107 protein-coding genes and 1 tRNA gene (1 of these 108 cut by a window edge) are annotated in these 111936 nt (G+C 65.2%); 61 read left to right on the top strand and 47 right to left on the bottom strand.

Going from position 1 to position 111936, the window contains the following annotated elements:
- Nucleotides 1–226: the 3' portion of a DUF1489 domain-containing protein gene (locus FJV43_RS01350; RefSeq protein ID WP_239624059.1), read on the top strand. The gene continues 215 nt to the left of window position 1, outside the view; only the last 226 of its 441 coding nucleotides appear in the window; its start codon lies off the left edge, out of view; its stop codon occupies nucleotides 224–226.
- Here the strand turns inward: FJV43_RS01350 and panC are convergent.
- Nucleotides 223–1074 carry a pantoate--beta-alanine ligase gene (panC, locus tag FJV43_RS01345; protein ID WP_239624057.1) on the bottom strand — a complete coding sequence of 284 codons (852 nt, stop codon included), beginning with the start codon at nucleotides 1072–1074 and terminating at the stop codon, nucleotides 223–225. The genes FJV43_RS01350 and panC overlap by 4 nt on opposite strands.
- A gap of 284 nt (nucleotides 1075–1358) precedes the next feature.
- Between panC and FJV43_RS01340 the strand changes: the two genes are divergently transcribed.
- The 4 genes from FJV43_RS01340 (at nucleotide 1359) to FJV43_RS01325 (ending at nucleotide 5171) form a co-directional block, all read left to right on the top strand.
- Nucleotides 1359–2282 (top strand): division plane positioning ATPase MipZ, encoded by a 924-nt coding sequence (locus FJV43_RS01340; protein WP_239624056.1) that lies wholly within the window; start codon nucleotides 1359–1361, stop codon nucleotides 2280–2282.
- 345 nt (nucleotides 2283–2627) lie between these two features.
- A complete protein-coding gene (locus tag FJV43_RS01335; RefSeq protein ID WP_131867935.1) occupies nucleotides 2628–3488 on the top strand; it encodes an alpha/beta fold hydrolase in 861 nt (286 codons plus the stop codon).
- Nucleotides 3489–3622: 134 nt separating this feature from the next.
- On the top strand, nucleotides 3623–4372 hold the full coding sequence (locus FJV43_RS01330; RefSeq protein ID WP_239624054.1) for a VWA domain-containing protein: 750 nt from the start codon (nucleotides 3623–3625) through the stop codon (nucleotides 4370–4372).
- Nucleotides 4373–4445: 73 nt separating this feature from the next.
- Nucleotides 4446–5171, top strand: coding sequence for a DnaJ domain-containing protein (locus FJV43_RS01325; protein WP_239629804.1), 726 nt, complete (start codon nucleotides 4446–4448; stop codon nucleotides 5169–5171).
- 240 nt (nucleotides 5172–5411) lie between these two features.
- On the opposite strand, the gene FJV43_RS01320 is transcribed toward FJV43_RS01325, so the two are convergent.
- Nucleotides 5412–7259, bottom strand: coding sequence for a serine hydrolase (locus FJV43_RS01320; protein WP_239624052.1), 1848 nt, complete (start codon nucleotides 7257–7259; stop codon nucleotides 5412–5414).
- A 386-nt stretch (nucleotides 7260–7645) separates the two neighbouring features.
- On the opposite strand from FJV43_RS01320, the gene FJV43_RS01315 reads away from it, so the two are divergent.
- Complete coding sequence (locus FJV43_RS01315; RefSeq protein ID WP_011087913.1) at nucleotides 7646–7984, top strand: phasin family protein; 339 nt, start codon at nucleotides 7646–7648, stop codon at nucleotides 7982–7984.
- A 613-nt stretch (nucleotides 7985–8597) separates the two neighbouring features.
- On the opposite strand, the gene FJV43_RS01310 is transcribed toward FJV43_RS01315, so the two are convergent.
- On the bottom strand, nucleotides 8598–8681 hold the full coding sequence (locus FJV43_RS01310; protein ID WP_239629803.1) for a pilus assembly protein TadG-related protein: 84 nt from the start codon (nucleotides 8679–8681) through the stop codon (nucleotides 8598–8600).
- 590 nt (nucleotides 8682–9271) lie between these two features.
- On the opposite strand from FJV43_RS01310, the gene clpS reads away from it, so the two are divergent.
- Together clpS and clpA are read left to right on the top strand one after the other, a co-directional pair.
- Nucleotides 9272–9604 (top strand): ATP-dependent Clp protease adapter ClpS, encoded by a 333-nt coding sequence (gene clpS, locus FJV43_RS01305; RefSeq protein WP_024341051.1) that lies wholly within the window; start codon nucleotides 9272–9274, stop codon nucleotides 9602–9604.
- A 290-nt stretch (nucleotides 9605–9894) separates the two neighbouring features.
- On the top strand, nucleotides 9895–12303 hold the full coding sequence (gene clpA / locus FJV43_RS01300; protein ID WP_239624050.1) for an ATP-dependent Clp protease ATP-binding subunit ClpA: 2409 nt from the start codon (nucleotides 9895–9897) through the stop codon (nucleotides 12301–12303).
- Between the two features lie 68 nt (nucleotides 12304–12371).
- On the opposite strand, the gene FJV43_RS01295 is transcribed toward clpA, so the two are convergent.
- The 5 genes from FJV43_RS01295 to FJV43_RS01275 form a co-directional block, all read right to left on the bottom strand.
- A complete protein-coding gene (locus FJV43_RS01295; RefSeq protein WP_239624049.1) occupies nucleotides 12372–12824 on the bottom strand; it encodes a translation initiation factor 2 in 453 nt (150 codons plus the stop codon).
- A gap of 126 nt (nucleotides 12825–12950) precedes the next feature.
- Nucleotides 12951–14372: an MFS transporter gene (locus FJV43_RS01290; protein WP_239624047.1), complete on the bottom strand. Its 1422-nt coding sequence runs from the start codon at nucleotides 14370–14372 to the stop codon at nucleotides 12951–12953.
- Between the two features lie 84 nt (nucleotides 14373–14456).
- Nucleotides 14457–14801: a c-type cytochrome gene (locus FJV43_RS01285; protein WP_239624046.1), complete on the bottom strand. Its 345-nt coding sequence runs from the start codon at nucleotides 14799–14801 to the stop codon at nucleotides 14457–14459.
- A 115-nt stretch (nucleotides 14802–14916) separates the two neighbouring features.
- Nucleotides 14917–15942, bottom strand: coding sequence for an aldo/keto reductase (locus tag FJV43_RS01280; protein WP_239624044.1), 1026 nt, complete (start codon nucleotides 15940–15942; stop codon nucleotides 14917–14919).
- A gap of 297 nt (nucleotides 15943–16239) precedes the next feature.
- Complete coding sequence (locus FJV43_RS01275) at nucleotides 16240–17196, bottom strand: helix-turn-helix domain-containing protein (protein WP_239624043.1); 957 nt, start codon at nucleotides 17194–17196, stop codon at nucleotides 16240–16242.
- A 190-nt stretch (nucleotides 17197–17386) separates the two neighbouring features.
- Between FJV43_RS01275 and FJV43_RS01270 the strand changes: the two genes are divergently transcribed.
- Entirely contained in the window at nucleotides 17387–18403 is a 1017-nt protein-coding gene (locus FJV43_RS01270) for a carbon-nitrogen hydrolase family protein (protein ID WP_239624041.1), read from the top strand.
- 27 nt (nucleotides 18404–18430) lie between these two features.
- Here FJV43_RS01270 and FJV43_RS01265 read toward each other — a convergent pair whose 3' ends face one another.
- A complete protein-coding gene (locus tag FJV43_RS01265) occupies nucleotides 18431–19069 on the bottom strand; it encodes an HAD family hydrolase (protein WP_239624040.1) in 639 nt (212 codons plus the stop codon).
- Between the two features lie 88 nt (nucleotides 19070–19157).
- Here FJV43_RS01265 and FJV43_RS01260 point away from each other — a divergent pair, with 88 nt between their 5' ends.
- The 4 genes from FJV43_RS01260 to tsaA all read left to right on the top strand — a co-directional run bounded on the left by FJV43_RS01260 (nucleotide 19158) and on the right by tsaA (nucleotide 21980).
- On the top strand, nucleotides 19158–20111 hold the full coding sequence (locus tag FJV43_RS01260; protein ID WP_239624038.1) for a transglycosylase SLT domain-containing protein: 954 nt from the start codon (nucleotides 19158–19160) through the stop codon (nucleotides 20109–20111).
- A 259-nt stretch (nucleotides 20112–20370) separates the two neighbouring features.
- Nucleotides 20371–21111, top strand: a complete 741-nt coding sequence (locus FJV43_RS01255; protein WP_194393508.1) for an AzlC family ABC transporter permease — start codon at nucleotides 20371–20373, stop codon at nucleotides 21109–21111.
- Nucleotides 21108–21458: an AzlD domain-containing protein gene (locus FJV43_RS01250; protein ID WP_061877280.1), complete on the top strand. Its 351-nt coding sequence runs from the start codon at nucleotides 21108–21110 to the stop codon at nucleotides 21456–21458. The genes FJV43_RS01255 and FJV43_RS01250 overlap by 4 nt, the downstream gene beginning before the upstream one ends.
- A gap of 30 nt (nucleotides 21459–21488) precedes the next feature.
- Complete coding sequence (gene tsaA / locus FJV43_RS01245) at nucleotides 21489–21980, top strand: tRNA (N6-threonylcarbamoyladenosine(37)-N6)-methyltransferase TrmO (protein ID WP_239624037.1); 492 nt, start codon at nucleotides 21489–21491, stop codon at nucleotides 21978–21980.
- Nucleotides 21981–22044: 64 nt separating this feature from the next.
- Here the strand turns inward: tsaA and FJV43_RS01240 are convergent, their stop codons facing one another.
- From FJV43_RS01240 to FJV43_RS01225, 4 genes are all read right to left on the bottom strand, one after another.
- A complete protein-coding gene (locus tag FJV43_RS01240) occupies nucleotides 22045–22473 on the bottom strand; it encodes an HIT family protein (protein ID WP_239624035.1) in 429 nt (142 codons plus the stop codon).
- A gap of 60 nt (nucleotides 22474–22533) precedes the next feature.
- Nucleotides 22534–23790, bottom strand: coding sequence for a GNAT family N-acetyltransferase (locus FJV43_RS01235; protein WP_239624033.1), 1257 nt, complete (start codon nucleotides 23788–23790; stop codon nucleotides 22534–22536).
- A 123-nt stretch (nucleotides 23791–23913) separates the two neighbouring features.
- Complete coding sequence (locus FJV43_RS01230; protein ID WP_239624031.1) at nucleotides 23914–24660, bottom strand: glycerophosphodiester phosphodiesterase; 747 nt, start codon at nucleotides 24658–24660, stop codon at nucleotides 23914–23916.
- Nucleotides 24661–24665: 5 nt separating this feature from the next.
- Nucleotides 24666–25133, bottom strand: a complete 468-nt coding sequence (locus tag FJV43_RS01225) for a RidA family protein (protein ID WP_061021329.1) — start codon at nucleotides 25131–25133, stop codon at nucleotides 24666–24668.
- 222 nt (nucleotides 25134–25355) lie between these two features.
- Between FJV43_RS01225 and FJV43_RS01220 the strand changes: the two genes are divergently transcribed.
- Nucleotides 25356–26201, top strand: a complete 846-nt coding sequence (locus tag FJV43_RS01220; protein WP_239624029.1) for a cell envelope integrity EipB family protein — start codon at nucleotides 25356–25358, stop codon at nucleotides 26199–26201.
- Between the two features lie 76 nt (nucleotides 26202–26277).
- Nucleotides 26278–26679 (top strand): RidA family protein, encoded by a 402-nt coding sequence (locus tag FJV43_RS01215; protein WP_239624027.1) that lies wholly within the window; start codon nucleotides 26278–26280, stop codon nucleotides 26677–26679.
- A gap of 7 nt (nucleotides 26680–26686) precedes the next feature.
- Here the strand turns inward: FJV43_RS01215 and FJV43_RS01210 are convergent, their stop codons facing one another.
- Entirely contained in the window at nucleotides 26687–27091 is a 405-nt protein-coding gene (locus FJV43_RS01210) for an ACT domain-containing protein (protein WP_239624026.1), read from the bottom strand.
- A 100-nt stretch (nucleotides 27092–27191) separates the two neighbouring features.
- On the opposite strand from FJV43_RS01210, the gene FJV43_RS01205 reads away from it, so the two are divergent.
- Entirely contained in the window at nucleotides 27192–27668 is a 477-nt protein-coding gene (locus FJV43_RS01205) for a DUF4269 domain-containing protein (RefSeq protein ID WP_239624024.1), read from the top strand.
- 24 nt (nucleotides 27669–27692) lie between these two features.
- Here the strand turns inward: FJV43_RS01205 and FJV43_RS01200 are convergent, their stop codons facing one another.
- Both FJV43_RS01200 and FJV43_RS01195 read right to left on the bottom strand, forming a co-directional pair.
- On the bottom strand, nucleotides 27693–28982 hold the full coding sequence (locus FJV43_RS01200) for a DNA polymerase IV (protein ID WP_239624022.1): 1290 nt from the start codon (nucleotides 28980–28982) through the stop codon (nucleotides 27693–27695).
- Nucleotides 28979–29290: a DUF3572 domain-containing protein gene (locus tag FJV43_RS01195; RefSeq protein WP_061877289.1), complete on the bottom strand. Its 312-nt coding sequence runs from the start codon at nucleotides 29288–29290 to the stop codon at nucleotides 28979–28981. Before FJV43_RS01195 ends, FJV43_RS01200 begins: the two co-directional genes overlap by 4 nt.
- Before the next feature lie 238 nt (nucleotides 29291–29528).
- On the opposite strand from FJV43_RS01195, the gene FJV43_RS01190 reads away from it, so the two are divergent.
- Entirely contained in the window at nucleotides 29529–29894 is a 366-nt protein-coding gene (locus FJV43_RS01190) for a response regulator (RefSeq protein WP_028177873.1), read from the top strand.
- A gap of 14 nt (nucleotides 29895–29908) precedes the next feature.
- Nucleotides 29909–31282 (top strand): PleD family two-component system response regulator, encoded by a 1374-nt coding sequence (locus FJV43_RS01185; protein WP_131867980.1) that lies wholly within the window; start codon nucleotides 29909–29911, stop codon nucleotides 31280–31282.
- A 297-nt stretch (nucleotides 31283–31579) separates the two neighbouring features.
- Here the strand turns inward: FJV43_RS01185 and FJV43_RS01180 are convergent, their stop codons facing one another.
- Nucleotides 31580–32188, bottom strand: a complete 609-nt coding sequence (locus tag FJV43_RS01180) for a TetR/AcrR family transcriptional regulator (RefSeq protein WP_345946136.1) — start codon at nucleotides 32186–32188, stop codon at nucleotides 31580–31582.
- 129 nt (nucleotides 32189–32317) lie between these two features.
- Here FJV43_RS01180 and FJV43_RS01175 point away from each other — a divergent pair, with 129 nt between their 5' ends.
- A complete protein-coding gene (locus FJV43_RS01175; RefSeq protein WP_239624018.1) occupies nucleotides 32318–33556 on the top strand; it encodes an MFS transporter in 1239 nt (412 codons plus the stop codon).
- A 1258-nt stretch (nucleotides 33557–34814) separates the two neighbouring features.
- Here the strand turns inward: FJV43_RS01175 and rpmG are convergent.
- The 6 genes from rpmG to topA form a co-directional block, all read right to left on the bottom strand.
- Nucleotides 34815–34982: a 50S ribosomal protein L33 gene (gene rpmG, locus FJV43_RS01170; protein WP_007603295.1), complete on the bottom strand. Its 168-nt coding sequence runs from the start codon at nucleotides 34980–34982 to the stop codon at nucleotides 34815–34817.
- Nucleotides 34983–35189: 207 nt separating this feature from the next.
- Complete coding sequence (locus tag FJV43_RS01165; protein ID WP_239624016.1) at nucleotides 35190–36515, bottom strand: LLM class flavin-dependent oxidoreductase; 1326 nt, start codon at nucleotides 36513–36515, stop codon at nucleotides 35190–35192.
- Nucleotides 36516–36856: 341 nt separating this feature from the next.
- Complete coding sequence (locus FJV43_RS01160) at nucleotides 36857–37609, bottom strand: NUDIX hydrolase (RefSeq protein WP_239624015.1); 753 nt, start codon at nucleotides 37607–37609, stop codon at nucleotides 36857–36859.
- 31 nt (nucleotides 37610–37640) lie between these two features.
- Nucleotides 37641–38081: a DUF983 domain-containing protein gene (locus tag FJV43_RS01155; protein WP_239624013.1), complete on the bottom strand. Its 441-nt coding sequence runs from the start codon at nucleotides 38079–38081 to the stop codon at nucleotides 37641–37643.
- On the bottom strand, nucleotides 38075–40411 hold the full coding sequence (gene rnr, locus FJV43_RS01150) for a ribonuclease R (RefSeq protein WP_239624011.1): 2337 nt from the start codon (nucleotides 40409–40411) through the stop codon (nucleotides 38075–38077). The genes FJV43_RS01155 and rnr overlap by 7 nt, the downstream gene beginning before the upstream one ends.
- Nucleotides 40412–40418: 7 nt before the next feature.
- Nucleotides 40419–43214, bottom strand: a complete 2796-nt coding sequence (gene topA / locus FJV43_RS01145; RefSeq protein WP_239624009.1) for a type I DNA topoisomerase — start codon at nucleotides 43212–43214, stop codon at nucleotides 40419–40421.
- Between the two features lie 227 nt (nucleotides 43215–43441).
- On the opposite strand from topA, the gene FJV43_RS01140 reads away from it, so the two are divergent.
- Nucleotides 43442–43681: a hypothetical protein gene (locus FJV43_RS01140; RefSeq protein WP_239624007.1), complete on the top strand. Its 240-nt coding sequence runs from the start codon at nucleotides 43442–43444 to the stop codon at nucleotides 43679–43681.
- Between the two features lie 211 nt (nucleotides 43682–43892).
- Here the strand turns inward: FJV43_RS01140 and FJV43_RS01135 are convergent, their stop codons facing one another.
- On the bottom strand, nucleotides 43893–44357 hold the full coding sequence (locus tag FJV43_RS01135; protein WP_239624005.1) for a helix-turn-helix domain-containing protein: 465 nt from the start codon (nucleotides 44355–44357) through the stop codon (nucleotides 43893–43895).
- A gap of 122 nt (nucleotides 44358–44479) precedes the next feature.
- On the opposite strand from FJV43_RS01135, the gene FJV43_RS01130 reads away from it, so the two are divergent.
- Both FJV43_RS01130 and FJV43_RS01125 read left to right on the top strand, forming a co-directional pair.
- Nucleotides 44480–45253 carry an SDR family oxidoreductase gene (locus tag FJV43_RS01130; protein WP_239624003.1) on the top strand — a complete coding sequence of 258 codons (774 nt, stop codon included), beginning with the start codon at nucleotides 44480–44482 and terminating at the stop codon, nucleotides 45251–45253.
- Nucleotides 45254–45430: 177 nt separating this feature from the next.
- Complete coding sequence (locus FJV43_RS01125; RefSeq protein WP_239624001.1) at nucleotides 45431–45598, top strand: hypothetical protein; 168 nt, start codon at nucleotides 45431–45433, stop codon at nucleotides 45596–45598.
- Nucleotides 45599–45674: 76 nt separating this feature from the next.
- Here the strand turns inward: FJV43_RS01125 and FJV43_RS01120 are convergent, their stop codons facing one another.
- Nucleotides 45675–46283, bottom strand: coding sequence for an FMN-dependent NADH-azoreductase (locus FJV43_RS01120; RefSeq protein ID WP_239623999.1), 609 nt, complete (start codon nucleotides 46281–46283; stop codon nucleotides 45675–45677).
- 83 nt (nucleotides 46284–46366) lie between these two features.
- Here FJV43_RS01120 and FJV43_RS01115 point away from each other — a divergent pair, with 83 nt between their 5' ends.
- Nucleotides 46367–46813, top strand: coding sequence for a helix-turn-helix domain-containing protein (locus FJV43_RS01115; protein WP_239623995.1), 447 nt, complete (start codon nucleotides 46367–46369; stop codon nucleotides 46811–46813).
- Here the strand turns inward: FJV43_RS01115 and dprA are convergent.
- Nucleotides 46810–47952, bottom strand: coding sequence for a DNA-processing protein DprA (dprA, locus tag FJV43_RS01110; protein ID WP_239623994.1), 1143 nt, complete (start codon nucleotides 47950–47952; stop codon nucleotides 46810–46812). The two genes, FJV43_RS01115 and dprA, sit on opposite strands and share 4 nt — an antisense overlap.
- A 91-nt stretch (nucleotides 47953–48043) precedes the next feature.
- Here dprA and FJV43_RS01105 point away from each other — a divergent pair, with 91 nt between their 5' ends.
- The 3 genes from FJV43_RS01105 (at nucleotide 48044) to FJV43_RS01095 (ending at nucleotide 50858) form a co-directional block, all read left to right on the top strand.
- On the top strand, nucleotides 48044–49285 hold the full coding sequence (locus FJV43_RS01105) for an amidase (protein ID WP_239623992.1): 1242 nt from the start codon (nucleotides 48044–48046) through the stop codon (nucleotides 49283–49285).
- A gap of 69 nt (nucleotides 49286–49354) precedes the next feature.
- Nucleotides 49355–50212: an AraC family transcriptional regulator gene (locus FJV43_RS01100; protein ID WP_239623990.1), complete on the top strand. Its 858-nt coding sequence runs from the start codon at nucleotides 49355–49357 to the stop codon at nucleotides 50210–50212.
- Nucleotides 50213–50255: 43 nt separating this feature from the next.
- Nucleotides 50256–50858 carry a cupin domain-containing protein gene (locus tag FJV43_RS01095; protein ID WP_239623988.1) on the top strand — a complete coding sequence of 201 codons (603 nt, stop codon included), beginning with the start codon at nucleotides 50256–50258 and terminating at the stop codon, nucleotides 50856–50858.
- A gap of 7 nt (nucleotides 50859–50865) precedes the next feature.
- On the opposite strand, the gene FJV43_RS01090 is transcribed toward FJV43_RS01095, so the two are convergent.
- The 4 genes from FJV43_RS01090 to FJV43_RS01075 all read right to left on the bottom strand — a co-directional run bounded on the left by FJV43_RS01090 (nucleotide 50866) and on the right by FJV43_RS01075 (nucleotide 55167).
- The gene (locus tag FJV43_RS01090; RefSeq protein ID WP_239623986.1) at nucleotides 50866–52056 is read right to left on the bottom strand and encodes a patatin-like phospholipase family protein; all 1191 of its coding nucleotides are present in this window, start codon (nucleotides 52054–52056) and stop codon (nucleotides 50866–50868) included.
- A gap of 212 nt (nucleotides 52057–52268) precedes the next feature.
- A complete protein-coding gene (plsY, locus tag FJV43_RS01085; protein ID WP_239623984.1) occupies nucleotides 52269–52865 on the bottom strand; it encodes a glycerol-3-phosphate 1-O-acyltransferase PlsY in 597 nt (198 codons plus the stop codon).
- A gap of 47 nt (nucleotides 52866–52912) precedes the next feature.
- Complete coding sequence (locus FJV43_RS01080) at nucleotides 52913–54214, bottom strand: dihydroorotase (RefSeq protein WP_239629802.1); 1302 nt, start codon at nucleotides 54212–54214, stop codon at nucleotides 52913–52915.
- 5 nt (nucleotides 54215–54219) lie between these two features.
- Nucleotides 54220–55167 carry an aspartate carbamoyltransferase catalytic subunit gene (locus tag FJV43_RS01075; protein WP_239623982.1) on the bottom strand — a complete coding sequence of 316 codons (948 nt, stop codon included), beginning with the start codon at nucleotides 55165–55167 and terminating at the stop codon, nucleotides 54220–54222.
- Nucleotides 55168–55396: 229 nt separating this feature from the next.
- Between FJV43_RS01075 and FJV43_RS01070 the strand changes: the two genes are divergently transcribed.
- The 3 genes from FJV43_RS01070 (at nucleotide 55397) to FJV43_RS01060 (ending at nucleotide 58695) form a co-directional block, all read left to right on the top strand.
- Complete coding sequence (locus tag FJV43_RS01070; protein WP_239623980.1) at nucleotides 55397–56122, top strand: M15 family metallopeptidase; 726 nt, start codon at nucleotides 55397–55399, stop codon at nucleotides 56120–56122.
- An 18-nt stretch (nucleotides 56123–56140) separates the two neighbouring features.
- The gene (locus FJV43_RS01065) at nucleotides 56141–57784 is read left to right on the top strand and encodes an isovaleryl-CoA dehydrogenase (RefSeq protein WP_239623979.1); all 1644 of its coding nucleotides are present in this window, start codon (nucleotides 56141–56143) and stop codon (nucleotides 57782–57784) included.
- A gap of 146 nt (nucleotides 57785–57930) precedes the next feature.
- A complete protein-coding gene (locus FJV43_RS01060; protein WP_239623977.1) occupies nucleotides 57931–58695 on the top strand; it encodes a type II CAAX endopeptidase family protein in 765 nt (254 codons plus the stop codon).
- 123 nt (nucleotides 58696–58818) lie between these two features.
- Here the strand turns inward: FJV43_RS01060 and FJV43_RS01055 are convergent, their stop codons facing one another.
- Both FJV43_RS01055 and ruvX read right to left on the bottom strand, forming a co-directional pair.
- Nucleotides 58819–59742: an AEC family transporter gene (locus tag FJV43_RS01055; RefSeq protein ID WP_239623975.1), complete on the bottom strand. Its 924-nt coding sequence runs from the start codon at nucleotides 59740–59742 to the stop codon at nucleotides 58819–58821.
- Between the two features lie 3 nt (nucleotides 59743–59745).
- Entirely contained in the window at nucleotides 59746–60237 is a 492-nt protein-coding gene (gene ruvX / locus FJV43_RS01050; RefSeq protein ID WP_239623973.1) for a Holliday junction resolvase RuvX, read from the bottom strand.
- A 45-nt stretch (nucleotides 60238–60282) separates the two neighbouring features.
- Here ruvX and FJV43_RS01045 point away from each other — a divergent pair, with 45 nt between their 5' ends.
- Both FJV43_RS01045 and FJV43_RS01040 read left to right on the top strand, forming a co-directional pair.
- Nucleotides 60283–60510, top strand: a complete 228-nt coding sequence (locus FJV43_RS01045; protein WP_239623971.1) for a hypothetical protein — start codon at nucleotides 60283–60285, stop codon at nucleotides 60508–60510.
- A gap of 271 nt (nucleotides 60511–60781) precedes the next feature.
- Nucleotides 60782–63028, top strand: a complete 2247-nt coding sequence (locus FJV43_RS01040; protein ID WP_239623969.1) for a DNA/RNA non-specific endonuclease — start codon at nucleotides 60782–60784, stop codon at nucleotides 63026–63028.
- 107 nt (nucleotides 63029–63135) lie between these two features.
- On the opposite strand, the gene FJV43_RS01035 is transcribed toward FJV43_RS01040, so the two are convergent.
- The gene (locus tag FJV43_RS01035; protein WP_239623968.1) at nucleotides 63136–64071 is read right to left on the bottom strand and encodes a cyclase family protein; all 936 of its coding nucleotides are present in this window, start codon (nucleotides 64069–64071) and stop codon (nucleotides 63136–63138) included.
- A gap of 186 nt (nucleotides 64072–64257) precedes the next feature.
- The gene (locus FJV43_RS01030) at nucleotides 64258–65148 is read right to left on the bottom strand and encodes a LysR family transcriptional regulator (protein ID WP_239623966.1); all 891 of its coding nucleotides are present in this window, start codon (nucleotides 65146–65148) and stop codon (nucleotides 64258–64260) included.
- A gap of 99 nt (nucleotides 65149–65247) precedes the next feature.
- Between FJV43_RS01030 and FJV43_RS01025 the strand changes: the two genes are divergently transcribed.
- The 8 genes from FJV43_RS01025 (at nucleotide 65248) to FJV43_RS00990 (ending at nucleotide 73206) form a co-directional block, all read left to right on the top strand.
- Nucleotides 65248–66291: a nitronate monooxygenase gene (locus FJV43_RS01025; RefSeq protein ID WP_239623965.1), complete on the top strand. Its 1044-nt coding sequence runs from the start codon at nucleotides 65248–65250 to the stop codon at nucleotides 66289–66291.
- 104 nt (nucleotides 66292–66395) lie between these two features.
- Nucleotides 66396–67472, top strand: coding sequence for a nitronate monooxygenase family protein (locus tag FJV43_RS01020; RefSeq protein ID WP_239623963.1), 1077 nt, complete (start codon nucleotides 66396–66398; stop codon nucleotides 67470–67472).
- Between the two features lie 139 nt (nucleotides 67473–67611).
- A complete protein-coding gene (gatC, locus tag FJV43_RS01015) occupies nucleotides 67612–67899 on the top strand; it encodes an Asp-tRNA(Asn)/Glu-tRNA(Gln) amidotransferase subunit GatC (RefSeq protein ID WP_008548395.1) in 288 nt (95 codons plus the stop codon).
- 78 nt (nucleotides 67900–67977) lie between these two features.
- Nucleotides 67978–68190, top strand: a complete 213-nt coding sequence (locus FJV43_RS01010) for a hypothetical protein (RefSeq protein WP_239623962.1) — start codon at nucleotides 67978–67980, stop codon at nucleotides 68188–68190.
- The gene (gatA, locus tag FJV43_RS01005; RefSeq protein ID WP_239623960.1) at nucleotides 68187–69662 is read left to right on the top strand and encodes an Asp-tRNA(Asn)/Glu-tRNA(Gln) amidotransferase subunit GatA; all 1476 of its coding nucleotides are present in this window, start codon (nucleotides 68187–68189) and stop codon (nucleotides 69660–69662) included. Before FJV43_RS01010 ends, gatA begins: the two co-directional genes overlap by 4 nt.
- Nucleotides 69653–69955 (top strand): hypothetical protein, encoded by a 303-nt coding sequence (locus tag FJV43_RS01000; RefSeq protein ID WP_239623959.1) that lies wholly within the window; start codon nucleotides 69653–69655, stop codon nucleotides 69953–69955. The genes gatA and FJV43_RS01000 overlap by 10 nt, the downstream gene beginning before the upstream one ends.
- On the top strand, nucleotides 69952–71430 hold the full coding sequence (gene gatB, locus FJV43_RS00995) for an Asp-tRNA(Asn)/Glu-tRNA(Gln) amidotransferase subunit GatB (RefSeq protein WP_239623957.1): 1479 nt from the start codon (nucleotides 69952–69954) through the stop codon (nucleotides 71428–71430). The genes FJV43_RS01000 and gatB overlap by 4 nt, the downstream gene beginning before the upstream one ends.
- Nucleotides 71431–72939: 1509 nt before the next feature.
- Nucleotides 72940–73206, top strand: a complete 267-nt coding sequence (locus FJV43_RS00990; RefSeq protein WP_061877321.1) for a hypothetical protein — start codon at nucleotides 72940–72942, stop codon at nucleotides 73204–73206.
- A gap of 422 nt (nucleotides 73207–73628) precedes the next feature.
- On the opposite strand, the gene FJV43_RS00985 is transcribed toward FJV43_RS00990, so the two are convergent.
- A tRNA-Ser gene (locus FJV43_RS00985) sits at nucleotides 73629–73721 on the bottom strand.
- A gap of 831 nt (nucleotides 73722–74552) precedes the next feature.
- Between FJV43_RS00985 and FJV43_RS00980 the strand changes: the two genes are divergently transcribed.
- Nucleotides 74553–76091 (top strand): porin, encoded by a 1539-nt coding sequence (locus tag FJV43_RS00980; protein ID WP_239623955.1) that lies wholly within the window; start codon nucleotides 74553–74555, stop codon nucleotides 76089–76091.
- 456 nt (nucleotides 76092–76547) lie between these two features.
- On the opposite strand, the gene FJV43_RS00975 is transcribed toward FJV43_RS00980, so the two are convergent.
- Nucleotides 76548–78980: a lytic transglycosylase domain-containing protein gene (locus tag FJV43_RS00975; RefSeq protein ID WP_239629801.1), complete on the bottom strand. Its 2433-nt coding sequence runs from the start codon at nucleotides 78978–78980 to the stop codon at nucleotides 76548–76550.
- 280 nt (nucleotides 78981–79260) lie between these two features.
- Here FJV43_RS00975 and dapA point away from each other — a divergent pair, with 280 nt between their 5' ends.
- The 4 genes from dapA to FJV43_RS00955 are packed head-to-tail and all read left to right on the top strand — an operon-like array spanning nucleotide 79261 to nucleotide 81739.
- Nucleotides 79261–80151, top strand: a complete 891-nt coding sequence (gene dapA / locus FJV43_RS00970; RefSeq protein WP_239623954.1) for a 4-hydroxy-tetrahydrodipicolinate synthase — start codon at nucleotides 79261–79263, stop codon at nucleotides 80149–80151.
- 54 nt (nucleotides 80152–80205) lie between these two features.
- Nucleotides 80206–80619, top strand: a complete 414-nt coding sequence (mscL, locus tag FJV43_RS00965; RefSeq protein WP_239629800.1) for a large conductance mechanosensitive channel protein MscL — start codon at nucleotides 80206–80208, stop codon at nucleotides 80617–80619.
- A gap of 60 nt (nucleotides 80620–80679) precedes the next feature.
- Complete coding sequence (smpB, locus tag FJV43_RS00960) at nucleotides 80680–81153, top strand: SsrA-binding protein SmpB (RefSeq protein WP_024341117.1); 474 nt, start codon at nucleotides 80680–80682, stop codon at nucleotides 81151–81153.
- A 4-nt stretch (nucleotides 81154–81157) separates the two neighbouring features.
- Nucleotides 81158–81739: a peroxiredoxin gene (locus tag FJV43_RS00955; protein WP_239623952.1), complete on the top strand. Its 582-nt coding sequence runs from the start codon at nucleotides 81158–81160 to the stop codon at nucleotides 81737–81739.
- 255 nt (nucleotides 81740–81994) lie between these two features.
- Here the strand turns inward: FJV43_RS00955 and FJV43_RS00950 are convergent, their stop codons facing one another.
- A complete protein-coding gene (locus tag FJV43_RS00950; RefSeq protein ID WP_239623950.1) occupies nucleotides 81995–82669 on the bottom strand; it encodes a uracil-DNA glycosylase in 675 nt (224 codons plus the stop codon).
- Nucleotides 82650–83294: an NYN domain-containing protein gene (locus FJV43_RS00945; RefSeq protein WP_239623949.1), complete on the bottom strand. Its 645-nt coding sequence runs from the start codon at nucleotides 83292–83294 to the stop codon at nucleotides 82650–82652. The genes FJV43_RS00950 and FJV43_RS00945 overlap by 20 nt, the downstream gene beginning before the upstream one ends.
- Before the next feature lie 327 nt (nucleotides 83295–83621).
- Between FJV43_RS00945 and rpoZ the strand changes: the two genes are divergently transcribed.
- The 13 genes from rpoZ to FJV43_RS00880 all read left to right on the top strand — a co-directional run bounded on the left by rpoZ (nucleotide 83622) and on the right by FJV43_RS00880 (nucleotide 97845).
- The gene (gene rpoZ, locus FJV43_RS00940) at nucleotides 83622–84014 is read left to right on the top strand and encodes a DNA-directed RNA polymerase subunit omega (RefSeq protein ID WP_007603391.1); all 393 of its coding nucleotides are present in this window, start codon (nucleotides 83622–83624) and stop codon (nucleotides 84012–84014) included.
- A 205-nt stretch (nucleotides 84015–84219) separates the two neighbouring features.
- Entirely contained in the window at nucleotides 84220–86502 is a 2283-nt protein-coding gene (locus tag FJV43_RS00935) for a bifunctional (p)ppGpp synthetase/guanosine-3',5'-bis(diphosphate) 3'-pyrophosphohydrolase (RefSeq protein ID WP_239623947.1), read from the top strand.
- Between the two features lie 45 nt (nucleotides 86503–86547).
- Complete coding sequence (locus FJV43_RS00930) at nucleotides 86548–87300, top strand: pyridoxine 5'-phosphate synthase (protein WP_239623946.1); 753 nt, start codon at nucleotides 86548–86550, stop codon at nucleotides 87298–87300.
- Nucleotides 87297–87716: a holo-ACP synthase gene (acpS, locus tag FJV43_RS00925; RefSeq protein WP_131868067.1), complete on the top strand. Its 420-nt coding sequence runs from the start codon at nucleotides 87297–87299 to the stop codon at nucleotides 87714–87716. The genes FJV43_RS00930 and acpS overlap by 4 nt, the downstream gene beginning before the upstream one ends.
- Before the next feature lie 249 nt (nucleotides 87717–87965).
- Nucleotides 87966–88730 carry a signal peptidase I gene (lepB, locus tag FJV43_RS00920; RefSeq protein ID WP_028179695.1) on the top strand — a complete coding sequence of 255 codons (765 nt, stop codon included), beginning with the start codon at nucleotides 87966–87968 and terminating at the stop codon, nucleotides 88728–88730.
- Nucleotides 88727–89563 (top strand): ribonuclease III, encoded by an 837-nt coding sequence (gene rnc, locus FJV43_RS00915; RefSeq protein WP_239623944.1) that lies wholly within the window; start codon nucleotides 88727–88729, stop codon nucleotides 89561–89563. The genes lepB and rnc overlap by 4 nt, the downstream gene beginning before the upstream one ends.
- Nucleotides 89553–90479: a GTPase Era gene (gene era / locus FJV43_RS00910; protein WP_239623942.1), complete on the top strand. Its 927-nt coding sequence runs from the start codon at nucleotides 89553–89555 to the stop codon at nucleotides 90477–90479. The genes rnc and era overlap by 11 nt, the downstream gene beginning before the upstream one ends.
- Before the next feature lie 21 nt (nucleotides 90480–90500).
- Entirely contained in the window at nucleotides 90501–90881 is a 381-nt protein-coding gene (locus FJV43_RS00905; RefSeq protein WP_239623941.1) for a hypothetical protein, read from the top strand.
- Nucleotides 90882–91032: 151 nt separating this feature from the next.
- Nucleotides 91033–91785: a DNA repair protein RecO gene (gene recO / locus FJV43_RS00900; RefSeq protein ID WP_239623939.1), complete on the top strand. Its 753-nt coding sequence runs from the start codon at nucleotides 91033–91035 to the stop codon at nucleotides 91783–91785.
- 99 nt (nucleotides 91786–91884) lie between these two features.
- Complete coding sequence (locus tag FJV43_RS00895) at nucleotides 91885–92172, top strand: hypothetical protein (protein ID WP_239623938.1); 288 nt, start codon at nucleotides 91885–91887, stop codon at nucleotides 92170–92172.
- A 61-nt stretch (nucleotides 92173–92233) separates the two neighbouring features.
- On the top strand, nucleotides 92234–94492 hold the full coding sequence (gene parC / locus FJV43_RS00890) for a DNA topoisomerase IV subunit A (protein ID WP_239623936.1): 2259 nt from the start codon (nucleotides 92234–92236) through the stop codon (nucleotides 94490–94492).
- Between the two features lie 253 nt (nucleotides 94493–94745).
- The gene (locus FJV43_RS00885; protein ID WP_239623934.1) at nucleotides 94746–96296 is read left to right on the top strand and encodes an ABC transporter substrate-binding protein; all 1551 of its coding nucleotides are present in this window, start codon (nucleotides 94746–94748) and stop codon (nucleotides 96294–96296) included.
- A gap of 4 nt (nucleotides 96297–96300) precedes the next feature.
- Nucleotides 96301–97845, top strand: a complete 1545-nt coding sequence (locus FJV43_RS00880; RefSeq protein WP_239623933.1) for a GMC family oxidoreductase N-terminal domain-containing protein — start codon at nucleotides 96301–96303, stop codon at nucleotides 97843–97845.
- Nucleotides 97846–98849: 1004 nt separating this feature from the next.
- On the opposite strand, the gene FJV43_RS00875 is transcribed toward FJV43_RS00880, so the two are convergent.
- On the bottom strand, nucleotides 98850–99605 hold the full coding sequence (locus FJV43_RS00875) for an SDR family oxidoreductase (protein WP_239623931.1): 756 nt from the start codon (nucleotides 99603–99605) through the stop codon (nucleotides 98850–98852).
- 214 nt (nucleotides 99606–99819) lie between these two features.
- Here FJV43_RS00875 and FJV43_RS00870 point away from each other — a divergent pair, with 214 nt between their 5' ends.
- Nucleotides 99820–100713, top strand: a complete 894-nt coding sequence (locus tag FJV43_RS00870) for an AraC family transcriptional regulator (protein ID WP_239623929.1) — start codon at nucleotides 99820–99822, stop codon at nucleotides 100711–100713.
- A gap of 66 nt (nucleotides 100714–100779) precedes the next feature.
- On the opposite strand, the gene chrA is transcribed toward FJV43_RS00870, so the two are convergent.
- The gene (gene chrA, locus FJV43_RS00865) at nucleotides 100780–102165 is read right to left on the bottom strand and encodes a chromate efflux transporter (protein WP_239623927.1); all 1386 of its coding nucleotides are present in this window, start codon (nucleotides 102163–102165) and stop codon (nucleotides 100780–100782) included.
- The gene (locus FJV43_RS00860; RefSeq protein ID WP_239623926.1) at nucleotides 102166–102984 is read right to left on the bottom strand and encodes a chromate resistance protein ChrB domain-containing protein; all 819 of its coding nucleotides are present in this window, start codon (nucleotides 102982–102984) and stop codon (nucleotides 102166–102168) included. It lies immediately after the preceding gene.
- A 195-nt stretch (nucleotides 102985–103179) separates the two neighbouring features.
- On the opposite strand from FJV43_RS00860, the gene dmeF reads away from it, so the two are divergent.
- Complete coding sequence (gene dmeF / locus FJV43_RS00855; RefSeq protein WP_239623925.1) at nucleotides 103180–104139, top strand: CDF family Co(II)/Ni(II) efflux transporter DmeF; 960 nt, start codon at nucleotides 103180–103182, stop codon at nucleotides 104137–104139.
- 58 nt (nucleotides 104140–104197) lie between these two features.
- On the opposite strand, the gene FJV43_RS00850 is transcribed toward dmeF, so the two are convergent.
- Together FJV43_RS00850 and FJV43_RS00845 are read right to left on the bottom strand one after the other, a co-directional pair.
- Entirely contained in the window at nucleotides 104198–104389 is a 192-nt protein-coding gene (locus FJV43_RS00850; protein ID WP_239623924.1) for a hypothetical protein, read from the bottom strand.
- Nucleotides 104390–104420: 31 nt separating this feature from the next.
- Nucleotides 104421–105578 (bottom strand): MFS transporter, encoded by a 1158-nt coding sequence (locus FJV43_RS00845; RefSeq protein ID WP_239623923.1) that lies wholly within the window; start codon nucleotides 105576–105578, stop codon nucleotides 104421–104423.
- Nucleotides 105579–105749: 171 nt separating this feature from the next.
- Between FJV43_RS00845 and FJV43_RS00840 the strand changes: the two genes are divergently transcribed.
- Complete coding sequence (locus FJV43_RS00840) at nucleotides 105750–107009, top strand: adenylate/guanylate cyclase domain-containing protein (RefSeq protein ID WP_239623922.1); 1260 nt, start codon at nucleotides 105750–105752, stop codon at nucleotides 107007–107009.
- A gap of 112 nt (nucleotides 107010–107121) precedes the next feature.
- On the opposite strand, the gene FJV43_RS00835 is transcribed toward FJV43_RS00840, so the two are convergent.
- Nucleotides 107122–108366, bottom strand: a complete 1245-nt coding sequence (locus tag FJV43_RS00835) for an MFS transporter (protein WP_239623921.1) — start codon at nucleotides 108364–108366, stop codon at nucleotides 107122–107124.
- Between the two features lie 169 nt (nucleotides 108367–108535).
- On the opposite strand from FJV43_RS00835, the gene FJV43_RS00830 reads away from it, so the two are divergent.
- A complete protein-coding gene (locus FJV43_RS00830) occupies nucleotides 108536–109888 on the top strand; it encodes an Nramp family divalent metal transporter (protein WP_239623920.1) in 1353 nt (450 codons plus the stop codon).
- Between the two features lie 6 nt (nucleotides 109889–109894).
- On the opposite strand, the gene FJV43_RS00825 is transcribed toward FJV43_RS00830, so the two are convergent.
- From FJV43_RS00825 to FJV43_RS00815, 3 genes are all read right to left on the bottom strand, one after another.
- Nucleotides 109895–110242 carry a hypothetical protein gene (locus FJV43_RS00825; RefSeq protein WP_239623919.1) on the bottom strand — a complete coding sequence of 116 codons (348 nt, stop codon included), beginning with the start codon at nucleotides 110240–110242 and terminating at the stop codon, nucleotides 109895–109897.
- A gap of 64 nt (nucleotides 110243–110306) precedes the next feature.
- Nucleotides 110307–111083 carry an arginyltransferase gene (locus tag FJV43_RS00820; RefSeq protein ID WP_239623918.1) on the bottom strand — a complete coding sequence of 259 codons (777 nt, stop codon included), beginning with the start codon at nucleotides 111081–111083 and terminating at the stop codon, nucleotides 110307–110309.
- Nucleotides 111084–111202: 119 nt separating this feature from the next.
- Nucleotides 111203–111745: an RDD family protein gene (locus FJV43_RS00815; protein WP_028179044.1), complete on the bottom strand. Its 543-nt coding sequence runs from the start codon at nucleotides 111743–111745 to the stop codon at nucleotides 111203–111205.
- Nucleotides 111746–111936: the final 191 nt, after the last annotated feature.

Below are 111936 nucleotides of genomic sequence, written 5' to 3'. Positions count from 1 at the left end.
CATCGGCATCGAGCCGTTCCGCGACAAGGACGGCATCGGGCGCTGCCGGATCGTGATGCAGCCGAAGGTGATCTCGGTCTCGCCGCGGCCGATGCGCCCGTTCCAGGGCTGGCGCTATCTCACCGACGATTCCGTTCCGGCCGATCTCGGCAAGTCCGCAGCCGGCTCGATCGCGGCGATGCCGGAGCCGATGCGGCGCGAGCTGCGTGATCTCGGGCTGCTCTAAACCGCGATATTGTCGATCAGCCGGGTGGTGCCGAGCTTGGCTGCGACCAGGATCCGCAGGGGGCCGTCCTTGCGCGAGGTGACCGGCGCCAGCGTCTCGGCGTGGCGGACCTCGTAATAGTCGAGCACCAGGCCGGCGGCCTTGATCATTTCGGCGCCGCCCGCCATCGCTGGCGCGATCGAATCGCCGGCCCGGATGCGCCCGGCGCTCTCCTTCATGGCGCGGTAGAGGACGGTGGCGGTCTGCCGCTCCTCGGGCGAGAGGTAGACGTTGCGCGAGGACATCGCGAGCCCGTCGCGCTCGCGCACGGTGCGGGAGCCGAGGACCTTGACGCCGAGGTCGAGGTCGCGCGCCATCTGCGTCACCACCCGCAGCTGCTGAAAATCCTTTTCGCCGAAGATCGCAAAGTCCGGCCGGCACTGCGTGAACAGCTTGCCGACGACGGTTGCGACGCCGCCGAAGAAGTGCGGGCGGAAGCGGTCCTCGAGGCCGGCGAGCGCCGGTCCTTCCGGCACGATGCGGGTGGCAAAGCCCTCCGGATACATGGCCTCGACGCCCGGGTGCCAGACGATATCGACGTCCTCGGCCGCGAGCTTGGCGATGTCAGCCTTCCAGGTGCGCGGATAGGCGCCAAAATCCTCCGTCGGGGCGAACTGAGTCGGGTTGACGAAGATCGACACCACGACGCGGCTGGCGCGCCGCTTGGCGAGGCGTACCAGGGACACATGCCCGTCATGGAGGGCCCCCATGGTCGGGACCAGCGCGATCGTGGCTTTTCGCTTGCGGAGATTGTCGACGGCGCGTCGCAGGGCGGGGACCGTGCGGGCGATCAATGGGCTTGCTGACATCAGGACTCGACGGATTGTGAAACGGCGCGGGTGCGGGCGTCGTGCCCGACCGGCTAACCTTAACAAGCGGCGATCGTGGACGCCATGCATCCGGATGCGGCACAGCATCCCGCGCAAGGTGGCGCAGGACATCGCGACATTGCAGACCGGATCAACAGACGAAAGACGGCGCCGCGATTCACGATGAAGCAGGCGCGCTGCGATTTGCATGATCTGTCACGCATTTCACTTGACCGCAGACGCGGTCAACTCGAAGATATTCGCGAGCGGCGTTGAGGATCATCATGCTTGTGCAGGCTAGCCAAGGCCGATCGGGCTCGGCGCATGTGGTCGTGCTCGGCAACGAGAAGGGCGGCTCCGGCAAATCGACCACCGCCTTGCACATCGCCGTTGCGCTCCTCAAGGCTGGCCAGCGCGTCGCCACGATCGATCTCGACTGCCGCCAGCAGAGCTTCACCCGCTACATCGACAATCGCGCCGCCTGGGCCCGCCGCACCAAGCTCGATCTCGAACTGCCGCTGCATCGGTGCATCAAGCTCGGCGAGACCATGCAGATCGCTGAAAACGAGCATTCCGAGTTCCAGCAGTTCATGGAAGCGGTCTCGGTGGTCGAGAGCAGCTTCGACTTCATCGTCATCGATACGCCCGGCACCGACAGCTATCTCATGCGGCTCGCCCATTCGATGGCCGACACCCTGGTGACGCCGCTCAACGACAGCTTCCTGGATTTCGACGTGCTCGGTACCGTCGATCCCGCCAACTACGCGGTGACGGGTGAGAGCCACTATGCCGAGATGGTGCGAGACGTCAGGCGCAAGCGCCGCCAGCTCGACGGCGCAACCACCGACTGGATCGTCGTGCGCAACCGCCTGTCGATGCTCGGCTCCCGCAACAAGCAGCTCGTCGCCGAGGGCCTGAAGGATTTGTCGCTGCGGCTCGGCTTCCGTTACGTCGACGGCTTCGCCGAACGCGTCGTCTACCGCGAATTCTTTCCGCGTGGTCTGACCGCCCTCGACGAGATCGACGAGGCCACGCTCGGCATGCGGCCCAATCTCGGCCATCTTACCGCGCGGGAGGAGGTGACGAGCCTGCTCCGCCAGCTCAAACTGCCGCTCGACGAGCGCGGTCGGCGCCGCGCGGCCAACCGGGCCGAGTGGTTCAACCAGGTCGACAAGCCGCTCGAGGTCCACGACATCCTGGGCGTCTGAGGCGACGGCGGTAAGGTGCTACTCTCCATCGATACAAGCAGCCGGTTCCTCCGGGAACCGTAGCTGCGCTCGACGCGTTTTCACTCCGTGTTGACCGCGAAATGAGCCCAATCAGGGCCGGTTGCACCGGATGGTGAGCTGCACCTGACGTAGTGGTATGAGAATGGGGTGCACAGAAAACGAGTGCGTCGCACAATGGAAGGGCTGCGATTTCACATTATTTAGCCTTCCTGTCACGCTGCTGTGACATATATTAGGGAATAGGCGACAAGGGGCCAAAGAGCTCCGGAAGAACACGATTTTCAACAGGGATTCAGGCCGCTAAGCCTGAGGCTGAGGACGAAAATGAAGCGTGGAATTGCCGTTCTGGTTTCGGTCAGTGCCCTCTGCGGCATCGCCTATTTCACGGCGAGCAAGTGGGCCATCAAGCACGAGACCATCACCTTCTACGACGCCTCGCGCGACAATCGTCCGGTGCCCGTCTACGTCGCGGTGCGCCGCGACAAGGAAATGCAGGCCAACGCCGGCATGATCACGCTGCCGGTCGCCGTTATCAATCACGGCAACACCGTCAAGAACACCGAGTACGGCTTCCTCGCCAACATCTTCGCTGCGCGCGGCTACATGGTCTTGAGCCCGCAGCATGACCTGCCGACCGATCCTCCGATGGTGACCAAGCCCGGCGAGCTCTATGTCGGCCGCCTGCCGCAGATCCTGCGCGGCGTCGCCAACATTCATCTCGCCATGCACGAGATGAAGAAGGTTCAGCCCAATGCCGACTACGACAAGGTGACGATGGTCGGCCACTCCATGGGCGGCGACATCACGATGTACTTCGCCAAGCAGTATCCGGATGAGGTCAAGAAGGTTGTCACCCTCGACAATCTGCGCGTGCCCTTCGTCACCGCCGGCAAGTTCAAGATCCTGTCGTTCCGCTCCCAGGATCCGCAATTCAAGACCGATGCAGGCGTGCTTCCGACCGACGAGGAGTGCGAGAAGGCGGGCATCCAGGTCGTGAAGACCGAATTCCAGCATAACGACATGCGCGACACCGGTCCGGATGTGGCGAAGAACTCGATCCAGAGCATGCTCGACAAGTTCCTGAGCACGACCGACAGCCAAGTGGCGCCGGTCGACACGCAATCGTCCCCGCCCAAGATCCTTGAGCCTGGTCCGGTCGCTCTGATGGCACCGGCCAAAGGTTGACCTATAAGAGCTGACGTCACCGCTCGACTGCATCGATCGTCAAAGCCTCCGCCGGCCTTCCCGCGGAGGCTTTGCACATTGACCGGACCGCATGCGCTGACCACATTAGTCGCTGACGCAAGGTGCAAGCAGCGATGTCGGGCGAACCCATCAAACCGCGCGGTCGCGATGCCGTCTCGGCGCAAGCAGACGGCGCACTGCCGCAAGCGGCGACCTCAGCCTCGGAAGACATCGCCGCCTTCGTCGCCAAGGCGCGGGCACTTTCGCCGCATTCACCGGGCGCGAAGGGGCGGCTGATCTTCGCGCTGGATGCAACGATGAGCCGGCAGCCGACCTGGGACCTGGCCTGCGCGCTCCAGGCCGACATGTTTCGCGAGACCGCAGCGCTCGGCAGTCTTGACATCCGGCTGGTCTACTATCGCGGCTTCAACGAGTGCCGTGCCACGGGCTGGATCTCCGACAGCGCCAAGCTGGCGGCGCTGATGAGCAAGATCGATTGCCGCGGCGGCGATACCCAGATCGGCAAGGTGCTGAGCGAGGCCCGGCGCGAAGCGGTGGCGTCCGGCGTGCGGGCCGTGGTCTTCGTCGGTGATGCCATGGAGGAAAAGGTCGACGAGCTCTACGCCAAGGCCGGTGAGCTCGGCATGCTCAAGGTGCCCGTGTTCGTGTTTCAGGAAGGCCGTGACGCCGTCGCCGAGCAGGCCTTCCGCCAGATCGCGCGCCTGACCGGTGGCGCCTGGTGCCGGTTCGATCCCGGCGCGGCGGCGCAGCTGCGCGAGCTGTTGCGGGCAGCTGCGGCCTATGCAGCCGGAGGACGCGAAGCGTTGCTGAAACTGGCGAAGACAGCGAGCGGCGCGGCGATTCTGATCGGCCAGATGAAGTAGCGATCGGGCTGGCGTGGCTCGCGGCGGCGGTGGATGCGATGCATTTTGCCGCGAGGGCGACTATATTCCGGTCATGACCCTGATTGCCGGCGCTGTCGCCGTTATCACGCTTTATCTGCTGCTTCAGATGTTCCGCGCGGCCAATCCGGCGGTGCTGGCGCGAACCATCAAGTTTGGGGGCGGCGTGCTGGCGCTGGCGGTCGCGGCCTTCACGGGTTTGCGGGGCGAGCTGGCGGTTGCGATCCCGCTCGGAATCTTCGGCGCGGGGCTGCTCGGCTGGACGCCACTGGCGAATGCCGGCTTCGGCAATATCGGCGGGCTGTTCGGTGGCGGTGCGGCGCCGGCGCAAGGGCAGGTTTCGCGCGTGCGCTCGCAATTCCTCGACATGCGGCTCGACCACGATTCCGGCCAGCTTACAGGCCAGATCGTCGCCGGACCTCACGCCGGGCGCAATCTCGGCGACTTCGATCTTGCCGGCCTGCTGGCGATGGTCCCGACGTTCGACGCCGAGAGCGTGGCCTTACTTGAAAGCTATCTGGACCGCCGGTTTCCCGCTTGGCGTCAGAACGCGCAGGGCGATGCGGCAGGGCGGCAGCGCCGCACGGCGGCGAGCGGCAAAATGACGGCGGAGGAAGCCTATCAGATCCTTGGCTTGCAGCCGGGAGCGGGGCGCGACGACATCAGCCGGGCCCACAAAGCCCTGATGAAGAAACTCCATCCCGACCAGGGGGGCTCGACGTATCTCGCTGCCCGGGTAAACGAGGCCAAGGATACTCTGCTTCGCACGCATAACGGCTAACTCCGGCACTACGCTACAAACGCCCGTACCGCGTGAGCTCCGTTCGCTCCGTCTGCCGTCGCCCCGATGCCCGCCATTGTCGGCGTGGTCGATCCCTTGAGTAAAGTTTTAACCGTAAATCCTTGACGAGAGGTTGTCGTCGAGCGGCCTTGTCAGGAATAGCCTCGGCATCACCGTACCCCTAAAACGAAAATGCCCGCGCAAGGGCGCGGGCATTTGGCTCGGAATGGAGAAGGGAGATCAGTTGCGCACGGTGATGCAGGAGATCTCGGCGCGCTTCAACGTGCGGCAGACGGCTTCGGCCTGGTCGCGCTCGAGCCCGGCGAAGCGGGCGCGGTAGAGCTTGCGATTGTCCTTGGCGACAACCGGCTCGGTGAACGGATCGGCCTTGCTGAGCAGGCCGCGGGCGGAGCTGCGGGCAGCGTCGATGCGCTGCTGGGCTTCGTTCTCGCTCTCGAGCGCGCCGACCTGGACGATCCAGCCGCTGTGAGCGACGGCCGGCCTGGTGGTGGCGCTCATCTGGATCGGCTGCGGCGCCGGGTCGGCGGACGCGAGCTTCGGACCGGCGGGGGCGGGCGCAGCGGCGGTTGCCGCCGGCAGCACCCCGAGGATGCCGTTGCCAGTACCGAAGCCCGCCGGCTGCCGCGGCAGTTCGGTGCGGGCAATCTCGGCCTTCGGTGCTTCCGGCTGGCTGACCGCCTCGGGCTTGTTGATGAGATCCGCCCGGGCGACGACGGCGCCGGAGGTTTCCGCGACGTCGGAACGGGGCGGGATGGTGCTGGTGACCGGCGGGGCGACCTGGGTCGGGGCGGCGGAGGCGACCTTCACGGCGCCGGCCTTGACCTGAACCGTCTTGACCCGAACCGGCTTCATCGGCTCGGACGAGCCGGGGATGATGGAGAGCGGCTGGCTTGAAATCACGCCATTGGTGAGCGGCGCAGGCTCGACCTTGGATTCAGTCGGCCGAACTTCAGGCTTGCTGGCTTCGGATCTGGCGTGAGCGGGCGGCATCGCGGCGGCCGCAGCGGCCAGCGTCGACAGCCGCGAGGCGAGACGCGACGGGGCGGCTTCAGGAGCAGGGCCGGTGGCCTGAACCTGCGGTGCGGAGCGTGCCGGAGCATCCGAGGCATCGGCGACGTCGGTATTGGCTTCGGCGCCGTTGCGCTCCGTGACCGCGGCGACCGTGTGGACAGTCGCGCCCTTGTCGAGATTCTCCGCGAGCAGGCTGCGCATGATGGCGTCGCGCGAGCCGCCGCTGCGGCCGCCCAGCACCACGCCGATCAGGTGGCGGTTGCCGCGGCGGATCGAGGTGACGAGGTTGAAGCCGGAGGCGCGAGTGTAACCGGTCTTGATGCCGTCCACGCCCTCGACGCTGCCGAGCAGGTGGTTGTGGTTGCGGATCGACTGTCCCCGCCAATTGAAGGTCGAGGTCGCGAAATAGCGATAGTAGCGCGGGAAACGCTCCTGGATGGCGCGACCGAGCGTCGCCTGGTCGCGCGCGGTGGTGACCTGCTCGTCGTTGGGAAGGCCATTGGCGTTGCGGTAGACCGTCCTGGACATGCCGAGCGAACGCGCCTTGCGCGTCATCATCTGGGCGAAGTCGTCCTCGTCGCCGGCGATCGCTTCCGCGATCACTACGGCAGCGTCGTTGGCCGAGCGGGTGACGAGGCCCTTGATCGCGTCCTCGACGCGAATGGTCTGGCCGGCACGCAGGTTCAGCTTGGTCGGATCCTGATTGGCGGCGTGCTGGGACACCGGCATCTCGGTGTCGAGCTTCATCTTGCCGGACTCGAGGCGCTCGAACAGCAGATAGAGCGTCATGATCTTGGTCAGCGACGCCGGATGGCGGATCCCGTCAGGGCTTGTTGCCTGGAGCACCGCGCCGGAATTGCCGTCGACGATGATGGACGCGAATTTCGAGCTCGAGCTCTCGGACACATCACGCTGGACGCGGTGATGCACATGGTGGCGGCGATGGCGACGCGCCTCCGCTGCATCGGTGGTGAAGATGACCGCGATGGTGACCGTAAGCAGCCCCAAAACGCCAACCCGCGCCAAGCGCGAGGAAGACAAGTTGTTACGAAGCATGGAACCCCGTCCCCGTTTCTGACTTGATCACCGGCCCGTGGGGCGAAATTGTGCCCAATGGTCCCGGGATCATTACCTGCTCAGGTTGTCCCTCCGCTGGTGTTCGCCGCGGGGGACGTTGGACCCGAGCCGCTGTTCTGGCTAAGGTGATGTTCTCAAACGGCTTTGGCCGCCTGCGGAAGTGAACACGTCCAGGGAATCAGGGTAGGGGGCCGCGGTTTCCAAAAGCTTAAGGAACCCTTGCGGGAAACCCCGGGAATTTCCGCGATTTGCGTCGAATTTTGTGCGACGCACAAGATTCTTGACATTTTTGTGCGTTGCACTATTTTTGGGCGAAGTCAGGGAGCCGGGGCTTCCCGACGCGAGCCAGGGAAAAGGATTCCGACATGTTCAAGGTTGAAGACTTTCAGAGCTACGGGAAAGAGCAGTTCGAGCAGTGCGTTGCTTCCGCGACCTCGGTGCAGCACGGCCTCCAGGCGATCGCCAGCGCTTATGGCGACTACACGAAGAAGTCGTTCGAAGACACCAAGTCCTTCGTCGAGAAGCTGTCCGGTGTGAAGTCGCTGGACAAGGCGATGGAAGCGCAGACCGATTTTGCCCGTTCTGCCTACGAGACCTTCGTTGCGGAATCGCAGAAGATCGCCGGCCTCTACAGCGACCTCGCCAAGCAGGCGTTCAAGCCGGTCGAGACCATCGTGTCGAAGTTCACCCCGGCCGCGAACTGACCCGCTCAACACGGTCCTGGAATCAAGAGCCCGGCCAGATTTGGCCGGGCTTTTCGTTTGTGTGGGCTTTTCGTTTGCGGGTGCGGACTTGAATTGAATCACTTCGCGACGCGCAGCTTGGAAATCTGCGTCAAGGTGTTCTTGAACGCGTCCGATGTCCGAGAGGCGTCCTGACCATTTGGAAGTTCCCACTGGTCGCGCAATCTGCAGCGCTTGAGATCTTGCGTCCGCATTGTTGATGTTGACTTGGATCGTGAAGATCGTGACCGATCCGGCCACGACCGAGTTGAAGGCGCTGGATTTGTCGTTCGCGGGAATAGGGGCGCGGCCTCCCATCCGATTCAATTGATCGAGGCACTGACATTGGTGGTGCCGACGTTGGCGTCCTTCGAGAACGGGATGATCGAAGTGCAAACCTCGCCCGACTGCCTGTGATAGTTGGGCAAGGTGCCCATCATGTCCTTTGGCCGCGGCTTGCATGCCCGTCATTTTGCCGGTCTGAACCATCGATCCTGTTATCCAGAAACATCGCCACCCGCCTGCGGGTATTTCCCCATGCCGCAGTAGAACTCGGGATGTGTGGATGTCCGCCGTCGACATCGTGCCGGCGCGATCAGTGTAGCGGCCCAGTAAACGCCGCCGAATCGAGCGCGACCTGCAGCGAGGTACGTGCTTGCACTGCGCGGCTATACTCCACCGCGGCACCGATGAAAGCCAGCACAGGCACCACGATGGCGGCCTTGCTCGGCCGCTGCAAAGCGGGCGAGCTGTCGACCAGGGCGCCTGAGGAGGGCAGGCGAGACTTGGCGGTCCACGAAATCCGTATTCTGCCCGATTTCGCGGCACGCCATTGAACGACAGGTGGTTTGGACCGTAGAAGCCCGGAGCCATCCGCGAAAAACCGTCGCAGGCGGGTTAACTGCCGGGTTCCTGGTCAACATGTTCTAAACATGCCGGGCGGAAATTTTTGTCAAATCGGCCCGGATTGATTAACCTGACGAGGATCGCCCGGACCGGGAATCGGGACTGCCACGGCCGCATCGGCCCGATCTCCGCATGCTTGCGGCCAGCCGTGGGCAGGCCCATATTGCTGGCGAACGGTCCGGCTCGAGCCGGATGTGTCGGGAGCGGCGATCCAACAAGGCGGCGCGCCTGCGCTAGGCTCCGAAGGGCGGAGTCGCGCGGTGACCGCCATGCGCTTCCGTGGGGAATTTGAACGCCTGTGCCATGCCGCAATTGACTTCCAGTATCGACCTGTCCGCGCCAGCCGCCGCCGACGCTCCTCGCATGAGCAATGACGAGAACCGTTCGGGCAACCCCTCGGGTCCGAACACTTCGGTCATCACCAAGGTCAAGCCCAAGACCAAGCGGCCGAACCTTTATCGCGTGCTGATCCTGAACGACGACTACACGCCGATGGAGTTCGTCGTCCACGTGCTGGAGAAGTTCTTCAACAAGGACGTCGAAGCGGCGACCAAGATCATGCTGCACGTCCATCATCACGGCATCGGCGAGTGCGGCGTGTTCACCTATGAGATCGCCGAGACCAAGGTGACGCAGGTGATGGACTTTGCCCGCAAGCACCAGCATCCGCTGCAATGCGTGATGGAAAAGAAGTAAGACGCCTTGCGGCGCGTTTGAAGCCGGCCCTTGTGCAAGTCGCGGCGTGATTGTTGCAGTCACGGCTGCGCGCGAATCCCGTTGCCGGCCGGCAAAACTACGGAATTCCGCGCCGGCGCCGATCCCGCCCAAATCGGAACGGGTTTTGCATTGAAATTACCGCAGGTGTGTCGCCGCCGAGTCGCGGAACCGGTCTTTCGCCGCGGTCTTGTATAACTATATGTGACAAAGGTTGTTGTTGCCTGACCGGGCGAGGACGATCATGATGGTGGGGGCCATAGAGGACGCGAATGCCGACTTTTTCCCAAAGCCTTGAACAATCCCTGCATCGTGCGCTGGCGATCGCAAACGAGCGTCATCACCAATACGCGACGCTCGAGCATCTTTTGCTCTCACTGATCGACGACTCCGATGCAGCCGCGGTCATGCGCGCCTGTAGCGTCGATCTCGACAAGCTCCGCACGAGCCTCGTCAACTACCTTGAGACCGAATTCGAGAACCTGGTGACGGATGGCGCCGACGACGCCAAGCCGACCGCCGGTTTCCAGCGCGTGATCCAGCGCGCGGTGATCCACGTTCAATCCTCCGGTCGCGAAGAGGTGACCGGCGCCAACGTGCTGATCGCGATCTTTGCCGAGCGCGAGAGTCATGCCGCGTATTTCCTGCAGGAGCAGGACATGACGCGCTATGACGCGGTCAACTACATCAGCCACGGCATTGCCAAGCGGCCGGGCGTATCCGAGGCGCGCCCCGTGCGCGGCGTCGACGAGGAGACCGAGACCAAGGGCAATGAGGACGCCAAGAAGAAGGGCGAGGCGCTCGAGACCTATTGCGTCAACCTCAACAAGAAGGCGCGGGACGGCAAGATCGATCCGGTGATCGGACGCAATTCCGAGATCAATCGCGCGATCCAGGTGCTGTGCCGCCGGCAGAAGAACAACCCGCTGTTCGTGGGCGAAGCCGGCGTCGGCAAGACCGCGATTGCGGAGGGCCTTGCCAAGCGCATCGTCGACAGCGAGGTGCCGGAGGTGTTGGCGGCCGCGACCGTGTTCTCGCTGGACATGGGCACGCTGCTTGCCGGCACGCGCTATCGCGGCGACTTCGAGGAGCGCCTCAAGCAGGTGCTGAAGGAGCTCGAGGCGCATCCCAACGCCATCCTGTTCATCGACGAGATCCACACCGTCATCGGTGCGGGCGCCACGTCGGGCGGGGCGATGGATGCTTCGAACCTGCTCAAGCCGGCGCTGGCGTCGGGCACCATCCGCTGCATGGGCTCGACCACCTACAAGGAATATCGCCAGCACTTCGAGAAGGACCGCGCGCTGGTGCGGCGCTTCCAGAAGATCGACATCAACGAGCCGACCGTCGAGGACGCGATCGCGATCCTCAAGGGACTCAAGCCGTATTTCGAGGACTACCACCGGCTGAAGTACACCAACGAGGCGATCGAGGCCGCCGTTCAGCTCTCCTCGCGCTACATCCACGACCGCAAGCTGCCGGACAAGGCGATCGACGTGATCGACGAGTCGGGTGCGGCGCAGATGCTGGTCGCCGAGAACAAGCGCAAGAAGACCATCGGCATCAAGGAGATCGAGACCACGATCGCCTCGATGGCGCGGATCCCGCCCAAGAGCGTGTCGAAGGACGATGCCGAGGTGCTCAAGCATCTCGAGCAGACCTTGAAGCGGACCGTGTTCGGTCAGGACAAGGCGATCGAGTCGCTCGCGGCTTCGATCAAGCTGGCGCGTGCCGGCTTGCGCGAGCCGGAGAAGCCGATCGGCTGCTACCTGTTCTCGGGTCCGACCGGCGTCGGCAAGACCGAAGTCGCCAAGCAGCTCGCGGCGAGCCTCGGCGTCGAGCTGCTGCGCTTCGACATGTCCGAATACATGGAGCGGCACACCGTGTCGCGCCTGATCGGCGCGCCTCCCGGCTATGTCGGCTTCGACCAGGGCGGCCTCTTGACCGACGGCGTTGACCAGCATCCGCATTGCGTGGTGCTGCTCGACGAGATCGAGAAGGCGCATCCCGATCTGTACAACGTGCTGCTCCAGATCATGGACCACGGCCGGCTCACCGATCACAATGGCAAGCAGGTCAACTTCCGCAACGTGATCCTGATCATGACCACGAACGCGGGTGCGTCCGATCTCGCCAAGCAGGCGTTCGGCTTCACGCGCTCGAAGCGGGAAGGGGACGACCACGAGGCGATCAACCGGCAGTTCGCGCCGGAATTCCGCAACCGTCTCGATGCCATCGTCTCGTTCGGCCATCTCAGTGTCGAGGTGATCGGCACCGTGGTCGAGAAGTTCGTGCTTCAGCTCGAAGCGCAGCTCGGCGACCGCGACGTTACCATCGAACTGTCCGAGCCGGCCAAGGCTTGGCTGGTCCAGCACGGCTACGACGAGCAGATGGGCGCGCGCCCGATGGCCCGCGTGATCCAGGAGCACATCAAGAAGCCGCTAGCCGACGAGGTGCTGTTCGGCAAGCTGAAGGGAGGCGGTCACGTCCGCGTCGTCCTGGTGAAGGACGAGGCCGACGAGACTAAAGACAAGATCGGCTTCGAGTTCGTCGAAGGCCCGGTCACGCCGAAGCAGGAGAAGCTCCCGGGTGCTCGCAAGCGCCCGCCGGGCAAGTCCAAACCGGGCGGTCCCGGCGGCTCGAAGGGGCCGACCTCCAAGGGCCCGCTGGTCAAGGCTTGATCTGCACGCGATGAAATCGAAAAGGCCGGCTGCAAAGCCGGCCTTTTTGCTTCAGGTTGCGGGCGGCCCTACGTTCCGGCCTCTCGGGCCGCCGCCGGCCGTGGCTTTTTCGGAACGGTCGGCCGCGCACGGGTAGGCACCGACGGCTGCATCGTCACGATGACCGGGTTCGGCTTGTGATCGGTCGCAGCGCCGGTCGCGGCATCGACACCCATGCCGATGAGGCCGCCGGCCAGGAGATTGCCGGCGAAACCGGCGGCGCCGGTGCCTGATACTTCCTTTGTGAGCTGCACCGTCTGGGATTCATAACCTTCCTTCTGAAAGGTGATGGTGATGTCGGCGCTGCGCTTGGCAACGATCGCGCATGGCGTTGTGCAGGTTGTGGGCACTTCGAGCCCTGTGACCTCGGCTTCGACGCCAGACGGTGTTGATGAAATGCTGATATTCTCGGTCGTGCCGCGCGTGACGGACGCGCAGCCGCCCAGCATGACGCTGAGCGCCACAATTCCAAATAAACGCATGAAATGCCCCTTGTCCCGCCGTCACTGGAGCGCAACCGGAGCGCGAGGGCAATAGGTCATTGGTCCGGATAGTTAAGTTACGCAGGAGTTGTGCACGAGATTGCGGTAGCCGAGACGTAGCGCCCGCTAGTCCCCGCGCAGGCGCTGATCGTCCTGGACGCGGACGTGCTCGGCGCCGCGCGCGCCCGCGGGCGACAGCCGCAGCATGCTCAGCATCGCGCCGCAGAGCGCAAATCCGACGGCGACGAGCAGCGCCAACCTGGTGCCCTCAACCGGATATCGTCCGAGCAGCAGCGCCACCAGCGCTGCCCCCGTGGTCTGGCCGAGCAGGCGCGCCGTGCCCAGCATCCCGCTGGCGCCGCCGGCGCGCTCGCGCGGGGCGGCCGCGATCATGGTGCGGTTGTTGGGGGTCTGGAACAGGCCGAAGCCGGCACCGGCCAGCGCCATGCGCCAGATCACGTCGAACGGGGTCGGGCTCGCGGGCAGGAAGGCCAGCGCGGCGAGACCGCAGGCGAACAGTGTGAGCCCGATGCCGCCGAGCAGGCCGGCCGGATAATGTTCGACGAGGCGGCCGGCGAGGGGGGCCGCGAAGGCCACCGCGATCGGCCAGGGCGTGATCAAGAGGCCCATCTGCACCGCCGAATAGCCGAAGCGGCTCTGGAGATAGAAGGGGATCGCGACGAAGGCCAGCATCTGCCCGCAGAACGATGCGATCGAGGTCGCTATCGACAGCGCGAACACCGGAATGCGCAACAGATCGACCGGCAAGAGCGGCGAGCTCATGTGGGTTTCGCGATAGATCAGCAGCGCGCCGGCGACGATGGCGATGGCGAATTGTGCGAGGCAGGTGATGGCGGCCTCGCCATGACCGACGCTGTCGACGGCGGCGATGCCGACACCGAACGTGATCGCGGACAGGCCCGCGCTCTGCCAGTCGAAGGAACGGCTCGCTGGCTTGGTGTGCGGCAGGCTGCGCAGGCCGATCAGCAATGTCACCGCACCGAGGGGCACGTTGATGGCGAACAGCCAGGGCCAGCTTCCGACGGCCAGGATGCCGGCCGCGAGCGTCGGTCCGACCGCAGCCGAGAAGGCGACCACGAGCGCGTTGAGCCCGATGCCGCGGCCGAGCTGGCTGCGCGGATAGGTGAAGCGCACCAGCGCCGCGTTGACGCTCATGATGCCGGCCGCGCCAAAGCCCTGGAGGATGCGCGCGGCCGTCAGCAGCGGCAGCGTGTGCGCCAGCGCGCACAACGCGGAGGCCAGCGTGAACAGCACCAGTCCGACAAGATAGACGCGGCGATAGCCGACGATCTCGCCGAGCGAAGCCAGCGGCAGCAGTGAGATCGTGATCGCGAGCTGGTAGCCGTTGACGATCCAGATCGAGAAGGCCGGGCTTGCATCGAGGTCGGCCGCGATCGTCGGCAGCGCGACGTTGGCGATGGCGCTGTCGACCACCGCCATGATGATGCCGAGCGCAATCGTCAGCACCGCCTGGTTGCGCTGTGGCTGCGGCAGGCCGTCGGCATGCTCGATGGTGGTCGATGACATCGTGAAGCGTGCTTGCTCGAGACGCGGTTGCTGGTCCGCAACCTGATCCGACCCGGGATGGTTCCAGCCAAAGCCTGGGCGGTTTCAGTCCTGTTTCGGCTTCCGTGGCTCCTGAATCGCCTTGAGGTAGCTTACCACGGCCTCGGCGTCGTCTCGGCCAAATCGAGCCGTGGGCATGGCGCGGTGGATGCTGCTGTAGCCGTCCTGGAGGCGCTGCATGAAATCGGGGTCGTAGAGTTTGTTCTCGCCGAGGTTCCGGAAGGGCGGTGCCAGCTCGTTCCGGCTCTTGCCTGTCCTGCCGACCGCGTGGCACTGCGCGCACATCCGTTGCAGCAATGCTTCGGCGCGCCGCTGTTCGAGATCCAGGGCTTGACTTGCCGTGCTCCACAGAACGCCAACGGCTAGCAGCGCTGGCGCGATCCTATTCATCGCTCATGTCCATCATTCCCAGCGCAGGGCCCTCATGGCAAATCGGCGCGGCAGCCTCGCGAGTGCCGCAGCGTGTCACGGCCGACACAGGCGGGCTTGATGCAGCTCAACTGTCCTACGCCGCCGGCGGATTCCGCTCGGTGAAGGTCACGCGCTGGTGCCAATAGGGATAGGGCAGCGTCACCGTGCTCGCGGCATCGAGCTTTGCGACCTGGTCCTTGGTCAAGGACCAGCCGACCGCACCGAGATTTTCGCGCAGCTGGGTCTCGTTGCGCGCGCCGATGATCAGCGTCGAGACAGTCGGACGCTGGAGCAGCCAGTTGAGCGCGATCTGCGAGACGCTCTTGCCCGTCTCCTTCGCGATTTCGTCGATGGCCTCGACGACACGGTAGACATGCTCGTCCGGAACGGGCGGTCCGAACTCGGCCGTCTTGGGCAGTCGGCTGACTTCCGGCTTCGGCTGGCCGCGGCGGATTTTTCCGGTGAGGCGTCCCCATCCGAGCGGCGACCAGACCACGGCACCCAACCCCTGGTCGAGCCCGAGCGGCATCAACTCCCATTCGTAGTCGCGTCCGATCAGCGAATAGTAGGTCTGGTTGGCGACGTAGCGCGGAAAACCGTGCTTGTCGGCGACGGCGAGCGATTTCATCAGGTGCCAGCCCGAGAAATTCGAGACGCCGACGTAGCGGATCTTGCCGGCGCGCACGAGCACGTCGAGTGTTGAGAGCACCTCTTCCGGCGGAGTGAAGGCGTCGAAGCCGTGCAGCTGGAACAGGTCGATGTAGTCGGTGCCGAGCCGGCTCAACGAACCGTCGACGGCCGCGAGCAGATGCTGGCGCGACGAGCCGATATCGTTGGGGCCCTCGCCGAAGCGGAAGGTCGCCTTGGTCGAGATCAGAACCTTGTCGCGGCGGCCCTTGATCGCTTCGCCAAGCACCCGCTCGGACTCGCCGAGAGAATAGACATTCGCAGTGTCGAACATCGACACGCCGGCTTCGAGGCAGATGTCCAGAAGGCGCCGCGCTTCAGTCGCGTCGGTCGCGCCCCAAGCCGCAAGGCGGCCGACGCCGCCGAAGGTGCCGGTGCCAAGACTGAGAGCGGGCACCATGAGGCCTGAACTGCCCAAGCGTCGGTATTCCATCGATGTGCTCCTCGGCTGGCCGCCGGTTGATCGATGCGGCCCCTCGGGTCGATGGTAGTGCAAGCAGGCGCTGCGTCCTATCACGCGCTCACATACCGGCCTTGCTTGGGATGGGCGCATCTCGTCGAATACGGCCTCGCAACGCGCGCGCCGAACGTCGTCACCAAAGATTGAGCTTCGAGCCTCGTTGCGGGTGAGAGGGAGCACACGTGTTCGCATCACCCGCCTGCCGCGGCAGAAGCGTCAGGCTCCAGCCATCACGACCAGCACCGGATCGATCGCGGTCACACCCAGATCTCAGTGCCGCAACTGGCTCTGCCTGAAATCGCGCGGCGACATTCCGAAATGCTCGCGGAAGACGCGGCCGAAATGCGAGAGGTCGTTGAAGCCCCAGCCGAATGCGACCTCGCTGATGTGGCGATGGGCGAGCACAGGCGAAGCGAGGTCGCGCCGGCATCGGGCGAGGCGTTCGGCAAGAACATGGCGCTGGAAGGAGGTGTCCTCGTCGGCGAGAAGATCGTTGACGTAGCGCGGCGAGATGCCGAGCGCGCCGGCGGTCTCCGCGAGCGAGAGGTCGGGATCGGAGAGGCGGGCGCGGATGTGCGCCTTCAACCGGTAGAGCAGGGCCGAGCGGTGGGTCGAGGACGGCAGCGATGTCCTGCCGAGCCACTCGCTCAAAGCCATGGCGAGCAGATCGACCGCCTGTTCCGACAGCGCGGCGGCGGTGTCCGGGGCCAGCCCGTCCGCGCTCTGGCAAAGCCGGAAGATGAAATCATAGGCGAGCCGCTCGAGCGGCCCGTCGGCGCCGAACGACGTCGCGGTCAGCGTCTCGGTGCCGCCGAGCCGGCGCCGCAGCATCTCGCGCGGCACCTTGAAGATGGTCTGCGTGAAGGCGTCGTTGAACTTCAGCTCATACGGACGCGTGGTGTCATAGAGCGCGAACTCGCCGGGATGGATCACGGTTTCCCGGCCGTCCTGCACAACACCACCGCTGCCGCGATTGCCGAGGGCAATGAGAACAAAATCCTGGTCCGAGCGCGCGATGCGAGAGGGTGTGCGGAACACGTGCTGGCGGTCGGAGCAGACTTCGGAGCATGCCGCCTTGCCGAGCGAAGCCTGCGTGACCGAGCCGCGAAAGGCGCTGCCGAGGTCGGACTTGCAGTCGAGGCCGACGAAGACGTCGCAGACGATGTCCTGCCAGAGGGCGAGCCGCCGATAGCCGGGGCTGCCGTCTGTCGTGAACTGGATGGTCATCTGGACAGCCTCCCTTTCACATCCCGCAAAATCGCCGGGGATCCAGCCTGCCGGAGGCAAATCCCGTACCGACCGACGGTCCCTTCCCAGTCGAATTTTTGTTCCGCCGCGGTCGAGCGCAAGGCCGCCCGGCTTGGCCAAATAGACTGCATCGGACGTGGTTTCCGATCAACCGGCAATGGAGGCGGGAATGGGCATCGAGCATCCGAAATACAAGGTCGCGGTGGTGCAGGCGGCGCCGGCCTGGCTTGACCTCGAGGCCTCGATCGACAAGTCGATCGCCCTGATCAGGGAGGCCGCGGAAAAGGGCGCCAAGCTGATCGCCTTTCCCGAGGCCTTCATCCCCGGTTACCCCTGGCATATCTGGATGGACTCGCCGGCCTGGGCGATCGGCCGCGGCTTCGTGCAGCGCTATTTCGATAATTCGCTGGCCTACGACAGCCCACAGGCCGAGCGGCTGCGCGAGGCCGTGCGCAAGGCAAAGCTCACCGCCGTGATAGGCCTGTCCGAACGCGATGGCGGCAGCCTCTATCTGGCGCAATGGCTGATCGGGCCCGACGGCGAGACCATCGCAAAGCGCCGCAAGCTGCGGCCGACCCATGCCGAGCGCACCGTCTATGGCGAGGGCGACGGCAGCGACCTTGCCGTGCATGCGCGGCCCGACATCGGCCGTCTCGGCGCACTGTGCTGCTGGGAGCATCTCCAGCCGCTGTCGAAATACGCGATGTATGCCCAGAACGAGCAGGTCCATGTCGCGGCCTGGCCGAGCTTCTCGCTCTACGATCCCTTCGCGCCGGCGCTGGGTGCCGAGGTCAACAACGCCGCCTCGCGTGTCTATGCGGTGGAGGGCTCCTGCTTCGTGCTGGCGCCTTGCGCGACGGTGTCGCAGGCCATGATCGACGAGCTCTGCGACCGGCCGGACAAGCATGCGCTGCTGCATGCTGGCGGCGGGTTTGCCGCGATCTACGCCCCCGACGGCAGTCAGATAGGCGAGAAGCTGGCGCCGGATCAGGAGGGATTGCTGATCGCCGAGATTGATCTTGGCGCCATCGGCGTTGCCAAGAACGCCGCTGACCCCGCCGGCCACTATTCGCGGCCCGATGTGACGCGGCTTCTGCTCAACAAGAAGCGGTACCAGCGCGTCGAGCAGTTCGCGCTGCCGGTCGACACCGTCGAGGCCACGGAGATCGCGGCGGCGGCAAGCTGAGCGTCGCTGGGCGAAGACGGGCTTACGTCAAGCCACACAATGTCCTAGCAGTTCGGGATGTGCGGCGCAGATGTGGTGTGCGCCGGCATCGCGCAGCTCGGCCTCGCTGCCATAGCCATAGAGCACGCCGATGGCGGTCATGCCGTTGCTCCTGGCTCCGACCACGTCATGGCTGCGGTCGCCGATCATGATCGCGTTGTTCGCGTCGACCCTGGCCTCGTCGAGCGCATAGCGAAGCAGGTCGCGCTTGTCGACGCGGGTGCCGTCGAGCTCGGAGCCGAACACGCGCTCGAAATACGGCTTCAGGCCGAAATGATCGACGATGCGGGTGGCGTAGACCGCAGGCTTGCTGGTCGCGACGAACATGCGCGGTGTTGTCGCAGTAAGCCTCGTGAGGGTGTCCATGATGCCGGCATAGGCTTCGTTCTCGAACAGGCCGATATCGCTGAAGCGCTCCCGATAGAGCAGCAGCGCGCGGTCGGCGAGTTCGTCGGTTCCGGTGAGCTTTTTCAAGCTGGCATGCAGCGGCGGCCCGATGCACCAGGTCAGTTCGTCCTCGCTCGGGACAGGCTGGTTGAGCCGCTCCAGCGCGTATTGGATGGATCGCGTGATCCCCGGCTTGGGGTTGGTCAGCGTGCCGTCGAGATCAAAAAAGATTGTCACCATTCGGGCGCGACCTGCGTTGATACTGCCGCTTGTGCTAGTTGGCTGGGGTTCCAAGTCAAGGTCCGATTTGTCCGATAGCGTCAACGCCATGCGAATAGCTCGGGTCATCGCAGTCTTGTGCCACGCCGTCGTGCTGTCGCCGGTGCTCGCAGAGGATGCGCCGGCCCCCGTCGTGCCTTCCAATGCCGAGGAACCCGCGAAGCCTGCGGAGAAACCCGCGGACGCGCGCGAGAGCGACACGCGGGAGTCGATTTGCCTGATCGTGGAGGCGGCTGCGCGCGATGCCAATCTCCCGCTCGAATTCTTCGCCCGGGTGATCTGGCAGGAGAGCCGCTTCCAGGCCGATGCGGTCGGCCCGATGACGCGCAACGGCGAGCACGCACAAGGGATCGCGCAGTTCATGCCGGGCACTGCAAGCGAGCGCGGGCTGCTCAATCCATTCAATCCGGTGCAGGCATTGCCGAAGTCGGCCGAGTTCTTGAACGAGCTGCGCAACCAGTTCGGCAATCTCGGCCTCGCCGCGGCGGCCTACAATGCCGGTCCGCGCCGCGTGCAGGAATGGCTTGCCGGCACCGGGCCGATGCCGGAGCAAACCCGCAACTACGTCTTCGCCATCACCGGCACCAGCGTCGATGCCTGGGCCAAGGCAGGCAGCACCGGCAAGGGGCCGCCGAGTTCACCGCCGACGAGCTGCCGTGATCTGATGGCGCTGCTCAAGCGGGCGCCGAACCCGTTTGTCGCCGAGCTCGAGCAGCATGTGGAGCTTGCCGCCGCAAAGAGCTGGGGCGTGCAGCTCGCGGCCGGCTTCGACCGCAACAAGGCGCTGGCGATGTATTCCAGAGCGGTCACGAAACTGAGCGCCGTGCTCGGCGAGCGTGACCCGAGCCTGCTAAGCTCGGTGATGCGCAGCCGCGGCACGCGCGCCTTCTACCAGGTCCGTATCGGCGCGGATACCCGAGCCGAGGCCGATGATCTGTGCAACCGCATCCGCAAGGCAGGCGGCGCCTGCTTCGTGCTGAAGAACCGCGGTGTGAGCGGGTAGCTCCGCTCCGTCGTTCCGGGGTGCGCCCCCTTGGGCGCGAGCCCGGAATCCATCGGACCGCAGAGATCGTGGTGAAATGGATTCTCAGGTGCGCGATTGCGCACCATAGCTCGCGACTTCGTCGCGCCCCGGAATGACGGTGCGGGTGTCGCGCCAGGCGTCGCCCGCGCATGCCAGCCCCGCCGCGGGCTTCCTTGACGCGGATGCCCCCATTGCCCGTTATGCGGGCACGATTCCGTAAACCCCGACCGACACTCCCGTGGCGCTTCCTCCGCTCGATTCCCCTCAATGGCAAAGTCCGTGGCGCGCGTTTGCGTGGGGACTGCGCTCGATCACGCAGACGATCCTCACCATCGTGCTGTTCGTGACCTATCTCGGCATCGGCGCGCTTGCCCACGACACCCATTTCAGCCTGGTCTGGGCGCTCGCCTCGACGCTGTTCGTCTGGGCCGGTCCCGCGCAGATCATTCTCATCACGACGCTCGGCTCGGGCGCGACCATCATCCAGTCAGCGATCGCGGTGACGGTGAGCGCCATTCGGCTGTTTCCGATGGTCGTGTCGGTGCTGCCGCTGATGCGGACGCCGACGACGAAACGACGCGAGCTGGTCTTCGCCGCGCATCTGACGGCGGTGACGCTGTGGGTCGAGTGCCACCGCTTCCTGCCGCTTGTGCCGCGGGAGCGGCGCATCGCCTTCGTCCACGGGCTCGGCTGTGGCCTCGTTTCGGTGTGCCTCGTCGCCAACACCGTCGGCTATTTCCTCGCCGCCAATCTGACCCAGACGCTGGGAGCGGCGATCCTGCTGCTGACGCCGCTGTCCTTCCTGTTCTCGACCGCACGCAACAGCCGCGAGGTCGCCGACGTCGTCGCGCTGGCGCTCGGGATCGTGCTCTATCCGCTGGCCGCCAGGATGAACTCCGGCCTCGACATCCTCGTCAGCGGCGTGGCGGCCGGCACGATCGCCTATGGCGTGCATTGGTGGCGGGAGGTGCGCGCATGAGCTTTGCGCAGCTCATCGGCGACTGGCACGCGCTCGCCGTGCTGTTCGTCGCCGGCGTCGTTCCCAACCAGATCTGGCGCATGCTGGGCCTGTGGTTCGGCGGTGGCATCGACGAGGGCTCGGAGCTCCTGGTCTGGGTGCGGGCGGTCGCGACCGCGATCCTGGCCGGTGTCATCGCCCAGATCGTGGTGGAGCCGCCAGGGGCGCTTGCCACTGTACCTGACGTGCTGCGCTATGGCGCGGTCGGCGCCGGGCTCGTCGTCTTCCTGCTGACCCGCCGCTCGATCTTCGCCGGCGTGGTCACGGGCGAAGTCTTCATGCTGGCCGGCAAGTGGTGGTTGGGCTAAAACCGCCGGCGAACAGCAAGGAACTGAAATATGGTTCGCGAACAGGAGCTACGCGAGGGCGAGGTCGCCATCGAGCTGCCGCCGACGCAAGATGCCGGCCTCGTCTTCATCGGCCGTATCCGCACGCCCTGGACGTCGCGCCTGGAGACGCCGCGGCAGGGGCGTCAGGACGGCCCGATATGCCGGCTCGAGATCTTCGAGCCGTTCGTGCCGGCGATCAAGGGCGTCGATTTCTACAGCAATCTCGAAGTGCTCTACTGGCTCGACCAGTCGCGCCGCGACATCATCCTGCAAAGCCCGAAGAACAACGAGAAGACCCGCGGCACGTTCTCGCTGCGCTCGCCGGTTCGGCCCAACCCGATCGGCACGTCGATCGTGAAGCTGGTCGGCATCGAGGGCAATTCGATCTTGGTGCGTGGGCTCGATTGCCTCGACAACACACCGCTGATCGATCTCAAGCCCGACCGCTGCGAGTTCACGCCACTGGCCGCGCCGCAGAAGGGCGATTTCGAGATGGAGTAGTCACGCTCTCTCCGTCGTCATTGCTTCGTCGCAAGGGCTCCTCGCAATGACGGAGTCTGTGGGGCTACCCCGCCTTCAACGCCGCGATCAGCTTGGCCGCGTGCTCTTCCAGCACCTTGGCGTCTTCCATGCGGCTCGCCGGCGGCAGCATGGCGACGCCGTCGTGGCGCGGCATGACGTGCATGTGCAGGTGAAACACTACCTGTCCACCGGCCGGCTCGTTGAATTGCTGCACGGTGATGCCGTCGGCCTCGAACGCCTTCATCGCGGCGGCCGCGATCTTGTGCGCGCCGCGGGCGACATGGGCGTAGTCGTCCGGCTTGATATCGAGGATGTTGCGGGCAGGGGCCTTCGGGATCACCAGGGTGTGACCGGGGACGCGCGGCATGATGTCGAGGAAGGCCAACACGTGTTCGTCCTCGTAGACCTTGTAGCAGGGCAGCTCGCCACGCAGAATCTTTGCGAAGATGTTGTTGGTGTCGTAGGCGGTCATGGTAGCTCCTCGGCGGCTCCTCGAGATTTTGCGCTTACTGTCACCAGCAACGGCGAGGCGTCAAGGCGCCTCATCGGCGCCCTTGCGGAACGGGCCGAGCTCGGCGAGCTCCCGTCCGGCCTCCGCGACATAGGCGCGCTCGCGCTTGAGGTAATCGTCGATGGCGCGGCGCAGGCCCGGATCGGCGATGAAGTGGGCGGAGTAGGTGGTGCGCGGCAGGTAGCCGCGCGCGATCTTGTGTTCGCCCTGCGCGCCGGCCTCGACATGCTTCAGGCCGTGTCTGATCGCGAAGTCGATCGCCTGATAGTAGCAGACCTCGAAATGCAGGAACGGATGATGCTCGACCGCGCCCCAGTTGCGGCCGAACAGCGTGTCCGAGCCGATGAAGTTGATCGCGCCCGCGATCCAGCGGCCGTTGCGGCGGGCCATCACCAGCAGCACGTCCTCGCTCATGGTCTCGCCGATCAGTGAGAAGAACTCGCGCGTCAGGTAAGGCCGGCCCCATTTGCGCGAGCCGGTCTCCATGTAGAATTGGAAGAACGCATCCCAGGCATCCTTGGTGATGTCCTTGCCCGTGAGGCAGTGGATCGTGATCCCCGCGGCCAGTGCGTCGCGCCGCTCGCGCTTGATCGACTTGCGGTGGCGGGAGTTCAGCGTCGCCAGGAAATCGTCGAAGCTCGCAAACCCCTCGTTGTGCCAGTGGAACTGCTGGTCGGTGCGCTGGAGGAAGCCGTGCTCGGCGAGCAGCTTCCATTCGGCCTCGCGCGCGAAGGTGACGTGGACCGAGGACGCCTTGCTGACGCCGCACAGCGCCACCAGGCCGCTCGCCAGGGCGTCGGTGATCTGCGCACGGTCGACGCCTTCGCGGACCAGCAGCCGCGGCCCCGTTGCCGGCGTGAAGGGAACCGAGACCTGGAGCTTTGGATAGTAGCGCCCGCCGGCGCGCTCATAGGCATCCGCCCAGCCGCGGTCGAAGACGTATTCACCCTGGCTGTGCGATTTCAGATAGCAGGGCACGACGCCGACGACGCGGCCGTCGAGCTTGGCCACCAGATGCCGCGGACCCCAGCCGGTGCGGATGGTCGCCGAACCCGATTTCTCGGCGGCGGAAAGAAATGCGTGCGAGACGAACGGGTTATAGGCAGGACTTGAGAGGCCGAGGGAATCGCCTGGAAGGGCGGATGAGGTTCCCAGGCCATGCCCCTTGCAAGCCTTTTCGTTAAGAGCCTTGCCGGGATTGGCGCAGGCGTCCCAATCCTCGGGCGAGACTTCGCCAATGGATGGTACGGCCTCGAGCGTAATGTCGGATGATGCCATTGCGCCCAAGATCGTGCATTGCAGCAGCGACTTCAAGGGGTGGGAACTGAGCTCTCTCGTGCCCCGGTCGCATCGCAGCGCGCTTCCGGGCCACGAGAGCTGGCGCTGTGCAGCGGCGTCCTCTTACGGCACGAACCCCTCGAAGATCATCTGGTCCGCATATTGGCCGACCCGCGTCCGCTGCTCCGGGGTGCGGACGGTCCAGCCGAGCAGGGCGCAGCCGAAGACGTTGCGCGCGATCCAGGGGGCGGGGGCCGGGAGGTGATCGACCTTGAAAGCGACGAAGTGGGGCTGGGTCCGGAAGCCGTGGCGCAGGTACAGCATGCTGTCGCGCTGCTGCTGCGTCAGGTTAGCCCAATACTCATCCTCGTAGATCCGTTGCGCGACGATGCCGCGCGGACGGGAGGGCAGCAATTCGCGCAGCGCCAGCACCTGGTCGGGATCGAACGACATGCCGACCGCGGGGCCGTCATAGGACGCCAGCACTTCGGCCATCCGCTTCACCAGCTTGCGGTCGCCGCCAAAATGACTCTTCACCTCGATCACCAGCGGCACGCGGCCGGCGACCATGGCGCAGAGGTCGCTGAGCGACATCATCCGCTCGTCGGTGTCCCTGAACCTGACCGCCTTCAGCTCCGCCGCGGTCTTCGAGATGACGTCCCCGGTGGCCTCGGTGAGACGGCCCAGCGCGTGATCGTGATGCACCATGGCCTCGCCGTCGGACGAGAGCTGGATATCGACCTCGATCGTGAAATTGCCCGCAATCGCAGCCTGCACCGCGCCCGGCATGTTCTCGACGATGCCGCGCGAAATGTCGTGCAGGCCGCGGTGGGCGACCGGCCGGGCTGTCAGCCAATCCGGAGCGCGCATGCGCCTCAGGCGACCTCGAACACGCCGTCGACCTCGACCGCCGCATCGGCGGGCAGCGAGGCGACCCCGACGGTGGTCCGGGCATGGCGGCCCTTGTCGCCGAAGGCGGCGACCATCAGGTCGGAGGCGCCGTTGAGCACCTTCGGCCCGTCGAGAAAGTCCGGCGCCGAGTTGATGAAGCCGCCGAGGCGGACCACCCGCACGACCTTGTCGAGATCGCCGAGCGCTGCCTTGACCTGGGCCAGCAGGTTCACCGCGCAGCCGCGTGCGGCTGCCGCCCCCTCTTCAATGGAGACACCAGCGCCGAGCTTGCCCTTGGCGATCAGCTTGCCGGCGGGGTCGAAGCAGACCTGGCCGGAGACGAACAGCAGGTTACCGGTGCGCACGAACGGGACGTAGTTGGCGACGGGGGTGGGGGCCTCATGCAGCTTGATGCCCTGTTCCGCCAGTTTCTGCTCGACCGTGCCCGCCATGTCCGACCTCGTTGTCCAAAATCATTGCCCCGGCGCGTCCGTTCGAAGGCCGGGCGCGCCCTGTTTCGCCCATCGTGCCGTCACATGCAAGCAACCGGAAGGGGGCGCATTTTGTTGTGGCAGGCCAACGCGAAGCGGCAACTTTACGTGAAACGGCCTCAGTTGCGACGCAATGGAACGGTCATTAAAATGTCGAATCTGCGCTTTCCTCAGGGAACAGACATGGTGCACCTTTTCCGGACTTCGCTCGGTGTGATGGCGCTCGCGGCGGCCGCTTTCGGCCCCGGCGGCGGGGCGCTGGCCGCCAATGGTCCGTTCCTCGCGCACCAGGCGTTGTATGACCTCAATCTCGTCAAATCGCGCTCCAATTCGGTCAACAGCGCCCGCGGCCGCATCCTCTACAATTTCACGGGGAACGCCTGCGAGGGCTATACCTCGGAATTCCGCCAGGTCTCCGAGCTCGACAGCGGCGAGGGCAAGGTCACGCTCAGCGATCTCCGCTCCAATTCCTGGGAGGACGCCGCCGGCAAGAGCTACCGCTTCAAGATCGAGACGCGCATGAACGAGGCGGATGCCGGCCGCGTCGACGGCTCGGCCGAGCGCGACGGCGACCACATCAACGTCAAGCTGAAGCTGCCGGCGCCGAAGAGCTTTACACTCGACGGCAAGATCGTGTTCCCGACCGAGCAGATCCAGCGCATCATCGCCGCCGCAAGGGACGGCAAGTCGCTGCTCGAGCTCTCCGTCTATGACGGCTCCGACGACGGCCAGAAAGTCTACAACACGCTGACCGTGATCGGCCAGCCGATCCCCGCCGACCGTGCCACCTCGGGCGATGCGTCGACCTCGGACGAGCACATGAAGTCGCTGAAGCGCTGGCCCGTCACCGTCAGCTATTTCGACCGCGACGCCCAGCAGAAAGAGGGCGAGCAGACGCCGGTCTATGCGATGTCGTTCGAGCTCTACGAGAACGGCGTCTCGCGCCAGCTTATGCTCGATTACAACGATTTTGTGATCTCGGGTTCGATGGGCAAGTTCGACGTCAAGGACAGCAAGCCCTGTAATTGAGGGTTCGTTGCATCTAGCCCTCAACACCGTCTCCCGCTACGCTTCCGTCCAACCACAAACCTGCGGGAGCCAGCCCATGCCCAAGCTCGACCATCTCCGCCCCAGCGGCCTGCATCACAATCCCGCTTACTCCCATGTCGTGACCGCTACCGGTGCGCGCACCATCTACATCTCCGGCCAGGTGTCGGTGGATGAGGAGGGGCGGATCGTCGGCGAGGGCGATATCGCCGCGCAAACGACGCAGGTGATGCAGAATCTCGGCCACGCCCTGAAGGCGGCCGGGGCGACCTACGCCAACATCGTCAAGATCACGACGTTCGTCGTGAACTACAAGCCGGAGCTGCGCCCGATCATCGGCAAGGCCCGCTCCGCCTTCTTCGAAGGCATGGAGCCTCCGGCCTCGACGCTGGTCGGCGTCTCCGCGCTCGCCGCGCCGGAATGGCTGATCGAGATCGAGGCGATCGCGGTCACGGATTGAGCCCGGGCTACGCCGACCTGGCTTTGGCCATCTCTTGCAGAACCGCCAAGGCCTCGTCGGCGCGGTCCACCGGTACGAACAGGTGATCGTGATAGAAGGCCGAAACGGCATTCACGCTGATGCCGGCTTCGGCCAGACGTGACGTGACAGCCGCCAGAAAACCCACCGCATCGAGTGCGGAGTGAACGGTCAGAGTGATCAGGCGCGAGGCAAAGGCGTAGTGCAGTCCTGCACGCTCGGCATCCTCACGCCGCATCACGAGTGTCCTGCCTTCATGCTCGCGGAACGTCAGCAGGCAGGTGGCGGTTGGAAGGGGCTCGTCGTGCGGAATGGTGCAGAACACGAAGATGTCCCCATGCAGGTCCGGCTTCATGTTGCTCAACAATGCGCCGAGATCGAGCTCACCTGTCATGGCGCGTTGCCTTTCCGTAGATGACTTCGCAATCCGGCGACAGTAATCGGTGCTATACGAACCGCAAATGGACTACCAAGCTGCGATTGAGAGCTCAGGGGTGTTGGAGTCGCTTCGTGCGTTCGACCCGCGCGTGGTCGGCACACTGCCCCTCGGACTTGCCGTGTCGGGCAGCGACGTGGATATCGTCTGCCACGCCCTTGATCCCGTCGGCTTTGCCGAGACGATTTGGCGACGATATCATTCCTGCGCTGATTTCCTGATCTGTCAATGGACGTCTGCGGGGCGTCCATTGGTTGCGCGCTTCGTGTGGGGCGGATGGCCGTTCGAGATTTTCGGAGCGCAACGGCCGGTCGACGAGCAGCCGGGATGGTTGCACTTCGAGATCGAAAGAAGGCTGCTGGCACTCGACGATGGTCGCCTGCGCAGCGCCGTCGCTCGGCTGAGATCGCAGGGTGCCAAGACGGAGCCAGCCTTCGCCGCCGTGCTCGAGATCGCCGGGGATCCCTATCGCGGCCTGCTCGATCTCGTCCACGAAACGGACCATCAATTGCGGGCCCGGCTGAACGGGCTGTGACGACGAGCGCGGGCCGACCGGCGATCACTCCTGCGCCTTCTCCGGCCCGTCATAGGCGATGCCGCGGATCACCGCAGCGCTGCCGAATTTCTTGCGCAAACTGTCCACCGCGCGCTCGGCGTGCGCGGCGCGGCGGTCGAGCATGTCGGTATCGTCGCTCGCCGAGCCTTCGCGCAGCGCGCTGACGCCGGCGCCCATCAGGCGGAAGGCGGTGCCGTCGATCTCCTTGGCCAGCATCTCGCGGCAGATCGAGAAGATCTTCGCGGCGAGCTGGGTCGGGGCCGCAATGGACTGCGAGCGGGTACGCTGGCGGAAGTCGGCGGTCTTCAGCTTCAGCGTCACGGTGGAGCCGGCGAGTTCGCTGCTTTTCAGGCGCGACGACGTCTTCTCGCACAGCCGCCATAGAATCTTCTCCAGCGTCGCGAAATCGCGGATGTCGGTCTCGAAGGTGGTTTCGCTGGAGATCGTCTTGGCGCCCCGATCCGGCTCGACGCGGCGGTCGTCGATGCCGCGCGCGAGCCGCCACAGCCGGCGGCCGTCGCTCGGAAACTGCCGCATCATCTCGATCTCGTCGGCCTTCTGCAGGTCGGCGATGATGCGGAAGCCGCGCTGCACGAGGCGCTCCTGCGTCGCTGGTCCCACGCCGAAGATGAAGCCGACCGGCCTCGAAGCCAGCATCAGACGGGCTTCCTCCTGGTCGAGTGCGGCAAAGCCGCGGGGCTTGTCGAGGTCGGAGGCGATCTTGGCCAGGAACTTGTTGCAGGACAGGCCGACCGAGACGGTGATGCCGATGTCACGCTCGACGTCGCGGGCAAAGCGCGCCAGCACCTTGGCCGGGATCATGCCGTGCACCCGTTCGGTGCCGGAGAGATCGAGGAAGGCCTCGTCGATCGAGAGCGGCTCGACCAGCGGCGTCAGCGCCTGCATGGCCTGGCGCACCTCGCGGCCGACCCGGACATATTTGGCCATGTCCGGCCGGATCACGGTCGCATGCGGGCAGGCCTCCAGCGCCTTGAACATCGGCATGGCGGAGCGCACGCCATAGGTGCGGGCGATGTAGCAGGCGGCCGACACCACGCCGCGTTTTCCCCCGCCGATGATGACGGGCCTGTCGGCGATGTCAGGATTGTCGCGCTTCTCGACCGTGGCATAGAAGGCGTCGCAGTCGATATGGGCGATGGTCAGGCCCGCCAGCGCGCGGTGGCGGACGAGGCGAGGGGAACCGCAGGCCGCGCAGCGCCGCACCTCCATGTCCAGATCGGCCAGACAATCCCGGCAGAAGCAGCGGGGCCCGGCCGGGTCGGCGGCCGTCACGGCACGTCGCGCTCCCAGGACGGATCGCCGAGCGCGTCCCCGAGGACCTGGCGCGCTGCGGCAACGTTGGTCGGATGCAGCTCCGAGGCGCTCGCGAAGGCCTTCACGGTGGCGTCATCGCGCAGCACGAAATCGAGCACGTTGAGGAGGAAATTCGGGTCCGAGGCGGCGTTCCGGAGGGTCTCCGGGCCCACACCTGTCTCAGCCAGGAACAGGCCCAGTCGCTCGGGCTCGCTCGCGACGAAGGACAGCGCCTGAATCGCAACGATTTCAGCGACTTCGCGGGGGTTGTGAACAGGCTTTTTCACGGGCCCGATTTGCCTTTCCGTTAACTTTCGGTGTCTACTTTGCATCATGCCCGAGTCTCGTGCCTGAGTCTTGCGACCCTGGGGGCAAGCAACTGGAAACCACATCGCAGAAAGTGGCCCCTCGGCTTTAACGAACTAGAGCGAATCTGAGGCTAGTTTGAATCCAGTTTTCGAAGCGCCGGAAAGCGGCGCCTGAGGCGTCACATGTATCCGGCTTCGTGCCAATCAGGAGGACGGGATGGCTAAGACCGTCCTGATCGTGGAAGACAACGAGCTCAACATGAAGCTCTTCCGCGACCTGTTGGAGGCGCATGGTTATCAGACTTCGGGCACCAGCAACGGTTACGAGGCGCTCGATCTCGTTCGCAAGATGCGGCCCGACCTCGTGCTGATGGATATCCAGTTGCCGCAGGTCTCCGGCCTCGAGGTGACGCGCTGGATCAAGGACGATCCGGAGCTGCGCGCCATTCCCATCGTCGCGGTCACGGCATTCGCGATGAAGGGCGACGAAGAGCGCATCCGCGAGGGCGGCTGCGAGGCCTATTTGTCCAAGCCGATCTCGGTCGGCAAATTCATTGAGACGGTCCGGCGTTTTATCGGATAGGAAGTGAGTTCAAAGTGTCCGCGCGTATCCTGGTTGTCGATGACGTTCCTGCCAACGTCAAACTCCTCGAAGCCCGCCTGTCCGCCGAATATTTCGACGTGATGACCGCTTCGAACGGCACCGAGGCGCTGGCGATCAGCCGGCGCGCCGAATGTGACATCATCCTGCTCGACGTGATGATGCCCGACATGGATGGTTTCGAAGTCTGCCGCCGCCTCAAGACCGATCCGGCCACGCATCACATTCCCGTCGTCATGGTGACGGCGCTCGACAGCCCCGCCGACCGCAACCGCGGCCTGGAAGCCGGCGCCGACGACTTCCTCACCAAGCCCGTCTCCGACGTCGTGCTGATCGCGCGCGTGCGCTCGCTGACCCGGCTGAAGATGATGACCGACGAGCTGCGCATGCGCGCCATCACCTCGCTCGAGATCGGCATGCAGACGCCGGAGCGCAGCGCCGTGGCCGACACCGGCAAGGGTGGCCGCATCCTGCTGGTGGACGACCGCGAGTCCTCCTACGAGCGGCTGGCGACCATCCTCGCCGCCGAGCACACCATCGACGTCGAGCCGAACCCGACGGAGGCGCTGTTCCACGCCGCCGAGGGCAATTACGACCTTCTGATCGTCTCGCTCGACCTCAACAATTTCGACGGCCTCAGGCTGTGCAGCCAGGCGCGCTCGCTGGAGCGCACGCGGCATGTGCCGATCCTGGCCATCGCCGACCCCGAGAACTCGACGCGGCTGCTCCGCGGCCTCGAGATCGGCGTCAACGACTACCTGCTGCGTCCGATCGACAAGACCGAGCTCTTGGCCCGCGCCCGCACCCAGATCCGCCGCCGCCGCTACACCGATCATCTGCGCGACAACGTGCAGAACTCGATCGAGATGGCGATCACCGACGCGCTCACCGGCCTGCACAATCGCCGCTACATGGAGAGCCATCTCGCGACCCTCGCCGAGCAGGCCTCGATCCGCGGCAAGCCCCTGGCGCTGATGATCCTCGACATCGACTATTTCAAGTCGATCAACGACAATTACGGCCACGATGCCGGCGACGACGTGCTGCGCGAGTTCGCGGTGCGTGTGCGCAAGTCGATCCGCGGCATCGATCTCGCCTGCCGCTACGGCGGCGAGGAGTTCGTCATCGTGATGCCGGAGACCGATCTTCACGTCGCCGGCATGGTCGCCGAGCGCCTGCGCCGCTCGATCGCCGGCGAGCCGTTCGCGATCCACAAGGGCACCAAGCGCATCGAGGTCACGATCTCGATCGGCCTCACCACGCTGGAGCGGAAGGGCGAGGCGGTTGCCGACGTCCTCAAGCGCGCCGACACTGCGCTCTATCGCGCCAAGCACGACGGCCGCAACCGGGTGGTGTCGCATGCGGCCTGAGGCCGCCGCGACACAAAAATTGCGAAAACAACCCCATGCACAGTAGCCGGCGCCAGTCGGATCAATGACTTACGCGGGTGGCAAAGAGGCATGCGCGGGTCGCGCGCCCGTTTGACTTGTCGGGCAAAACAGGAGCATGTTGGTAGGATCGAGACGGTCCTGCAAACTCCGCTGTCATTCCCCGCGAAAGCGCGGAATCCAGTCCACTGCAGCCTTTCGGTTCTAGCCTTGCTGCCTCTGGAATACTGGATCACCCGCCTTCGCGGGTGACGACACCGCATAACGCGGCGGCCGCGGCTATTGTGACGCGCGCCTGCCGCGCGTAGCAGCCGCCTTCGCATCATCGCCCACATCCACGCCCGCATTGCGCAGCAGCACCTTTGCCGCTTCCTTCGCGGCGCGCGCCATCGCGGGATCGTCGCGCACGAGATCCTGGGCGATGGAGCCGTCGACCAGCAGCACGAGCTGCGTCGCGAGCGCGTCCGGGTTCGCCACGCCGAGCTCGGTCAACCGCTCGCGAAACCAGATGCGGCGGCTTTCCTTGAAGGCGATCGCGATCTTTTTCACGGCGCGGTCCGTGGGGCCCAGCTCGGCGACTGCATTGACGAACGGGCAGCCGCGAAAATCTTTCGCCGCAAACCGCCGCTCCAGCGAATCGAAGGTGGCGAGGATCTGCTCGGCCGGCGGCTTGTCCGACGGGCGCTGAGCTACGAAGCGGCGCTCGAGATAGGCCGCGATCAGCGCGTCCTTGGACGGGAAGTGGTTGTAGAGCGTGCGCTTGGAGATGCCGATCTCGGCCGCGATGGTGTCGACGCCGATGGCGCGAATGCCTTGCAGATAGAACAGCTTGTCGGCGGTCTCGAGGATCCGCTCTTTCATCGTCTGTTGTTTGGGCGGGGGAGCCATGCGGTAGCACGCGTCCTGTTCGCTTGACAGCACCTGACATCCATAGCCTATGTAAACAGGTCTGTGTACCCAAAATCAACGGCAAAAGCAGACGACGGCATTTGCGCCGTGCCGACGAGGGAGAAGAAAATGCCCCTGCTGCAGGTCCTGCGTCCGACATTGCCGATCCTGATCGGGGCCTCGATCATGCTGACGCTGAGCATGGGGCTGCGGCAGAGCCTCGGGATCTTCATGCAGCCGCTGACGCATGACATCCACATTTCGATCTCGGATTTCACGCTGGCGCTGGCCGTGCAGAACCTCGCCTGGGGCTTTCTCCAGCCGCCCGCCGGCGCGCTCACCGCGCGCTACGGCTTCCGCCCGATCATGATCGCGGGCGCGCTGATGTACATTGCGGGGCTCGCGCTGATGGCAACCGCGAACGGGCTCGTCAGCATCATGATCGGAGCGGGCGTGCTGATCGGCACGTCGCTGGCCTGTACCGCGGCGGCGATTGCGATGTCGGTGGCGGCGCGCGCGGTGCCGGCAACGGTGCGCTCCACCGTGCTCGGCATCGTCTCCGGCGCGGGCTCGCTCGGCGCGCTCTTGTCGGCGCCGATCGGGCAGATGCTCAACGAGGGTTTCGGCTGGCGCGTTGGCCTTGCCGGATTCGTCATCATGTCGGTGCTGATGATCCCCGCCGCCTGGTATGCCGGCCGTGTCGACAGGATCCCGCTGCCTAAGCCGGCAGCCGACGAGATCGACGACGCCACGGCTGCGGCCGCGGCGAGAACCGCATTCGGCAATGCCTCCTTCGTGGTGATGACCTGCGCCTATCTCGTCTGCGGCATGCAACTCGTGTTCCTCACCACGCACCTGCCGTCGTACCTCGCGATCTGCGGCCTCGATCCCATGCTCAGCGCGCAGACTCTCGGCATGATCGGCGGCTTCAACGTGCTGGGCTCGCTATTCTTCGGCTGGGCCGGCCAGCGCTGGAACAAGCTGGCACTGCTCGGCGGCATCTACATCCTGCGCTCGCTGGCGCTCGCCTGGTATTTCACGCTGCCGGCGACGCCGTTCTCGACGCTGCTGTTCGGCGCGATCATGGGCTTTTTGTGGATGGGCGTCGGCCCGCTGGTCGCGGGCGCGGTCGCCGAGATGTTCGGCCTGCGCTGGCAGGCGATGATCCAGGGCCTCGCCTTCATGAGCCACCAGATCGGCAGCTTCCTCGGCGCCTATGGCGGCGGGGTGCTCTACGACGCGCTCGGCTCCTACACCATGGCCTGGCGCATCGGCGTGGCGCTGGGTCTTGCCGGCGGCATCGTGCAGGTCGCGTTCGCGCTGATCCGCCCATCGCAGCCGCCAGCGCCGGTGTTGCGGACGGCGTAGCAGGGCGGCTGGTCGCTTTCGTCAGCTTGGGAGCTTACAACGGACGCCGCGCAGTTTGGAGCGGACGTCGAGGGCCTCTGCTGAGGTCTGCGTTTTCGAGCGAAGTGGACACCGGTCGCGTCAAGAAAACGAGTCAAGACTCGAATCCAGAGCCGTTCCGATTCCATCGGAACGGGAAAGGCTTTTGGGTAACCAGGAATAGCGCCCCGGCGTAGCCCTATCGGACGCCATGTCGCAGTCTGCCTTGCTAGGAGTTGTCGGACGTCAAGTCGACTGATCACAAAACCGCTAGCACGCCCCTCGCCACAGGGACTAAGACATGGAATGGGCGGGCCATACGAAGCATTGGACACTTGAGACCGGAGCTAAGGTGTGGCTGAGAACCAATTCCGGATTTCACGATTATCCACCGGCAGGAACCGACCTGCCGATCATACTCGGTGATGCAACTGTCATCAGCACCCGGGTGGTGAGCTCGTCGCCGAGCAAGATTGTCCTTGAGCTGGACGACGGTCATCTCCGAAGTCTGACGCCGGGCGTTTCGGGCTTATCGCCTCGCGGATTTCCTGGCTCAGAGTGGATCGTGCAGCGGCGCGTGTAGCTAAGCGGTAGGCCGCTTGTCACGCGTCGAACGAAACGATTTGTACCGATCAATCTGGTTTGCGAGGCGGACCCAGCTTTGCGACAGAGACTTCAGGAGCCTTGCTTCAGTCTCGTCGCGCGCTGATTGCATCAAGCTGAGGCATTCAATGGACTGGGCTCGACAATGTTTCACCGTTTCCATGAATGCTACCCCACCCCAATCGCCAAACCTGTCCACCAGCTTGACATACTTCCGAGCGAAAATCTGTGGGCTGGCTCACATTTTTTATTGCGCCTGGTTCCGCCGCATCAAGTGCGCTGAGCGTGGTCGACAGCATCGAGCAAGCCAGCGCCTGTTTCGTGCGTTTCTTAGGCGCCTCTACAGGGTCGGTAAGTGTCAGTTCTGCGCCAATCGCGGCGAGTCTCGGGATACGAAAGGGACGAGTGCTGTCACCCTCATTCCGTCATTGCGAGCGCAGCGAAGCAATCGAGAGTGCCTCTGCGTAACGACTCTGGGTTGCTTCGTCGCAAGAGCTCCTCGCAATGACGCCGTGGAGAAAGAAAGAGTGCGCGTCGATCTCCTTCTCGTGCCCCGGACGCAGCGTAGCGTCCGTAGGGGAGAAAATGAAAACGGGGCCCGCGAGGGCCCCGTCAAAGTCTTCAACGTCCCGCGATCTTACTTGATCTTGGCTTCGCGGAATTCGACGTGCTTGCGCGCGACCGGATCGTACTTCTTCTTGACCAGCTTGTCGGTCATGGTGCGCGAATTCTTCTTGGCGACGTAGTAGAAGCCGGTGTCGGCCGAGGACACGAGCTTGACCTTGATGGTGACCGCTTTGGCCATGTTCTGAACCTCAGAATATCGGGGAATCTGGAGCCGGCCAAACGGCCCGCGTTGGCCGGCAACCTAGCCAGAAACCGCCTGATGTCAAGGTTTCGAAGCGTTTTCGAGCGAAGTGGACACCGGTTCGCGTCAAGAAAACGCGTCAAAACAACAACCTAGAGCCACGAAGGGGCTCTAGGCCCCGGAAAACCACTCAAAACGGGCCGATCAGGCCTCGAAGAACCGGTTTTTCGGCCGCGGCAGGCCCAGATTCTCCCTCAAAGTGGGCCCTTCATACTCTTTGCGGAAAATCCCGCGCTTCTGGAGCTCCGGGACGACCTTGTCGACGAAATCGTCGAGGCCGGCGGGCAGGAACGGGAACATGATGTTGAAGCCGTCAGAGCCGCGCCCGACCAGCCATTCCTCCATCTGGTCGGCGATGGTCTTTGCGGTGCCGACGAAGGACAGGCCGCCATAGCCGCCGACGCGCTGGGCGAGCTGGCGCACGGTGAGCTTTTCGCGGGCGGCGAGATCGATCATCCGCTGGCGGCCGCTCTTGCTGGCGTTGGTCTCGGGGATCTCCGGCAGCGGGCCGTCGGGATCGAAGCCGGAAGCATCGGTGCCGAGGATGACGGAGAGCGAGGCGATGGCGCTGTCGTAATGCACGCGGCTGTCGAGCAGGGCGCGCTTCTCCCGGGCCTCATCGACGCTGTCGCCGACCACGACGAAGGCGCCGGGCAGGATCTTCAGATGCTCGGGGTCGCGGCCGATCTTCTCCATGCGGCCCTTGATGTCGGCGTAGAGCTTCTGCCCGTCGGCAAGGCTGCCGCCGCCGGTGAACACGGCTTCCGCGGTCTCGGCCGCGAGCTGCTTGCCGTCTTCGGACGCGCCGGCCTGCACGATCACCGGCCAGCCCTGCACGGGCCGGGCGATGTTGAGCGGGCCGCGCACCTTCAGGTATTTGCCGTGGTGGTCGAGCGTGTGCATCTTGGCGGGATCGAAGAACAGGCCGCTCTCGACATCGCGCACGAAGGCGTCGTCGGCGAAGGAATCCCAGAGGCCGGTGACGACGTCGTAGAACTCGCGGGCGCGCTTGTAGCGCTCGGCGTGCTCCATGTGGTCGTCGAGGCCGAAGTTGAGTGCGGCGTCAGGATTCGAAGTGGTGACGATGTTCCAGCCGGCGCGGCCACCGCTGATGTGATCGAGCGAGGCGAAGCGGCGTGCGACGTGATAGGGCTCGTCGAAGGTGGTCGAGCCTGTCGCGATCAGGCCGATGCGCTCGGTGACGGCCGAGAGCGCCGACAGTAGCGTGAACGGTTCGAACGAGGTCACGGTGTGGCTGCGCTTGAGCGCGTTGATCGGCATGTTGAGGACGGCGAGGTGATCGGCCATGAAGAAGGCGTCGAACTTGCCGGCCTCGAGCTTTCGGATCAGCGTCTTGATGTGCGAGAAGTTGAAATTGGCGTCCGGCCACGCGCCGGGATAGCGCCAGGCGGCGGTGTGGATGCTGATCGGGCGCATGAACGCGCCAAGCTTGAGTTGCCGTTGTGCCATCGCCCGGGGTCCGTTCTTGGTGACGCTCGGGAAGACATAGGGACGCGGCGGAGCTCCGCCATTGGCGGACGGCGGGAAGATTATTTTGTTTTTCGATGTGCGCTCAGCACAATCTCGTCATTTCATTTGACGCCGTCGCCTGCGGCCATCCTTCGAGACGCCCGCCGTTGGCGGGCCCTCAGGATGAGGACTGAAGGCGCGGCGCCAGATTCAACAGGCAAGAATCCAACCTAGCCTCATCCTGAGGAGACCGCGAAGCGGTCGTCTCGAAGGACGAGGCGCGCGCTCGACGGCTGCCAAGAAGCAACTTGCAACGCTTCGGGAACGACGCCGAGAGCGGCTCAGCTCAAAATATCCTTCTGCATCCTGCCGCCGTAGAAATGGAAGAACGGCACCGGCGCCTCGTGGTGGAGCGGGCCGGTGGCAAGGCGGGCGTCGAGCTCGTTGAGCACGTTGCGCGTCATCGGATGCAGGTCGGCGAGCGGTTTCGAGCCGAGCTCGACCCAGACCAGCTCGACCAGCTCCGCATCGGCATGGATCACGCCCTCGACGCGATGGGTGATCGCGGAGGCGTCGGCGGTGAAGAAGCGGGTGTCGAACCGCTTGACGCGGCCGGGCGGGGTGATCGCGCGCGCGATCAGGAACAGGCCGGAGGGATCAGGCAGCAGGCCCGCATCCGCAAAGGGCTTCCAGGGGCCGTCGAGCCTCGTCACCTTGCCCTCGGCCTTGCGGCCGAGGCACAGGCCGGTTTCCTCACAGGCTTCGCGGATCGCGGCAATGGCGAGCGATTTCGCGCGCGAGGCCGGCGTCTTCGGGCTGCCCTTGGCGAGATTGGCCTCCAGCTCGGGCGTGATGGGCGCCGCGCAGGGCACGCGATAATCGGCCTTGTCGACGCGGCCGCCCGGGAAGACGAATTTTCCGGGCATGAACACCACCTTGTCGTGGCGCTTGCCGACCAGCACTTTCGGAATGGCGCCGCTGCGATCGACCAGGATCAGTGTCGCCGCATCCCGTGGGCGGAAATAGGGATGATGGTCGGCTTCCTTCTCCTCGTGGACCCTGGCTTTCTCCGCTGCCTGCGCAATATCCGTCATGTCCTCACCCAAACCGCTTCTTGCTTGTTGCTTACACAGGCGGAATACCATCCGGAGGGTTCTCGTCAAACCCGTGCATGCGCAGAGCCCATTGCAAGCCGACCACAGCTCCCTTTACCGGCTGCAGCAGCGCGAGCGAGGCGACGAGGGTGAAGGGCAGGTAGGCCGCGAAGCTGATCCAGACCGGCGTGGTGTAGTTGGTCTCGATCCACAAAACGCCCGGCACCACGACGTGGCCGACGATGACGATGACGAGATAGGCGGGCAGATCGTCGGCGCGATGCGGCGTGAAATCGAGGCCGCATGTCGCGCAATTGTCCGCCGTCTTCAGGAAGGCGCGGAACAGCTTTCCCTCGCCGCAGCGCGGGCAGCGGCCGCGAAAACCGCGCTTCATTGCCGTCCAGAGGTCGCGCTTCTCGACGAGACCGCTCTCGCGCGTCCAGATCTTCGGGGCCGTACTCATCGTCACCATGCCTTGCCCTTCTGTCCCTTGCCCTTGCTCTTCTTCCCCTTGCCGGGCTTTTTCTTCTCCGGCTTGCGTTTTCTCTCCGGGCTGCGTCCAGGATGCGGCTTGGATGATTTTCGCTGCGGGCGGAACGGCCTGCGCTCCCTTGGTGAGCTCTCGCTCTCCGACGACAGCAGCTCGAAGCGCAGTGCGCCCGCGATCGGGGCTGCTTCTATCAGACGGACGTCGACGACGTCACCGAGCTGATACGTCGTGCCGCTGCGTGTGCCGACCAGCGCGTGACGGCTCTCGTCATAGTTGAAATATTCCGTGCCGAGGGATCGGATCGGGATCAGCCCGTCGGCGCCGGTCTCGCTCAGCTTGACGAACAGGCCGGCGCGCGTGACGCCGGAGACGCGGCCCTGGAAACTTGCGCCGATGCGATCGGCGAGGTGATGGGCGATCAGGCGGTCGACGGTCTCGCGCTCCGCCTTCATCGCGCGCCGTTCGGTCACAGAGATGTGGGCGGCGACTTCGCTCAAGGTCTCCGGCGTCTCGCTGTCGGGCAGGGCACCTTCACCGAGGCCGAGCGCACGGACCAGCGCACGGTGCACGACGAGGTCGGCATAGCGGCGGATCGGCGAGGTGAAATGCGCATAGCGGCGCAGGTTCAGGCCGAAATGGCCGTAATTCTCGGAGGAATATTCGGCCTGCGCCTGGGCGCGCAGCACGACTTCGCTCACCAGCGGATAGTAGTCATGGCCTTCGAGCTGGGCCAGCACGCGGTTGAACAGCGTCGGGCGCAGCGCGCCTGATTTCGTGAAGGGGACGTCGAGCGTCTCCAGAAATTCCGCGAGCGCGTGCACCTTCTCCAGCGTCGGCTCGTCATGCACGCGGTAGATCAGCGGCAGCGATTTCTTCTCCAGCATCTCGGCTGCCGCAACGTTGGCGAGGATCATGAACTCCTCGATCAGCTTGTGCGCATCGAGCCGCTCAGGCACGACGACGCGGTCGACCGTGCCGTCGCTTCTGAGCAGGATCTTGCGCTCGGGCAGATCGAGATTGAGCGGATCGCGCTCGTCGCGTGCGCGCTTGGCGCAGGCATAGGCGGCATAGAGCGGCTTCAGGATCGGCTCGAGCAGGGGGCCGGTCGTGTCATCCGGCCGCCCGTCGATCGCGGCCTGGGCCTGCGCGTAGCTCAACTTGGCCGCCGAGCGCATCAGGATGCGGTGGAAGCTGTGCGAGCGCTTGCGCCCGTCGGGGCCGAGCACCATGCGAACCGCGAGCGCGCCGCGCGGCTCGCCGGGCACCAGCGAGCAGAGATTGTTGGAGATGCGCTCGGGCAGCATCGGCACGACGCGGTCGGGGAAATAGACCGAATTGCCGCGGTCGAGCGCGTCGCGGTCGAGCGCAGTGCCGGGCCGGACGTAGAAGCTGACATCGGCGATGGCGACGTTGACGATGAAGCCGCCCTTGTTGTTGGGATCGTCGTCGGGCTGCGCCTGCACCGCGTCGTCGTGATCTTTTGCGTCCGGCGGATCGATCGTGACGAGCGGGACGTCGCGCCAGTCCTCGCGTCCCTTGAGATTGGCGGGCTCGGCCGCCTCCGCCTCGTGCTCGGCGGCGGCGGAGAATTGCAGCGGGATGTCGTGAGCGTAGATCGCGATCAGGCTGATCGCCTTCTCGGACTTGACCGAGCCGAGCTTCTCCTTGACGCGGCCTGAGGCCAGGCCGAAGCCGCGCGAGCGGACGATGTCGACGCTGACGAGGTCGCCATCCTGCGCGCCACCTGTATCGGCCTTGGCGATGTTCAGCTCACGGTCGGCGAATTTCTTGTCGACGGGAACGAGCCGTCCGCCGCCTTCGGGAAGCTCGCGGAACACGCCGAGGATGCGGCTCTTGGCCTTGTCGATGACCTTGATGATGCGGCCGCGCCAGGCGGGGCCTTCGGTCTCCTCCGAGCGCTCGATGCGCAGCAGCGCGCGGTCGCCGACACCGGCGGCGGTGCCGGGTTTGGGCCGGCGCGGCATCTCGATGAGGATCTTCGGCGGCTCGCCGCTCTCGACCTCGTCCCATTCGGCGGGAGAGGCGATCAATTCGCCGTCGCTGTCGCGGCCGGTGATGTCGGCGAGCAGCGTCGGCGGAAGCGTGTCCGGCTCCGAGATCGTGTGGCGCTTCGTCTTGACGATGCCGTCGTCGGCGAGCTCGCGCAGCATGCGCCTGAGCTCGGCACGGTCGGCGTTCTTCAGGCCGAACTCGCGTGCAATTTCGCGGGTCCCGACCTTTCCCTGATTTGCCTTGATGAAGGCGACGATGGCGTTCCTGTCGGGAAAGCCATGGTCATTCTTGCGTTTCACTTAGCCTCTAACTCTTGCCGGCACTCTTCTTGGCCGGAGTATTTGCAGGATTCTTGGGGGCGGCTGCCTTGGTCGGTGACGTCTTGGCAGTCGACGACACGGCGGCGCGCGCCTTGCTGGTGGATTCGGATTTGGTTTTGGCCGCGGCTTTCTTCGCGGCCGGCGTCTTCGGTTTCGGCGCGGCGTCTTCGCCGTCCGCTGTTCTCTCTGCAGTCTTCCTGGCCTTGGCCGGCTTGGCCGCTTTCTTCGCCTTGGTGGTCTTGGCCTTGCCGCCGCCCTTGCCGCCGCCCTTGCCACCGCCCTTGGCGGCGCGCTCGTCGATCAGCGCGATCGCCTGCGGCAGGGTGATGGTATCCTTCTCGAACTCGGCCGGGATCGTCGCGTTGACGCCGCCGGCCGTGACATAGGCGCCGTAGCGGCCGCTCTTGACGGTGACGGTGCCGAGCGTCGGATGATCGCCGAGCGCCTTGCCGGGATCCGCGCCGAAGCGGCGGCTCGGGCCCTTGGCGACCTTTTCCGCGATCAACGTCACCGCGCGGTTGAGGCCGATGTCGAACACTTCGTCGCCGGCTTCCAGGCTGGCGTAGGTCTTCTCGTGCTTCACGAACGGCCCGAAGCGGCCGAGGCCGGCGACGATCGGCTGGCCGGTTTCCGGGTGCTTGCCGATCTCACGCGGCAGCGACAGCAGTTTCAGCGCGAGCTCGAGATCTACATCGCCGGGCGAGGTACCCTTCGGGATGCCGGCGCGCTTGGGCTTCTCGCCTTCCGCATAATCTTTCTGCTCGCCGAGCTGGATGTAGGGCCCGAAGCGGCCGGCCTTGACCCAGACGTCGAAGCCGGTGTCGGGATCCTGACCAAGCGAACGGTCGGCGGTCGCCTCGCTGTCGGCGGCGAGCTGACGGGTGTAGCGGCATTCCGGATAGTTCGAGCAGCCGACGAAGGCGCCGAACTTGCCGGCCTTGAGGTTCAGCCGGCCGGTGCCGCAGTTCGGGCACTGGCGGACGTCGCCGCCATCGGCGCGCGGCGGATAGATGTGCGGCCCCAGCATCTCGTCGAGCACGTCGAGCACCTGCGCGACGCGCAAATCCTTGATGTCGTCGACGGCGCCGATGAAGTCGCGCCAGAAATCCTTGAGCACCTGCTGCCAGGAAATCTCGTTGTTGGAGATGCGGTCGAGCTGTTCTTCAAGGGCCGCGGTGAAATCGTATTCGACATAGCGGCTGAAGAAGCTCTCCAGGAACGCGATCACGACGCGGCCCTTGTCCTCGCCGTGCAGGCGCTTCTTCTCCAGCTTGACGTAGCCGCGGTCCTTCAGGACCTGGAGGATCGAGGCATAGGTCGAGGGCCGGCCGATGCCGAGCTCTTCCATGCGCTTGACGAGGGATGCTTCCGAGAAGCGCGGCGGCGGCTCGGTGAAGTGCTGGGTGACGGACAGACTCTGCCGCTTCAGGGCGTCGTTCGGGCTCATCGCGGGCAGGCGGCGGGAATCCTCGTCTTCCTCGTCGTCGCGGCCTTCCTGGTAGAGCGCCAGGAAGCCGTCGAACTTGACGACCTGGCCGGTGGCGCGCAGCTCCAGCGTGCGGGAGCCTGCCTTCGCCACGATGTCGACCGTGGTGCGCTCGAGTTCGGCGGATTCCATCTGGCTCGCGATCGTTCGCTTCCAGATCAGCTCGTAGAGCTTCGCCTGATCAGCATCGAGCTTGCGGCTCAGGCTGTCGGGGCGGCGGGAGAGGTCGGTCGGGCGGATCGCTTCGTGCGCTTCCTGGGCGTTCTTGGCCTTGGCCTGGTACTGGCGGGGCGCATCGGGCACGTAGGCGTTGCCGTAATCCTCGCCGATCACCTTGCGCGCCTGGGTGATCGCGGACGGATCGATCTGCACGCCGTCGGTACGCATATAAGTAATGAGTCCGGTGGTCTCGCCGCCGATGTCGATGCCCTCATAAAGGCGCTGGGCGATGCGCATCGTGTGCGCCGGCGCAAAGCCGTATTTGCGGCTGGCTTCCTGCTGCAGCGTCGAGGTGGTGAAGGGCGCCTGCGGATTGCGCCGGGCCGGCTTGGCATCGACCGCGGTCACGGTGTAGCTGGCTGCCTCCAGCGCCTTCTTGAAGTCTTCGGCTTCGGCGCCGGTGCCGATGTCGAGACGCTGGATCTTCTTGCCGTCGGCGCCGACGAGGCGGGCCTCGAACGTGTCGCCGCGCGGGGTGAGCAGGGTCGCGATCAGCGACCAATATTCGCGCGGCACGAACTTCTCGATCTCGAGCTCGCGGTCGCAGACGAGGCGCAGCGCCACCGACTGCACGCGGCCGGCCGAGCGCGCGCCCGGCAGCTTGCGCCACAGCACGGGGGAGAGGGTGAAGCCGACCAGGTAGTCGAGCGCGCGGCGCGCCATGTAGGCGTCGACCAGCGCGCCGTCGATCTGGCGCGGATGCTTCATCGCATCGGAGACCGCCTGCTTGGTGATGGCGTTGAACACCACCCGCTCGATCTTGTGGTCCTTCAGCGCGCGCTTTTCCTTCAGCACCTCCAGCACGTGCCAGGAGATGGCCTCGCCCTCGCGATCAGGGTCGGTGGCGAGAATCAGGCGGTCGGCGCCCTTCAGGGACCGGGCAATCTCGTTGAGCCGGCCGGCCGCCTTGGGATCGACCTCCCAGATCATCTTGAAATTGGCATCGGGATCGACGGAGCCGTTCTTCGCGGGCAGGTCGCGGACATGGCCGAACGAGGCCAGAACCTCATAGGACGAGCCCAAATATTTGTTGATCGTCTTGGCTTTCGCCGGCGACTCCACGATGACGATATTCATGTAGTTCCAGTAACTTACGGGGAAATCTTGGGCCGAAAACGAAAGGACTCGGGTCGGCCGTTTCGACCCGAACATGGGTGGTGCGGCCTCCGCTGTCAAATCGAGGGGTGTTGAGAGCCGCCCCGATGGGAAAAGTTTCATATCGAGAAAGTTGCAGAATACCACCTTGGAGTTGCGGTCGATGTGGGCGTAATGTTGCTGCTGGGGCCATGGATTCGGGTGGGGTCTTGGTAACTAAGCCAAAGAAACGGAAGCGTGCCGCGTCGGGCGCGCGGGGAGGCTCGCGTCACGAGGAACCAGGGGAGGGCGGCGCGGACGAGGCGGTCGCCTTCATCGCCGAGCAGACCGGAGCATTGCGCAAGCTCGCCGAGCGCCACAAGCTTGACGTTCTGCATTATCTCCTGGGCATGACCAAGCTGGAGGCTGACGAGCATCTGCGGCTGCGGACCAAGCGCAAGCTGTCGTGAGCCTTGCGTCATTGTCAGTCCCGTCATCCTGAGGCGCGAGTGGCGCGATGCCAGGCATCGCGCCGGGAGCCTCGAAGGATGAACGGCCGAGATGCAGCCGCGCGGAGAAAGCCGGGCCGTCGCCCTTCGAGGCTCGCCGAAGAGGCGAGCACCTCAGGCTGACGGTGAGAAATTGGGGGCAATGACGCTGTGGCGGGCCACGCGTGCGCCGTCAAGCCGACCGCCGTCGCGCCGGCCGCGGCTTCAGCGTGGTGTCGGCGGGACTGAGCAGCCGCCCGTCCTCGGCGCGCATTTCCAGCTTCTTCACCGGGCGGCCTCTCGCACGATCGACCAGGATGGTCGCGATCTCCTCGGGGTGATCGTCGAACGCCTCGCTCCATTGCCGCAGCGCGACCAGAATCGGGAAGGTGCCGCGGCCCTTCGGCGTCAGCAGATATTCCTGATAGGCGCTGCCGTCGGAGGCGGGGGCGGTCTCGAGAATGCCGTGGTCGACCAGCGATCGCAGGCGGGCCGACAGGATGTTCTTGGCCATGCCGAGCCTGCTCTGAAACTCGCCGAAGCGGCGGACGCCGAACAGCGCCTCGCGGATGATCAGCAGCGACCACCAGTCGCCGAGCGCCTCCAGCGAGCGTGCGATCGGGCAGGAATCGCCCTCGAAGCTGGTTCGTTTCACCATCGCGGTCTGTCCTGTCGCGTTCGCACGGCGCCGGCGCCGATCACGCGCTTGTGTGGTTGCATCATAAAACCATATGCCCTAGATGGCAACATAGTTTCATCATGCAACTACTGGAGGCGAGCGTGAGACTGAAAGACAAGACGGCATTGATTACGGGCGGCAACAGCGGCATCGGGCTTGCGACGGCAAAGCTGTTCGCGGCCGAAGGCGCCAAGGTGGTGATCACGGGGCGCAACAAGCAGACGCTGGAGGCTGCCGCGAAGGAACTCGGGCCGAACGCGCTCGCACTCGCCGCAGATGCCACCGACATCGCCGCGACCGAAGCTGCCATCAAGCAGGGCGGGGAAAAGTTCGGCAAGTTCGATATCGTGTTTGCCAATGCCGGCATCGCCGGCGGCACGCCGCTGGGCTCGGCGACGCCCGAAGTCTTCGAGAAGGTCATCAGCACCAATCTGACCGGCGTGTTCTTCACCGTGCAGTCGGCGCTGCCCTATCTCAACGACAATGCCTCGATCATCCTCAACGGTTCGGTGATCTCCGTGCTCGGCATTCCCGGTTACTCCGCTTACGGTGCCGCGAAGGCCGGCGTGCGGGCGATGGCGCGGATCATGGCCTCGGAGCTGTCGCCGCGCGGAATCCGCGTCAATGTCGTGGCGCCCGGCGCGATCCGTACCCCGATCTGGGGCCCCGCGACCGCGACGCCCGAAGCCGAGAAGGCGTTCGAGAAGCGGATCGCGCTATCGACGCCGCTCGGCCGCATCGGTGAAACGGATCACGTTGCGAAGACGGTGCTGTTCCTCGCCTCCGATGATTCCGCGCATGTGCAGGGCCAGGAAATCTTCGTCGATGGCGGCGCGGTGGCCTCCCCGAGCGGCGCGCCGATCTATCGCGGCTGATCAAACCAGGCGAAATCGAACTGGCCGGCGCAGTCTATGGGTTGCGCCGACCGGTTCCGACGTCTTGCGGGATCATTGACTGAACCTAACCTTTGCGCGCGGTGTTGAACCTTCGCGCGAGCTGGAACGACCCTTTTATGGGAAGGGGCAGACTCATTACTTATAAGGAGTCTAGCCATGCCGAAGGCAGCCCGCTTTTTCTCGTCGCCTTCATCGCCGCGCATCTTCACCGAAAGATCCGCCGTTCCGGCCAAGCGCTCCGACACGTCCGAGTTCGTCGCCATCGCGTTGTTTTCCGGCATTGGCCTGTTCGTCTCGCTCGTTGCCGTGATCCTGGGCATTTAGGGCGTCTGGTTCCAGCTTTGCAGATCGTGCAGCCGTCAGCCGCCGCATTTCGGCGGCGGCCGATCTCGGCGCGGCGTCAGGCCGCCCGCAGGCTGATGGCCGCTTGAAGCGCGCCCGCGAGCGCTTTCTCGCGGTGATCCGGTCCGACCTGGATGCCGTCGGCGATGATGAATTCGGCATTGTGGATGCCCATGAAGCCGAACACGCCGCGCAGATAGCTTTCGAGATGCTCCAGCGCTGCAGCGGGCGAGCCCGCGCCGTAATAGCCGCCACGCGAGATCGCGACGATCACGCGCTTGCCGCCGGCGAGTCCCTCCGGCCCGGCCGCGCCATACTTAAAAGTCTTCCCCACCACCATGATGCGGTCGATCCAGGCCTTGAGCTGGCTCGGAATGGTGAAGTTGTACATGGGGGCACCGACGACGACGACGTCGGCGCCCAGGAACTCGTCCAGCACGGCCGCGCTTGCGGCAAGATCGGGCGCGAGTTCCGCCGGCGCGGGGGCGCCTTGCGCGGCCGCGAGATGCGAGCCGGAGAGATGGGCAAGCGGGGTCTGGGTCAGGTCGCGATAGGTTACGTCGAGACTGGGCGTCGCCTGCCGGAGCCGGTCGACGATGGCGGCGGAGACCTGCCGGCTGACGGAGTGGGGGCCGAGGACGCTGGAGTCGATGTGGAGCAGTTTCATTTGGGGTCACCCTGGTATAGGTTTGTAACCAGCGCTACATGAGTGACTGTCGAAATCCCCGCAAGAACGCACTTTTTTGAGCCATGGGCACATCATTGAAACCTGAGAACACCGATTTGCCTGCTCCGCCGAGGCCAAATCCAAGGCCAAATCAGCGTCCCGAGCCAATGCCGGATCCCAACCATGCGGACTGCCGCGGGGTCGCCTCCATCCTGTCCCGCGTCGGCGACAAATGGAGCGTGTTCGTCATCATGATGCTCAGCGACGGGCCGAAGCGCTTCAACGAGCTGAAGCGAATGATCAACGGCATCTCGCAGCGGATGCTGACCTTGACGCTGCGCGGCCTCGAGCGCGACGGCCTCGTCACGCGCACGATCTTCCCGACCATCCCGCCCCGCGTCGATTACGAGCTCACCGATCTCGGCCGCGGTCTTCAGCAGCCGGTGAAGGCCCTCGGCGAGTGGGCGATCGAGCACCAGGCGCAGATCGCGGCCGCGCGCACGCGGTTCGACGAGCGCAACGACGGCTAAAGCAGCGAGACCAACCCGCCACCGTGGCGCTCGAGCCTGCCGGCCAGTTCGAGCTCCAGCAGCACTGTGCGCACGATCGCGGGCGAGGCGCCGGACATCCGCACGAGATCATCGATCGTAACAGGCGCCGGACCGAGCAGGTTGGTGATCTGATCGCGGTCATGGCCCTGCGGATCGCTCTCGAACGGCTCGCTGTCGGGCTCGCCCGCGGGATGCATCAGCGGCCGCTCCATGATCGACTGTACCGCGTTGATGATGTCGGCGGCCTCGGTGACGAGCGTCGCGCCCTGCTTGATCAGATCGTTGGCGCCGGCCGCGCGCGGATCGAGTGGCGAGCCGGGCACCGCGAACACCTCGCGGCCCTGTTCGGCCGCCATGCGCGCGGTGATCAGCGAGCCCGAGCGGTGCGCCGCCTCCACCACGACGACGCCGAGCGAGGCGCCCGAGATCAGCCGGTTGCGGCGGGGAAAGTCGCGGGCGCGCGGCTCGTGGCCGAGCGGCATCTCGGAGATCGCAGCGCCGGCGTGACCGAGGATCGCGGCGAGCAGATCGCCATGCTCGGGCGGATAGATGCAATCATGCCCGCCGGCCAGCACCGCGATGGTGCCGCTCTCGATGCTGGCGCGATGCGCGGCCTGATCGACGCCGCGGGCGAGGCCCGAGATGACGACGAAGCCGGCCTCGCCGAGTTCGCGCGCGAGCTGGCCGGCGAACTTCAAGCCGGCGCCCGAGGCGTTGCGCGAGCCGACGATCGCGATCATCGGCCGCGTCAAGGTTTTCGTGTCGCCGCGCACGGCGAGCAGCGGCGGCGCATCGTCGATCATCGCCAGCCGCGCCGGATAGCCGTCCTCGCCGGGCGCCAGCCAGGCGATGCCGAACTTGCGGCTTGCGGCAAGCTCGGCCTTCGCTTCATCGGCACTACAGATGCGACCCGTTCGCTGCGCACCGCCGCGGCGGGCGAGATCCGGCAGTCGCTCCAGCGCGGCGCGCGGGCTGCCGAAATGGTCGACCAGCGAACGGAAGGTGCGCGGCCCGACATTGTCGGAGCGGATCAGCCGCAGGCGGTCGATCCTGTCAGGCTCCGTCAGCTCCACGCTGGGATTGATGGCGTCCACGGTGTCTCCTTGCAGGGACAGCATGGAACAACCTGAGGGCGTTGCGCAACAGTCACCTGCGCTTGCGCGACCTTGCTGCGATGCTAAAAGCGATCCCAATAAGAAGGGTTTTGCCATGATCTCACTTGCCGACCTCCAGCGCCGCATCGAAGCGGGCGAGCTTTCGCCTGACGCCGCCATCGCGCAATCGCATGCGGCGATCGAAGCCAAGGAGAAGGACGTCCACGCCTTCGTCCGCCACGACAAATCGGCGAAGGCGCAAGGCTCCGGGCCGCTGCGCGGCATCGCGGTTGGCATCAAGGACATCATCGACACCGCCAACATGCCGACCGAGATGGGCTCGGAGATCTACCGCGGCTGGCAGCCGCGCGCCGATGCGCCGGTCGTGATGATGCTGAAGCGGGTAGGGGCCACCATCATCGGCAAGACCACCACGACCGCGTTCGCCTCGCGCGATCCGACGCCGACGCGCAATCCCCACAATACAGGTCATTCGCCGGGCGGATCCTCCTCGGGCTCGGCGGCGGCCGTCGGCGCCGGGATGATCCCGCTGGCGCTGGGCACCCAGACCGGCGGCTCGGTGATCCGGCCCGCCGCCTATTGCGGGACGGCCGCGATCAAGCCGTCGTTCCGGATGCTGCCGACGGTCGGTGTGAAATGCTACTCGTGGGCGCTCGACACCGTCGGCCTGTTCGGCGCGCGCGCTGAGGATCTCGCGCGTGGGCTGCTCGCGATGACGGGGCGCACGGAGTTCTCCGGCATCGTCGCGGCGAAATCGCCGCGGATTGGCGTGGTCAGGCAGGAATTCGCGGGCGCCGTGGAGCCGGCGGCCGAGCAGGGGCTGCAAGCTGCCATCAAGGCGGCCGAGCGCGCCGGTGCCAGCGTGCAGACCATCGATCTGCCCGAGGCGGTGCAGGAAGCCTGGCGCATCCATCCTGTCATTCAGGATTTCGAGGCGCATCGCGCGATGGCCTGGGAGTTTTCCGAGCGTCACGACGAGATAGCGCCGATGCTGCGCGCCAGTCTCGATGCGACGGTCGGGCTGACGCCGAAGGAGTATGACGAGGCGCGCCGGGTCAGCCGTCGCGGCCGCCGCGAGCTCGGCGAGCTGTTCGAGGGTGTCGACGTGCTCTTGACCTATTCGGCGCCGGGCACGGCGCCGGCCAAGGAGCTCGCGACCACAGGCGATCCTCGCTACAACCGGCTCTGGACGCTGATGGGCAATCCTTGCGTCAACGTGCCGGTGCTGAAGGTCGGTGGCCTGCCGATCGGTGTGCAGGTGATCGCCCGCTTCGGCAACGACGCGCACGCGCTTGCGACGGCGTGGTTCCTGGAGAACGCGCTGGCGCGGGCGTGAGCGTGCCCTCAACTGTATGTGAACGCGGCGGAGGCAACTGCGCCGCCGCTCGGACGACCAACTGAATTCATGGCTCTCCCGCACCGACAGGGTCCGCGCGGCCCACAATTCTTCGCTGCGAGCGAAAGTCTCGGCGAGATCGTCGAGGCGCTTTGTGATGTCGATCTCGCGGATGCCGCGACCGCCTGCGCGCGAACGATCAAGGTGCTACCGGCGACGTCGCCGGTGCTGATCGTGCACTATCGATCGCCAATGGCCTCGCAACGCGGAGTCTACAAGCGCACCGTCAAAGGCATGCACACGCGCGCGGCGGCGCTGAAGCCGAGTGGTCCGGTCGGTGTCGTGCTGGTGCGGTTGAAGCCCGAGGCGGCCGATCGCGTGCTCGGGGTCAAGCCTGCCGAGCTGCTCGATGCCAGCGTCGAAATCTCAGATATCTTCGGCGACAACGCTGCTGCATGTCTTGAAGAACGCCTCGCCGGGGCTGGCAGCGCGGCTGCGCGCGTGACTTGCATGCAGGGCTTTCTCGAGCAGAGGCGGAGGCCGTCACGGCTCGATCCGCTGGTTGCACAGGCGATGCGGGCTATCAGGCGGAATCCGGCGATCTCGATGCGCGGGCTCGCCGATTGCCTCGATGTCGGCGAACGCAGCCTTCAGCGCCGCTTCAAGACCGAGACCGGTGCGAGCGCGAAGCGGTTCGCACGGATCGAGCGGATGCTGCAGGCGATCGCCGCGCGCCGGTCCGGCGCCGATTGGGCCGATGTCGCGCATGCATGCGGGTTCACCGACCAGGCGCATCTGATCCGCGACTTTCGCACTTTCGCAGGAAGCTCGCCGGAGGTGTTCTGCCGGCGTGTTGCGGCCGACAGAGTGCAGGGGTGGAATGACGAACTCGCCTCGTCGGATTTTTACAATACGTTCGTTGCCTAGGCCGCTACCAGCGCGTCTCCAGACTTCGCAAGGAGACGCAAACATGTCGACAGAGTTCGCCCGCGGCACTCGGCTGCGCAATGCCTTCAACAAGGAGACGTTCGTCTTCTCCGGACTGCTCGACAACCGTGACGTCGCACGTTTCGGTGTGATCCTCGAAAAGGGCGGCTCGGGCGGCGGCAACGCGCTCGTGCACGTGCATCCCGGCGCGGACGAGCAGTTTGCAGTGAAGAGTGGACGCATCAAGGTCGTCGTCGACGGACGTGAGCAGTTGGTGGACGCCGGCGGCAGCGTCACCGTGCCCCGCGGCAGACCGCATTATTTCGCCAATGCGGGCGACGGTAACGCCGAGTTCGAGGTCTCGTTCATGCCGGCGCAGCAGCATCTGCGCTTCTTCGCCAATTTCGTCACGCTCACAGTGAAGCAGCCCAAATGGTTCTCCAGCGCTGGCGATCCCAACTTCCTGCTGATCGCGCTGGTGCTGCACACCTATCGCGATCACATGTATCTTGCTGGCGTACCGATCTGGCTGCAAAAACTGCTGTTCGCCGTGTTTGCGCCGATGGCGCGCCTTGCCGGCTACCGGTTGGCGATCGAGCCGCTCAGCGAGGCGGCTACGTCCGGAACGTCAGGCTTTGCGGCGTAGGCGAGGATCAGACCAGTGCCAGCTCGGCTCGCGAGGGTGCGGCGTCCTGTGTTGCGCCCGCACCTTGCCCGAGCCAGCGCTCGGCGGCTGCGCGGCCGCTTCGGTGCAGGAGACGAATGAAGCCCCGGCCGAGATCGGTCGATGAGCGTTGCGCCAGACCATCAACGGAGTCTTCCGCCGCGATCCTGGTGAGCCGCAGCGGAGAGGCCATGTGCGACTGCGCCCATTCGATCGCCGCGATCTCGGCATTGAGCGCGGCGTTGGCCACGATCTGGTCGAGCCTGCGGTCGATCGCGGCGAGCGTGATCGGCACATAGCCGTCGCGCGTCGGCGTGACCTGGACGAGCAGCAGATCCGTCGCCACCGTTTCCTGGACCAGCCGCAGCAGCGGCGGATTGCCGCCGAAGCCGCCGTCCCAATAGGCCTCGCCGTCGATCTCGACCGCGCAGTGAACCAGCGGCGGACAGGTCGAGGCCAGCGCGACGTCCGCGGTGATGGCGTCGTTGGCGAAGATCTGCTGCTGCCCGTCGCGGATCCGCGTCGCCGCGATCAGCAGCTTCGGGCATCCTGCGTCGCGCAGGATGGAAAAGTTGATGTCGCGCGCCAGCGCCCGCCGCAGCGGGTCGAGATCGAACGGATCGAACTGCCCGGAGCGCAGCGTCGGGCCGAACGCGACCGAGCTGCCCGCCGGCGAAAAGCCGCCGACCAGCATCAGCGAGCGGAACGATGCCTCGTGCATCAGTCGGACCCAGAATCGGTTCAGCCGGCTGCGGGCGCCTTCACGGCCGCCTTCGGCAAGGCCGCAGGCGAGCAGCAGCGCATTGATGGCGCCGGCGCTGGCACCGCTGACGGTGTCGATCGCGATGTCGGGCTCTTCCAGCAGCCGCTCCAGCACGCCCCAGGTGAAGGCGGCAAAGGTGCCGCCGCCCTGGAGCGCCAGCGAGAGTCTTCGCGGCGGCCATTGGCCGGAACGCGCCTGCGGGAGCGCGACCGGTGCGGCCCTGGGGACCACGACGTCGAGCGGAGCGTCGGCTTGCGCAACGGGCGCAGGCTGCGGCACTTGCGGCGAAACGGGCGCAGGGGCGGGCGGCGGCGCATCGGACCAGATATTGGTCGCCGAGAGCAGCCGGCTTGCCGCGCTGCCGGAAGCACTGAGCGAACCAACCCCGTAATGCGCGCCGACAATCATCTCGCTCATTCTGAGCAACCGCGTAACGCCGTTTCCTGTGTCAGGATGACAGGCATGGAACCCGTTCGCTACTGTCTGCACCGAGCGGTGCGGAAGTTGCGAACAGGATTTGGCGTATAATGCGGAAGGTGTGCGGCGATATCCGTACTTTTTCCGGCTTCAGATTCTTGTTTGACGCGTTTTCTTGACGCGAACCGGCATCCACTTCGCTCGAAAACGCTCTAGGCCTTCTCGCCGATCCGGCTTTCCTTGCCGGTTTGCAGGCGCCGGATGTTCTCGCGATGCGCGTAGAACAAGAGCAGCGTCAGCACCGCCGTCAGCGCCGACAATGCGAGGTGGCCGAACCACCACAGGAACATGGGCGTGATGAACGCCGCCACCAGCGCGGAGAGCGAGGAATAGCGGGTGGTGAAGGCGGTCGCCAGCCACAGCACGCAGAACACGACGGCGCCCGGCCAGAACAGGCCAAGCAGGACGCCGATATAGACGGCGACGCCCTTGCCGCCCTTGAACTTGAGCCAGACCGGGAAGAGGTGGCCGAGGAAGGCGCCGAGCCCGGCCACCATGGCGGCATTGGGTCCTGCGATGTAGCCGGCGATCACCACGGCCACGGTGCCCTTGAGCGCATCGAACAGCAGGGTGCCCGCGGCAAGGCTCTTGCGTCCCGTGCGCAGCACATTGGTGGCGCCGATGCTGCCGGAGCCGATCGAACGGATATCCTGGGTGCCCGCGAGCCTGGTCAGGATCAGCCCGAACGGAATCGAGCCGAGGAGATAGCCGATGACGAAGGCCACCGGCAAAAATGCTTCAAGCCCCATGACGGCAGCTCCAAAGGCAGGATTCGCGTGTCGAACGATCGCGTATGTCAGACATGCTCGTAGACCGTCCGGCCGCCGACAATGGTGCGCACCACGCGGCCTGTAAAGCGGGCCTCGTCGAACGGGGTGTTCTTGCAGGGGGACTTGAGGTCGGCGGGATCGACCACCCAGGGCGTATCGGGATCGATCACGATGACGTCGGCGGGGCTCCCGGCGCGCAGGGTTCCGCCTGGCAGCCCGAGCAGCTCGGCCGGACGGGTCGACATCGCCCGGATCAGCGTCTTCAGCTCCAGCTCGCCATTATGCACCAGCCGCAGGCCGGCCGGCAGCATGGTCTCGAGCCCGATGGCGCCGGGCGCGGCTTCCGCGAACGGCAGGCGCTTGACCTCGACGTCCTGCGGATTGTGGTCGGACATGATGACGTCGAGGAGGCCGGAGGCGATCGCCGCCACCAGCGCGCGGCGGTCGTCCTCGGTCCGCAGCGGCGGCGACAGCTTCAGGAAGGATCGATAGGGGCCGATGTCGTTCTCGTTCAGCGCCAGATGGTTGATCGAGACCGAGGCGCTGACGGCGAGCCCGGCGTCGCGGGCGCGCTGGAGGATGTCGAGGGAGTCGATGCAGGTCAGCGAGGCCGCATGGTAGCGGCCGCCGGTGAGCGCGACGAGGCGCAGGTCGCGCTCCAGCATCACGGCTTCGGCGGCATTGGGGATGCCCATCAGGCCGAGCCGGGTCGCGAACTCGCCCTCGTTCATCACGCCTTCGCCGACGAGGTTGGGGTCCTCGGTGTGATGCACGATCAGCGCGTCGAAGTCGCGGGCGTAGGTCAGCGCGCGTCGCATGACCTGGGCGTTGGTCACGCTCTTGTCGCCGTCGCTGAAGGCAACCGCGCCGGCGGCTTTCAGGAGGCCGAACTCGGTCATCTCCTCGCCGTGCATGCCCTTGGTCAGCGCCGCCATCGGCTGGATGTTGACGATCGCGGTGTCGCGGGCGCGGCGCATCACGAAGTCGACGGTTGCCGAATTGTCGATGACGGGAGAGGTGGCCGGCTGGCAGATGATGGTGGTGATGCCGCCCGTCGCGGCGGCCTGGCTCGCGGAGGCAAAGGTCTCGCGATGGCTGAGGCCGGGCTCGCCGACGAAGGCGCGCATGTCGATCAGGCCCGGCGCCACGATCTTGCCGGAGCAGTTGACGATGTCGGTGCCCTCGGGGACGCCGGCCGCGCCGATGCCGCGGCGGGTCTCGCGGATGGTGCCGTCCGCAATGAGAACGTCGCCGATGCCGTCGAAATCCCTGGAGGGATCGACGACGCGGGCGTTGGCGAGCAGGATGGGGCGGCGATCGGTCAACATCAGCATCACGCGTTCGGCAGGTTGCGGGCGAGCGCTTCCAGTACGGCCATGCGCACGGCGACGCCCATCTCCACCTGTTCGCGGATCAGGGACTGGGCGCCGTCGGCCACGATCGAGTCGATCTCCACGCCGCGGTTCATCGGACCTGGATGCATCACGAGGGCATCCGGCTTGGCGTAGGCGAGCTTCTTCTGGTCGAGCCCGAAATAATGGAAATATTCCGATGACGAGGGCACGAAGGAGCCGTTCATGCGCTCGCGCTGCAGCCGCAGCATCATGACGATGTCGGCGCCTTCGAGGCCCTCGCGCATGTCGCGCATGACCTCGACGCCCATCCGCTCGATGCCGGTCGGCAGCAGCGTGGAAGGGCCGACGACCCGGACGCGGGCGCCCATGGTGTTGAGCAGGATGATGTTGGAGCGGGCGACGCGCGAATGCAGCACGTCGCCGCAGATCGCGACCACGAGGCCTTCGAGCCGGCCCTTGTTGCGGCGGATGGTGAGCGCGTCGAGCAACGCCTGCGTCGGATGCTCGTGCGCGCCGTCGCCGGCATTGATCACGGAACCGTCAACCTTGCGCGCCAGCAGTTCCACCGCGCCGGAGGCGTGATGGCGCACCACCAGGATGTCCGGGTGCATCGCGTTCAGCGTCACGGCGGTGTCGATCAGGGTCTCGCCCTTGCGGATCGAGGACGAGGATACCGACATGTTCATGACGTCGGCGCCGAGCCGCTTGCCCGCGAGCTCGAACGAGGACTGGGTCCGGGTGGAAGCCTCGAAGAAGAGGTTCACCTGCGTCCGTCCACGCAGGACGGTGCGCTTCTTGTCTACCTGGCGGTTGACCTCGACATATTCTTCGGACAGGTCGAGGAGGCCGCTGATGTCGGCGGCAGAAAGGCCCTCGATGCCCAGCAAATGCCGGTGGCCGAGGACGAAGGTCGATTTCGATGTCATTAAAAGCAGAGCTATAGGGGGGGATGGCGGGGGGAGCAAGGGGCAAACGGTGGGATGGGAGTTATCCCCTGATCTGTCGATGGTGGCTCATCACCGTCATGCCCGGGCTTGTCCCGGGCATCCACGTTCTTGCACGCTCGCCGCAAAAGGGGCGTGGATGGCCGGGACAAGCCCGGCCATGACGATGCGGAGGCATCTCGTGAAGTCAATTCCAATTGCGGCCATAGCCATGGCGATAACCATAATCTCACCGGCCCACGCTCAATCTCTCCCCGGCGGCTTCGTGTATCTGCGCGACATCGATCCCAGCATCATCCAGGACATCCGCTACGCCACATCGAACAATTTCGTCGGCCGTTCGCTCGCCGGCTACGGCGCCGGCGAATGCGTGGTGAAGCGCGAGGTGGGGCTGCGGCTGAAGGCGGTCCAGCAGGAACTGGCCGCACAGAACCTGTCGCTGAAAATGTTCGACTGCTATCGGCCGGCGCGGGCCTCGCTCGACATGGTGAAATGGTCGCAGAGCGGTCATGAGACCGCGGCCGAGCGGCGCTACAACCCGAACATTCCCAAGACCGAGCTGTTCCGCCTCGGCTACATTGCGAGCCGCTCGCAGCATTCCACGGGTGCAGCGCTCGATCTCACGCTGGTCGATCTCAAGGCCGACAATTCGGGCAGCTACGACCCGTCGAAGACCTATGCCGACTGCACGGCGCCGGTCGCGATGCGCGCGCCGGAGGGCAGCGTCGACATGGGCACAGGCTACGACTGTACCGACGTGAAGGGACATACCGCTGTAACGTCGATCAATCCGGAGCAACGCACCTGGCGCAAGCGGCTGGTCGCTGCGATGGCCAGGCAAGGCTTTGTGAACTATTCGAAGGAGTGGTGGCATTTTTCCCTGCCGGGGGCAGGCGGGGCGGCCTATGATTTCCCGATCCAGCCGCGCCGGAACTGAACGCGCCGAGGAAACCTGATGACCCAGCCGAGCTTTGCGACCCACGAGGTCTTCAACCAGTCGCCGCCGTTCGAGGAGGTCGACCTGTTCGCGGTGGACCTTCCGCTGGTCGAAGCGGTCAGGGCCAATGGCGGGGCCAAGGCGGAGCGGGAGCTGTCGGAGTTCGGCAAGCAATGGGGCTCTGCGGCGATGGCCGATCGCGGCCGCCTCGCGAACGAGAACACGCCGAAGCTGCGCAGCTTCGATGCCAAGGGCAATCGCCGCGACCAGGTCGAGTTTCATCCCGCCTATCACGAGCTGATGGCGCACAGTGCGCATGCGGGCGTGCACAATTCGACCTGGACGGCGGACGGACGGCCTGCGGGCGATGCCGCCGAGGTCATTCGTGCCGCGAAATTCTACATCGCCGCGCAGGTCGAGACCGGCCATCTCTGCCCGATCACGATGACGCGCGCCTCCGTGGGTGCGCTGGCGATGCAGCCCGACTTGCTCGCGCGCGTGATGCCGGTGCTGTCGACGAAGGGCTATGATCCCACCTTTGCGCCGTGGTGGCAGAAGCGCGGCATGACGGTCGGCATGGGCATGACCGAGAAGCAGGGCGGCACCGACGTGCGCGCCAACATGACGCGGGCCGTGCGCGAGGGGGACGGCTATCGCATCACCGGTCACAAATGGTTCATGTCAGCGCCGATGTGCGATGCGTTCCTGGTGCTGGCGCAGGCAGATGGCGGGCTGACCTGCTTCTTCATGCCGCGCTTCGCGCCTGACGGCTCTGTCAACGCCATCCAGTTCCAGCGGCTGAAGGACAAGCTCGGCAATCGCTCCAATGCCTCGTCCGAGGTCGAGTTCGTCGGCGCCTACGCGGAAGCGGTCGGCGAGGAGGGCAAGGGCATCCGCACCATCATCCAGATGGTGCAGCTGACGCGGCAGGATTGCGCGATTGCGTCCGTCGGCCTGATGCGCTCGGGGCTCGCACATGCGCTGCATCACGCGCGGCACCGCAGCGTGTTCCAGAAGCATCTTGCCGATCAGCCCCTAATGCAGGCGGTGCTGTCGGATATGGCGCTGCATGTCGAGGCCAGCACGGCCCTGGTGATGCGGCTCTGCCGCGCCTTCGACCGCACGCCGCATGATGCGGCGGAGGCGGCCTATATGCGGCTGTTGACGCCCGCGATCAAATACTGGACCTGCAAGAGCGCGCCGCCGTTCCTCTACGAGGCGATGGAGTGCCTCGGCGGCAACGGTTATGTCGAGGACGGCATCCTGGCCCGCCACTATCGGGAGTCGCCGGTCAACGCGATCTGGGAAGGCTCGGGCAACGTCATGTGCCTCGACGTGCTCCGCGCGCTCTCGCGCGAGCCGGAGGCGGCGATGGCGGTGCTGCAAGCGCTGGCGGCCGAGACCAAGGGCCTGCCGGGGGCCGGGGAGGCGGCCACCTTCATCGGCAAGACCTTCCGCCGCGCCGACGGCGAGCGCGTCGCGCGCCTTGCCGTCGAGAAGCTGGCGCTGCTTGCCGCGGCTGCGGCGCTCAACGGCGTGTCGCCGCACAATGCCGAATTGTTCGCGAGTACGCGTCTTTCCGCCAATCACGCCAGCATGTACGGCGCGGTGGAGCTGGACAGCGGCGAGGTGCGCGCGCTGCTGGAACGGGCGCTGCCGTGAGGAGTGTCCACCTCAACCTCTCGTCATGGCCGGGCTTGTCCCGGCCATCCACGTCTTGCTGTGCGGCACGAAGAACGTGGATGCCCGGGACAAGCCCGGGCATGACGACCGCTCGATAGTTTGCGCGACCTAACGAAAGCCTCCTGATGGACTCCCTCAATCCCGACCATCCGCCGCTGACCGATACGTCTGCGCCACCACGTGTCTGGATGTTCTGGGGCACGGCGCTGTGGGGCGTCTTCATCTTCGTCGCGATGTTCGTCGGGCAGATCGGCGCCGTCGTTCTGCTGGCGGCGCAGCGCGGTCTTCCGATGGACCTCTCTTCGCTCCAGCTCATCGGCCGCGAGCCCCAGACGCTCGCGCTGTCGGTCATCATGGGACTGCCGGCGACGCTTGGTGCGGTTTGGATCGCCATTCGCATCAAGAAGGCGTCCTTCGTCGATTATCTCGCGCTGCATTGGCCTTCCTGGAAGCAGCTGCTGTTCGGCGCCGTCGGCCTCATCCTGATCGTGCTGGTGTGGGAGACGATGTCGCGCGCGCTGGGGCGCGAGGCGACGCCGGGCTTCATGACCGATCTGTTGAAATCGGGACGCGACAAGGGCGCTGCCCTGTTGCTCCTGTTCGCCTTCAGCGTGGCCGCGCCGATGTCGGAAGAGATTCTGGCGCGAGGCTTCCTCTATCGCGGCTGGTCGGCGAGCTTCCTGCGCGTGCCCGGCGCGATCCTGCTGTCGTCGCTGATCTGGACGGTCGTGCACCTGCAATACGACCTGTACTTCCTCACCGAAGTCCTCGCCATCGGCCTGTGGTTCGGCTACATGCGCTATCGCTCCGGCTCGCTCTGGCTCACCATCGTGCTCCACGCGCTGAACAATCTGACCGCGGTGGTGCTGACGATGTGGCTGGGAAGCTAGGCCTCATACTCCGTCATTGCGAGCTCCGCGAAGCAATCCAGATTCTTGCTGTGTCGGCGGTCTGGATTGCTTCGTCGCAAGAGCTCCTCGCAATGACGAGATGAGAGAGGTGCGCTCGAATTGTTAGGCCGCCAGCGCGATCGCGATCGGCATCGTGATTGCCGCCAGGATCGTTTGCAGCGTGATGATCTGCGCCAGCAACGGCGCGTCGCCGCCCATCTGGCGGGCCAGCACATAGGCGCTGGGCGAGGTCGGCACGGCCGCGCAGATCGCGACGATTGCGAGGCTGTTGCCGGTGATGCCGAACCAGCTCGCGAGCCCCAGCGCGAGCGCAGGCATCAGCACCAGCTTCAGGCCGACGCCGATGGCTGCGCCCAGGCTGGGACGCAACAGGCCTTTCAGATGCAACCCCGCGCCGGTGACGAGCAGGCCGATGGCGAGCGAGGACCGGCTCAGCGCGTCCGCCACCTCGTGCCAGATTTTCGGCAGCGGCAGGTGCATCAGATTGACGGCAAGGCCGATCGCGCAGGCCCAGATCAGTGGATTGCGGATCACCGTCATGACGATGGCGCGCGGGGATCGCTTCTCCTGTGCAGCGTAACGAGCGAGCACCGAGACGCTGAACACGTTGACCAGCGGGATGATCGCGACCATGGCCACGGAGGCGAGCGCCAGCCCGAGATCGCCGAACATGTTGGCGGCGATCGACAGCGCAACGAAGGTCTGCCAGCGCGTTGCGCCCTGGAAGATCGAGGTGAAGGCGGGGCCATCGATGCCGAGCCGCGACAGCGCCGGCCGCAGCGCGAGACAGAGCAGCGACATCGCGAGCGCCGACAGCAGCAGCGCGCCGCCGACGCCGGCGACCGGCACCCTGGAGAGGTCGGCCTTCACCAGGGTCTGGATCAGCAGCATCGGAAACAGCACGAAATAGGTCAGTTGCTCCAGCCCGTGCCATTGCGTGTCGAGACGCATCAGGCTGTGCTTCAGCACGACACCGAGCACGATGAGAATGAAGACCGGCAGCAGCGCCGCGACCACGACCGGCATGGATCAGTCCGTCCCCGGCGCCGCGCGCAGATTTGCCAGGCGGTCGAGCGCGCCCTGCAGGATGAAGATCGCGGCATGCTCGTCGATCACCTCGGCGCGCTTGGCGCGGCTGACGTCCATGCCGATCAGCTCGCGCTCGACCGCAGCGGTCGAGAGGCGCTCGTCCCAGAGACCGATGGGCAGCTGGGTCAGTCCTGCGAGATTGCGGGCGAAGGCGCGGGTGGATTGCGCGCGCGGGCCCTCGCTGCCGTCCATGTTGATGGGCAGGCCGAGCACGAAGCCGACCACCTTGCGCTCGGCCGCGATCGCGAGCAGCCGGGCGGCGTCCTGCTTGAACGCCTTGCGGGCGATGGTCTCGACGCCGGTCGCGAGCCGACGATCGGGGTCGGACACGGCAACGCCGATGGTCTTGGTGCCGAGATCGAGCCCGACCAGCGCGCCGCGCGCGGGCCAGTGGGTTGCAGCATCGACGAGGGACAGGATAAGAGCCGGCATGGCGTAGCGCATATCACGCGTTACGCAGCGGAGTGAACCCGGAAGATGGACGTGCTGACATTATTCGGCCTGTTCGCCGTCACGGCGATGCTGGTCACCTACGCCCTGGAGGATCGCAGCCACTGGTTCGTGCTGCTGTTCGCCGCATCCTGCGCGCTCGGCTCGGTCTACGGTTTTCTCCAGGGCGCCTGGCCGTTCGGGCTGGTCGAGGCGATCTGGTCCGTCGTGGCGCTGCGGCGGTGGCACCTGAAGGCGACAGCAAGAAGCGTGTGAGAATGGCCACGCACAAATGCAACGATCATTTGTGGCGAATCTCACACGGGCGACGTCGCAGGCCATGGCATGATGTCGCGTCCTCGGCAGCGCACGTCGATTGACGCTCTGGTTGCCGAGCGATAGAAATATAGGCCTAAGGTAGTGCGGGGCGCGTGCCCCGATTTTCAGAATGATCGGCAGCGACCGGCAGTCCGGTCCGCGCTGCAGCCTTGGCGCAGATTTTCAGGCGCCGACCACGTCCAATACTCGCCCTTAATTTTGAGAGGTCATGATGCTCATCAAGCCAAGCCTGATCGCGGGCTCAGAAAGGCGATTCAAGCAAGCCGAGTTCTCACCCGATGCCCTGAACAGAAAACTGGGCGACGGTCCGATCGAGATGACCGTCGAGAAGATGCGGCTGCGCCAGCGTCAGCTTCTGGCCGAGACGCACGACATGCAAACGGCCGAGATCGGCCTGGAGCGGATCATCCAGGGCAATGATCTCGACAGCATCAATTATCTCGCCAAGGGGACCGCCGCCGCGCGCTCGGTCTGTCGTATTCAGCTCAGGGATCTCAAGTCTAATCTGCTCGGCTATGGCTCCGGCTTTCTGATCGGGCCCGGCCTGCTGCTGACGAACCATCACGTCTTCGGCCGGCCGGCCGACGCAGCCCATTCGATCGCCGATTTCAACTACGAATTGGACGCTTCGGGACAGGAGCGTGTGCCGGTGAGGTTCGGATTCGAGCCGCGCAGATTCTTCTACACCAATGACCGGCTGGATTTCTCGATCGTTGCGGTGGCGCCGACCTCGCTGTCAGGCCACGAGGAACTCGAGGATTGGGGGTGGCTGCCGCTCAGTGGCGCGCCCGGCAAGGCAGACCCGGGCGAGTATCTCACCATCGTCCAGCATCCCAGCGGGCAGATGAAGCAGGTCTGCGTCCGCGAGAACAAGCTGCTCAAATATGTCGGCGACTTCCTCTGGTACAATACCGATACGACGGCCGGATCGTCGGGGTCGCCGGCGTTCAACCGCTTCTGGCAGGTGGTCGCGTTGCACCACAGCGGTGTTCCCCGGAAGAATGCGCAGGGTCGCACCCTGACCAAGGACGGCAAGGTGTGGAGGCCGTCGATGGACGAATCCTCGATCGACTGGATCGCCAACGAAGGCATCCGGATCAGCGCGATCGTCGCCGATCTCAAGGTGGCCGTCGGCTCTCACCCTCTGATCAGGCCGGTGCTGGACGAGATGGACCCGCCGAGCCGGCACGAGATCGAGCGAGCCTTGCGGCCGCCGGTTGACGCAACTCCGTACGGCGCCAGTGTCTGGGTCGAGCAATCCGTCGACGGCACGTCTCTGGTGGTCCCGATCCGCGTTCCGCTGCCGATGTTCAGGAAGGAGATTCCTCTGGCTCCAACGGCGCCGCTACCGAGCCCGGCGGGAGGTCATGGCAATGGCCGGACGCCGAACGGCGGCACGGACGGCGGCAAGCGCAACGGCGGCACGCCATTGATTGCGCCGCCGACCGGCCTGTTGCCTCACATCAGTGCGAGGAACGGCCTGCCGATGGAGGCCGTGCATATCGATCAGAGCACGCTGAAATCGCGTCCCGGATACAAGGCAAATTTTCTGGGCACCGGCAAGTTCTCGGTCCCGTTGCCGAAGATTCCGGCCGCACTCAAGTCCAGGATCGCGATGCTCAAGGGCCGCTCCAGGCAATCCGAGCTGAAATATTTCAACTACAGCGTCGTCATGAACAAGGAGCGCAGGCTCGCCTTCTTCAGCTGCGTCAATATCGACGGCGGCAAGCAGCAGGACGTCGGCAAGCGTGAAGGTGATTCCTGGCTGCGCGATCCGCGCATCGACGAGGATGCCCAGATCGGCGACGAGTTCTACCGCAAGCAGGCCACTTTCGAGGCGGACCGCAGCAAGAATCCGTTCGACCGCGGTCATCTGGTGCGCCGCCTCGATGCGACCTGGGGCGACACCGTCGCCGCGGCCAAGCAGCATGGCGACGATTCCTTCCATTTCACCAACTGCTCGCCGCAGTTCTTCTCGTTCAACCAGGGCAAGCAGCTCTGGGCAGGACTGGAGGATTACACGCGCGATGTCCTGCTCGAAGGTGAGGAGAAGGGCATCGTCATGAACGGCCCGGTGTTCGATGGGCCGGATGCCCAGGAATCCGATCTGCCCAATCCGGCCGGCCGGCCGCACAAGGATCCGAGCTTCGGCGGCGTTCAAATTCCGAAGTATTTCTGGAAGATCTTGATCCGCCGCAACGACGATGACGACGCTCTCAAGGCGGCGGCATTCCTGATGAGCCAGCGAAAGCAGGTCATGGAGATCGACCGAATCCAGGAGGCGGACCTGCTCGAGCGGATGTCCGAGGAGGATGTCAGCGTCTTCCAGGTCTCGATCGCGGACCTGACGAAATTGACCAAGCTCGACTTCGGCAATCTCACTGATGCGGATTCGCACGAGGCGACCTCGGTCGGCCCGCGGCGGATCGAATCCTATGAGGACATTCGGATCTAGGCTTTGTCCTCGGAGTAGCGCAAGGACGGGGGCGGGTGAGGGGAGCGGTGTGCTCTATCGAGACACTGATGCCCCTCACCCGGAGCGCTTGCGATGCGGGCCGCGCGTCAGCGGATCGCGATCGGGTTGATCATCGCCTGCACGCCGCCGGTCCAGCGCGGCTGTCCCAGCACGAACAGGAATTCATAGCCCTTGTCCCGGGCGAGCGCGGCGGTATCCATGTTTTCGAGGATGTAGGTCCCGTTCATCGCGAGCAGGATCTGGTGCACCTCGAATACGTTCTTGGATTCGAACGGCAGCACCTCGAGCCCCCAGGTGTCGGCACCGACCGCGACGACACCCTTGCCAGTCAGATATTTTGCACCCTCGACGCCGAGGCCGGGCTCGCCGGCCGAATAGCGCTTGTCGTCCTTACCCATCAGGCTGAGCCAGCCGGTGTGAAAGATGACGACGTCGCCCTGGCGGATCTCGACGTTCTGCTGCTTGGCGGCCTCCTCGATCTCCTTGACGTTGAAGGCGGTCCCTTCCTTCACCACGTCGGTCTTGAAATAGGCGGCCATGTCGAGCAGGACGCCGCGGGTGACCATCGGCGGCACCTTCTCGATGCCGAGCTTCTTCAACCCGGTCGGATCGGCGAAATCGGCGAGCTTGTTGCCGTTGTAATAGACGTGCTCGACGCCGAGATGGCCGAGCCCGTCGAGCTGGCTGCCGATGCCGACCCAGCTGTCGAGGATGTCATCGTTGTAGGTGGCCTTGTTCGGACCAAGCCCCGCGATGCCGGCCTGTCCCGGCTGCACCACCGTGATCTTGTAGGTGCGCGGCGGATAGGCGGGCGTCTGCGACGTGACGGGAATGCCGAGGGCGTAGGTCTTGCCGGTCTTCACCAGCGATGCCGCCTTCACCACGAGCTCGGGCGTCATGTAGTTGGCGGCGCCGATCTCGTCGTTCGGGCCCCATTTCGATTTGGTCCAGTCCTGTGCGCTTGCAGTTCCTGATATCGCCGACAACACAGCGACACAGCACAACACGAGCGTATTGCGCATCGATAGTCCTCCCGATGTTCTTGCCGATGTTTGGCTTCGTTATGGTTTTGCGCTGGCCAGTCAGTCATCCTAACGTAGAATGATCGCGGGCTTCAAAGCTTTTTGATGTGCTGCGTTGCCGCGGAAGGCAGCGTGGAAACGCGATGGATTTATGACGAATTTCGTGGAGTGGAACGCTGCGTCGCGTCAGGCCGCGATGACGTCGTCGTCCTTCTTCAGGCAGTCGGCAAAGCCGCTCAGCGCGCTGGTTTGATGGCCTGCGCGGCGGTGGATGAACAGTGTCTCGACGCGCGCGTGCGCCGGGCTCAGCGCGTGGATCGCGATGCTGCCATTCATCGCGCTGCGCTCGACGACCGCGCGCGGCAGCAACGTTACGCCCATGTCGGCGGCGACACAGCCGATCATGCCGTCGAGCGTGCCGAGCTCGAAGCGCGCGGCAGACGGCCAGCCGAACTCGACGAACACTTGTTCGAGCCGCTGGCGGTAGGTGCAGCCGGTGCGGAAAACCAGCGCGGTCGGCCCGGACTCCGGCGTTCCCGCGCGCAGCTCGGCCATCGAGGCCCAGCGCCGTGCGCTGACCAGCACCAGCTCCTCGCGGAAGGCGCTCGTCGCGATCAGATCGGCATGCGTGATGGGACCCGCGACGAAGGCGCCGTCGAGCGAGCCTTCAAGCACGCCGGTGACGAGGTCGGCCGTCGGCGCGGTACGCAAGGAAAGGCGCACGGCGGGGAAGCGGCGGTGGAAGTCGGCGAGCAGCGGCGGCAGGCGCACGGCCGCCGTCGTCTCCATCGATCCGATCGCGAGCGGTCCTTTCGGCGCGCCATCGTCGCGTGCGGCGAGCAAGGCTTCGCGCGACAGCGCCGCCATCCTTTGTGCGTAGGGGAGAAGGCGCTTGCCGGCACCCGTCAGCGTCATGCCGCGGCTGTGGCGCTCGAACAGCGCCGTGCCGATCTCCGCCTCCAGCGCCTTCACGCGCTGGGTGACGTTCGACTGCACCGTGTTGAGCTCTTCGGCGGCGCGGGTGATGCCGCCCGTGCGGGCGACGACGGCGAAGGTCTGGAGATCGCTGAGTTCCATGGCGTCGTTCCGCTTTCGAGATGGCAGCGTTCGCAACAATTCATTTCTGGAGAATGCTAGTCGCGCCTAGTCTCGCTGTCCAGAGATCGGGGAGAAGCCATGCCGATGACGACGTCGCTGACCACGCTGCTGGAGATCGCGCATCCGATCTTGCTGGCGCCGATGGATGTCGTCGCCGGCAGCCGCCTGGTCGCGGCTGTGAGCCGCGCCGGCGGGTTCGGAATTCTCGGCGGGGGATATGGCGAGCGAGCGTGGCTGGAACAGGAGACTGCGAAGCTCGCCGAACTGCGTGCGCCGTTCGGCATCGGCTTCATCACGTGGAGCCTCGCCAGGCGGCCCGAGCTTCTCGACATCGCGCTCGGCGTGAAGCCATCGGCGATCATGCTGTCGTTCGGTGATCCCGCGCCGTTCGCGCCCAGGATCAAGTCCGCCGGCGCACGCCTGATCTGCCAGGTCCAGGACGAGGCGATGGCGCGACAGGCGCTCGATGCCGGCGCCGATGTCCTGATCGCGCAGGGAACGGAGGCGGGAGGTCATGGTGCCTCACGGACCACCATCGATCTCGTGCCGGCGATCGTCGATCTCGCCGCAGGCCGCGTGCCGGTGGTTGCGGCCGGCGGCATCGCGGACGGGCGCGGGCTCGCTGCCATGATGATGCTGGGCGCAAGCGGCGTGCTGCTCGGCACGCGCTTCTATGCGAGCCAGGAGGCCGATGGCGCGGAGGAGGCGAAGCGGCGGATCTGTGCAGCGAGCAGTGGCTCGACCGTGCGCGGCATCATCTTCGATCTCTCGCGCAACAATGTCTGGCCGGCGCCGTTCACCGGGCGGTGCCTGATCAATGATCACGCCCGGCGCTGGATCGGCCGCGAGGTCGAGCTGATGCAGAATGTCGCCGCAGTTGCGGTGGACTATGCCGCGGCGAAAGCGGCCGGCAATTTCGATGTCGCGGCCGTGATCGCGGGCGAGGCGGTCGGGCTGATTCATGATATTCCCCCGGCGGCCGAGATCGTCGAGCGGATCGCGGGCGAGGCGGAGCAATTGCTGGAAGGAAGACGCAATTCGGTGAACGGTGCCTTCCCTTCTCCCCTTGTGGGAGAAGGTGGCGCGAAGCGCCGGATGAGGGGTATCTCTCCGCAAACTTAGCATGGTGATTGAGGAGAAATACCCCTCACCCGTCTCGCCGCTGGCGCGGCGATCCACCCTCTCCCACAAGGGGAGAGGGGAAGAGCGAATATGAGGCAAGAACCATGTGGCCTGACCGTCGACTGATCGATCTGTTCAAGACCGAATTTCCGATCGTGCTGGCGCCGATGGCCGGCGTGATGGATGCGGAGCTAGTGATTGCGGCCGCGCAAGGCGGCGCGCTGGGCTCGCTGCCTTGCGCGATGATCTCGGCCGAGAAAGCGCGCGAGCAGGTCGGCCTCATTCGCCAGCGCGTGAAGGCGCCGGTCAACATGAACTTCTTCTGCCACACGCCGGTCGAGCTCACGGCTGAGGCGGAAGCGCGCTGGAAGCAGCGGCTTGCGAGCTATTACGGCGAGCATGGTCTGGATCCGGCGGCGCCGATCGCCGCGGCCAACCGCGCGCCATTCGATGCGGCCTTTTGTGAAGTCGTCGAAGAGCTCAAGCCGGAGGTCGTCAGCTTCCATTTCGGCCTGCCGGAGCAGGCGCTGCTCGGGCGGGTCAAGGCGGCCGGCTGCCTCGTCATCGCATCCGCCACGACGGTGAAGGAAGCGCTCTGGCTGGAAGAGCGTGGCGTCGACGCCGTGATCGCGCAGGGCGCCGAGGCGGGCGGTCATCGCGGCATGTTCCTGACGGACAGGATCGCAGAACAGCCCGGCACTTTTGCGCTGGTGCCGCAGGTTGCCGATGCCGTGAAGGTGCCGGTGATCGCGGCGGGCGGCATCGCCGATGGACGCGGCATCGCCGCGGCCTTCGCGCTCGGCGCATCCGGCGTGCAGATCGGCAGCGCTTATCTGCGCTGTCCGGAATCCAGGCTCAGCGCGGGCGGCCGCAAGGCGCTCGCTGAAGCCCGGGACGATTCTACCGTCATCACCAATGTCATGACGGGCCGTCCGGCGCGCGGCGTCCAGAACCGCCTGATGCGCGAGGTCGGCCCGGTCTCGCCGGATGCGCCGCCGTTTCCCCATGCCGCGACCGCGCTGGGGCCGCTGAAGGCCGCGGCCGAAAAGCAGGGCAGGGTGGATTTCACCAACCTCTGGGCGGGACAGGCCGTTGCGCTAGGCCGCGAGGTCGGCGCCGCCGAGTTGACCCGCGATCTGGCCAAATCGGCCTTGGCTCGCCTGAAAGCGCTGGCCGGATAAGCCTCCAGGTTCTTGTTTGCGCATGATCTTTTCGGAAAACCGCTTCACACTTTTCCGGATCATGCGCTAGCGCCGGTTGCGGCGCAAAAGCGGCCTCTGCTATACGGCACATGGGTTTTGCCGTGAGAGGCCTTATATAATGTCCGTCGACGCTGCTACCGTCCGCCGCATCGCGCATCTGGCGCGCATTGCGGTTTCCGAGGACGAGGTTCCGCATCTGCAGGGCGAGCTCAACGCCATGCTCGCTTTCGTCGAGCAGCTCTCGGAGGTCAATGTCGAGGGCGTGGAGCCGATGACCTCGGTCACCCCGATGCAGATGAAGAAGCGGCAGGACGTGGTCAATGATGGCGAGATCGCCGACGATATCGTTGCCAACGCGCCCGCGACCGAAGGCCACTTCTTCCTGGTGCCGAAGGTCGTCGAGTAGCATGGCGTTTTCGAGCGAAGCGGAAGCCGGTTCGCGTGAAGATAACGCGTCAAACAAAGAGTCTTAGGGCGTAGTCCGATGTGTCTGCTTTGCGACGATGAGAAGGCCTATCAGGCCTACATGAATTATCTCGACAAGATGGAGCGGCAGGGCAAGGCTGCCGACCCCAATGTCGCCGTCAGTGCCGTGCTCGACGAGATCGAGGCCGCTGCGAAAGCCGCCGCCAAAAAAGACGACCCGGCCAACGACAAGACCCTGTCTCCGTTCTTCTGCAGCCCGATCAATAAATGACCGATTTGACATCGCTGACGCTCGCCGAGGCCCGCAAGGGTCTCGCCGACAAGACTTTCACGTCGCTTGAGCTGACCGACGCGCATCTTTCCGCGATCGAGGCCGCGCGCGTGCTCAATGCCTTCGTGATGGAGACGCCCGACCAGGCGCGCGCGATGGCGCGCGAGGCGGACGGCAGGATCGCCAAGGGCGATGCGGGCCCGCTCGCGGGCATCCCGCTCGGCATCAAGGACCTGTTCGCGACCAAGGGCGTGCGCACGACGGCGTGCTCGAAGATCCTCGGCAATTTCGTGCCGACATATGAGTCCACCGTCACCTCGCAGCTCTGGCGGGACGGCGCGGTGATGCTCGGCAAGCTCAACAACGACGAGTTCGCGATGGGGTCGTCGAACGAGACCTCCTGCTTCGGCCCCGTCGGCAATCCCTGGCGGCGCGACGGCAGCAACACCACGCTGGTGCCGGGCGGCTCGTCCGGCGGCTCGGCCTCGGCCGTGGCCGCGCTGCTGTGCATGGGCGCGACCGCGACCGATACCGGCGGCTCGATCCGCCAGCCGGCGGCGTTCACCGCCACCGTCGGCATCAAGCCGACCTATGGCCGCTGCTCGCGCTGGGGCATCGTCGCCTTTGCGTCGTCGCTCGACCAGGCCGGTCCGATCGCGCGCAGCGTGCGCGATGCCGCGATGCTGCTGCGCTCGATGGCCGGTCATGACCCCAAGGACACGACCTCGGTCGACATTCCCGTGCCGGACTACGAGGCCGCGATCGGCAAGTCGGTGAAGGGCATGAAGATCGGGATCCCCAGGGAGTATCGTCTCGACGGCATGCCGGCCGAGATCGAGAAACTCTGGAGCGAGGGCGCGGCGTGGCTGAAGGCGGCTGGCGCCGAGCTGGTCGAAGTCTCGCTGCCGCACACCAAATATGCGCTGCCGGCCTACTACATCGTGGCGCCGGCGGAGGCCTCCTCCAACCTCGCGCGCTATGACGGCGTGCGGTACGGCCTGCGCGAGCCGGCCAAGAACATCATCGAACTCTACGAGAATACCCGCGCGTCGGGCTTTGGCGCCGAGGTGAAACGCCGGGTCATGATCGGCACCTATGTGCTCTCGGCCGGCTATTACGACGCCTATTATCTGCGCGCGCAAAAAGTGCGGACGCTGATCAAGAAGGACTTCGAGGACTGCTTCGCGAAGGGCGTCGATGCGATCCTCACCCCCGCGACGCCGTCGGCCGCCTTCGGCATCGGCGAGAAGGGCGGCGCCGATCCGGTCGAGATGTACCTCAACGACATCTTCACCGTGACGGTGAACATGGCAGGCCTTCCGGGCATCGCCGTGCCCGCCGGCAAGGACGCGCAGGGCCTGCCGCTCGGCTTGCAATTGATCGGCCGTCCGTTCGACGAGGAGACGCTGTTCTCGCTCGGCGAGGTGATCGAGCAGGCCGCCGGCCGCTTCACGCCCGCGAGGTGGTGGTGAATGTCGCTGATTTCATCGCGAGCCTCGGCAGCGCGGCGCCCGCGCCGGACCTGAGCGCGCCGCTCGCGGGTCTCTGGTGGGCCGCGAAGGGGGACTGGGACCGCGCGCACAAGATCGTTCAGGACGACAACGGCCGTGACGCCGCCTGGGTGCACGCTTACTTGCACCGCGTCGAAGGCGATCTCGGCAATGCCGGCTACTGGTACCGCCAGGCTGGCCAGCCCACGGCAAAGGATTCATTGGAGGCAGAGTGGGAGCGGATCGCTGCCACGCTGCTCGGGAGCAGGACATGAGCACGGCCACGCACAAGCTTCTCAAGGGCGCCACGGGTGACTGGGAGATGGTCATCGGCATGGAGATCCACGCCCAGGTGACCTCGAACGCGAAGCTGTTCTCCGGCGCCTCCACGGAATTCGGCGGCGAGCCGAACACGCACGTGTCCCTGGTCGATGCGGCGATGCCGGGCATGCTGCCCGTCATCAACGAGGAATGCGTCAGGCAGGCTGTCCGGACCGGGCTCGGTCTCAACGCGAAGATCAATCTGCGTTCGGTGTTCGACCGCAAGAACTATTTCTATCCGGACTCGCCGCAGGGCTACCAGATCAGCCAGTACAAGTCGCCGGTCGTGGGCGAGGGCGAGGTGCTGGTCGAGCTCGACGGCGGCCGCAGCGTTACCATCGGCATCGAGCGGCTGCATCTGGAGCAGGACGCCGGCAAGCTGCTGCACGACCGGTCGCCGACCATGTCCAATGTCGATCTCAACCGCTGCGGCGTGGCGCTGATGGAGATCGTGTCAAAACCGGACATCCGCGACGCCGAGCAGGCCAAGGCCTATGTGACCAAGCTGCGCTCGATCCTGCGCTATCTCGGCACCTGCGATGGCGACATGGAGAAGGGATCCTTGCGCGCCGACGTCAACGTCTCGGTGCGCAAGCCGGGTGGGCCGCTCGGCACCCGCTGCGAGATCAAGAACATGAACTCGATCACCTTCATCGGCCAGGCGATCGAGTACGAGGCGCGGCGCCAGATCGAAATCCTCGAGGAGGGCGGCCAGATCGAGCAGGAGACGCGGCTCTACGACCCCAACAAGGGCGAGACGCGCTCGATGCGGTCCAAGGAAGAGGCGCACGACTACCGCTACTTCCCCGATCCCGACCTGCTGCCGCTGGAGTTCAGCCAGGAATTCGTCAACGCGTTGAAGGCGAAGCTGCCGGAGCTGCCGGATCAGAAGAAGACGCGCTTCGTCGCCGATTTCGGCCTGTCGGCTTACGACGCGAGCGTGCTGGTCGCCGAGCGCGAGAGCGCGGTGTTCTACGAGACGGTGCTCGACAAGCTCGCCAATCGCGCCCGAGACGGCAAGCTGGCGGCGAACTGGGTGATCAACGAGCTGTTCGGCCGTCTCAACAAGGAAGGACGGGATATTACGGGCTCTCCGGTCAATGCGGAGCAGCTGGCAGCGATCATCGACCTGATCGGCGAGGGCACGATCTCCGGCAAGATCGCCAAGGATCTGTTCGAGATCGTCTGGCAGGAAGGCGGCGATCCCCGCGCGCTGGTGGAAAGCCGCGGCATGAAGCAGGTGACGGATCTTTCGGCGATCGAAAAGGTTGTCGACGACATCATCGCTGCCAATCCCGACAAGGCCGCGCAGGTGAAGGACAAGCCGCAGTCGCTCGGCTGGTTCGTCGGCCAGGTGATGAAGGCGTCCGGCGGCAAGGCCAACCCGCAGAGCGTCAACGACCTGCTCAAGTCCAAGCTCGGCCTCTAGCCTCACGCGCTCGAGCGAGGTGACGGACACGTTTCGTCGCCTCGCTTTCGGTTCTCGGTGCGACGCACGCGCGCATCCTCGGAAGCAAACTTCATCCCGATCGACAGTGCCGCGGCGACCGAATCGCCGTCACGCGATTCGCGCAAAACGGCGGCTTGCACACGCTCAGACGAGCGTTCGCGCCGTTAAGGATGAAAATATTTTCGTTGCCAAAATTCACGACTCAGAGTCCGCGAAGTGCCTCTGCGAGACAATCGGGGGAATGGCGACGCACATCATCGCGTCGGTCGCGCGCGATGCGCACGTGCAGAAAAATACTTGCTGCATAGTGTTTTTCTGCAATCGCATCAGTCGCGAACGTCGACGCTGCGCCTGTTCTCCGTGATCGCAGCCACACCTCGTGCGGTGCGCTTGCGTCGCGCTCGACAAGCGCACGCGCGTTGCGCCGTCAACACTTCTTTAAGCGAGACGCTGTTTTTTTCTTCGTGTTGGTGTATTCGGGATGAAGTGCATTCGATCCCCGAGTGCACGCAGCGATTAAAGCCATCTCACACATCGGAGGGCAACATGGCCAAGAAAGCGAAGAAGGCGAAGGCGAAGAAGGCGAAGAGCGCAGTGAAGAAGACTGCGAAGAAGACCCGCAAGGTCGCGAAGAAGAAGAAGTAACTTCGCTTCTGAAGTTGCCGGCTCCAGATAGCCGGCACGTCATCAGCGCCTCCTAGAGGGTTCTGGTCGACGATAGAGGGTGTCGGCGAGACATCAGGTCAACGGTCGGACCGTTCTCTTTCGCGGTCCGGCAGAAGAAACGAGTTTTCTTCGTTCGGTGCGGTCCTCCGAAAAGGAGCTCCGCAATTTCACAAGCGGCCTTCGGGCTTGCGTGGAATCTGGTCCTGACGTGTTCGCCGACGCCCTCGTTCTCCTGACGCCGGGGTATTGCCGGCATTCCTTTCCCCCCGACATCGCTGATCGGACTGCGACGTGGCCGCGCTGCCTTGAGGTAGGCGAGGGCCGTGCATGATTGCACGCCGTCTGCGTGCCGCTTCTCCAGGCGCGGTGTCATCGCCCGGCTCCGACCGGGCGATCCAGTACGCCGAGACGGTCGTGGTTGAAACGATGGGCCGCAGCGTACTGGATTCCCCGCCTGCGCGGGGAATGACAGGGGGGGCGGCCACGACGGCGCGCCGCTCCATGAATTGGAGCCGTAGCACGCGCCACCGCGCGCGATGGTTATCGATCTCCCAAAATCCCAGGGTAAACCGAATCTGACGAATTGCAGAAGTGCCTGCAAATCAGGGACTTTTTGAATTTCCCGTACGCAAGTCGCGCGCTCGCGTTTACGTCTGCTTCATCGCGATACTTAAACTGCCATTCAAATTTGCCCGCCATCATCGCCTCCAACAAGCCGGCAAACGGCATGGGCAAGAAGACTCGGGGAAGAGTTGAACAGCTATTTGGACGGGAGCCGCGCTCGGTGGAGCGGGACGGCACAAGAATAAAAGGGGATGCGTGATGTTTCAGGGTACTTTCGATCTGGAGACGGCGACGCCGATCGACGCGAGCGCGCTGTCGGACGTGCTGTTCGAGCGCGGGATCTATTGGGCGAGCGGTCGCTCCGGGATCGTCGATCTCGTCGCCGCGCACAAATGGTTCAACCTCGCGGCGTTGAAGGGCCGCAAGGACGCGGTGGCGCTGCGCCAGGAAGTCGCCGGGCAGATGTCGGATGCCGAGATCTCCATCGCCCAGCGCGAGGCGAGGGCCTGGGTCTCCGCGCACTGAGATGAGAACGGCCTCTGATCCGTGTTTGCACGGGTGGGCCCGGTTGCGCTGAATCAATTTTGCTCGTCGTGCCGCCGCATAAGACCCGACGGCATGGGCGACCAAAACACGAATGGACGATGGCTTCCGATTCAGATCGCTCCCGACGAGTGCGACCTGGAACTCGGATGTCTTCACAAGACGGGAATCAAGGCCTGGTCCTTTCCGTGCCGGCGCAAGGGCGGCGTCTGGTTCAACGTCTGGGCCGGCGAGGCTGTGCTGATATCGCCCTCGCATTGGCGGATATGGCGATCCGGTCTCTAGGTGCGCGCACACATATATAAGGAGCACGCGAATCGGGCTGAACGCCCCGTGCTCGTCCGTGGGCCGGCTTCACGATCGCTTCCAAGTGAAAGAACGCGGTGATTGAGTCTGCTGCTGGGTGGCGGAGAGGGAGGGATTCGAACCCTCGATACAGCTTGAGACCGTATGACGCTTTAGCAAAGCGTTGCCTTCAGCCACTCGGCCACCTCTCCGGTGCGAGCCTTATGCCTCTAATTACTTGGGCCGGTCAATTTAGAAGCGTGTGTTTTCGCTCGAATATTCCCAGTGATCTTCGCCACAGGGCGGCTGTTGTCGCGGCGAGAGTGTGGCTCTGCGAGAGCGGACGCGAAGCTTGACCTCTGGCATATTGCAAGGGTGTTCCCCGCATGGAAACGTCCTTGCTCACGTCGGAAGCCGATTTGCTAGGAAATTCAATGGCTCGCGAGTAAGGGCTATAGAGACTTGGCTGCCCGCGTCTCGGCTCGCCCAGCTGACGGCCCGCTTCCAATGATCCCGCCTCCATAAAGAGTGTCTGCCGGCCGTCTCAGGCGCCAGCAGGTGGCCCAGCTTGCGTCAGACTGGGTGCCGCGGAGGCGGGCGAGACCCCTCATTGAGTCTCGTTTCTGATTCCGCGATTCGAGGTCGTCAAAGCCCTCCCGGCCGAGGGCCCGGCTGGGCGCCTCATGTGGGGAACTTTGATGGCGGGTGGAACCCTCCAAAAAAACACAAATGAAAACAAAGCCTTGCGAGGGCAGTTTGATCACATCTGCGTGCTATTTGTGCAACACCCGTTGGAAAACACGCTTCATCGGCCCGTTTCGGAGCGTTCTCTTGTTGTGTGTGCAAGGGCGTTCGGTAATTGTGGCTGAGCGACGGAGGGGGGCATCCCGAGGTCGTCCCGTTTAGGTCTTTCGCTTAAGTCCCTCGCGTTCATGCGGGTGTGTCCGAAGGCGCGAAGGGACTCGGAGCGGTGATTTAGAGGGGGTTTGGGAATTGGCCGTCCGGTCAGTGACCTTCCCTGAAGAGCAACTTGGAGGTTTAACATGAAGTTGGTTAAGAGCCTTTTGCTCGGCTCAGCGGCGGGTCTGATCGCCGTGGGCGGAGCGCAGGCAGCCGATCTCCCCGTGAAGGCCAAGGCGGTCGAATACGTGAAGATCTGCTCCCTGTATGGAGCCGGGTTCTACTACATCCCGGGCACTGACACCTGCATCAAGCTGGGTGGTTATCTGCGCGCTGAAGTCGCGCTGAACACCAACAGCGTGTACGGCGGCCAGTTCAGCGGTACCGGCGGGGCGCACAACCGCCTCAGCAACTACTACACGATGCGCGCTCGTCAGGATCTCAACATCGACACGCGCACCGCGACCGAATACGGCGTCGTCCGCACGTTCTTCGATGCGACGTTCTCCTGGACCACGGGTAACTACGCCGGTCAGGGGTCGGCCACTGGCGCGACCGGCTACTCCGCCACGACTGCTGGTACCGCCACCATCAACCCGACCGACGGTGGCACTTCGGGCGGCTCGCTCGGCGTGTACTACGCCTTCATCCAGTTCGCCGGCTTCACGATGGGTAAGGCCGTGTCGCAGTTCGACGCGCCCTGGACCAACTATCCCGGCAACAACTTCGACGGTCTCGTCGGCGGCAGCGGCACGGTCACTGGTGTCAACCAGTTCACCTACACCGCTGACTTCGGTCAGGGCATCACGGCGTCGTTCTCGGCGGAAGATGCGACGGCTTACTATCAGGCAGGCAATCTGAACCTGACGGGCGCAACGGTTGCTGGCATCGCTGGCGGTTCGTACGGCTCCAACGCCATCGGCGGCTCGCGTTCGCCGAACCTCGTCGGTATGGTCCGTGTCGACCAGGCCTGGGGTCTGTTCCAGGCGTCGGTTGCTGCGCATGACAACCATGTCGCCTATTACGGCCCGACCGAGGTCACTGGCCATCCCGACGACAAGTGGGGTTGGGCGGTTCAGCTCGCTCTGTCGATCAAGAACATCCCGACCGGCGCGGGTGACACGATCAACATTTCGGGCGTCTACACCGATGGTGCGACCCGCTACAACTTCCAGAACCTTGCGGGTAGCTCGTACTCGATGTTCAGTGGTTCCGACGTCGGGTACCAGAGCATCGGCTTCGCCAATGCTCCGGACACCGTGTTCGTGACCGGCGGCTCGCAGGAAACCGTCAAGACCTGGGGCTTCCGTGGCGCTTACACCCACAACTGGGATCCCTACTGGAACACCGCGATCTACGGCGCTTATGCTGCGGCCCAGTTCGGCTCGCTGGCTAAGAACGCCATCTGCGGCGGCGGCGGTTTCGTCGGTGTCATGGCTGTGGCCGGTGTCACCAGCTGTAACCCCGACTTCAACATCGGCCAGGTGGGTGTGATCACCCGCTGGACTCCTGTGAAGAATCTGACCTTCTCGGCGGATTTCAACTGGACCCGTCTCGATCAGAAGTATGCCGGCACGGCCGTCATCACTCCGGCTGCTGCTGTCTCCAAGCCGACCGCGGTGTATGAGCTCAAGGATCAGGACTCGTTCACCCTGCTCCTCCGCGCTCAGCGCAACTGGTAAGTTCCGGTCTAACGACCTGACAGAGAACCCCGGCGGGCAACCGCCGGGGTTTTTCTTTTGCCGGTCGCATGTCTGGTTCGCTCGGGGCAGGTCCGACCTGGTACCGCCACTCTCCGTTGATTTCGCGGTCTTGGTTGCGACCTGATGGAAGTCACTGTGGAGGGATGCGCTGCAAGCGGTCTGCGACCGGGGTGCGCAGAGAAGCCGCCGGTGCCCGGCCCAACCGTACAAGCGCCCCGACGATTTCGCCCTGCAGCAGGAGCGACCTAGGCCTTCATCTGTCAGGGCACCGGTTCATCCGCCAGCTGGCGCACCGGTGAGCGCGCCGATCGGGCCGCAACGGTCGAAAGAGCTCGCCTGCGGATCGTGGCCGGTCGCCGGATATGTCTCGGCGACTTAAGGTCTAGACGAAGGCGCTCGCCCCCATGCTCGGCCGCTAACCGGAACGGGGCAGCGTCATTCCACGCTTACGGCGCCGCGACGCAGATCGGCTTCGATCTGCAAGCGCGTGCCACCGCCGAAGCGGGCGCGGTAGACCTGAAGGTTCTCCATGATCCGCTGCACGTAGTTGCGCGTCTCGGAGAACGGAATCAGCTCGACCCAGTCGACCGCATCGACCTTCGGATCGCGCGGATCGCCGTAGCGCTCGACCCACTTCTTCACGCTGCCGCGGCCGGCATTGTAGGCGGCGAAGGTCATGATGTAGGAGCCGCGATAATCCTCGAGCAATCCGCCGAGCTCGGCCGAGCCGAGCGCGGCGTTGTAGACCGAATCGTTCTTCAGCCGCCCCAGGTCGTAGGTCGCGCCGTGGCGCTTGCAGACGTAGCGGGCGGCGTCCGGCGTCACCTGCATCAGTCCATAGGCCTGCGCCGGCGAAACCACGCGTGGATTGAACGCGCTCTCCTGTCGCGCGATCGCATAGATGATGCTGCGCTCGACGTCGGGGCCGATCGGCGTGAACTGCGGAATGCCGTTGACGGGATAGGCGTAGAAGTCGAATGGCAGGCCGCGGTTGAGGGCAGACTTGCCGACCAGCAGCATGCCCCGTGCATCGCCGTAGCGCTGGGCGAGCTCGCCGAGGCCGGCGAGCGCTTCGGGATCGCCGTTCTCGCCCATGTCGGCGAGCATGGGCACCGCGAGCTCGCGCTCGTCGAGCTCGTAGAGCAGATGCGCAGCGCGCACGATCTCAAGCCGCTCGGCGCCGCGTCCGCGCGGCTGGCTGTTGAGCTCGATCTGCGGCAAGCCGAGTTTGGCCCGGGCGAGCTGGCCGTAATAGCTGGTCGACTGTTCGGCGGCGCGTGCATAGGCGTTGCGCGCCTCCTGCTGACGCCCCATCGCTTCGGCCGCACGGCCCTGCCAATAGCCGGCGCGCGCCAGCGCGGTCGGATTGACGCTGCCGACGCCGATGCGGGCAAAATGCTGGGTGGCGGTCGCGGGGTCGTTGAGGAATCGCAGCGCGATCCACCCGGCGGTGAACTCCTGCTCGGTCTTGTAGATGTCGCGCGAGGGCAGGGCGGCATCGCGCGCGATCAGATAGGCCGAGCGGAATTCCTCGGTGTCGATCATCTTGCGCGCCAGGAGGCGCCGCTCGATCCACCATTCGTCGAGATTGTGAAGGCGACCCGGATCCTTGGGCGCCGACAGCATCAGCTGGGCGGCCTCGGCGAACTTCTCCTCGCGGCGCAGGAGCTGGATCTTGCTGAAGGTGTAGCCGGGGTCATTGTGCAGCTCGCGCGGCACGGCGTCGAGCAGCGCCCGCGCGTTCGGCGCTTTCTTGACGGCGCCGATGCGGGCCTTGGCGAGCGCGACATAGCCGGCGCCGAGGCGCTTTGCAGCGCGCAGGGCCGCCTCGGTCTCACTGCCGTAGAGCAGGGTGTCCATCCGCGCTTTCTGATCGCCCGGCGTCAGCAGGGCACCGAACTGGTCGAGCGCGTTGTTCTCGGTGTCCTCCGACATCGGATCGCTGCGCCAGGCCTCGCGCACCAGCCGCTCGGCATTGGCGCGATCGCCGCGCGCCAGCATCGCCTTGGCGAGCGTGAAGCGGCCCTTGGCGGAGATCGGAGACTCGTTCTCGAACCACGACCACGCGACCGAATCGTCGCGCCTGTCGTCCCACATCGCGGCCTCGAGGCGCCGGCGCAGGAAGGTCTGCGACGGCCAGGTCGGATTGGCGGAGATGAAGGCGCGATAGCGTTCCACGGTCGCGCCGTTGTCCTCGCTGCGCAGGATGATCCATTCGGCGAGCTTTCGCGCGACCGGATCCGAGATGCCGGCGGCGGCATCGGTGGCGTCGCCGGCCTTGCGCTTGCGTACGAGCTCGATGACGCTCTCGAGCGTGTCCTTGTCGGCTTGCGACGTCGACGATGTCGCCGCAACCGCGGCCGGAATGACCGGCTTGCGTGGCGCCGCATGCTGGCGGGTCGCGGGGGCCAGCACGGGAGCTGCGAGCGGTCTGGCGGCGGCCGGGGCGGTGAGCCTGTCGGTGGCCGTCACGGCCGGCGCGGGTGCGGTCTTTGCGGGCTTGGGCGGCGATCCGTTGCTCGCCGGGTGAGATTTCGGCGAGGAGACCGCTGCCGCGGGTTTCGGCTTGTCCTTCGCCGGTTCCTTGGCGGCAGCATCCTTGGCTGGCGTCTTCGCGCCTTCCTTGGCCGCGGTGCCACCCTTGCTCGCGCCCTTCGCTGCGTCCTTGCCGGCTCCCTGGACCGTGCCTTTGGCTGCTTCCTTCGCTGTTTCCTTGGCCGCGCCCTTGTTCGAGCCCTTGTTCGAGTCCTTGGCCGGTCCCTTCACGGCGTCCTTGGCAGCTGGCTTCGCGGTCTCCTTGTTGCCCGTCTCTGCGGTCGTCTCATTGGACTTGGCGAGGGCGGCGCAGCCCAGCGACAGCCCTGCCATCAGGCACACGACCAGACCGGTGGATCGCCATGCGGCACGTGCAAAGGAGGTCACGGCGTTTCGTCGCCCCGAATCAGTGAAGTGGCTCAAGACCTAGCTGAATTTGATTGAATATGCGGACAAAATACCAACAGCCGCTTACCTCGGACCGATTTGCACCATCACCGCGGCAAAATCGCGGCCTAAACGCTGCCTCATCCAGAAGCGGGCCTTTTACCGGCAGGATAGACCCGATATGAATGGGGCTTGCTCAAGAGATAGCCGCGTACGGAGGAAGTCCATGGCAGCCAAGACGAAGTTCCGGGGGTCGTTCACCGCCTTGGTCACGCCGTTCAAGAACGGCTCGCTGGACGAGGCGGCGTTCCGCTCCCTGGTCAATTGGCAGATTTCGGAGGGGACCAACGGCCTGGTTCCGGTCGGCACCACCGGCGAGAGCCCGACGATGAGCCATGACGAGCACAAGAAGGTCGTCGAATGGTGCATCGCTGAAGCCAAGGGCCGCGTGCCGGTCATCGCGGGCGCTGGCTCCAACTCGACCAAGGAAGCGATCGAGCTCTCCCAGCACGCCGAAAAGGCGGGTGCGGACGCCGTGTTGATCGTCACGCCCTACTACAACAAGCCGACCCAGGAAGGGATGTACCAGCACTTCAAGGCGATCAACGACGCGATCGGCATTCCGATCATCATCTACAACATCCCGCCGCGCTCGGTGATCGACATGTCGGTCGACACCATGAAGCGGCTGTGGGAGCTGAAGAACATCGCCGGAGTCAAGGACGCCACCGCCAGCATGGTTCGCGTGTCGCAGCAGCGCGCGGCGATGGGCGAGGATTTCAACCAGCTCTCGGGCGAGGACGCCACCATCATCGGCTACATGGCCCATGGCGGCCATGGCTGCATCTCGGTCACCTCCAACGTCGCGCCGCGCCTCTGCTCGGAGTTCCACGCCGCCTGGCAGAAGGGCGACACCAAGGCGGCGCTCGCGATCCACGACAAGCTGATGCCGCTGCACAACAACCTCTTCATCGAGAGCAATCCGGCGCCGATCAAGTACGCGATGTCGCTGCTCGGCAAGCTGGAGGAGACGCTGCGGCTGCCGATGGTGCCGGTCTCCGAGCCGACACGCGTTGCCGTGCGCAGCGCGATGGTGCACGCGGGTCTGATCAACTGACGCGCCGGCCTGTCGGGGGAGCCTTTCATGACCGTCGAGGAAAAGGGCGCGCGAATGCTGAAGGAGTTCCGCGAGTTTGCCATGAAGGGCAACGTCGTCGATCTCGCGGTCGGCGTCATCATCGGCGCGGCGTTCGGCGCCATCGTCAACTCGCTGGTCGGCGACGTGATCATGCCGATCATCGGCGCGGTTACCGGCGGGCTCGACTTCTCGAACTACTTCACCCCCTTGTCGAAGGCCGTCACCGCCACCAACTTGGCCGATGCGAAAAAGCAAGGAGCCGTGCTGGCTTGGGGCAGCTTCCTCACGCTGACGATCAACTTCATCATCATCGCCTTCGTATTGTTCCTGGCGATCCGCGCCATAAACACGCTGAAGCGCAAGGAAGAGGCGGCGCCGGCCGCTCCACCGAAGCCGTCGGCCGAGGTCGAACTGCTGACCGAGATCCGCGATCTCCTCAAGAAGTGACGCGCGCTCTTCATCCGAACTGTTAGATTCCGCGCGCATCTCAATCGGGTTTTATCCGTCATGGCCGACAAGAACGAACGTCCGATCAAGGTCATGGCGGAAAATCGCAAGGCTCGCTTCAACTATGCGATCGAAGACACGATCGAGGCGGGGATTGCGCTGACGGGGACCGAGGTCAAGTCGATCCGCAACGGCAAGAGCACGATCGCGGAATCCTATGCCGATTCCAAGAACGGCGAGATCTGGCTGATCAACGCCACCATTCCCGAATATCTCCAGGGCAACCGGTTCAATCACGAGCCCAAGCGGCCGCGCAAACTGCTTCTCCACCGCCGGCAGATCAACAAGCTGATGGGCGCGGTCGACCGCGAGGGCATGACGCTGATCCCGCTCAAGCTCTATTTCAACGAGCGTGGTCGCGCCAAATTGCAGCTGGCGGTTGCAAAAGGCAAGAAGCTGCACGACAAGCGCGAGTCCGAGAAGAAGCGCGACTGGAGCCGGGAGAAGGGCCGGCTGATGCGGGCGAGGGGATGACCAAATGAATCAACGGAACCTGCTCGAGGTCGACTGGAGCCAGATTCCCGCGCCTGCCGACGACGGCGGCGCCGCGCATCTCAAGGGCATGACGTTGCCACCGATCGGCCTGCTCGCGACCGACGACACGTCGGTCACGCTGTCGGCGCTGCGCGGCCGCACCGTGGTGTTCGCCTATCCCCGCACCGGCGAGCCCGGCAAGATCTCACTGGTCGACGATTGGGACATGATCCCCGGTGCGCGCGGTTGCACGCCGCAGACCTGTGCGTTCCGCGATCTGTTCGCCGAGCTGAAGGCCGCCGGTGCCGCCCACGTGTTCGGCCTTTCGACCCAGAGCAACGAATACCAGACCGAGATGGCCTCACGGCTGCATCTGCCGTTCCCTGTGCTGTCGGACGAGAAGCTGGCGCTCACGCAGGTACTGAAGCTGCCGATCATGGAGGTCGCGGGCCTGACGCTGATCAAGCGTCTCGCGCTGGTCATCGACGACGCCAGGATCACGCACGTGTTCTATCCGGTGTTTCCGCCCGACCGGAATGCCGGCGAGGTGCTGGACTGGCTGAGGGCCCATCCGGTCAGGACGTAAAGCGTATCCCGCATGCGGCCAGGTCTATGGCCAGCCAATGATGGCAGCGATGCCGCGCACCTAAGTCCGTCCCCGTCATCCTGAGGTGCTCGTCCTGCAACGCAGGGCGAGTCTCGAAGGACGACGGCCCGGCTGCATCCCGGCCGCTCATCCTTCGAGGCTCCCGGCGCGATGCTCTGCATCGCGCCACTCGCGCCTCAGGATGACGGGTTCACAATGCCGGTGCCCCAGCTGCTCTCTAATCCAGGTCCGCCTTCAATCCAGGTCCGCCTTCACCTTCGCGAACACGCTGCGGAACATGTCCGGCGTCAGGACGCCGGTGTTCGTGTTGTAGCGCGAGCAATGATAGCTGTCGTAGAGCTTGAACCGGCCTGCCTGATGCACTGCGCCGTGGCCGAAGGGGGCCTGCGAGCCCTTCAGATTCAGCGGCTTGAGCACGCTGTCGTGCGCAATCCGCCCGAGCGCGACGATCGCGCGCAGGTTCGGCATCGACGCCAGATTCGCCACGAGAAACTGGCGGCAGGTGTTGATCTCGACCGGCAGCGGCTTGTTCTGCGGCGGCACGCAATGCACGGCATTGGCGATCCGGCAGTCGACCAGTTTCAGGCCGTCGTCGGGGCGCGCCTGATAGGTCCCCCTGGCAAAGCCGTATTCGATCAGCGTACTGTAGAGCAGGTCGCCGGCATAATCGCCGGTGAAGGGCCGTCCCGTGCGGTTGGCGCCCTGCATTCCCGGCGCGAGACCCACGATCAGGAGGCGCGCCTCAAGGTCGCCGAAGGGCGCAACCGGCGCATTGTGCCACGACGGCTCGCGTGTGCGGTTCGCCTCGCGAAAGGCGACCAGGCGCGGACAGAGCGGACAGTCACGGTCGGGAACGACGGCGAGAGGTTGGCGGCTTGACCGGGCCGCCTCACTCCTCGAAGTCTTCATCGCCCCTCGGCGCCATCGTGGTTGCGCGCTGGAGGAATTGCGGGGCGTGGTGACGTTCGCCACGCTCGCCGCGGTCGCGCGGGGCGGGGCGCTCGGACGGGTCGCGGCCGAGCTTGGATTGCAGCTCGACGAGGTCGGTAAAGACGTCGGCCTGGCGGCGCAGCTCGTCGGCGATCATCGGCGGCTGGCTGGCGATGGTGGAGATCACCGTGACCCGCACGCCGCGGCGCTGCACGGCCTCGACCAGGGAGCGAAAGTCGCCGTCACCCGAGAACAGCACCATCTGGTCGATATGCTCGGCGAGCTCCATGGCGTCCACGGCAAGCTCGATGTCCATGTTGCCCTTGACCTTGCGGCGGCCGGAGGCGTCGATGAATTCCTTGGTCGCCTTGGTGACGACGGTGTAGCCGTTGTAATCCAGCCAGTCGATCAACGGGCGGATCGAGGAGTATTCCTGGTCTTCGATGATGGCGGTGTAATAGAACGCCCGCAACAACGTCCCGCGGCCCTGAAACTCCTTCAGCAGACGCTTGTAATCGATGTCGAAGCCCAGAGTTTTCGCGGTCGCGTAGAGATTGGCCCCATCGATGAAGAGCGCGATCTTGTTGGTCGGAGAAAGTGACATTCAGTTTGCTCGCGTAGTGTCCGTGATTGATCGTTTTTTGTTGGCGCGGCGACAGCAAGCCGCGCAGTTCTAAAGTGCCGCTGAGACCCGTCGAAACCGCAAGTCCGGAGAAGTCGGGGCAATCAAGGTATAGTTATGGCGGACTTGCATACACCCGGGGTTGCCCTCGATGGCAGCCCAGAAAACCCCGTCCCAGCCCCAATGTGGCGTTAGCAGAGCCGTTTGGCGAGACCAAATCACAAATTGGCCTTGCGAAATCGTCCCGGCCCCTATAACTAGCCCCAATCATCCACATATTTCGTCCCACCCACAACGGAGCGACAGTCCATGGCTCGCGTCACCGTAGAAGATTGTATCGACAAGGTCGACAACCGGTTTGACTTGGTCCTGCTGGCCGCCCACCGAGCCCGCATGATCTCGTCCGGTTCACAACTAACGGTTGACCGCGATAACGACAAGAACCCTGTTGTGTCTTTGCGTGAAATTGCCGAGACCACGATCTCGCCGGAGGATCTCCGCGAGGAGCTGGTGCACTCGCTCCAGAAGTTCGTCGAGGTGGACGAGCCCGAGCCGGACACGGTGCCGCTGATCGGTTCCGCAGGGGCGAGCGTCGATGCGGACGACACCGAAGTCGCCGTCGAGCGCATGACCGAAGAGGAGCTCCTGAAGGGTCTGGAAGGCCTCGCGCCTCCCGAGGAGCAGCCCGAGGAAGACGAGTAATTCCTCCATCGTGATCATCGACTGCTTGTGATCTTATCAAAGGCCCGAACCTGTGTTCGGGCCTTTGCTTTTGTTGACGTTTTCGTGGTTACCATAGTGTTGCCGGTTGGCGCTGCGCCTGTCACTGAATTGATCGGACACACGCGCGATCGGAGCTAGGATGTATACAACGGACCGCCTCGGGCCCGTTTGAAAGCAGGACGGAATGGTATATCGGCGCCGCAGACCCACGCAGATGCAGGCCGCAACCGAATCGGTTGCCGTGGCCCCGACTGCGCCGGTCGCGCGCCCCGCCAGACCCCGCGCGCGCATGATGCGTCAATATGACCTCGTCGAGCGCGTCAGATCCTACAATCCCAACACCAACGAAGACCTGCTGAACCGCGCCTATGTCTACGCCATGAAGGCGCATGGTTCGCAGACCCGCGCCTCGGGCGATCCGTATTTCTCGCACCCGCTCGAAGTGGCGGCCATTCTCACCGACCTGAAGCTCGACGACGCCACCATCGTGGCAGCACTGCTGCACGATACGATCGAGGACACCGAGGCGACGCGGGCCGAGATCGACCAGATCTTCGGGCCGGAGATCGGCGCGCTGGTCGAGGGCCTGACCAAGCTGAAGCGGCTCGAGCTGGTGTCACGCGAGGCCAAGCAGGCCGAGAACCTGCGCAAATTGTTGCTGGCCATTGCCGATGATGTCCGTGTGCTTCTGGTCAAGCTCGCCGACCGCCTGCACAACATGCGCACGCTGGAATTCGTGCCGACGGAATCGCGCCGGCGCATCGCCGAGGAGACGCTCGACATCTACGCGCCGCTGGCGGGGCGCATGGGCATGCAGGAAATGCGCGAGGAGCTGGAGGATCTGTCCTTCCGCACCCTCGATCCCGAAGCCTATTCGGTGGTGATGCAGCGGCTCGACGCGCTTGCCGAGCGCAACCGCAATTTGATCGGCGAGATCGAGGACCAGCTCTCCAACAATCTGCGGCACAGGGGCCTCGGCGCGCGGGTCTATGGCCGTCGCAAGAAGCCGTTCTCGATCTGGACCAAGATGGAGCGCAAGTCGGTCGGCTTCGAGCAATTGTCCGACATCTTCGGCTTCCGCCTCGTCGTCAACGACATCGAGGCCTGCTATCGCGCGCTCGGGATCGTCCACACCACCTGGCCGGTCGTGCCGGGGCGCTTCAAGGACTACATCTCGACGCCGAAGCAGAACGACTACCGCTCGATCCACACCACTGTGATCGGCCCCGGCAACCAGCGCGTCGAGCTCCAGATCCGCACCGAGGCGATGGACCAGATCGCCGAGCGCGGCATCGCCGCGCATGTCTTCTACAAGGAAGGCGTGGGCTCGCCGACCGAATACCTCAAGCGCGAGTCCAACGCGTTCTCCTGGCTGCGCCACACCATCGGAATCCTCTCCGAGAGCGCCAATCCCGAGGAATTCCTCGAGCACACCAAGCTCGAGCTGTTCCACGACCAGGTGTTCTGCTTCACCCCGAAGGGCAAGCTGATCGCGCTGCCGCGCCACGCCAACGTGATCGACTTCGCCTATGCGGTGCACACCGACGTCGGCAACAGCGCGGTGGGCTGCAAGATCAACGGCAAGTTCGCGCCGCTGTCCTCGGAGCTCCAGAACGGCGACGAGGTCGAGGTGCTGACCTCGGAAGCGCAGTCCGCGCCGCCGTCGGCCTGGGAAACGCTCGCAGTCACCGGCAAGGCGCGTGCCGCGATCCGCCGCGCGACGCGCACCGCGGTGCGCGATCAATATGTCGGCCTCGGCCGGCGCATCGTCGAGCGCCTGTTCGAGCGCGCCAAGATCGAATACGCCGACGACAAGCTCAAGGGTGCGCTGCCGCGGCTCGCGCGGACTTCGATCGAGGACGTCATGGCGGCGGTGGGCCGCGGCGAGATCAAGGCATCGCACGTCGCGCGTGCGATGTACCCGGACTACAAGGAGGAGCGGATCGCGCGCTACGGCGTCAAGAAGGGGCTTGCGGCCAAGTTCAAGGAGAAGTCCTCGGAACCGCGCAGCCCGGTTGCGATCCCGATCCGCGGCATCAATTCCGACCTTCCGGTCAAGTTCGCTCCGAACGGCGGCGCCGTGCCCGGGGATCGCATCGTCGGCATCGTCACGCCGGGCGAGGGTATCACGATCTATCCGATCCAGGCGCCCGCCCTGAAGGATTTCGAGGAGGAGCCGGAGCGCTGGCTCGACGTCCGCTGGGACATCGAGGACTCCACGCCGCAGCGCTTCCCGGCCCGCATCAAGGTGGAGAACGTCAACGAGCCCGGCGCGCTGGCGCAGATCGCGACCGTGATCGCCGAGCACGACGGCAACATCGACAACATCAGCATGCAGCGCCGTTCGCCGGACTTCACGGAGACGACGATCGATCTCGAAGTCTACGATCTGAAGCACCTGAGCGCGATCCTGGCTCAGTTGCGCGCGAAGGCGGTCGTCGCCCGCGTCGAACGTGTTAATGGATAGGCGCTTTGCGTATGCGCCTGTCGCCCCGATTTCGTGAGTCCTGAAATGCCCGCAACTCCGCTCCGCCTCGGCGTCAATGTCGACCATGTCGCGACCCTGCGTAACGCGCGCGGTGGCCGCAATCCGGATCCGGTGCGCGCGGCGCTGCTCGCGATCGAGGCCGGCGCCGACGGCATCACCGCGCATCTGCGCGAGGATCGCCGGCACATCCGTGACGAGGACATGGCGCGGCTGAAGGCGGAGATCTCCAAGCCGCTCAATTTCGAGATGGCGGCGACTGACGACATGTTGCGCATCTCGCTCGCCACCAAGCCGCATGCGGTCTGCCTGGTTCCGGAGCGGCGCCAGGAGGTGACGACCGAAGGCGGGCTGGATGTGGTCGGCCAGCACAACGCGCTCGCGCCCTATATCGCGCGGCTGAACGATGCCGGCATCCGGGTCTCGCTGTTCATCGCCGCCGACCCCGCCCAGATCGAAATGGCGGCACGGCTGCGCGCGCCCGTGATCGAGATCCACACCGGCGCATGGTGCGACGCCGTCGTCGACGGCCACGCCGACAAGGCCGAGGCCGAATGGCGGCGGATCGTGGCGGGGGCGAAGCTGGCCAGGGATGCGGGGCTCGAGGTCCATGCCGGGCACGGGCTCGACTATGCCACGGCGGAGACGATCGCGGCCCTGCCTGAGATCATGGAGCTCAATATCGGCTACTACATGGTCGGCGAGGCGCTGTTCGTGGGTCTGGCCGAAACCGTGCGCAACATGCGCGCGGCGATGGACCGTGGCCGGAGCCGGGCATGATCATCGGCATCGGCTCCGACCTGATCGACATCACCCGCGTGGCCAAGGTGATCGAACGTCATGGCGAGCGCTTCCTCGACCGCATCTTCACCGCGGCCGAGCGGGCCAAGGCGGAGCGGCGCGCCAAGAACGAGAAGATGGTGGTGGCGACCTACGCCAAGCGCTTCGCCGCCAAGGAGGCCTGCTCCAAGGCGCTCGGCACCGGCATCAGGCGCGGTGTCTGGTGGCGCGACATGGGCGTGGTCAACCTGCCGGGCGGGCGGCCGACCATGCAGCTGACCGGCGGCGCGCTGGCCCGGCTTCAGGCCCTGACGCCGGACGGATTCGAGGCGCGGATCGACGTTTCGATCACCGACGACTGGCCGCTGGCGCAGGCCTTTGTCATCATTTCCGCTGTGCCGCCTGCGAAGCCCTGAGGATATCCGTTTGATTTTATAATTCTCATGTGAAATCAATGTCTTACTCAGTTTTGATGCGATCCTTGATTGCGTGGCCTCCGACAACCGTCTAAAAGTCCGCCGTCGCAAATCAGCTTGGGCGAATTCGGCTTTACGCCGGAATTGGCCCTCACTATCAGAATCAGGACAATCTCCATGGGCCGCGAAGCAAAGGGCTGTTCGCGCCAGGAGGGCGCTCTGTGACCGCCGGCCGGAATTGAGAGAGCAATGAGCGTGACTTCAGGAACGAAAACTGAGAGCGGCGTCGGTGAAACGATCCGGGTCGTCATTCATGCTCTCCTGATCGCGCTGGTGATCCGCACCTTCCTGTTTCAGCCTTTCAACATCCCGTCGGGCTCGATGAAGGCGACGTTGCTGGTCGGCGACTATCTGTTCGTCTCGAAATATTCCTACGGCTACAGCCACTATTCGATTCCGTTCTCGCCGCCGCTGTTCTCGGGGCGAATCTGGGGCTCGGATCCGAACCGCGGCGACATCGTCGTGTTCCGCCTGCCGAAGGACGATTCCACGGACTACATCAAGCGCGTGATCGGCCTTCCCGGCGACCGCGTCCAGATGCGCGATGGGCTGCTCTACATCAACGACGCGCCGGTCGAGCGGCAGCGCATGAGCGAATATGTCGGCGAAGATCCCTGTGGCTCGGAAGGCGGCGGCATCTCCCGGGTGAAGCGCTGGAAGGAGACGCTGCCGAACGGCGTGTCCTATGAGACGCTGGACTGCGCCGACAACGGCTACATGGACAACACCAACGTCTACACGGTGCCGCCCGGCCACTTCTTCATGATGGGCGACAATCGCGACAACTCCACCGACAGCCGCTTCCTCGGCCAGGTCGGCTACGTGCCGCAGGAAAATCTGATCGGCCGCGCCCAGATGATCTTCTTCTCCATCGCCGAAGGCGAGCATGCCTGGATGTTCTGGCGCTGGCCGTGGGCGGTACGCTGGAATCGTTTCTTCAAAATCGTCCGATGAAAGACGAAGCCAAGGACATCGCGACCCAACCGATCGAGGCGCAAGCGGGCCCCGAAGGGGAAGCTGCGACCAAGACGGCTGCAGACAAGGCGCCTGCGAAGAAGAAGCGGGTGCGGAGCAGCAAGGCCAAGGCCACGGATGCGAGCGCGGCGCTCGAGGCGCGCATCGGCCACAGCTTCGCTGACCCGAACCTCCTGATGCAGGCGATCACGCATGTCTCCGCGCTGAAGTCCGGACGCAAGCGCGGCGACAGCTATCAGCGGCTGGAATTCCTCGGCGACCACGTGCTCGGGCTCGTCGTCTCCGACATGCTCTATCACGCCTTCCCGAACGCCGACGAAGGCGAGCTGTCCAAGCGTCTGGCCGAGCTCGTGCGCAAGGAAAGCTGCGCCGACGTCGCCAAGTCGCTCGGTCTGGTCGACGACATCAAGCTCGGCTCGGTCGGCCCCAGTGCCGATGCGCGCCTGCGCAAGAGCGTGCTGGGGGACATCTGCGAGGCCGTGATCGGCGCCATCTTCCTCGACGGCGGCCACGCGGCGGCAGCCGAATTCGTCAAGCGCAACTGGACCGAGCGCATGCACAAGCCGCGCCGTCCCTTGCGCGACCCCAAGACCGTGCTGCAGGAATGGGCGCAAGGGAAGGGGCTGCCGACGCCTGTTTACCGCGAGGTCGAGCGCACTGGCCCGCATCACGACCCGCAGTTCCGCGTGGCAGTCGATCTGCCGGGGCTGGCGCCGGCGGAAGGCATCGGCGGCAGCAAGCGCGCGGCAGAGAAGGTGGCAGCTTCAGTGATGATCGAACGCGAAGGCGTTGGCGGCGGCAATGACGGCTGAAGCAAGCGGCGAGGCGCCCATTGGTACGCGCTGCGGCTTCGTTGCGCTGATCGGCGCGCCGAATGTCGGCAAGTCCACGCTGGTCAACGCGCTGGTCGGGGCCAAGGTCACGATCGTGTCGCGCAAGGTGCAGACCACGCGCGCGCTGATCCGCGGCATCGTCATCGAGAACAATGCGCAAGTGATCCTGGTCGACACGCCCGGCATCTTCTCGCCCAAGCGCCGGCTCGACCGCGCCATGGTCTCGACCGCCTGGAGCGGGGCGCATGACGCCGACCTCGTCTGCGTGCTGCTGGATGCCAAGACCGGGATCGACGAGGAAGCGGAGGCGATCCTCGCCAAGGCCGCCGGCGTCAATCACGAGAAGATCCTGGTCATCAACAAGGTCGATCTGGTCCAGCGCGAGAAGCTGCTGGCGCTGGCGCAAGCCGCCAACGAGCGCATGAAGTTCGCGCGGACCTTCATGATCTCGGCGATCTCGGGCGACGGCGTCGACGACATCCGCAAGACGCTCGCGGAAATGGTGCCGCCGGGCCCGTTCCTCTATCCCGAGGACCAGATGTCGGACGCGCCGATGCGGCAACTCGCGGCCGAGATCACGCGCGAAAAGATCTATCAGAAGCTGCACCAGGAATTGCCCTACCAGTCCACGGTCGAGACCGACAAGTGGGAGGAGCGCAAGGATCATTCGGTGCGGATCGAGCAGACGATCTTCGTCGAGCGCGAAAGCCAGCGCAAGATCGTGCTTGGCAAGGGCGGCGCAACCATCAAGTCGATCGGCGCGGATTCGCGGAAGGAACTGATGCAGATCCTCGACGTGCCGGTGCATCTGTTCCTGTTCGTCAAGGTACGCGAGAACTGGGGCGACGACCCCGATCGCTACCGCGAGATGGGCCTGGACTTCCCCAGGGAATAACCAAGAAAAGATCGGTATCCGATGAGCGTGCCCAGCAACGTCCGGCGCTTCGAAGCGCTGCTCTATGCATCGTTGATGCTGGATGCCCTCTCGGTCGCGGCGCAGGACCGCACGCCCAATGCCGAGATGACCGAGCAGATGATCATGACGGCGACCTTGCTCGCCGGCGGCATGATCCTGCTGCTGGTCTATTTCGTCTGGCTCGCCGCGCATCGGCGCAAGAACTGGCCGCGCTGGGTGCTGGCGGCGGCCCTGGTGTTGTCGGTGATCTCGCTCGGCCAGATCATCGGGGAGAGGGGCCTGGAGCTCGACAGCGCCATCGAGATCGTCTCCTGCGCGCTGACCGCGATCGGACTTTATTTCTCCTTCACCGGCGATGCGCAGGGCTGGTTCGACGCCTAGCGTCATTCCGGGGCGCCTCGAAGAGGCGAACCCGGAATCTCGAGATTCTCGGGTGCGCAAGGGCGCACCCCAGTTTCGATGCTTCGCATCGCCCCGGAATGACGGGGAGAAGGCACTGCGCTCCTCACTGGAATCCTGTAATATTTCCTCCATGGAATGGACCGACGAGGGCATCGTGCTGGGGGTGCGGCGGCATGGCGAGAGCAGCGCCATTGTCGAGCTCTTGACGCGCGCCCACGGCCGGCATCTCGGCCTCGTCCGCGGCGGCGCCGGCTCGCGGATGCGGCCCCTCCTGCAGCCCGGCAACAGCGTCAGCGCAGTGTGGCGGGCGCGGCTCGACGAGCATCTCGGTACCTATGCCGTCGAGGGGTTGAAGCTGCGTGCGGCGACGTTGCTGGCATCGTCCCATGGGGTCTATGGCGTCACCCATCTCGCCTCGGTTGCGCGGCTCTTGCCGGAGCGCGATCCGCACGAAGAGATCTTTGCGTTGCTCGAACATTCGCTCGACGATTTCGAGGACATCGGCAGCGCCGCCGTGCACCTGATCCATTTCGAGCTGGCGATGCTCGCGGAGCTGGGTTTCGGCCTGGCGCTGGACAATTGCGCGGTGACCGGCGAGACCACGGACCTGATCTACGTCTCGCCGAAATCTGGCGGTGCGGTGTCGCGCGGTGCGGGCGAGCCGTGGCGCGACCGGCTGTTGCGGCTGCCGCCCTTTCTGCGCCATGGCGAGGCCGCGAGCGATCTCACCGAGCAGGATCTCCAGGACGGCTTCCGGCTCACCGGCCTGTTCCTGCTGCGTCACGTGCTGGAGCCGCGCGGGCAGGGCCATTCGGATGCGCGGGCCGGCTTCATCAACGCCCTGATACGGCAGCAGGCGAGGGCAGCGATTCCCGCGCCATGAGCTCATTGGGACTCTGCACTGCCCGTTGGCATCGAGTTCCCCGGAACGAAATCGGGCCGGTCGAGTTCGCCTTCAGGTTCCACAACGGGGACAGCCTAAATGTTGATCAGGGGATTCGCCTTCTCCGCGGCGCTGTTTGCGTTCGCGCCCGATGCAATGGCCGGCGAGCCGCAAACCGGCTTGTTTCGCCGGGCTTCCTGCACGGTCGTCCGGTATTATGTGGCCAAATATTCCGCTGCCACCGCAGAGACATGGGCGCGGGCCCATGGCGCGACCGAGGCTGAGATCGAGGCCGCACGGCGCTGCGTGACCAATGCGCCGGCACCCGCCCAAACGCCTGGTCAGGCCAAAACCCAGACATTCACGGCCGGCTGGGCAGGCCATTAGGCCGCCCACAGGGAACCATTCGATCCTTGCCCGATTCGCTTCCACGGTTTAACCGGGCGGCATGGGAAAACGAATCGTTCCGCCGGAAGAACCGGCCGAAATCCACGAGGTGCCGCTGCGCGAGGCGCTGGAAGAGCGTTATCTCGCCTACGCGCTCTCCACCATCATGCACCGCGCGCTGCCAGACGCACGCGACGGCCTGAAGCCGGTGCACCGGCGCATCCTCTACGGCATGCGGCTGCTCCGTCTCGACCCGGGTACGGCCTTCAAGAAATCCGCAAAGATCGTCGGCGACGTGATGGGCTCGTTCCATCCGCACGGCGACCAGGCGATCTACGACGCCATGGTGCGCCTCGCGCAGGATTTCTCCTCGCGCTACCCGCTGGTCGACGGCCAGGGCAATTTCGGCAATATCGACGGCGATAACCCCGCCGCCTACCGCTACACCGAAGCGCGCATGACCGACGTCGCGCGGCTTCTGCTCGATGGCATCGACGAGGACGGCGTCGAGTTCCGCGCCAATTACGACGGCCAGTCGAAGGAGCCGGTCGTGCTGCCCGGCGGCTTTCCGAACCTGCTCGCCAACGGCGCGCAGGGCATCGCGGTCGGCATGGCCACCTCGATCCCGCCGCACAACGCCGCCGAGCTCTGCGACGCCGCGCTGCATCTGATCGAGAAGCCCGACGCGAAATCCAAGGCGCTGCTGAAGTGGGTCAAGGGTCCGGATTTCCCGACCGGCGGCATCTGCGTCGATTCCAAGCAGGCCATCGCGGAGGCCTATGCAACGGGCCGCGGCTCGTTCCGCGTTCGTGCGAGATGGGAGCAGGAAGAGGGCGCCCGCGGCAGCTGGGTCGTCGTCGTCACCGAGATTCCCTTCCTGGTGCAGAAGTCGCGCCTGATCGAGAAGGTCGCCGAGCTGCTCGACCAGAAGAAGCTGCCGCTGGTCGGCGACATCAGGGACGAGTCGGCCGAAGACGTCCGCATCGTGATCGAGCCGAAATCGAAGAACGTCGATCCGGCGCTGATGATGGAATCGCTGTTCCGGCTCACCGAGCTCGAGAACAAGATTCCGCTGAATCTGAACGTGCTGATCAAGGGGCGCGTCCCCAAGGTGGTCGGCCTTGCGGAGGCCCTGCGCGAATGGCTCGACCATCTCCGCGACGTGCTGATCCGCCGCACCAAGCACCGCAAGGGCGAGATCGAGCACCGGCTCGAAATCCTCGGCGGCCTGCTGATCGCCTATCTCAACATCGACGAGGTGATCCGGATCATCCGCGCCGAGGACGAGCCGAAGCCGGCCTTGATCAAGGCGTTCAAGCTCACCGAGTTGCAGGCCGACTCCATCCTCAACATGCGGCTGCGCAATCTGCGCAAGCTCGAGGAGATGGAGATCCGCACCGAGGACAAGGATCTGCGGAAGGAGCTGAAGGGCATCGAGGCCCTGCTGGCCTCCGAGCCTGAGCAGTGGAAGAAGGTCAGCGAGCAGGTCGGCAAGGTCCGCGACATGTTCGGGCCGAAGACGCCGCTCGGCAAGCGCCGCACCACCTTTGCCGACGCGCCCGAGCACGATCTCGCCGCGATCGAGGAGGCCTTCGTCGAGCGCGAGCCGGTGACGGTCGTCGTCTCCGACAAGGGCTGGATCCGGACCATGAAGGGCCATGTCGAGGATCTCTCGGGCCTGGCCTTCAAGCAGGACGACAAGCTCGGCTTCGCGTTCTTCGCGGAGACGACCTCGAAGCTGCTGCTGTTCGCGACCAACGGCAAGTTCTACTCGCTCGACGTAGCGAAGCTGCCGGGCGGCCGCGGTCACGGCGAGCCGATCCGTCTGTTCATCGACATGGAGCAGGAAGCTGCGCCCGTCGCGCTGTTCGTCCACAAGGGTGGCCGCAAATTCCTGGTCGCGAGCCACGAGGGCCAGGGCTTCGTCGTCAACGAGGACGATTGCGTCGGCACCACCAAGAAGGGCAAGCAGGTCCTCAACGTCGACATGCCGAACGAGGCGCGCGCGATCACCGAAGTGCTCGGCGACACCGTCGCGGTCATCGGCGAGAACCGCAAGATGCTGGTCTTCCCGCTCGACCAGGTGCCGGAAATGGCGCGCGGCCGCGGCGTGCGCTTGCAGAAGTACAAGGATGGCGGCCTTTCGGATGTTGCCGTGTTCGACGCCAAGGCCGGCCTGACCTGGAAGGACTCCGCCGGTCGCGAATTCTCCGCGACCATGAAGGAGCTCGCCGAGTGGCAAGGCACCCGCGCCGACGCCGGCCGCCTGCCGCCGAAGGGTTTTCCGAAGTCGAACAAGTTCGGCCGGGGCATCGGGTAGGGCGCAGGCCGTCGCCACGCAATTGGTGTCATGCCCCGGCTTGACCGGGGCATCTAGTACGCCGCGGCCTTTCCGTATCATCGCAGGATATCTGGAATACTGGGTCGCCCGGTCAAGCCGGGCGATGACACCGACGGTGTAGCCGCAAACGCGCGGCTGATAGCCGTGTGCGCATACGTGCTTCTGCCGTGTGGGCACGAACATTGCTTTTTGCTGGCGACCGTAACCGTTTCGCCAAGGCAAGAAGAAACCAATGTTCAAACTCAAGTCTTTGATCCCCGCGCTGTTCGGCCTCGCGCTGGCCGCGGCGCCCGCGCATGCGGCGGGGAATCTCGTCGCGGTGCTCGAGGCGGAAATCGTCACCCTCGATCCGCATTTCTCCACGGCCTATATTTCGCGCACGTTTGGCTACATGGTGTTCGATACGCTGTTTGCGAAGGACTCCAAGGGCGACATCAAACCGCAGATGGTGCAGGACTGGAAGGTCTCGCCCGACAACTTGACCTACACATTCACGCTGCGCGACGGCCTGAAGTGGCACGACGGCCAGCCGGTTACGGCCGCCGATTGCGTGGCCTCGCTGCGCCGCTGGGGCACCCGCAGCGCGCTCGGCCGTCGCATCTTCGCGATCACGGCGTCGCTCGAGCCCACCGATGCCAAGACTTTCGTGCTGACGTTGAAGGAGCCGTCGGGTCTCGTCATCGACGCGCTCGGCAATCCCGTCAGCCCCGTCGCCTTCATGATGCCCGAGCGCATCGCCAAGACGCCCGGCGACCAGCGCATCACCGAGATCATCGGTTCCGGCCCGTTCGTCTACAGCAAGGCCGATCACCGCACCGGCGATCGCATGATCCTGAAGAAGTTCGCCGATTATGTGCCGCGCTCCGAGCCCGCCGACTTCCTCGCCGGCGGCAAGCGCGTCAATGTCGACACGCTGGAGGTCCGCGTCATTCCCGACGGTTCGACGGCGGCCTCCGCGCTGCAGGCCGGCGAAGTCGACTTCATGCAATACGCCCCGTTCGATCTGTTGCCGCAGCTGGAGAAGAACTCCCGCGTCAAGCTCGTCAACTTCACCGGCGGCAACATGTTCGCAGGCGCCTACCGCCTCAACGCCGCGTCGAAACCGTTCGACGATCCCGCGATCCGGCGCGTGCTGTGGAAGCTGGTCGACCAGCGCGAAGTGCTGGATGCGCTCGGGCTGGATGCCAAATACGCCACGCCTTGCGCGACGTTCTTCACCTGCGGCACCACCTATGAAAGCAAGGCCGGCACCGAAGCGGCGGCGAAGCCCTCGATCGAGGCGGCGAAGGCCGCGCTGAAGGCGACCAAATATGCCGGCGAGCCCGTCGTCGTCATGCAGGCCAACGATCTCGAAGCGCCGCGCGTCTCGGCGCAGGTGCTTGCCGAGCGGCTGAAGGCCGCCGGCTTCAACGTCGATCTGCAGGTGATGGACTGGGCGAGCGTGCTGGCGCGCCGCGCCAAGAAGGAGGGCTGGAGCGTCTACGGCGTTCACGCCGGCGGTTTCGATCTGGGTTCGCCGCTGACCAATGTGATGGTTGCCTTCAACTGCGCCGACTTCACCGGCTGGCAATGCGATGCGCGCATCACGCCGTTGATGGAAGCCTTCGCCAAGGCGCCGGCCGAGGAGGACCGCAAGAAGATCGCGGGCGAGATCCAGGCCATCATGTACGATCAGGCACCCGCAATTCCCTGGGGCCAGTTCGCGCAGCCGGCCGCCTATCGCGCGACGTTGCGCGGTCTGATACCGTCCGCCATCCCGGTGTTCTGGAACGTTGAGAAGTAACGCGATGTACGATGTCATTGTTGTCGGCGGCGGCTCCGCCGGCGCCGCTGTTGCGGCACGGCTGTCCGAGGATCCCGCACGGCGCGTCCTGCTGCTCGAAGCAGGGCGCGACTGGCGCGCCGATGAGGCGCCCTGGGAGGTGCGAACGCCCAATCCCATCCCGATCATTCACAAGCGTGAATACCAGGAGAAATGGCAATGGCCTGACCTGTTGACGCGCCGGGTGGCGGGGCAGGAGCCTCGCTTCTACTGGCGCGGCAAGGGGCTCGGCGGCTCATCGATGATGAACGGCCAGATCGCCATCCGTGGCGTTGCCGATGCCTTCGACGAATGGGCGGCCAATGGCTGCACCGGCTGGTCGGCGAAGGAGGTGATGCCGCTGTTCTCCGTGATCGAGGATGATCTGGAATTCGGCGATGCCGACGGCCACGGCCGCGGCGGGCCGTTGCCGGTCTATCGCGCGCCGCCGGAGACATGGGGCCCGATCGATCGTGGCCTGCGCGACGCGGCGCTCGCGGCCGGGTATCCCTGGTGTGCCGATGTCAACGGCCCGGACGGCGAGGGCGTCGCCTGCTATCCCATCAACAGCCGCGACAGCCGCCGCATCACCACCAATGAGGGCTATCTCGAGCCCGCGCGCGGCCGCGCCAATCTGGATATCCGCGGGCATGCGCTGGTCGATCGCGTGCTGATCAGCGAGGGCCGCGCGACTGGCGTCCGCGTTCATATCGAGGGGCAGGGCACAAGCGAGATCAGCGCGCGCCAGATCGTGCTCTGTGCCGGCGCCATTCACAGTCCGGCGATCCTGCTGCGCTCGGGCATCGGACCGGCCGAGGAGTTGAGGGCGATGGGAATCGCGGTCGCGCGCGATTTGCCGGTCGGCCGCCATTTCTTCGACCACCCGCTGTTTCGCGCCACGATCCAGCTCCGGGAGGAGCTTCGCCCCACCGATCCCGATACGCGCCACACCAATTGCTGCGTGACCTATTCGTCGGGCCTCGCCGACGGCGGCAAGCGCGACATGATCCTGATAGCGTTCAACCATCGCGGCATCGGCGTATCAGGGGCGATCGGCGCCGGGCTGTTCAACGCGTATTCTCGCGGCACGCTCAAATTGGCCTCGACCGATCCCGCGATCGATCCCGTCGTCGAGGAGAACATGCTGGCCGATCCCCGCGACATGCTGCGGATGATGGATGCGGTGAAACGCTTGGCGGTGATCACCTCCCAGCCGGCGCTGTCAGGCATCGCCGACTGGATCCGGCTGACCGACACCGACCTGACGCTGCCGCAGGCCGCTAGCCTGCCGGATCACGAGCTCGACGCGGTGCTGCGTCGTGAGACCGGCGACATTCAGCACGCCGCCGGCAGCTGCCGCATGAGCGGCGTTGGGGATGCGGACGGCGTGGTCAATCCGGACGGCACGGTGAAGGGCATTTCCGGCTTGCGTGTCGCCGACGCCTCCATCATGCCGTCGGATTGCCGGGCCAACACGCATTTTACGACGGTGGTGATTGGAGAGGCGATCTCGCGGATGATGATACGGTAGTTCTGCTGCATAAACTCGCTCATCAGAGTGACGGCGAGGGTGCTTGCGGCTCTCTCCGCGTCATTGCGAGCGCAGCGAAGCAATCCAGAATCTTTCCGCGGTGACAGTCTGGATTGCTTCGCTGCGCTCGCAATGACGGAGCAAGCGGTGCGGCCATCGCTCTCCAAGTCACAGTTCAAACAGCAGATACACAATCTCTTTCTCGCGGCGCGTTTCGCCCGAGTTTTGCTCATGTGCCGCCCTCGAAGAAGACAAGGGCGCAGGGAAGGCCGGGCGCCGGCGGCACCCGAGTCCGTGCGCTGTAGAAATGCACACGGGGTGGACCACAGGTGTTGCCGGTCGCCCGGCCGTCCCTGCGCGAGTGGTTTTAACGGTGTCCTTCGTGCTCTCCCCGGGGAGCGATGCACTATTGCCCCCGTCGCCTTGCGGATGATCGATGCGCGTGCCGGTCGGCCGCCACATCACCGCAAGCCTTGACGCACAGACCCCGGGCGTCAGGACCACACGACTTCTCCGTCCGCGCACGTCTTCGCTGGGAATCCGAGGGGTGGCGTGTGCTCGCCCTCGAAGCCATGCGAAGACGCTGTCAGCGTCGTGTCGTATGCGCGAAGACGATTGCTCACGGTGTCCCGCCCTGCAATGCCCGTTGCGCCCGACGCCGTCGCGTCCATCGCTGCCCGGCCCGCGGTTCGTGACGATCGCGATCCGCCCCTTGTCTCGGGCCAGGGTGTTTCGTTCATACGATAAATCCGAAATTCGGTAAAGTGGAATATTTTTGATCGGCAGGGCTTGACAGACGGCGTGGTCAAACCGACCTGGCTGTTTTGCCCGACGGGGACCGTGCACCGCATGACGCGCTGTCGTGCGAAATTCCGGTTCCGATCTCTTCACCAACCAATATTTGCGGACACGAAACGGACCCGGGGCCGCATAGAGCTTGGCCGACCAAGGCCGCCGCAAGCTCTTGCAGCGACCCTTGCATGTCGTAAGGCAATGTTCGGCGTTCAGATCATCTGCCCGCCTGATACTTCGATCCGTTGCCCCGTAACCCAGCGATTGTCCTCGCTCAGCAGGCTCGCGACCATCGGACCGATGTCATCCGGGACACCAACGCGGCCCAGCGCAGTCATGGCGGCGAATTGCTTGTTCACGTCGGGATTGTCACGTACCAGGCCACCGCCAAAGTCGGTTTCGATCGCGCCGGGCGCAACGCTGTTGACGCGGATGCCGCGCGGCCCAAGTTCCCTGGCCATGCAGACCGCCATCATGTCGGCGGCGGCTTTCGCCATGGTGTAGACGGCGAAGCCCGGATAGGTGACACGCGTCAAGCCACTGCCGATGGTGACGATCGAGCCACTGTCTGCCATCAGCGGCAACAAGGCCTGGGTGAGGAAGAATACGCCTTTGACATGCAGGTTCATCTGCTGATCGAACTGAGCCTCGGTGGTCTCGCCGAGCGGAGCGAAGAGGCCGTCGCCGGCATTGTGCACGAGGTGGTCGAAGCTCTCGCGAGCAAATGTCTCCTTCAGCGTCTGGCCCAGTCTTCGCGCGAAGGAGGGAAATTTGGCGAGGTCGGCGCTGTCCAACTGAAAGGCCACGGCCCGGCGTCCCAGCGCCTTGATCTCGGAAACGGCACTCTCCGCGAGGTCCGCACGGCTCCGGTATGTGATGATGACATCGCTGCCCTTGCGCGCGATGTTGACGGCCATGTTGCGGCCAAGGCCGCGGCTCGCACCGGTGATGATTGCAATTTTTGCCATGTGATGTCTCCTTCGTTTGACACGGCGAAGGTGGCAGACACCGCAGCATTCGAGTTGCCGGATCCTTGAGCCTTCTTGCCTATTCCTCCAAATGGCCGCGAGCGTCGCTCAGGCGGGGCCGACGCTGCGTTGAACGATCAATTCACATGCCCCAAGTTGAAGCAGTCCGGCCATGTCCGGTTGCCGTGGCCCGCGGCTGGTATAAATTCGCGGAATGACGACGACCTTGCTCGAAACTGTTCGCCGCTATGCGGACTTGCATTCCGACCAAAACGGCACGGCCAGGACGCCGATTCCGGGCCTTACGGCCATACGGGCAGCGACGCGGGGCCAGCTCCAATACGCAATCAACCGGCCGCTCGTTGCGCTTGTCCTGCAGGGCCGAAAACGCGTGACGATGGGAGCGCATACCTTCGATTTCGGCGCGGGAGAGTCGCTCCTGATCTCGGCGGATGTGCCGACGGTGAGCCAGATTACCCGCGCCAGTGCGCAGCTCCCATATTATTCCCTGGTCGTTGAGCTCGACCCGGCGGTGATCGCGAGCCTGATCGTGGAGATGAACCTTGCTCCCGAGCAGCAAGGCATTCCCGTCCGCGTCGATCCGACCGAATCCGAGGTTGCCGATGCAGCGCTCCGCTTGATGCGGCTGCTCGAGCGTCCGTCATCCTTGCCGGTTCTGCAGTCTCAGTTCGTTCGCGAAATCCACTATTGGCTGCTGGCTGGGCGACACGGCGCGGCGATAAGGGCTCTCGGGGTCGCCGACAGCCACGCGCAACGCATCGCGCGCGCCGTGGCGATCATTCGTTCCGACTATGCAAAGCCGCTGCGTATCGAGCGCCTGGCGGAAGCGGCTGCCATGAGTCCTTCCTCGTTTCACAAGCACTTCCGGGCGATTACATCACTCAGTCCCTTGCAATTTCAGAAGCAGCTGCGGCTCATCGAGGCGCGTCGGATGATGTTGTCGGAGGGCTCTGACGTGAGCAGCGCGGCGTTCGGGGTAGGTTACGAAAGCGTCTCGCAGTTCACGAGAGAATATGGGCGCATGTTCGGGCTGTCGCCTGCCAAGGATATCAAGGCTGCGCTCGGTCAGCTGGACACCGCAGCCTGAAGCCGAGCCGGGCCATCGACCACCCGGGACATGCGAGGCGGGATGCGTAGCGGCGATCTCCTCTTCCTAGATCATTCCCGCCAGCCTTAGTGCCACGCCCGCAGCGCAGCTCCCCGCCAGCACCGTCAGCATCCCCAGCTTCAAGCGGAAGATCGCGGTCGCCGCCGCGATCGCCAGCACGAGCGCCGGCACGTCAACGCTGGTCAGCACCGGCCTGTCGAAGTTCAGCGGAAACACGTGCACCGGCACGGTCTCGCGGAACAGGGTGTGCAGCGCGAACCAGATCGAGAGGTTGAGGATCACACCGACGACGGCGGCGGTGATCGCGCTGAGCGCGCCGGCAAGGCCAATGTTGCCGCGCAGGCGCTCGATATAGGGGGCGCCGACGAAGATCCAGAGGAAGCACGGCGTGAAGGTAACCCAGGTCGCGAGCAGTCCGCCGAGCGTCGCTGCCAGCATCGGCGACAGGCCGCCGGGATCGCGGTAGGCCGCCATGAAGCCCACGAACTGCAGCACCATGATCAGAGGGCCCGGCGTGGTCTCGGCCATGCCGAGGCCGTCGAGCATCTCGTGCGGCTTCAGCCAGTGATAGTGCTCGACGGCCTGCTGGGCGACGTAGGCCAGCACGGCGTAGGCGCCGCCGAAGGTGACCAGCGCCATCTTCGAGAAGAACAGCGCGATCTGGCTGAACACATTGGCCTGTCCGACGAATAACAGCAGCGCGATCACCGGGACCAGCCAGAGCGCGAGCCACAGTGCGCTGAGGCGGATCGCGCGCGCCGTGCTGGGACGCACGTGCTCGGGCACGGCATCGCCGAGCATGCTGTCGATCACGGCGCCGCTGCCGCCAGGGCCGTGACCGGCCGGCGCGAACTCCGGACGGCCAGCTCGCGCGCCGGCATAGCCGATGATGGCGGCGGCGATGATGATGACGGGGAAGGGGACTGCGAAGAAGAAGATCGCGACGAAGGCCGCGGCCGCGAGCCCGATCATGATGCGGTTCTTCAGCGCGCGCTTGCCGACGCGTACGACGGCCTCGACGACGATGGCGAGCACGGCGGCCTTGAGGCCGAAGAACAGCGCCTCGACGAAGCTGACATTGCCGAAGGCGGCATAGATGTAGCTGAGTCCCATGATGGCGATGATGCCGGGCAGGATGAACAGCCCGCCTGCCATCAGGCCGCCGGCGGTGCGATGCATCAGCCAGCCGACATAGGTCGCGAGCTGCTGCGCCTCAGGTCCCGGCAGCAGCATGCAGTAATTGAGCGCATGCAGGAAACGGCCCTCGGAGATCCACCTCTTCTCCTCGACCAGGATGCGGTGCATCACCGCGATCTGGCCCGCGGGCCCGCCAAAGCTGAGGCAGGCGACGCGGAGCCAGACGCGAAAGGCCTCGTTGAAGCTGACGCCGTGACCGGCGTCAGCTCCTGCTTGAACGTTACGCGTGTCCATCTACGCCTTCACCTTGTTGGTCGGCCAGTTGTGGGTCTCGGCGGTGGCGTCGCGGCACCAGCGGTAGAAGGCGTCGTAGAGCAGCATGCCGGCCTCGAGCTGTTCGAGGTCGTCGTCGTACATCCGGGACAGCCCGAGCGAGGCGGCGAGGAGGCCCGGTGCCTCCGGCGCCAGATCCGGCCGCGCGGTGTCGGCGCCGCGCACCAGCGTTGCGAGGCGAAGCAAAGCCGGCGTTGCGATCCCGAACTCCTCGATCATGACGTCGAAGGTGCAGAGCTCGCCACGGTGGCTCCAGAACACGTTCTCGATATCGAAGGGGGCCGCGCCGAAGCGTTCGCCGACGCCGACCACCTCCGACGGCGCGACATAGAGGAACACCGCATTGGGATCGACGAAACGGCGGATCAGCCACGGGCAGGCGATGCGATCGACCTTCGGTCGCGCCCGCGTCACCCAGACGGTGCGCCCCTTGGCATCGCGCGGCGGCAGCTTGCGGGCATCGACCAGCGGCAGCCTGGCCGCCTTCCAGCCCTCGAAGCCGCCCTCCAGCGTTTCGGCTTGCACGCCGAGCTGGCGCAGCCAGGCCGCAGTGCCTTGCGCGAGCTTCTCGCCGCGGAAGCAGGAGACGACGGCGCGGCGGCCCGCGAAGGCGCCGCCCCAGTCCGTCACATGGTCGTGGCTGAGCTTGACGGAGCCGGGGATCAGCCGCGGGTCGGCGGCAAAATCCTCCTCGGTGCGCACGTCGATCAGCGCAGGCGCGTTCGCCGTTCCGATCAGCCGTGCCAGTTTGTCAGATGAGATGGTCGTGAATGTTGACATGATGCGTCCTCGCAAGAAACGAACGGGACGCGATGCTTGGGCCTGTCGCCTCGTGGGGAGATCGCTCAAATCCCCATGGCACAGATTACAGCGAAACTAAGTTGCACTGTCAATCCGCGGGACGATTGGACCTTAGAAAATTGGTGCCCGCCGTCTATATTGCGCGCGACAGACCTGAATCTTCGGGAGAATTCGATGCATTCCCATTCCATCGAACAATGGACCCATGACCACGCGTTCCTGGGCGAGAAGCACGACGAGAACGAACGCCGCACCTGGTTCGTGGTCGTCCTGACGCTGGTCATGATGGTCGGCGAGATCGTGGCGGGCTCGCTGTTCGGCTCGATGGCGCTCTTGGCCGACGGCTGGCACATGGGCACGCATGCGGCGGCGCTCGGCATTGCCGCCTTCGCCTATCGTTTCGCGCGCCGCCACCTGGGGAATGCGCATTTCACCTTCGGCACCGGCAAGTTCGGGGATCTTGCCGCCTTCGCCAGCGCGATCATCCTGGGCCTGATTGCGGTCGAGATCGCCTATGAGAGCGTGCTGCGGCTGTTCACGCCGGTGCCGATCGTCTATGGCGAAGCCATGGCCGTGGCTGCCCTCGGCTTGTGCGTCAATCTCGCCAGCGTGTGGCTGCTGCGCGATAGCCACGATCATCACCATCACGGTCACGACCATGGCCATGCGCATGACCACGACGATCACGGCCATCATCATCACCACCAGCACCACGACAACAACCTTCGCGCCGCCTATGTCCATGTCATGACCGATGCCGCGACCTCTGTGCTGGCGATCGCAGCGCTCGCCGTCGCCATGTATTCGGGCTGGGTCTGGGCCGATCCGGCGGTGGGCCTGGTCGGCAGCGTCGTGATCGCGAGCTGGGCGTTCGGCCTGATCAAGTCATCGGGGGCGGTGCTCCTCGACGTGCGCGCCGACGAGAAGCTGGAGCGGGTGATCCGGGCCCGCATGGAGGTCGGCGACGATCGCGTGACCGACCTCCATCTCTGGCAGGTCGGCCCCGGCCATTGTGCCGTGCTGCTCTCGGTGGTGTCGGACAAGCCGAGGCAGCCGGCCGTCTACAAGCGGCGGCTCGCGGGGCTGAAGGGCCTCAGCCACGTCACGGTCGAGGTCGAGACCTGCCCGCATTGACGGGCTTTACGAGAATTCTGCGAAAGACGAGGCGCCAAGGCTTTATGGCTGAGAAGGATCAGCCTTTCGGCGCGGTCACCGGCGGCGGGCTCGCGTCCGGGGTTTTCTTCGGCTTCAGCGTGCCGGCATAGAACGAGAGCAGCCACACCAAGAGGACGGCGAGGAGGTAGACGCCCCAGGCCTGCGGCGGCGTGGTCGCCCAGCGCAGGAGGCCTTTGAATGTGCGGGGCGGGCCGGCATCGTCGTTCATGGCTCGCTTCTGCGCGAAAGCGGCTGCGCCGTCAATCCGGCGGCCGCTCGGGGCGGATCAGGAACAGCGCCACGAGCGCCGAAAGGCTGAGCGCAGACGAGACGATCAGCACCTTGGCGCCCATGAGGTCGATCAGCAGGCCGAAGGCGAGCGGCGCCACCGCCTGCGCCATCCGTGCCGGGGCGCCGATGATGCCGAGACGATAGCCGAAATCCTTCGGGCCGAAGATCGACAGCGGCAACGTGCCGCGCGCGATCGTCAAGATGCCGTTGCCGGAGCCGTGGAACAGCGCGAACGCGCTTGCCGCGGCGCCGCCGAAGATCGCAACGATCACGGCTCCGAGCGGGTGGGTGACGCAGGCGAGGCGCGTCGACCACAGCGGATGGAAGCGGCTGAGGAAGCCGGCCTCGAGCATGCGCGCCCCGACTTGCGCCGGGCCGATCAGTGCGCCGGCCGCGATCGCCTCGGCCGGTGTGGCCCCTGTCGCCTCCAGGATGCGCGGGAAATGCGCGGCCATCGCGCCGGTGACGGTCCAGACCGCGGCAAAGATGAAGGCCAGCAGGAGCATGGTGCGGTCGAGCGGCAAATGTGGCTTCTCGGCCGTGGCCGCGGCCTGCTTCGCGCCCTTGATCGCCGGCAGCATGAAGAAATTGAGCGGCAGGCCGATCAGGATGTTGGCGGCAGCCCATGCAAAACAAGTGTCGCGCCAGCCGATATGGGCGATGCCCCAGGCGGTGAGCGGCCAGCCGACGGTGGAGGCGAAGCCCGCCATCAGCGTGATGCCGGTGATGGGCCGGCGTGCCTCGGTGCCGTAGATGCGGCCGAGCGCTGCGAAGGCGGCGTCATAGAGCCCCATCGCCATGCCGATGCCGAGCACGAGCCAGGCGATCGCCATCACCGCGATCGATTGCGAGAACCCAAGGAGCACGAGGCCGGCGGCGATGATCAGGTTCGAGGCCGACAGCACCTGACGGCCGCCGACGAGATCGATCTGCCGTCCGATGCGTGGGCCGAGCAGGGCCGAGATCACCAGCGCGGCCGAAAACGCGCCGAAGATCCAGTTGGAGGAGACGCCGAGGTCGTGTGCCATGGGATCGGCGAGCAGCGCCGGCACATAATAGCTCGAGGCCCAGGCCAGGGTCTGCGTGGTGCCGAGCGCCAGGATGATCGGAAGCTGGCGCTGGGTCATCCGCGCGGGCTTCCGATTTCGGCCGACGAAGTCATCATCGCCGACATTTGCCGTTCGCGCGGCGAGGGCGTCAACCGGCGCTGCGACATATTCGACCTGCAGGGGACGGGAGCCTGGTGCTTACGCGTGTCTGCGCCTTTCGCTCGTCACGAATGCACGCCATAATGGCGTATGCAATTGACCTCCCGCCTTGGGCTGATGAACTGGCTGACCGGCCAGGGGCTGACGGGCCTGCCCGAGAACGAGCTGCTCCGCGGCTTCTGCGAGCGCTGCTGCGCCGAGGGGCTGGAACTGTCGCGCGGGCTCGTCGTCATCGACACGCTGCATCCGATCTATGAGGGTCGTGGCTTCCGCTGGAGCGACCGTCCCAGCAACGAGAGCGATGCGTTCGAATACGGCTCGACCGCCGACGGCGATGCGGCCAGGAGCTGGCGCCGCTCGGTGTTCTTCCACATGCTCGAGAATGGCCACGACGAGATGGTGATCGATCTCGCGGAGGCGCCGTCGATGGATTTCTCGCAGATCGGCGAGCTCGCGGAAAAGGGCCACAAGCACTATCTCGCCTTCGTGCATCGGTTCGGCGAGAATGGTGCGCTCGGCCTGATGGATTGCCTCTATTCCTGCTGGACCACCCGCCGCGAGGGCGGTTTCTCCGGACTGGAGCTGGAGGCGCTGCGCGATCTCGTGCCGGTGCTGGGTCTCGCGATCAAGTCGGCACAGCAGGTCGACATCGTGCGCACGCTCGGCCGGGTTTATCTCGGCCGCGATGCCTCCGAACAGGTTCTGCGCGGGCGCATCTCCCGCGGCGTGACCGAACGCATCAACGCGGTGCTGTGGTATTCGGATTTGCGCGGCTCGACCGGGATCAGCGAGAGCATCGGCCCCGACGAGATCATTCCGTTCCTCAACGACTATGCGCAGACGGTGATCGACGCGATCCACCACGCCGGCGGCGACGTGCTGAAACTGATCGGCGACGGCGTGCTTGCGATGTTCTGGGGCGAGGATATGGCGGATGCGCGGCGGGCCGCGCTGCGGGCCGAGCACCTGTTCCGCAAGAATGTCGCTGCGCTGAACAAGCGGCGGGCGGCGGAGGGCCGTCCGACCACATCGGCCTATGTCGGCCTGCATGTCGGCGAGGTCTTTTACGGCAATATCGGCAGCGAGGACCGGCTCGATTTCACCGTGGTCGGCCCGACCGTCAACGAGGTCAGCCGCATCGCCTCGATGAGCCGGTCGGTCGACCGCGAGCTGCTGGCCTCTTCCGAGTTCTATGGTGGCCTCGATGCCGCCGGCCGGCGCTATCTCGTCTCCACCGGCCGCTACGCCCTGCGCGGCATCGGACGCGCGCAGGATCTCTATACGCTCGATCCGGAGGTCGACGCGAACGAGCCGGTGACGGGGAGCTACGAGAGGTATCTTGCGGGTTAGGCCTCGCTGCTTCGACATACTCTGTCATTGCGAGCAGCGAAGCAATCCAGCATCTTTCCACGGAGGGATTCTGGATTGCTTCGTCGCTACGCTCCTCGCAATGACGGCGTGGCTAGCATTGCGCCGCCGCTTCGTCCCCCACCATGTCCGGCTGCCGGTCCAGCGCCACCGCCGGAGACAGCAGGATCACCAGCGCCTGCAGGCCGAAGACGGCGGCGGCGAGATAGAGGCACGCTTCCGCGCTCCAGAGGCCGCCGACGATCGCGCCCAGCGCCGAGCCGAGCGGACGGGCGCCATAGCTCATGATGTTGATGGCGGAGACGCGTCCCAGGAGGCGCGGCGGCGTCACCGACTGGCGCAGCGTCGTGGTCGAGATCAACCACAGGATCGGACCGACGCCGAGCAGGAAGAAGCTCAAGGCCGCGAGCCACGGCGAGGGCAGCAGCACCGTCAGCGCCATCACCAATGCGGCGACGAAGCCGGTGACGGGGCCGAGTCCGACCACGGTGCCGAAGGCAATGCGCTGCATCACGCGCGTGGCGAGGAGCGCGCCGATCACCATGCCGGCACCGTACATCGTCAGCACCGCGCCGACACCGGCCGCCGTCAATCCGAGATGACGCACGGCATAGGGCACGAACACGGCGATCTGCAGGAACCAGCCGGTGTTGAAGATGAACTGGGTGATGAATACCGGCCGCAGCAGCGGATGGTGGAACACGAAGGCCGCGCCCTCGCGGATCTCCTGGAACGGATGGCGCCGCGGCGCCGGCCCGCGTGCGGGCTCGTAGATGCCGGAGAGCAGCACGACAGCGATGGCCGAGAGTGCCGCGGCAAAGCCGAAGGCCGGGCTGGCGCCCCACCATCCCACCAGCGCGCCGCCGAGCGCAGGGCCGCTGGCGAAGGCGATGGTGCGCGCAAGCTCGATCCGCGCATTCGCCGCGGGCAACAGCTCCGAGCTCACCAGCGAGGGCACCAGCGCCGGCGCGGCGACGCTGTAGACGACGGTGCCGCACACGGCAGCGAAGCCGAGCAGGGCCAGCAGCGGCAAGTCGAGGGCCCCCAGCGCCAGCAGGAGCACGATGGAAGCGAGCGCGGCGGCCCGCAACGCCTCGGCGCCCGCCATCAGCCGGCGGCGGGAGATGCGGTCCGCGAGCACGCCGGCGGGAATGGCGAACAGGACGAAGGGCAAGGTGAGCGCAGTCTGGAGCAGGCCGGTCTGACCTTCGGCCACCCCGAGCGTCAGTACGGCGACGATGGGCGCAGCGGCGAGCGCGATCTGCTCGGCCGATTGCGCCGCGAGATTCGACCAGGCGAGGCGGTTGAAGGTGTCAGGGAGGCGAGGGGGCGTTGACATGGCTCATATCCTGCAAAGGCGAATTGGCGCCAATGTTCACCCTGACGACCACCGGACCCACCCGCTTCCCGACAACAGGCGGGGCCGCCAACAGGCTGGGCGTGAACGGTGCGGCTAGATGCAGTTGCAAATGAGTTGCAATAAGAAAGAACTTGGGTATTGTGCCGGCATGGATGCCCTATCGCCTCACCTGAACCCCGATTCCGCCGGCTGGCGTGCCGACGCGCCCACCACCAAGAGCCTCGCCGAGGTCAATGCAACGGTCGCAGTTCCGCGATCCGGCCATTGGTCACGGCGGCTGCTCGCCTTTGTCGGTCCGGGCTATCTCGTCTCGGTCGGCTACATGGACCCCGGCAATTGGGCGACCGACCTCGCCGGCGGGTCGAAGTTCGGCTACACGCTGCTCTCCGTCATCCTGCTCTCGAACCTGATGGCGATCCTGCTCCAGTCGCTGGCCGCGCGGCTCGGCATCGTCACCGACCGCGACCTCGCGCAGGCCTGCCGCGCCACCTATTCACCGGCAGTGAACTTCCTGCTCTGGATCGCCTGCGAGGCGGCGATCATCGCCTGCGATCTCGCCGAGGTGATCGGCACCGCGATCGCGCTGAAACTCCTGTTCGGCATTCCCCTGATCGGCGGCGCATTGCTCGCCGCGCTTGACGCCTTCCTGCTGCTGCTCCTGATGAACCGCGGCTTCCGTTTCCTGGAAGCCTTCGTCATCGCGCTGCTGGCGGTGATCGCGGTCTGCTTCGCGATCCAGATCGTGGCTGCAGCGCCGCCGGTGGCGGAGGTTCTGCGCGGCTTCGTGCCGAAGAGCGAGATCTTCACCAACTCCGACATGCTCTACATCGCGATCGGCATCATCGGCGCGACCGTGATGCCGCATAATCTCTACCTGCACTCCTCGATCGTGCAGACGCGTGCCTACGAGCGCAACGACACCGGCCGGCGCGAGGCGATCAAATGGGCGACGACGGACTCCACCATCGCCCTGATGCTGGCGCTGTTCATCAACGCCGCCATCCTCGTCGTCGCTGCCGCGACCTTCCACAAGAGCGGCCATTCCGATGTCGCCGAGATCGGTCAGGCCTTCGAGCTCTTGTCGCCGCTGCTCGGCCTCGGCATCGCCTCGACGCTGTTCGCGGTGGCGCTGCTCGCCTCCGGCCTCAACTCGACGGTGACGGCGACGCTCGCCGGCCAGATCGTGATGGAGGGCTTTCTCGACCTGCGCCTGCCGAGCTGGGCGCGCCGCCTGCTGACGCGCGGCATCGCCATCATTCCCGTGATCATCGTCACGGCGATCTATGGCGAGCGCGGCACGGCGGATCTGCTGGTGTTCAGCCAGGTCGTGCTGTCGATGCAGCTGCCTTTCGCCGTGATTCCTTTGGTGCGCTTCGTCTCCGACCGCCGCAAGATGGGTCAGTTCGCGATACCCAAGTCCGTCGCCGCGATCGCCTGGATCGTGGCGGGTGTCATTGTGGTTTTGAATCTGAAGCTGCTCGCCGATACGCTGTTCGGGTGAGAGGGATCACTGCCCGAGGCGACGTCGCGGCGCGTAGGGGCTGAGCGGATTGACGTCGAGATCGACGTTTTTCACGCATTGCTGACGTTCGCGGTGACTTGAGCCCGCGTGCCACTCTCCGGCGCGAAGCTCGACCTTTCTCATCTCTGCGATCTTCAGGCATTTCCACTCGCCTGTGCGGGGAAGCCCTTTGCTGGAGCCACCAGCGAACTGGAAGGCGAGCGTGTATTCCTCGCCCTTCGTGTGCCCCAGCAATGCCGGGCAGATCGCGCGCCGGTAACCCTGATAGAGACAGTGGACCTGTTGTCGTTCGATGATCGCGCGTGCGATCAAATCGTAGGTTTGGCTCGACAAGGATACCTCCGTATCCACTCGCCCCTACGGTCTTGGGACGACGCAAGCGAGACGGCTGTGCTCGTCAATCCTGCGGCTCGGATGCCACGTCGCCCTGCGCGTCGATGCGCAGCCAGCCTGAGGGGGCGAGGCGCTGCTGCGGCAGGAAGCGGGCCTTGTAGTCCATCTTCTTGGAGCCTTCGATCCAGTAGCCGAGATAGACGTAAGGCAGGCCTTGGCGGCGGGCGCGCGCGATGTGGTCGAGGATCATGAAGGTGCCCATCGAGCGGCTGACCTGGTTCGGCTCGAAGAACGAATAGACCATCGACAGGCCGTCGCTGAGCACGTCGGTGAGGGCGACCGCGATCAGTTCCTCGCCGCGGCCGGTGAGGCCGCTGTCGGGGCCGCGCTTACGGTACTCGATGATGCGGGTCTCGACGTGGCTGTCCTCGACCATCATGGCGTAGTCGAGCACGGTCATGTCGGCCATGCCGCCGTGGCGGTGGCGGGCGTCGAGATAGGCGCGGAACACCGAGTATTGCTCGGAGGTGGGCACTGCGCTGCGCTGCTCGCCGATGATGTCGGCGTTGCGCGCCATCACCTTCCGGAAGTTGCGGGAGGGCCGGAACTCGTTGGCGATCACCCGGACCGAGACGCAGGCGCGGCACTGGTCGCAGGCCGGCCGGTAGGCGATCGACTGGCTGCGGCGGAAGCCGCCGTGGGTCAGGAGGTCGTTGAGGTCGCCGGCGCGGTCGCCGACGAGGTGCGTGAACACCTTGCGCTCATGCCGGCCGGGCAAATAGGGGCATGGCGAGGGCGCCGTGAGGTAAAATTGGGGGGTGTCGCGCGAGTGCTGGGTCAAGGGACGTCGTGGGCCTCCGAACTGAGCATCAGCATCGCGCTACGAAAGCCCCTGGTCAATCGGTCTGCTCGGCAGGTCAGATCACTCAGCTTAGTCGGTCCTGGTTGATAGGTTCTTGATCAGTACGGTCTTGCCGCCTGAGGCACGGGAGCGCGGACGGAATTGTTGATCACGACCGTGCCCAGCACGAAATCGTGCAGCAGGCGACGGCGGCCGTTGAACAGGCCGACCAGCACCACGAAGGGCGACAGGAACGAGACCGTGATCCAGAACAGCACGGCATGGGTGGCGCCGAGCACGAAGTAGCCGGGCGCGCCGTACCAGGTGCGCAATTCCAGGTCCATGACCCGCATGCCGATCGTCGCCGACGACGGACCGCCGATGCAGGCGCCGTAATAGACGATGGCCCAGATGACGGAGGCCGGCCAAGCGATCCAGAACAGTGCCCAGCCGATGCCGAGGGTGACCACGCCGAACAATGCGATGAAGACGTAGCCGAGGATCACGGGCACCGAGATCACGACCATGTCGATCAGGAACGCGAACACCCGCCGCGTCGCCACGCCGCGGAACAGTTCCGGATGCAGGTAGGGGTCGTAGGCGTGCGGCTGCACCCCGCCGTCATTGCGCCAGACGCCTGAATCACTCGAGTCATACGACATCGTCCGTCCTCCCGGGAGGAAAACCCCTCGTGTCACGACATGGGAGCAGACCATGCCCGTGCCAAGGGCGCGCGGGCGTCAGCAAACCGAAATATTCCGGCGATTCGGGGGCGGGGCCTTGGTGGTGACCGGCGCAGCTATTGCCGCGAATTCCCACTTCTTTCGGCGTTCGCCGGGGCGACGAAGGAGAG

The sequence above is a fragment of the Bradyrhizobium sp. I71 genome (assembly GCF_022354745.1).
GTDB lineage: Bacteria > Pseudomonadota > Alphaproteobacteria > Rhizobiales > Xanthobacteraceae > Bradyrhizobium > Bradyrhizobium liaoningense.
This window is presented reverse-complemented; position numbering and strand designations above follow the sequence as displayed.

Coding starts and splice junctions, on each gene's coding strand:
- panC (WP_239624057.1), bottom strand. CDS start 1,074: ATGTCAGCAAGCCCATTGATCGCCCGCACGGTCCCCGCCCTGCGACGC.
- FJV43_RS01340 (WP_239624056.1), top strand. CDS start 1,359: ATGCTTGTGCAGGCTAGCCAAGGCCGATCGGGCTCGGCGCATGTGGTC.
- FJV43_RS01335 (WP_131867935.1), top strand. CDS start 2,628: ATGAAGCGTGGAATTGCCGTTCTGGTTTCGGTCAGTGCCCTCTGCGGC.
- FJV43_RS01330 (WP_239624054.1), top strand. CDS start 3,623: ATGTCGGGCGAACCCATCAAACCGCGCGGTCGCGATGCCGTCTCGGCG.
- FJV43_RS01325 (WP_239629804.1), top strand. CDS start 4,446: ATGACCCTGATTGCCGGCGCTGTCGCCGTTATCACGCTTTATCTGCTG.
- FJV43_RS01320 (WP_239624052.1), bottom strand. CDS start 7,259: ATGCTTCGTAACAACTTGTCTTCCTCGCGCTTGGCGCGGGTTGGCGTT.
- FJV43_RS01315 (WP_011087913.1), top strand. CDS start 7,646: ATGTTCAAGGTTGAAGACTTTCAGAGCTACGGGAAAGAGCAGTTCGAG.
- clpS (WP_024341051.1), top strand. CDS start 9,272: ATGAGCAATGACGAGAACCGTTCGGGCAACCCCTCGGGTCCGAACACT.
- clpA (WP_239624050.1), top strand. CDS start 9,895: ATGCCGACTTTTTCCCAAAGCCTTGAACAATCCCTGCATCGTGCGCTG.
- FJV43_RS01295 (WP_239624049.1), bottom strand. CDS start 12,824: ATGCGTTTATTTGGAATTGTGGCGCTCAGCGTCATGCTGGGCGGCTGC.
- FJV43_RS01290 (WP_239624047.1), bottom strand. CDS start 14,372: ATGTCATCGACCACCATCGAGCATGCCGACGGCCTGCCGCAGCCACAG.
- FJV43_RS01285 (WP_239624046.1), bottom strand. CDS start 14,801: ATGAATAGGATCGCGCCAGCGCTGCTAGCCGTTGGCGTTCTGTGGAGC.
- FJV43_RS01280 (WP_239624044.1), bottom strand. CDS start 15,942: ATGGAATACCGACGCTTGGGCAGTTCAGGCCTCATGGTGCCCGCTCTC.
- FJV43_RS01275 (WP_239624043.1), bottom strand. CDS start 17,196: ATGACCATCCAGTTCACGACAGACGGCAGCCCCGGCTATCGGCGGCTC.
- FJV43_RS01270 (WP_239624041.1), top strand. CDS start 17,387: ATGGGCATCGAGCATCCGAAATACAAGGTCGCGGTGGTGCAGGCGGCG.
- FJV43_RS01265 (WP_239624040.1), bottom strand. CDS start 19,069: ATGGTGACAATCTTTTTTGATCTCGACGGCACGCTGACCAACCCCAAG.
- FJV43_RS01260 (WP_239624038.1), top strand. CDS start 19,158: ATGCGAATAGCTCGGGTCATCGCAGTCTTGTGCCACGCCGTCGTGCTG.
- FJV43_RS01250 (WP_061877280.1), top strand. CDS start 21,108: ATGAGCTTTGCGCAGCTCATCGGCGACTGGCACGCGCTCGCCGTGCTG.
- tsaA (WP_239624037.1), top strand. CDS start 21,489: ATGGTTCGCGAACAGGAGCTACGCGAGGGCGAGGTCGCCATCGAGCTG.
- FJV43_RS01240 (WP_239624035.1), bottom strand. CDS start 22,473: ATGACCGCCTACGACACCAACAACATCTTCGCAAAGATTCTGCGTGGC.
- FJV43_RS01235 (WP_239624033.1), bottom strand. CDS start 23,790: ATGGCATCATCCGACATTACGCTCGAGGCCGTACCATCCATTGGCGAA.
- FJV43_RS01230 (WP_239624031.1), bottom strand. CDS start 24,660: ATGCGCGCTCCGGATTGGCTGACAGCCCGGCCGGTCGCCCACCGCGGC.
- FJV43_RS01225 (WP_061021329.1), bottom strand. CDS start 25,133: ATGGCGGGCACGGTCGAGCAGAAACTGGCGGAACAGGGCATCAAGCTG.
- FJV43_RS01220 (WP_239624029.1), top strand. CDS start 25,356: ATGGTGCACCTTTTCCGGACTTCGCTCGGTGTGATGGCGCTCGCGGCG.
- FJV43_RS01215 (WP_239624027.1), top strand. CDS start 26,278: ATGCCCAAGCTCGACCATCTCCGCCCCAGCGGCCTGCATCACAATCCC.
- FJV43_RS01210 (WP_239624026.1), bottom strand. CDS start 27,091: ATGACAGGTGAGCTCGATCTCGGCGCATTGTTGAGCAACATGAAGCCG.
- FJV43_RS01190 (WP_028177873.1), top strand. CDS start 29,529: ATGGCTAAGACCGTCCTGATCGTGGAAGACAACGAGCTCAACATGAAG.
- FJV43_RS01180 (WP_345946136.1), bottom strand. CDS start 32,188: ATGGCTCCCCCGCCCAAACAACAGACGATGAAAGAGCGGATCCTCGAG.
- FJV43_RS01175 (WP_239624018.1), top strand. CDS start 32,318: ATGCCCCTGCTGCAGGTCCTGCGTCCGACATTGCCGATCCTGATCGGG.
- rpmG (WP_007603295.1), bottom strand. CDS start 34,982: ATGGCCAAAGCGGTCACCATCAAGGTCAAGCTCGTGTCCTCGGCCGAC.
- FJV43_RS01165 (WP_239624016.1), bottom strand. CDS start 36,515: ATGGCACAACGGCAACTCAAGCTTGGCGCGTTCATGCGCCCGATCAGC.
- FJV43_RS01160 (WP_239624015.1), bottom strand. CDS start 37,609: ATGACGGATATTGCGCAGGCAGCGGAGAAAGCCAGGGTCCACGAGGAG.
- FJV43_RS01155 (WP_239624013.1), bottom strand. CDS start 38,081: ATGGTGACGATGAGTACGGCCCCGAAGATCTGGACGCGCGAGAGCGGT.
- topA (WP_239624009.1), bottom strand. CDS start 43,214: ATGAATATCGTCATCGTGGAGTCGCCGGCGAAAGCCAAGACGATCAAC.
- FJV43_RS01135 (WP_239624005.1), bottom strand. CDS start 44,357: ATGGTGAAACGAACCAGCTTCGAGGGCGATTCCTGCCCGATCGCACGC.
- FJV43_RS01125 (WP_239624001.1), top strand. CDS start 45,431: ATGCCGAAGGCAGCCCGCTTTTTCTCGTCGCCTTCATCGCCGCGCATC.
- FJV43_RS01120 (WP_239623999.1), bottom strand. CDS start 46,283: ATGAAACTGCTCCACATCGACTCCAGCGTCCTCGGCCCCCACTCCGTC.
- FJV43_RS01115 (WP_239623995.1), top strand. CDS start 46,367: ATGGGCACATCATTGAAACCTGAGAACACCGATTTGCCTGCTCCGCCG.
- dprA (WP_239623994.1), bottom strand. CDS start 47,952: ATGCTGTCCCTGCAAGGAGACACCGTGGACGCCATCAATCCCAGCGTG.
- FJV43_RS01105 (WP_239623992.1), top strand. CDS start 48,044: ATGATCTCACTTGCCGACCTCCAGCGCCGCATCGAAGCGGGCGAGCTT.
- FJV43_RS01100 (WP_239623990.1), top strand. CDS start 49,355: ATGGCTCTCCCGCACCGACAGGGTCCGCGCGGCCCACAATTCTTCGCT.
- FJV43_RS01095 (WP_239623988.1), top strand. CDS start 50,256: ATGTCGACAGAGTTCGCCCGCGGCACTCGGCTGCGCAATGCCTTCAAC.
- FJV43_RS01090 (WP_239623986.1), bottom strand. CDS start 52,056: ATGAGCGAGATGATTGTCGGCGCGCATTACGGGGTTGGTTCGCTCAGT.
- plsY (WP_239623984.1), bottom strand. CDS start 52,865: ATGGGGCTTGAAGCATTTTTGCCGGTGGCCTTCGTCATCGGCTATCTC.
- FJV43_RS01080 (WP_239629802.1), bottom strand. CDS start 54,214: ATGTTGACCGATCGCCGCCCCATCCTGCTCGCCAACGCCCGCGTCGTC.
- FJV43_RS01075 (WP_239623982.1), bottom strand. CDS start 55,167: ATGACATCGAAATCGACCTTCGTCCTCGGCCACCGGCATTTGCTGGGC.
- FJV43_RS01070 (WP_239623980.1), top strand. CDS start 55,397: ATGGCGATAACCATAATCTCACCGGCCCACGCTCAATCTCTCCCCGGC.
- FJV43_RS01065 (WP_239623979.1), top strand. CDS start 56,141: ATGACCCAGCCGAGCTTTGCGACCCACGAGGTCTTCAACCAGTCGCCG.
- FJV43_RS01060 (WP_239623977.1), top strand. CDS start 57,931: ATGGACTCCCTCAATCCCGACCATCCGCCGCTGACCGATACGTCTGCG.
- FJV43_RS01055 (WP_239623975.1), bottom strand. CDS start 59,742: ATGCCGGTCGTGGTCGCGGCGCTGCTGCCGGTCTTCATTCTCATCGTG.
- ruvX (WP_239623973.1), bottom strand. CDS start 60,237: ATGCCGGCTCTTATCCTGTCCCTCGTCGATGCTGCAACCCACTGGCCC.
- FJV43_RS01045 (WP_239623971.1), top strand. CDS start 60,283: ATGGACGTGCTGACATTATTCGGCCTGTTCGCCGTCACGGCGATGCTG.
- FJV43_RS01040 (WP_239623969.1), top strand. CDS start 60,782: ATGATGCTCATCAAGCCAAGCCTGATCGCGGGCTCAGAAAGGCGATTC.
- FJV43_RS01035 (WP_239623968.1), bottom strand. CDS start 64,071: ATGCGCAATACGCTCGTGTTGTGCTGTGTCGCTGTGTTGTCGGCGATA.
- FJV43_RS01030 (WP_239623966.1), bottom strand. CDS start 65,148: ATGGAACTCAGCGATCTCCAGACCTTCGCCGTCGTCGCCCGCACGGGC.
- FJV43_RS01025 (WP_239623965.1), top strand. CDS start 65,248: ATGCCGATGACGACGTCGCTGACCACGCTGCTGGAGATCGCGCATCCG.
- FJV43_RS01020 (WP_239623963.1), top strand. CDS start 66,396: ATGTGGCCTGACCGTCGACTGATCGATCTGTTCAAGACCGAATTTCCG.
- gatC (WP_008548395.1), top strand. CDS start 67,612: ATGTCCGTCGACGCTGCTACCGTCCGCCGCATCGCGCATCTGGCGCGC.
- FJV43_RS01010 (WP_239623962.1), top strand. CDS start 67,978: ATGTGTCTGCTTTGCGACGATGAGAAGGCCTATCAGGCCTACATGAAT.
- gatA (WP_239623960.1), top strand. CDS start 68,187: ATGACCGATTTGACATCGCTGACGCTCGCCGAGGCCCGCAAGGGTCTC.
- gatB (WP_239623957.1), top strand. CDS start 69,952: ATGAGCACGGCCACGCACAAGCTTCTCAAGGGCGCCACGGGTGACTGG.
- FJV43_RS00990 (WP_061877321.1), top strand. CDS start 72,940: ATGTTTCAGGGTACTTTCGATCTGGAGACGGCGACGCCGATCGACGCG.
- FJV43_RS00980 (WP_239623955.1), top strand. CDS start 74,553: ATGAAGTTGGTTAAGAGCCTTTTGCTCGGCTCAGCGGCGGGTCTGATC.
- FJV43_RS00975 (WP_239629801.1), bottom strand. CDS start 78,980: ATGGCAGGGCTGTCGCTGGGCTGCGCCGCCCTCGCCAAGTCCAATGAG.
- dapA (WP_239623954.1), top strand. CDS start 79,261: ATGGCAGCCAAGACGAAGTTCCGGGGGTCGTTCACCGCCTTGGTCACG.
- mscL (WP_239629800.1), top strand. CDS start 80,206: ATGCTGAAGGAGTTCCGCGAGTTTGCCATGAAGGGCAACGTCGTCGAT.
- smpB (WP_024341117.1), top strand. CDS start 80,680: ATGGCCGACAAGAACGAACGTCCGATCAAGGTCATGGCGGAAAATCGC.
- FJV43_RS00955 (WP_239623952.1), top strand. CDS start 81,158: ATGAATCAACGGAACCTGCTCGAGGTCGACTGGAGCCAGATTCCCGCG.
- FJV43_RS00950 (WP_239623950.1), bottom strand. CDS start 82,669: ATGAAGACTTCGAGGAGTGAGGCGGCCCGGTCAAGCCGCCAACCTCTC.
- FJV43_RS00945 (WP_239623949.1), bottom strand. CDS start 83,294: ATGTCACTTTCTCCGACCAACAAGATCGCGCTCTTCATCGATGGGGCC.
- rpoZ (WP_007603391.1), top strand. CDS start 83,622: ATGGCTCGCGTCACCGTAGAAGATTGTATCGACAAGGTCGACAACCGG.
- FJV43_RS00935 (WP_239623947.1), top strand. CDS start 84,220: ATGGTATATCGGCGCCGCAGACCCACGCAGATGCAGGCCGCAACCGAA.
- FJV43_RS00930 (WP_239623946.1), top strand. CDS start 86,548: ATGCCCGCAACTCCGCTCCGCCTCGGCGTCAATGTCGACCATGTCGCG.
- acpS (WP_131868067.1), top strand. CDS start 87,297: ATGATCATCGGCATCGGCTCCGACCTGATCGACATCACCCGCGTGGCC.
- lepB (WP_028179695.1), top strand. CDS start 87,966: ATGAGCGTGACTTCAGGAACGAAAACTGAGAGCGGCGTCGGTGAAACG.
- rnc (WP_239623944.1), top strand. CDS start 88,727: ATGAAAGACGAAGCCAAGGACATCGCGACCCAACCGATCGAGGCGCAA.
- era (WP_239623942.1), top strand. CDS start 89,553: ATGACGGCTGAAGCAAGCGGCGAGGCGCCCATTGGTACGCGCTGCGGC.
- FJV43_RS00905 (WP_239623941.1), top strand. CDS start 90,501: ATGAGCGTGCCCAGCAACGTCCGGCGCTTCGAAGCGCTGCTCTATGCA.
- recO (WP_239623939.1), top strand. CDS start 91,033: ATGGAATGGACCGACGAGGGCATCGTGCTGGGGGTGCGGCGGCATGGC.
- FJV43_RS00895 (WP_239623938.1), top strand. CDS start 91,885: ATGTTGATCAGGGGATTCGCCTTCTCCGCGGCGCTGTTTGCGTTCGCG.
- parC (WP_239623936.1), top strand. CDS start 92,234: ATGGGAAAACGAATCGTTCCGCCGGAAGAACCGGCCGAAATCCACGAG.
- FJV43_RS00885 (WP_239623934.1), top strand. CDS start 94,746: ATGTTCAAACTCAAGTCTTTGATCCCCGCGCTGTTCGGCCTCGCGCTG.
- FJV43_RS00880 (WP_239623933.1), top strand. CDS start 96,301: ATGTACGATGTCATTGTTGTCGGCGGCGGCTCCGCCGGCGCCGCTGTT.
- FJV43_RS00875 (WP_239623931.1), bottom strand. CDS start 99,605: ATGGCAAAAATTGCAATCATCACCGGTGCGAGCCGCGGCCTTGGCCGC.
- FJV43_RS00870 (WP_239623929.1), top strand. CDS start 99,820: ATGACGACGACCTTGCTCGAAACTGTTCGCCGCTATGCGGACTTGCAT.
- chrA (WP_239623927.1), bottom strand. CDS start 102,165: ATGGACACGCGTAACGTTCAAGCAGGAGCTGACGCCGGTCACGGCGTC.
- FJV43_RS00860 (WP_239623926.1), bottom strand. CDS start 102,984: ATGTCAACATTCACGACCATCTCATCTGACAAACTGGCACGGCTGATC.
- dmeF (WP_239623925.1), top strand. CDS start 103,180: ATGCATTCCCATTCCATCGAACAATGGACCCATGACCACGCGTTCCTG.
- FJV43_RS00850 (WP_239623924.1), bottom strand. CDS start 104,389: ATGAACGACGATGCCGGCCCGCCCCGCACATTCAAAGGCCTCCTGCGC.
- FJV43_RS00845 (WP_239623923.1), bottom strand. CDS start 105,578: ATGACCCAGCGCCAGCTTCCGATCATCCTGGCGCTCGGCACCACGCAG.
- FJV43_RS00840 (WP_239623922.1), top strand. CDS start 105,750: ATGCAATTGACCTCCCGCCTTGGGCTGATGAACTGGCTGACCGGCCAG.
- FJV43_RS00835 (WP_239623921.1), bottom strand. CDS start 108,366: ATGTCAACGCCCCCTCGCCTCCCTGACACCTTCAACCGCCTCGCCTGG.
- FJV43_RS00830 (WP_239623920.1), top strand. CDS start 108,536: ATGGATGCCCTATCGCCTCACCTGAACCCCGATTCCGCCGGCTGGCGT.
- FJV43_RS00815 (WP_028179044.1), bottom strand. CDS start 111,745: ATGTCGTATGACTCGAGTGATTCAGGCGTCTGGCGCAATGACGGCGGG.